This window comes from Nakamurella sp. GG22, from assembly GCF_052976845.2.
In genome coordinates, this window is record NZ_JBRIIO020000002.1 from 287,338 (window position 1) to 402,680 (window position 115,343).

The 115,343-nt window shown below is 66.7% G+C and carries 105 protein-coding genes, 1 tRNA gene and 2 pseudogenes (2 of these 108 only partly in view); 53 read left to right on the forward strand and 55 right to left on the reverse strand.

Annotated elements, in window-relative coordinates; translation table 11 throughout:
* The 7 genes from ACVBEQ_RS03655 to ACVBEQ_RS03685 all read left to right on the forward strand — a co-directional run.
* Window positions 1-668, forward strand: the 3' portion of a protein-coding gene (locus tag ACVBEQ_RS03655) for a PucR family transcriptional regulator (protein WP_447152059.1). Its footprint begins 589 nt before the window's first position; the window shows 668 of its 1,257 coding nt (coding positions 590-1,257); the start codon falls outside the window, past its left edge; the stop codon is at window positions 666-668.
* A gap of 185 nt (window positions 669-853) precedes the next feature.
* On the forward strand, window positions 854-1,774 hold the full coding sequence (locus ACVBEQ_RS03660; RefSeq protein ID WP_447152060.1) for an ACP S-malonyltransferase: 921 nt from the start codon (window positions 854-856) through the stop codon (window positions 1,772-1,774).
* Window positions 1,771-2,760, forward strand: coding sequence for a beta-ketoacyl-ACP synthase III (locus ACVBEQ_RS03665; protein ID WP_447152061.1), 990 nt, complete (start codon window positions 1,771-1,773; stop codon window positions 2,758-2,760). Before ACVBEQ_RS03660 ends, ACVBEQ_RS03665 begins: the two co-directional genes overlap by 4 nt.
* Before the next feature lie 171 nt (window positions 2,761-2,931).
* A complete protein-coding gene (locus ACVBEQ_RS03670) occupies window positions 2,932-3,174 on the forward strand; it encodes an acyl carrier protein (protein ID WP_447152062.1) in 243 nt (80 codons plus the stop codon).
* A gap of 138 nt (window positions 3,175-3,312) precedes the next feature.
* The gene (locus ACVBEQ_RS03675; RefSeq protein WP_447152063.1) at window positions 3,313-4,539 is read left to right on the forward strand and encodes a beta-ketoacyl-[acyl-carrier-protein] synthase family protein; all 1,227 of its coding nucleotides are present in this window, start codon (window positions 3,313-3,315) and stop codon (window positions 4,537-4,539) included.
* A 224-nt stretch (window positions 4,540-4,763) separates the two neighbouring features.
* Entirely contained in the window at window positions 4,764-6,140 is a 1,377-nt protein-coding gene (locus tag ACVBEQ_RS03680; RefSeq protein WP_447152181.1) for an acyl-CoA carboxylase subunit beta, read from the forward strand.
* Between the two features lies 1 nt (window position 6,141).
* The gene (locus ACVBEQ_RS03685) at window positions 6,142-6,891 is read left to right on the forward strand and encodes a type 1 glutamine amidotransferase family protein (protein WP_447152064.1); all 750 of its coding nucleotides are present in this window, start codon (window positions 6,142-6,144) and stop codon (window positions 6,889-6,891) included.
* 14 nt (window positions 6,892-6,905) lie between these two features.
* Here ACVBEQ_RS03685 and ACVBEQ_RS03690 read toward each other — a convergent pair whose 3' ends face one another.
* The 4 genes from ACVBEQ_RS03690 to ACVBEQ_RS03705 all read right to left on the reverse strand — a co-directional run bounded on the left by ACVBEQ_RS03690 (window position 6,906) and on the right by ACVBEQ_RS03705 (window position 9,863).
* A complete protein-coding gene (locus ACVBEQ_RS03690; RefSeq protein WP_447152065.1) occupies window positions 6,906-8,372 on the reverse strand; it encodes a glycoside hydrolase family 3 protein in 1,467 nt (488 codons plus the stop codon).
* Window positions 8,369-8,917 carry a hypothetical protein gene (locus ACVBEQ_RS03695; RefSeq protein ID WP_447152066.1) on the reverse strand — a complete coding sequence of 183 codons (549 nt, stop codon included), beginning with the start codon at window positions 8,915-8,917 and terminating at the stop codon, window positions 8,369-8,371. The genes ACVBEQ_RS03690 and ACVBEQ_RS03695 overlap by 4 nt, the downstream gene beginning before the upstream one ends.
* A gap of 159 nt (window positions 8,918-9,076) precedes the next feature.
* Window positions 9,077-9,565 (reverse strand): DUF3145 domain-containing protein, encoded by a 489-nt coding sequence (locus tag ACVBEQ_RS03700; RefSeq protein ID WP_447152067.1) that lies wholly within the window; start codon window positions 9,563-9,565, stop codon window positions 9,077-9,079.
* Between the two features lie 151 nt (window positions 9,566-9,716).
* Complete coding sequence (locus ACVBEQ_RS03705; RefSeq protein WP_447152068.1) at window positions 9,717-9,863, reverse strand: hypothetical protein; 147 nt, start codon at window positions 9,861-9,863, stop codon at window positions 9,717-9,719.
* Between the two features lie 72 nt (window positions 9,864-9,935).
* Here ACVBEQ_RS03705 and ACVBEQ_RS03710 point away from each other — a divergent pair, with 72 nt between their 5' ends.
* Together ACVBEQ_RS03710 and ACVBEQ_RS03715 are read left to right on the forward strand one after the other, a co-directional pair.
* The gene (locus ACVBEQ_RS03710) at window positions 9,936-10,913 is read left to right on the forward strand and encodes a LysR family transcriptional regulator (protein ID WP_447152069.1); all 978 of its coding nucleotides are present in this window, start codon (window positions 9,936-9,938) and stop codon (window positions 10,911-10,913) included.
* The gene (locus tag ACVBEQ_RS03715) at window positions 10,910-11,458 is read left to right on the forward strand and encodes a DUF1697 domain-containing protein (protein ID WP_447152070.1); all 549 of its coding nucleotides are present in this window, start codon (window positions 10,910-10,912) and stop codon (window positions 11,456-11,458) included. Before ACVBEQ_RS03710 ends, ACVBEQ_RS03715 begins: the two co-directional genes overlap by 4 nt.
* A gap of 5 nt (window positions 11,459-11,463) precedes the next feature.
* Here ACVBEQ_RS03715 and idi read toward each other — a convergent pair whose 3' ends face one another.
* From idi to ACVBEQ_RS03745, 6 genes are all read right to left on the reverse strand, one after another.
* On the reverse strand, window positions 11,464-12,021 hold the full coding sequence (idi, locus tag ACVBEQ_RS03720; RefSeq protein ID WP_447152182.1) for an isopentenyl-diphosphate Delta-isomerase: 558 nt from the start codon (window positions 12,019-12,021) through the stop codon (window positions 11,464-11,466).
* Between the two features lie 134 nt (window positions 12,022-12,155).
* Window positions 12,156-13,736: a SulP family inorganic anion transporter gene (locus tag ACVBEQ_RS03725; protein ID WP_447152071.1), complete on the reverse strand. Its 1,581-nt coding sequence runs from the start codon at window positions 13,734-13,736 to the stop codon at window positions 12,156-12,158.
* 78 nt (window positions 13,737-13,814) lie between these two features.
* A complete protein-coding gene (locus tag ACVBEQ_RS03730; RefSeq protein ID WP_447152072.1) occupies window positions 13,815-14,546 on the reverse strand; it encodes a cysteine hydrolase family protein in 732 nt (243 codons plus the stop codon).
* A 50-nt stretch (window positions 14,547-14,596) separates the two neighbouring features.
* Window positions 14,597-16,405 carry an allophanate hydrolase gene (gene atzF / locus ACVBEQ_RS03735; protein ID WP_447152073.1) on the reverse strand — a complete coding sequence of 603 codons (1,809 nt, stop codon included), beginning with the start codon at window positions 16,403-16,405 and terminating at the stop codon, window positions 14,597-14,599.
* Between the two features lie 98 nt (window positions 16,406-16,503).
* On the reverse strand, window positions 16,504-17,202 hold the full coding sequence (locus ACVBEQ_RS03740; protein ID WP_447152074.1) for a GntR family transcriptional regulator: 699 nt from the start codon (window positions 17,200-17,202) through the stop codon (window positions 16,504-16,506).
* Window positions 17,203-17,274: 72 nt separating this feature from the next.
* Window positions 17,275-18,261, reverse strand: coding sequence for an SCO0930 family lipoprotein (locus ACVBEQ_RS03745; RefSeq protein ID WP_447152075.1), 987 nt, complete (start codon window positions 18,259-18,261; stop codon window positions 17,275-17,277).
* Between the two features lie 211 nt (window positions 18,262-18,472).
* Here ACVBEQ_RS03745 and ACVBEQ_RS03750 point away from each other — a divergent pair, with 211 nt between their 5' ends.
* Window positions 18,473-19,021: an RNA polymerase sigma factor gene (locus ACVBEQ_RS03750; protein ID WP_447152076.1), complete on the forward strand. Its 549-nt coding sequence runs from the start codon at window positions 18,473-18,475 to the stop codon at window positions 19,019-19,021.
* Between the two features lie 76 nt (window positions 19,022-19,097).
* Window positions 19,098-19,787 carry an anti-sigma factor gene (locus tag ACVBEQ_RS03755; protein WP_447152077.1) on the forward strand — a complete coding sequence of 230 codons (690 nt, stop codon included), beginning with the start codon at window positions 19,098-19,100 and terminating at the stop codon, window positions 19,785-19,787.
* A gap of 56 nt (window positions 19,788-19,843) precedes the next feature.
* On the opposite strand, the gene ACVBEQ_RS03760 is transcribed toward ACVBEQ_RS03755, so the two are convergent.
* Window positions 19,844-20,203: a hypothetical protein gene (locus ACVBEQ_RS03760; protein ID WP_447152078.1), complete on the reverse strand. Its 360-nt coding sequence runs from the start codon at window positions 20,201-20,203 to the stop codon at window positions 19,844-19,846.
* 559 nt (window positions 20,204-20,762) lie between these two features.
* Between ACVBEQ_RS03760 and ACVBEQ_RS03765 the strand changes: the two genes are divergently transcribed.
* The 11 genes from ACVBEQ_RS03765 (at window position 20,763) to ACVBEQ_RS03815 (ending at window position 35,841) form a co-directional block, all read left to right on the forward strand.
* Window positions 20,763-21,698, forward strand: a complete 936-nt coding sequence (locus ACVBEQ_RS03765) for an ABC transporter ATP-binding protein (RefSeq protein ID WP_447152079.1) — start codon at window positions 20,763-20,765, stop codon at window positions 21,696-21,698.
* A complete protein-coding gene (locus tag ACVBEQ_RS03770) occupies window positions 21,695-22,510 on the forward strand; it encodes an ABC transporter permease (RefSeq protein ID WP_447152080.1) in 816 nt (271 codons plus the stop codon). The genes ACVBEQ_RS03765 and ACVBEQ_RS03770 overlap by 4 nt, the downstream gene beginning before the upstream one ends.
* Before the next feature lie 657 nt (window positions 22,511-23,167).
* A complete protein-coding gene (locus ACVBEQ_RS03775) occupies window positions 23,168-25,954 on the forward strand; it encodes a helix-turn-helix transcriptional regulator (protein WP_447152081.1) in 2,787 nt (928 codons plus the stop codon).
* A gap of 274 nt (window positions 25,955-26,228) precedes the next feature.
* A complete protein-coding gene (locus tag ACVBEQ_RS03780) occupies window positions 26,229-26,594 on the forward strand; it encodes a heavy-metal-associated domain-containing protein (RefSeq protein WP_473163157.1) in 366 nt (121 codons plus the stop codon).
* Between the two features lie 688 nt (window positions 26,595-27,282).
* The gene (locus tag ACVBEQ_RS03785; RefSeq protein ID WP_447152083.1) at window positions 27,283-28,035 is read left to right on the forward strand and encodes a CPBP family intramembrane glutamic endopeptidase; all 753 of its coding nucleotides are present in this window, start codon (window positions 27,283-27,285) and stop codon (window positions 28,033-28,035) included.
* A gap of 618 nt (window positions 28,036-28,653) precedes the next feature.
* Window positions 28,654-29,622, forward strand: a complete 969-nt coding sequence (locus ACVBEQ_RS03790; RefSeq protein ID WP_447152084.1) for an NAD(P)-dependent alcohol dehydrogenase — start codon at window positions 28,654-28,656, stop codon at window positions 29,620-29,622.
* 420 nt (window positions 29,623-30,042) lie between these two features.
* Window positions 30,043-31,893: a multicopper oxidase domain-containing protein gene (locus ACVBEQ_RS03795; protein WP_447152085.1), complete on the forward strand. Its 1,851-nt coding sequence runs from the start codon at window positions 30,043-30,045 to the stop codon at window positions 31,891-31,893.
* Window positions 31,894-31,970: 77 nt separating this feature from the next.
* The gene (locus ACVBEQ_RS03800; protein ID WP_447152086.1) at window positions 31,971-32,420 is read left to right on the forward strand and encodes a hypothetical protein; all 450 of its coding nucleotides are present in this window, start codon (window positions 31,971-31,973) and stop codon (window positions 32,418-32,420) included.
* Window positions 32,421-32,505: 85 nt separating this feature from the next.
* Window positions 32,506-33,609 (forward strand): flavin-containing monooxygenase, encoded by a 1,104-nt coding sequence (locus ACVBEQ_RS03805; protein WP_447152087.1) that lies wholly within the window; start codon window positions 32,506-32,508, stop codon window positions 33,607-33,609.
* A gap of 190 nt (window positions 33,610-33,799) precedes the next feature.
* Complete coding sequence (locus ACVBEQ_RS03810; protein ID WP_447152088.1) at window positions 33,800-35,149, forward strand: alpha/beta fold hydrolase; 1,350 nt, start codon at window positions 33,800-33,802, stop codon at window positions 35,147-35,149.
* A 221-nt stretch (window positions 35,150-35,370) separates the two neighbouring features.
* Window positions 35,371-35,841 carry a hypothetical protein gene (locus ACVBEQ_RS03815; protein WP_447152089.1) on the forward strand — a complete coding sequence of 157 codons (471 nt, stop codon included), beginning with the start codon at window positions 35,371-35,373 and terminating at the stop codon, window positions 35,839-35,841.
* A gap of 144 nt (window positions 35,842-35,985) precedes the next feature.
* Here ACVBEQ_RS03815 and ACVBEQ_RS03820 read toward each other — a convergent pair whose 3' ends face one another.
* The 7 genes from ACVBEQ_RS03820 to ACVBEQ_RS03850 form a co-directional block, all read right to left on the reverse strand.
* Entirely contained in the window at window positions 35,986-36,132 is a 147-nt protein-coding gene (locus ACVBEQ_RS03820; RefSeq protein WP_447152090.1) for a DUF305 domain-containing protein, read from the reverse strand.
* 197 nt (window positions 36,133-36,329) lie between these two features.
* Entirely contained in the window at window positions 36,330-37,391 is a 1,062-nt protein-coding gene (locus ACVBEQ_RS03825; RefSeq protein WP_447152091.1) for a questin oxidase family protein, read from the reverse strand.
* 162 nt (window positions 37,392-37,553) lie between these two features.
* Window positions 37,554-39,959, reverse strand: coding sequence for a heavy metal translocating P-type ATPase (locus ACVBEQ_RS03830; protein WP_447152092.1), 2,406 nt, complete (start codon window positions 39,957-39,959; stop codon window positions 37,554-37,556).
* Window positions 39,960-40,003: 44 nt separating this feature from the next.
* Window positions 40,004-42,313 (reverse strand): heavy metal translocating P-type ATPase, encoded by a 2,310-nt coding sequence (locus ACVBEQ_RS03835; protein WP_447152093.1) that lies wholly within the window; start codon window positions 42,311-42,313, stop codon window positions 40,004-40,006.
* Window positions 42,314-42,371: 58 nt separating this feature from the next.
* Window positions 42,372-42,590 (reverse strand): heavy-metal-associated domain-containing protein, encoded by a 219-nt coding sequence (locus ACVBEQ_RS03840; protein WP_447152094.1) that lies wholly within the window; start codon window positions 42,588-42,590, stop codon window positions 42,372-42,374.
* Window positions 42,591-42,787: 197 nt separating this feature from the next.
* On the reverse strand, window positions 42,788-43,810 hold the full coding sequence (locus tag ACVBEQ_RS03845) for a hypothetical protein (protein WP_447152095.1): 1,023 nt from the start codon (window positions 43,808-43,810) through the stop codon (window positions 42,788-42,790).
* 155 nt (window positions 43,811-43,965) lie between these two features.
* Window positions 43,966-44,277, reverse strand: a complete 312-nt coding sequence (locus tag ACVBEQ_RS03850; RefSeq protein ID WP_447152096.1) for a metal-sensitive transcriptional regulator — start codon at window positions 44,275-44,277, stop codon at window positions 43,966-43,968.
* Window positions 44,278-44,743: 466 nt separating this feature from the next.
* On the opposite strand from ACVBEQ_RS03850, the gene ACVBEQ_RS03855 reads away from it, so the two are divergent.
* Window positions 44,744-44,950, forward strand: coding sequence for a heavy-metal-associated domain-containing protein (locus ACVBEQ_RS03855; protein WP_447152097.1), 207 nt, complete (start codon window positions 44,744-44,746; stop codon window positions 44,948-44,950).
* Between the two features lie 25 nt (window positions 44,951-44,975).
* Here ACVBEQ_RS03855 and ACVBEQ_RS03860 read toward each other — a convergent pair whose 3' ends face one another.
* Window positions 44,976-45,635, reverse strand: coding sequence for a tetratricopeptide repeat protein (locus ACVBEQ_RS03860; RefSeq protein WP_447152098.1), 660 nt, complete (start codon window positions 45,633-45,635; stop codon window positions 44,976-44,978).
* A complete protein-coding gene (locus tag ACVBEQ_RS03865) occupies window positions 45,608-48,274 on the reverse strand; it encodes an AfsR/SARP family transcriptional regulator (RefSeq protein ID WP_447152099.1) in 2,667 nt (888 codons plus the stop codon). The genes ACVBEQ_RS03860 and ACVBEQ_RS03865 overlap by 28 nt, the downstream gene beginning before the upstream one ends.
* 250 nt (window positions 48,275-48,524) lie before the next feature.
* Here ACVBEQ_RS03865 and ACVBEQ_RS03870 point away from each other — a divergent pair, with 250 nt between their 5' ends.
* From ACVBEQ_RS03870 to ACVBEQ_RS03885, 4 genes and pseudogenes are all read left to right on the forward strand, one after another.
* Window positions 48,525-49,973, forward strand: a complete 1,449-nt coding sequence (locus ACVBEQ_RS03870; protein ID WP_447152100.1) for an MFS transporter — start codon at window positions 48,525-48,527, stop codon at window positions 49,971-49,973.
* Window positions 49,974-50,150: 177 nt separating this feature from the next.
* Window positions 50,151-50,360: a hypothetical protein gene (locus tag ACVBEQ_RS03875; RefSeq protein ID WP_447152101.1), complete on the forward strand. Its 210-nt coding sequence runs from the start codon at window positions 50,151-50,153 to the stop codon at window positions 50,358-50,360.
* A gap of 181 nt (window positions 50,361-50,541) precedes the next feature.
* The gene (locus ACVBEQ_RS03880) at window positions 50,542-50,811 is read left to right on the forward strand and encodes an SHOCT domain-containing protein (RefSeq protein WP_447152102.1); all 270 of its coding nucleotides are present in this window, start codon (window positions 50,542-50,544) and stop codon (window positions 50,809-50,811) included.
* Between the two features lie 43 nt (window positions 50,812-50,854).
* A pseudogene (locus ACVBEQ_RS03885) lies at window positions 50,855-50,962 on the forward strand (multicopper oxidase domain-containing protein); the annotation flags it as partial.
* A gap of 100 nt (window positions 50,963-51,062) precedes the next feature.
* Here the strand turns inward: ACVBEQ_RS03885 and ACVBEQ_RS03890 are convergent.
* A complete protein-coding gene (locus ACVBEQ_RS03890) occupies window positions 51,063-51,695 on the reverse strand; it encodes a TetR/AcrR family transcriptional regulator (RefSeq protein WP_447152103.1) in 633 nt (210 codons plus the stop codon).
* Window positions 51,679-53,133: an MFS transporter gene (locus tag ACVBEQ_RS03895; protein ID WP_447152104.1), complete on the reverse strand. Its 1,455-nt coding sequence runs from the start codon at window positions 53,131-53,133 to the stop codon at window positions 51,679-51,681. Before ACVBEQ_RS03895 ends, ACVBEQ_RS03890 begins: the two co-directional genes overlap by 17 nt.
* 1,088 nt (window positions 53,134-54,221) lie before the next feature.
* Between ACVBEQ_RS03895 and ACVBEQ_RS03900 the strand changes: the two genes are divergently transcribed.
* Entirely contained in the window at window positions 54,222-55,151 is a 930-nt protein-coding gene (locus ACVBEQ_RS03900) for a tyrosine-type recombinase/integrase (protein ID WP_447152105.1), read from the forward strand.
* 317 nt (window positions 55,152-55,468) lie between these two features.
* Here the strand turns inward: ACVBEQ_RS03900 and ACVBEQ_RS03905 are convergent, their stop codons facing one another.
* The 9 genes from ACVBEQ_RS03905 to ACVBEQ_RS03945 form a co-directional block, all read right to left on the reverse strand.
* Entirely contained in the window at window positions 55,469-56,599 is a 1,131-nt protein-coding gene (locus ACVBEQ_RS03905; RefSeq protein ID WP_447152183.1) for an FAD-dependent monooxygenase, read from the reverse strand.
* 44 nt (window positions 56,600-56,643) lie between these two features.
* Window positions 56,644-57,837, reverse strand: coding sequence for a 4-hydroxybenzoate 3-monooxygenase (locus tag ACVBEQ_RS03910; RefSeq protein ID WP_447152106.1), 1,194 nt, complete (start codon window positions 57,835-57,837; stop codon window positions 56,644-56,646).
* A gap of 157 nt (window positions 57,838-57,994) precedes the next feature.
* Window positions 57,995-59,182, reverse strand: coding sequence for an alpha/beta hydrolase family protein (locus ACVBEQ_RS03915; RefSeq protein WP_447152107.1), 1,188 nt, complete (start codon window positions 59,180-59,182; stop codon window positions 57,995-57,997).
* A 62-nt stretch (window positions 59,183-59,244) separates the two neighbouring features.
* Entirely contained in the window at window positions 59,245-60,231 is a 987-nt protein-coding gene (locus ACVBEQ_RS03920; protein WP_447152108.1) for a fumarylacetoacetate hydrolase family protein, read from the reverse strand.
* 16 nt (window positions 60,232-60,247) lie between these two features.
* Complete coding sequence (locus tag ACVBEQ_RS03925; RefSeq protein ID WP_447152109.1) at window positions 60,248-61,186, reverse strand: VOC family protein; 939 nt, start codon at window positions 61,184-61,186, stop codon at window positions 60,248-60,250.
* Window positions 61,187-61,267: 81 nt separating this feature from the next.
* A complete protein-coding gene (locus ACVBEQ_RS03930) occupies window positions 61,268-62,248 on the reverse strand; it encodes a cyclase family protein (RefSeq protein WP_447152110.1) in 981 nt (326 codons plus the stop codon).
* 275 nt (window positions 62,249-62,523) lie between these two features.
* Window positions 62,524-64,071, reverse strand: coding sequence for an MDR family MFS transporter (locus ACVBEQ_RS03935; protein WP_447152111.1), 1,548 nt, complete (start codon window positions 64,069-64,071; stop codon window positions 62,524-62,526).
* A 191-nt stretch (window positions 64,072-64,262) separates the two neighbouring features.
* A complete protein-coding gene (locus tag ACVBEQ_RS03940) occupies window positions 64,263-64,580 on the reverse strand; it encodes a hypothetical protein (protein WP_447152112.1) in 318 nt (105 codons plus the stop codon).
* A gap of 30 nt (window positions 64,581-64,610) precedes the next feature.
* Window positions 64,611-66,143 carry a GMC oxidoreductase gene (locus tag ACVBEQ_RS03945; RefSeq protein ID WP_447152113.1) on the reverse strand — a complete coding sequence of 511 codons (1,533 nt, stop codon included), beginning with the start codon at window positions 66,141-66,143 and terminating at the stop codon, window positions 64,611-64,613.
* A 325-nt stretch (window positions 66,144-66,468) separates the two neighbouring features.
* Here ACVBEQ_RS03945 and ACVBEQ_RS03950 point away from each other — a divergent pair, with 325 nt between their 5' ends.
* The 3 genes from ACVBEQ_RS03950 to ACVBEQ_RS03960 are packed head-to-tail and all read left to right on the forward strand — an operon-like array spanning window position 66,469 to window position 68,702.
* Window positions 66,469-67,479, forward strand: coding sequence for a sugar phosphate isomerase/epimerase family protein (locus tag ACVBEQ_RS03950; RefSeq protein ID WP_447152114.1), 1,011 nt, complete (start codon window positions 66,469-66,471; stop codon window positions 67,477-67,479).
* 11 nt (window positions 67,480-67,490) lie between these two features.
* Window positions 67,491-67,901 (forward strand): C-glycoside deglycosidase beta subunit domain-containing protein, encoded by a 411-nt coding sequence (locus ACVBEQ_RS03955; protein WP_447152115.1) that lies wholly within the window; start codon window positions 67,491-67,493, stop codon window positions 67,899-67,901.
* Between the two features lie 21 nt (window positions 67,902-67,922).
* Entirely contained in the window at window positions 67,923-68,702 is a 780-nt protein-coding gene (locus tag ACVBEQ_RS03960) for a TIM barrel protein (protein ID WP_447152116.1), read from the forward strand.
* 138 nt (window positions 68,703-68,840) lie between these two features.
* Here ACVBEQ_RS03960 and ACVBEQ_RS03965 read toward each other — a convergent pair whose 3' ends face one another.
* From ACVBEQ_RS03965 to ACVBEQ_RS04030, 14 genes are all read right to left on the reverse strand, one after another.
* Window positions 68,841-69,488 carry a TetR/AcrR family transcriptional regulator gene (locus ACVBEQ_RS03965; RefSeq protein WP_447152117.1) on the reverse strand — a complete coding sequence of 216 codons (648 nt, stop codon included), beginning with the start codon at window positions 69,486-69,488 and terminating at the stop codon, window positions 68,841-68,843.
* Window positions 69,485-71,899: a glycoside hydrolase family 3 C-terminal domain-containing protein gene (locus ACVBEQ_RS03970; RefSeq protein ID WP_447152118.1), complete on the reverse strand. Its 2,415-nt coding sequence runs from the start codon at window positions 71,897-71,899 to the stop codon at window positions 69,485-69,487. The genes ACVBEQ_RS03965 and ACVBEQ_RS03970 overlap by 4 nt, the downstream gene beginning before the upstream one ends.
* A 52-nt stretch (window positions 71,900-71,951) precedes the next feature.
* Window positions 71,952-73,046: an LLM class flavin-dependent oxidoreductase gene (locus ACVBEQ_RS03975; protein ID WP_447152119.1), complete on the reverse strand. Its 1,095-nt coding sequence runs from the start codon at window positions 73,044-73,046 to the stop codon at window positions 71,952-71,954.
* Window positions 73,047-73,089: 43 nt separating this feature from the next.
* Window positions 73,090-74,289 carry a flavin reductase family protein gene (locus tag ACVBEQ_RS03980; RefSeq protein WP_447152120.1) on the reverse strand — a complete coding sequence of 400 codons (1,200 nt, stop codon included), beginning with the start codon at window positions 74,287-74,289 and terminating at the stop codon, window positions 73,090-73,092.
* Window positions 74,282-75,265: a LysR family transcriptional regulator gene (locus ACVBEQ_RS03985; protein ID WP_447152121.1), complete on the reverse strand. Its 984-nt coding sequence runs from the start codon at window positions 75,263-75,265 to the stop codon at window positions 74,282-74,284. Before ACVBEQ_RS03985 ends, ACVBEQ_RS03980 begins: the two co-directional genes overlap by 8 nt.
* A 56-nt stretch (window positions 75,266-75,321) precedes the next feature.
* Window positions 75,322-76,158, reverse strand: a complete 837-nt coding sequence (locus ACVBEQ_RS03990; RefSeq protein WP_447152122.1) for a carbohydrate ABC transporter permease — start codon at window positions 76,156-76,158, stop codon at window positions 75,322-75,324.
* A 1-nt stretch (window position 76,159) separates the two neighbouring features.
* Window positions 76,160-77,113 carry a carbohydrate ABC transporter permease gene (locus ACVBEQ_RS03995; RefSeq protein WP_447152123.1) on the reverse strand — a complete coding sequence of 318 codons (954 nt, stop codon included), beginning with the start codon at window positions 77,111-77,113 and terminating at the stop codon, window positions 76,160-76,162.
* 77 nt (window positions 77,114-77,190) lie between these two features.
* Window positions 77,191-78,537: an ABC transporter substrate-binding protein gene (locus ACVBEQ_RS04000; protein WP_447152124.1), complete on the reverse strand. Its 1,347-nt coding sequence runs from the start codon at window positions 78,535-78,537 to the stop codon at window positions 77,191-77,193.
* Window positions 78,538-78,839: 302 nt separating this feature from the next.
* Window positions 78,840-79,262 (reverse strand): nuclear transport factor 2 family protein, encoded by a 423-nt coding sequence (locus tag ACVBEQ_RS04005; RefSeq protein WP_447152125.1) that lies wholly within the window; start codon window positions 79,260-79,262, stop codon window positions 78,840-78,842.
* 315 nt (window positions 79,263-79,577) lie between these two features.
* Complete coding sequence (locus ACVBEQ_RS04010) at window positions 79,578-80,645, reverse strand: IS110 family RNA-guided transposase (protein WP_447152184.1); 1,068 nt, start codon at window positions 80,643-80,645, stop codon at window positions 79,578-79,580.
* A gap of 271 nt (window positions 80,646-80,916) precedes the next feature.
* Window positions 80,917-81,924, reverse strand: a complete 1,008-nt coding sequence (locus ACVBEQ_RS04015) for a sugar phosphate isomerase/epimerase family protein (protein ID WP_447152126.1) — start codon at window positions 81,922-81,924, stop codon at window positions 80,917-80,919.
* A 31-nt stretch (window positions 81,925-81,955) separates the two neighbouring features.
* A complete protein-coding gene (locus ACVBEQ_RS04020; protein ID WP_447152127.1) occupies window positions 81,956-83,065 on the reverse strand; it encodes a Gfo/Idh/MocA family protein in 1,110 nt (369 codons plus the stop codon).
* A 29-nt stretch (window positions 83,066-83,094) separates the two neighbouring features.
* Entirely contained in the window at window positions 83,095-84,078 is a 984-nt protein-coding gene (locus ACVBEQ_RS04025) for a sugar phosphate isomerase/epimerase family protein (RefSeq protein ID WP_447152128.1), read from the reverse strand.
* 9 nt (window positions 84,079-84,087) lie between these two features.
* Window positions 84,088-85,086, reverse strand: a complete 999-nt coding sequence (locus ACVBEQ_RS04030) for a sugar phosphate isomerase/epimerase family protein (protein ID WP_447152185.1) — start codon at window positions 85,084-85,086, stop codon at window positions 84,088-84,090.
* Window positions 85,087-85,369: 283 nt separating this feature from the next.
* On the opposite strand from ACVBEQ_RS04030, the gene ACVBEQ_RS04035 reads away from it, so the two are divergent.
* The 4 genes from ACVBEQ_RS04035 (at window position 85,370) to ACVBEQ_RS04050 (ending at window position 88,260) form a co-directional block, all read left to right on the forward strand.
* Complete coding sequence (locus ACVBEQ_RS04035; protein WP_447152129.1) at window positions 85,370-85,579, forward strand: dodecin; 210 nt, start codon at window positions 85,370-85,372, stop codon at window positions 85,577-85,579.
* A gap of 237 nt (window positions 85,580-85,816) precedes the next feature.
* Complete coding sequence (locus ACVBEQ_RS04040) at window positions 85,817-87,778, forward strand: acetoacetate--CoA ligase (protein ID WP_447152130.1); 1,962 nt, start codon at window positions 85,817-85,819, stop codon at window positions 87,776-87,778.
* An 84-nt stretch (window positions 87,779-87,862) separates the two neighbouring features.
* Window positions 87,863-87,973, forward strand: coding sequence for a hypothetical protein (locus tag ACVBEQ_RS04045; protein ID WP_447152186.1), 111 nt, complete (start codon window positions 87,863-87,865; stop codon window positions 87,971-87,973).
* Window positions 87,974-88,041: 68 nt separating this feature from the next.
* A complete protein-coding gene (locus tag ACVBEQ_RS04050; RefSeq protein WP_447152131.1) occupies window positions 88,042-88,260 on the forward strand; it encodes a VOC family protein in 219 nt (72 codons plus the stop codon).
* Between the two features lie 217 nt (window positions 88,261-88,477).
* Here ACVBEQ_RS04050 and ACVBEQ_RS04055 read toward each other — a convergent pair whose 3' ends face one another.
* Window positions 88,478-88,669 carry a sigma factor-like helix-turn-helix DNA-binding protein gene (locus tag ACVBEQ_RS04055; protein WP_447152132.1) on the reverse strand — a complete coding sequence of 64 codons (192 nt, stop codon included), beginning with the start codon at window positions 88,667-88,669 and terminating at the stop codon, window positions 88,478-88,480.
* Here ACVBEQ_RS04055 and ACVBEQ_RS04060 point away from each other — a divergent pair.
* Window positions 88,655-89,146, forward strand: coding sequence for a hypothetical protein (locus ACVBEQ_RS04060; RefSeq protein WP_447152133.1), 492 nt, complete (start codon window positions 88,655-88,657; stop codon window positions 89,144-89,146). The two genes, ACVBEQ_RS04055 and ACVBEQ_RS04060, sit on opposite strands and share 15 nt — an antisense overlap.
* Window positions 89,143-89,802: pseudogene (locus ACVBEQ_RS04065) on the forward strand (HAD family hydrolase); the annotation flags it as partial. The gene ACVBEQ_RS04060 and the pseudogene ACVBEQ_RS04065, both read left to right, overlap by 4 nt.
* A 332-nt stretch (window positions 89,803-90,134) precedes the next feature.
* On the opposite strand, the gene ACVBEQ_RS04070 reads toward ACVBEQ_RS04065, so the two are convergent.
* The 7 genes from ACVBEQ_RS04070 to ACVBEQ_RS04100 form a co-directional block, all read right to left on the reverse strand.
* Entirely contained in the window at window positions 90,135-90,839 is a 705-nt protein-coding gene (locus tag ACVBEQ_RS04070; RefSeq protein ID WP_447152134.1) for a GntR family transcriptional regulator, read from the reverse strand.
* 36 nt (window positions 90,840-90,875) lie between these two features.
* Complete coding sequence (locus ACVBEQ_RS04075; protein ID WP_447152135.1) at window positions 90,876-91,778, reverse strand: NAD(P)-dependent oxidoreductase; 903 nt, start codon at window positions 91,776-91,778, stop codon at window positions 90,876-90,878.
* Complete coding sequence (locus ACVBEQ_RS04080) at window positions 91,775-92,191, reverse strand: carboxymuconolactone decarboxylase family protein (RefSeq protein ID WP_447152136.1); 417 nt, start codon at window positions 92,189-92,191, stop codon at window positions 91,775-91,777. Before ACVBEQ_RS04080 ends, ACVBEQ_RS04075 begins: the two co-directional genes overlap by 4 nt.
* 75 nt (window positions 92,192-92,266) lie before the next feature.
* The gene (locus ACVBEQ_RS04085; protein WP_447152137.1) at window positions 92,267-93,286 is read right to left on the reverse strand and encodes an ABC transporter permease; all 1,020 of its coding nucleotides are present in this window, start codon (window positions 93,284-93,286) and stop codon (window positions 92,267-92,269) included.
* Window positions 93,283-94,413 (reverse strand): ABC transporter permease, encoded by a 1,131-nt coding sequence (locus ACVBEQ_RS04090; RefSeq protein ID WP_447152187.1) that lies wholly within the window; start codon window positions 94,411-94,413, stop codon window positions 93,283-93,285. The genes ACVBEQ_RS04085 and ACVBEQ_RS04090 overlap by 4 nt, the downstream gene beginning before the upstream one ends.
* Window positions 94,298-95,902 (reverse strand): sugar ABC transporter ATP-binding protein, encoded by a 1,605-nt coding sequence (locus ACVBEQ_RS04095; protein ID WP_447152138.1) that lies wholly within the window; start codon window positions 95,900-95,902, stop codon window positions 94,298-94,300. Before ACVBEQ_RS04095 ends, ACVBEQ_RS04090 begins: the two co-directional genes overlap by 116 nt.
* 50 nt (window positions 95,903-95,952) lie before the next feature.
* The gene (locus tag ACVBEQ_RS04100; protein ID WP_447152139.1) at window positions 95,953-97,197 is read right to left on the reverse strand and encodes an ABC transporter substrate-binding protein; all 1,245 of its coding nucleotides are present in this window, start codon (window positions 97,195-97,197) and stop codon (window positions 95,953-95,955) included.
* 288 nt (window positions 97,198-97,485) lie between these two features.
* Here ACVBEQ_RS04100 and ACVBEQ_RS04105 point away from each other — a divergent pair, with 288 nt between their 5' ends.
* The 4 genes from ACVBEQ_RS04105 to ACVBEQ_RS04120 all read left to right on the forward strand — a co-directional run bounded on the left by ACVBEQ_RS04105 (window position 97,486) and on the right by ACVBEQ_RS04120 (window position 100,789).
* Window positions 97,486-97,872 carry a hypothetical protein gene (locus tag ACVBEQ_RS04105; RefSeq protein ID WP_447152140.1) on the forward strand — a complete coding sequence of 129 codons (387 nt, stop codon included), beginning with the start codon at window positions 97,486-97,488 and terminating at the stop codon, window positions 97,870-97,872.
* Window positions 97,872-98,768 carry an alpha/beta fold hydrolase gene (locus ACVBEQ_RS04110; RefSeq protein WP_447152141.1) on the forward strand — a complete coding sequence of 299 codons (897 nt, stop codon included), beginning with the start codon at window positions 97,872-97,874 and terminating at the stop codon, window positions 98,766-98,768. The genes ACVBEQ_RS04105 and ACVBEQ_RS04110 overlap by 1 nt, the downstream gene beginning before the upstream one ends.
* A gap of 61 nt (window positions 98,769-98,829) precedes the next feature.
* On the forward strand, window positions 98,830-100,329 hold the full coding sequence (locus tag ACVBEQ_RS04115) for an aldehyde dehydrogenase family protein (RefSeq protein WP_447152142.1): 1,500 nt from the start codon (window positions 98,830-98,832) through the stop codon (window positions 100,327-100,329).
* 127 nt (window positions 100,330-100,456) lie between these two features.
* Window positions 100,457-100,789, forward strand: a complete 333-nt coding sequence (locus tag ACVBEQ_RS04120; RefSeq protein ID WP_447152143.1) for a hypothetical protein — start codon at window positions 100,457-100,459, stop codon at window positions 100,787-100,789.
* Here the strand turns inward: ACVBEQ_RS04120 and ACVBEQ_RS04125 are convergent.
* Window positions 100,776-101,846: an IS630 family transposase gene (locus tag ACVBEQ_RS04125; protein WP_447152144.1), complete on the reverse strand. Its 1,071-nt coding sequence runs from the start codon at window positions 101,844-101,846 to the stop codon at window positions 100,776-100,778. The genes ACVBEQ_RS04120 and ACVBEQ_RS04125 overlap by 14 nt on opposite strands.
* 62 nt (window positions 101,847-101,908) lie before the next feature.
* Between ACVBEQ_RS04125 and ACVBEQ_RS04130 the strand changes: the two genes are divergently transcribed.
* The 7 genes from ACVBEQ_RS04130 (at window position 101,909) to ACVBEQ_RS04160 (ending at window position 110,921) form a co-directional block, all read left to right on the forward strand.
* Window positions 101,909-102,868, forward strand: a complete 960-nt coding sequence (locus ACVBEQ_RS04130) for an enolase C-terminal domain-like protein (RefSeq protein ID WP_447152145.1) — start codon at window positions 101,909-101,911, stop codon at window positions 102,866-102,868.
* Window positions 102,865-103,998: a CaiB/BaiF CoA transferase family protein gene (locus tag ACVBEQ_RS04135; RefSeq protein ID WP_447152146.1), complete on the forward strand. Its 1,134-nt coding sequence runs from the start codon at window positions 102,865-102,867 to the stop codon at window positions 103,996-103,998. The genes ACVBEQ_RS04130 and ACVBEQ_RS04135 overlap by 4 nt, the downstream gene beginning before the upstream one ends.
* Window positions 103,995-104,834 carry an HTD2 family dehydratase gene (locus ACVBEQ_RS04140; RefSeq protein ID WP_447152147.1) on the forward strand — a complete coding sequence of 280 codons (840 nt, stop codon included), beginning with the start codon at window positions 103,995-103,997 and terminating at the stop codon, window positions 104,832-104,834. The genes ACVBEQ_RS04135 and ACVBEQ_RS04140 overlap by 4 nt, the downstream gene beginning before the upstream one ends.
* A gap of 44 nt (window positions 104,835-104,878) precedes the next feature.
* A complete protein-coding gene (locus ACVBEQ_RS04145) occupies window positions 104,879-105,754 on the forward strand; it encodes an HpcH/HpaI aldolase/citrate lyase family protein (RefSeq protein WP_447152148.1) in 876 nt (291 codons plus the stop codon).
* 464 nt (window positions 105,755-106,218) lie between these two features.
* Complete coding sequence (locus ACVBEQ_RS04150) at window positions 106,219-107,676, forward strand: purine-cytosine permease family protein (RefSeq protein WP_447152149.1); 1,458 nt, start codon at window positions 106,219-106,221, stop codon at window positions 107,674-107,676.
* Window positions 107,677-107,958: 282 nt separating this feature from the next.
* Entirely contained in the window at window positions 107,959-108,645 is a 687-nt protein-coding gene (locus tag ACVBEQ_RS04155; RefSeq protein WP_447152150.1) for an arginase family protein, read from the forward strand.
* Window positions 108,646-108,785: 140 nt separating this feature from the next.
* Window positions 108,786-110,921: a M1 family metallopeptidase gene (locus ACVBEQ_RS04160; protein WP_447152151.1), complete on the forward strand. Its 2,136-nt coding sequence runs from the start codon at window positions 108,786-108,788 to the stop codon at window positions 110,919-110,921.
* 321 nt (window positions 110,922-111,242) lie between these two features.
* Here ACVBEQ_RS04160 and ACVBEQ_RS04165 read toward each other — a convergent pair.
* Window positions 111,243-111,317 (reverse strand) — tRNA-Ile (locus ACVBEQ_RS04165).
* Between the two features lie 381 nt (window positions 111,318-111,698).
* On the opposite strand from ACVBEQ_RS04165, the gene ACVBEQ_RS04170 reads away from it, so the two are divergent.
* From ACVBEQ_RS04170 to ACVBEQ_RS04190, 5 genes are all read left to right on the forward strand, one after another.
* Complete coding sequence (locus ACVBEQ_RS04170; protein WP_447152152.1) at window positions 111,699-112,718, forward strand: GGDEF domain-containing protein; 1,020 nt, start codon at window positions 111,699-111,701, stop codon at window positions 112,716-112,718.
* A 24-nt stretch (window positions 112,719-112,742) separates the two neighbouring features.
* Entirely contained in the window at window positions 112,743-113,639 is an 897-nt protein-coding gene (locus ACVBEQ_RS04175) for a hypothetical protein (RefSeq protein ID WP_447152153.1), read from the forward strand.
* Window positions 113,640-113,656: 17 nt separating this feature from the next.
* Complete coding sequence (locus ACVBEQ_RS04180) at window positions 113,657-114,049, forward strand: VOC family protein (protein ID WP_447152154.1); 393 nt, start codon at window positions 113,657-113,659, stop codon at window positions 114,047-114,049.
* A 114-nt stretch (window positions 114,050-114,163) separates the two neighbouring features.
* The gene (locus tag ACVBEQ_RS04185; protein WP_447152188.1) at window positions 114,164-115,180 is read left to right on the forward strand and encodes a zinc-dependent alcohol dehydrogenase family protein; all 1,017 of its coding nucleotides are present in this window, start codon (window positions 114,164-114,166) and stop codon (window positions 115,178-115,180) included.
* A 60-nt stretch (window positions 115,181-115,240) separates the two neighbouring features.
* A protein-coding gene (locus ACVBEQ_RS04190) for a serine hydrolase domain-containing protein (RefSeq protein WP_447152155.1) crosses the window boundary here: on the forward strand, window positions 115,241-115,343 show its beginning. The gene runs 935 nt beyond the window's last position; 103 of the gene's 1,038 nt are visible here — the first part of the coding sequence; it begins with the start codon at window positions 115,241-115,243; the stop codon falls past the right edge of the window.

A 115,343-nucleotide genomic window follows, 5' to 3' on the forward strand; every position in this document is an offset into this window, starting at 1 on the left:
GCGGTGAGGACTTCGGGGCGCTGTCGTCCCGGGCGGCGGCGCTGGACTGGGACACCACCGCTGACACCCTGGTGATCGCCGGCGCCGCACCCGCCGGCGACCGTGCCGACGTCGTCGCCGCCGTTACCGAGTGGGCGACGAAGGTGGGTCGGGCGGCCATGTCCGGGGTGCACGGCGACCGACTGGTGCTGATCCTGGCCGGGAACGAGGCACCGGGGGCGGAGATCGAGTCGTTGTTCGGGGACGGCCCGGTCGTCCGCGGCCGGCCGGGAGCGGGTCTGCGGGACGCCGTCGTGTCTGCTGCCGATGCGCTGTCCGGTCTGGACGTCGCGGCGGCCTGGACCAGCGCGCCGCGCACGGTCGACGCCGACGACCTGCTCCCGGAGAGGGTGCTGGGCGGCGACCAGCGCGCGGCCGCCCGGCTCCGCGCCGCTGTGTACGCCCCACTCGCCTCGGCGCCCGCACCGCTGCTGACCACCATCGAGGCCTACCTGGCGACCGGCGGCGCCCTCGAGCCGACCGCCCGGAATCTGTTCGTGCACCCCAACACCGTCCGGTACCGCCTGCACCGGATCGCCGATCTGACCGGCCGGGATCCCTGGGAGCCGAGGGACTTGCTGGCCATCCAGATCGCGGTGATTCTCGGCAGATTGGCTCAGGTGCCTTGATTCGGTGTGCGCGTGAAGTGCTTGTGCAGGCGATGCCATCCGCCAGCGGTTCTGCGGTGGGACGCTCTATGAAGATCTTTTGGCGCCTTCCGCCCTCCTGATTGTGGGGTATCTACAAATACCAGCTCGCGACTTGGTGGCGTCCGGCACCACCAGGCAGGTGTCGATCGTGGTTTTCTAATTCAGTGCTGGCCATCGTCGCTCCCGGACAGGGATCTCAAAAACCGGGAATGCTCAGCAGTTGGCTCGAACTCGACGGTGTCCCCGAGGCCGCGGCGGCGATGTCCGACCGCGCGCATCTCGATCTGGCCCGGCTCGGCACCACCGCCGGCGCCGACGAGATCAAGGACACCGCGGTCACCCAACCGCTCGTTGTCGCCGCTGCGCTGCTCGCGGCGGGAACGTTCCGCATTCCGGCCGGTGCCGTCATCGCCGGCCACTCCGTCGGTGAACTCGCCGCCGCAGCTCTGGCGGGCGTCATCCCGGCACTGGATGCCGTCGACGTCGCCGCCGTGCGCGGTTCCGCGATGGGCGCCGCCTGCGCCCTGACGCCCACCGGGATGTCTGCCGTGATGGGCGGCAACACCGACGACGTGCTCGCCGCGCTCGCCGAACTGGATCTCGTCGGCGCCAACGTCAACGGCGGCGGCCAGATCGTGGCCGCCGGACCGCTCAGCGCCCTCGAAGAACTGGCGGCCAACCCGCCCGGTGGCGTCCGGGTCATCCCGCTGCCGGTGGCCGGCGCGTTCCACACGTCGTTCATGGCCAGCGCCGAGTCGGCCTTGCAGGAGCGGCTCGCGCAGTTGGCGCCGGCGGATCCGCTGCACCCGCTGCTGACCAATTCGGACGGCTCGGTCGTCGCCTCCGGCCCGGCGTACCTGGAGCTGCTGGCCGCCCAGGTCACCAGACCGGTGCGCTGGGATGCCTGCATGCAGACGATGCGTGCGCTCGGCGTCACCGGGGTGCTCGAGCTGCCTCCGTCCGGGGCGCTCGTCGGCCTCGTCAAACGCGACCTGAAGGGCGTTGCCACGATGGCACTGAAGAGCCCCGCCGACCTGGAGAACGCCGTCGCGTTCACCGCCGAGCACGCCGGCGTACGGCTGTGACGGCCCGGACGACCAGGCTGGCGACCCGCGCGGGCGCCGCCGGTTCGCGGATCACCGGCCTCGGCCACTTCCGTCCCGACCGGGTGGTGACCAATGACGAGCTGTCACAGGTCATGGACACCAACGACGAATGGATCCGGTCACGGGTGGGCATCGGCGAGCGCCGGTTCGCCGGTCCCGACGACTCGGTGGTCTCCATGGGCGCGCGGGCCAGCGCTAAGGCCCTGGCCGAGGCGGGCCTGCAGCCGACTGACATCGACACCGTCATCGTGGCCACCTGCAGCCCGATCTCGCCGGTCCCGCACGCCGCCACCCAGATCGCCGGTGCACTGGGCATCCACGCGCCGGGGAGCTTCGACATCAACGCGGCCTGTGCGGGCTTCTGCTACGGCATCGCCGCCGCCGATCAGGCGGTGCGGGTGGGCGCATCGCGCCACGTCCTGGTCGTCGGATCCGAGCGGCTCACCGACTGGACCGACCCCACCGATCGCGCGACGGCCATCATCTTCGCCGACGGTGCCGGCGCCGCCGTGGTGAGCGCGGCCGACGAGCCGGGCATCGGCCCCGTCGTCTGGGGCAGCGACGAGACGAACATCGACGCGATCCGGGTGGAGGGCCGCAACGGCCATTTCATCCAGGAGGGCCAGACGGTCTTCCGCTGGGCCACGTCCGCCATCGCGCCGGTCGCGATCCGGGCCGCCGAGGCGGCCGGCGTCGCGCTGGCCGATGTCGACGTGCTGGTCACCCATCAGGCGAACCTGCGGATCATCGACGCCGTCGCGAAGAAGATCATCTCCGCGGGCGCACGGCCCGAGCTGAAGGTCGGCCGCGACATCGTCACGACCGGCAACACCTCGTCGGCCTCCATTCCGATCGCCCTCGACCGGATGCGGGCCGCCGGCGAAGTCACCTCCGGCGAGGTTGTCCTTTCCGTCGCTTTCGGTGCCGGGCTCACGTACGCCAGCCAGGTGTTCCTGTGCCCGTGACCGAAATGTGCCGCGCCGCAACCGATCTCCGGTGTCGCGCGTCGCCCTGACAAGCTTCTCGCGTGTGCGCCGTCACCCTGAGCGTCATCGCAGGGTGGATGCGGCACAATTCGCGCGGATACCCGAGCCGGCTCCGATCCGGAGTTCGGCCAAACCCCGAAAGGAACCATTGTGAGCAACGAAGACATCCTGGCCGGCCTTGGCGAGATCGTCGAAGAGGTCGCCGGTGTGAGCGCTGCCGACGTCACCACCGAGAAGTCGTTCACCGACGACCTGGACATCGATTCGCTCTCCATGGTCGAGATCGCGGTGCAGGCGGAGGACAAGTTCGGGGTCAAGATTCCGGACGACGAGCTGGCGAATCTGAAGACCGTCGGCGACGCCGTGTCCTACATCGCGGCAAACAAGAGCTGACAGCGAAGGGTCCCGCGCGGCGACATGGGCGCGTGCGTCCCGCACGACCCCATGAGCCGATGCGGAGGAACACAGTGAAGAGATGTGAGCGATGAAAGGCGAGCGAACAATGAGCGGGCGAACAGTGAGGCTCCCCCGATGAGTTCCGACCACGACGTCGTCGTCACCGGGATCGGCGCCACCACGCCGATCGGTGGCACCGCACCGGAAACCTGGCAGGCGCTGCTCGACGGCACCATCGGCGTCAAGCCGCTGCTGGAGCCGTGGGCCGAGAAGTACGAGCTGCCGGTGCGGATCTACGCCCCGCTGGCGGTCGAGCCGACCGACGTGCTCTCCCGGGTGGAGGCGCGCAGGCTCGATCGGTGTCAGCAGGTCGCACTGGTCGCCGCCCGTGAGGCATGGGCGGACGCCGGCTCGCCGGAAATGGATCCTGAGCGGCTCGGCGTCGTGGTCGGCACCGGTATCGGCGGTGCGCTCACCCTGCTCGGCCAGGACGACATCCTGGAGCAGACCGGCATCAGGAAGGTCGCCGTTCTGACCATCCCGATGCTGATGCCGAACGGCCCGGCCGCCGCGGTCGGACTGTGGGCCAAGGCCAGGGGCGGTGTCCACGCACCGGTTTCCGCCTGCGCTTCCGGTGCCGAGGGCATCGCCTGGGCCTACCAGATGATCAAGTCGGGCGAACTCGACGTCGCGATCGCCGGCGGCGCCGAGGCGTGCATCCACCCGCTGCCGCTCGCCGGCTTCGCCCAGATGCGGGCGATGAGCACGCGCAACCACGACCCGCTCGGCGCCTCCCGGCCGTTCGACGTCGAACGCGACGGGTTCGTGCTCGGCGAGGGCGCCGGCATCATGGTGCTGGAGCGGGCGGACCACGCCAAGGCTCGCGGCGCGAAGATCTACGGCCGGCTGGCCGGAATCGGGATGTCCAACGACGCCTACCACATCACGGCCCCCGAACCGGCGGGCGAGGGTTCCGCGCGGGCGATCGCCAAGGCGCTGAGGTCGGCCGATCTCACCCCCGCCGACATCGGGCACGTGAACGCCCATGCGACCTCGACGCCGGTCGGCGACCTCGCCGAGTCCAACACGATTCTGCGGGCGATCGGCGACCACCCCGTCGTCACGGCCACCAAGTCGATGACCGGCCACATGCTGGGCGCCGCAGGTGCCGTCGAGGGGATCGCCACCGTCCTGGCCATCAAGGAGGGTGTCATTCCCGGCACCCGCAACCTGAACAAGCTCGACCCGGAGATCAAGGTCGATGTCGCGGCCGAGAATCGCGAGGTCACGCTGACGGCGGCACTCAACGACTCGTTCGGCTTCGGTGGTCACAACGTCGCGCTGGTGTTCACCGGCGCCTGATCCGCCCGGCTGACGCCACGGGCACCGACCGGGCCGAGCTCCACCTTCAGAACAGCACTGGTTCGCGGCGTACCCGTACCCGGGTGCGCACCCGTTGGAAGCGCCCACCCGGCGCGTCAGGAGTACCGACCGTGACAGCTGTGGTTGATCCGTCGAGCGTGAAGAGCGGGCCAGAAAGCCCTGCGGCGAAGGTCGAGCCAACCCGCCGCACCGGGCCGCGGGTGATCGACCCCCGCGAGCCCGAGGTTCGGCTGGCGGCCCTGCTCGACGAGGGGTCGCTGGTCGGCCTGCACGCCACCGACACCTCCGGTGTGTGGGCCGTGCGCGGCCGGATCGACGGCTCGAAGGTGATCGCGTACTGCACCGACGGCACCCGGATGGGCGGGGCCATGGGTCACGAGGGCTGCCGGCACATCGTCGACGCCATCGAGACCGCGGTGCGCGAACGCATCCCGGTGATCGGCCTCTGGCATTCCGGCGGCGCCCGGCTCGCCGAGGGTGTGCAGGCGCTGGACGGCGTCGGCCAGGTCTTCGCCGCGATGGTCCGCGCGTCCGGAAAGGTCCCGCAGATCTCCGTGGTGCTCGGCGCCGCGGCAGGCGGCGCGGCCTACGGGCCGGCGCTGACCGACATCGTGATCATGGCGCCGGACGGCCGGGTGTTCGTCACCGGTCCGGATGTGGTCAAGTCCGTTACCGGCGAACAGGTCGACATGGAGGCGCTGGGCGGCCCGTCGGCGCACGGCCGCAAGTCCGGCGTGGTGCACATCGTCGCCGACTCCGAGCCGGACGCGTACGTGCGGGCCCGCCGGGTCGCGTCGCTGTTCTCCCGTCCGGGTATCTCCGCGGTCACCGACATGCCGGACGACCCGGACCTGGACCACCTGCTGCCCGAGCACCGGGCGCGGGCGTACAACGTCAAGCCGGTGATCGACGCGATCCTCGACGAGCCGATGGAAGAGCTCCAGGCGAAGTGGGCGCCGAACATCGTGATCGGCCTCGGCCGGCTCGGTGGACGGTCTGTCGGTGTTGTCGCCAACAACCCGTTGCGGCTGGGCGGTTGCCTCGACTCGACCTCGGCCGAGAAGGCCTCGCGCTTCGTCCGGATGTGCGACGCGTTCGGCATCCCGCTGCTGGTCATCGTCGACGTCCCCGGCTACCTCCCGGGGGTCGGCCAAGAGTGGGACGGCGTTGTCCGCCGGGGCGCAAAGCTGCTGCACGCCTTCGCCGAGGCGGTCGTCCCGCGGGTGACCCTGGTGACCCGCAAGGCGTACGGCGGCGCGTATGTCGCGATGAACTCGAAGGCGCTCGGCGCGACCGCGGTATTCGCCTGGCCGGACGCGGAGATCGCCGTGATGGGCGCGAAGGCCGCGGTCGGCATCCTGCACCGCCGCAAGCTCGCGGCGGCACCGGACGACGAACGCGAAGCGCTGCACGCCGCTCTCGCCCTGGAGCACACCAGGGTCGCCGGCGGTGTCGCACGGGCCATCGAACTCGGTGTCGTCGACGAGGTCATCACCCCGGCGGAGACCCGGCGGCGGGTGGCCGAGGCGTTGGCGTCGGCACCGGCCGGCCGCGGCAGCCACGGCAACATCCCGCTCTGACATGAGCACGCACCTGATCGGCGGCGGATGGAACGTCGACGCCCAGCCGGTCGTGTACGGACCGTTCCTGGCCGAGGCCGCCGCTGTGGCCGGACGAGACGACCGTCATCTGCCCGTCATCGCGTGTGTGGTGCTCGACGAGGGTGACGGCGCCGAGCAGTTCGCCCGCTGGGAGAACGCCCTGCAGTCGGCGGCGCCCTGCCGACCGGTGCCGGTGCTGGTGGAACTCGGCGGGCGGCTCGATCCGTCCGCGCTGGGTGACGCGGACGGGCTGCTGGTCTGCGGTGGCCTGACGCCGGCCTACGCGGCGGCCCTCGAGCCCGTCGCTACGGACATCCGCGACTGGCTGCGCAGCGCGGATCGGCCCTATGCCGGATTCTCGGCCGGATCGGCGATCGCGTCGACGACCGCCGTCGTCGGTGGGTGGTCGGTGGACGGCGTGCCGATCTGCTCGGACGACGCCGGCGAGGATCTCGACGAGATCACCGTCCGGGCCGGACTGGGCATCGCACCGTGGACGGTGGATGTGCACTGCGCGCAGTGGGGCACCCTCACCCGGCTGATCGAGAGCATCCGCACCGACCCCGTGCTGGTCGGTGCCGGGATCGACGAGGACACCGTGTTGATCATCGGCGCCGACGACGCCGAGGTCCGCGGGCTCGGCTCGGTCTGGCTGGTGCGCGGCTCGGACGCACCGGGCTCGGTGCAGGTCACGCCGTACCGATCCGGCGAGCGGGTCGCGCTGCCGTAACTGATGGGAAAGCGTCAGCCGTTGGACCGCGCGGCGTCGGCGATCGCTTCATGCTCCGCGGACCCGACGACGTCCAGGCTGGGCCGCTGGGACCGGGCGAGAGCGAGCCGCAGGGCGTACACCGCGGTCGCCGCCTCGTCGAGACGCGACTCCGGGAGCGAGCCGTCCTGCACGGCACCGGCGATGCCGGCCACCGCTGCCGAAGGGTCGGTGGGCATCAGAACGAGGTCCTGACCAGCGGCGATGCCACGCCACGCGGCTTCGGCCGGACCGTAGTTGTCCACCACCGGTGCCATCTCGAACGAGTCGGTCACGGTCACACCGTCGAACCCGAGGCCCTCGCAGCCGTTGACCCCGGAGCCGCGCAGCAGCTCGTTGACGACGGCGTCGCTCAGTGCGGAGGTCCCGTCGTCCGCACCGGCCGCGGGCAGCTCGATGTGTCCGGTCATCACCAGGGCCACCCCGGCGTCCACGCCGGCGCGCAACGGCACCGAGTCGATGGCGTTCCACTCGTCGCAGCTGGCGTCGAGCGACGGCAGCGCCGTGTGGGTGTCGGTGGCGAGTCGGCCGATGCCCGGGAAATGCTTGACGGTCGCTGCCAGTCCGGCGCTCTGGTATCCCCGCACGGCGGCCGCCACGAGAGTGCCGGCGCGCTCGGGATCGGAGCCGAAAGTGCGGTCGGCGACGCCGGACTCCCCCGATTCCGGCAGGACGTCGGCGTCCGGTGCGAAGTTGACGTTGATCCCGACGGCGAGCATCTCTGCGGCACCGGCGGCGGTCACCGATTCGGTGGCCTCGACGGCGGCGTCGGTGTCGGTGATCCCCGACAGTTCAGCGGCGCCCGGGAAATCGGTGAAGCCGTTCACCAGCCTGGAGACCAGCCCGTACTCCTGATCCGTCGCGATCAGCAGCGGTGCGCCCTTCTGCGACGACGGCACCTGGGATTGCAGTTCCGCCGTCACCGATGCGACCTCGGCGGGTGTGCCATTCTGGGTCCCGTCGATGGACCCCTTCGACCCCATGAGAATGACGCCGCCCAGCTGCAGCCGGGCCACCTGGTCGGTGCCGACGGCGTCCGCCGAACTGACCATGATCACCGATCCGGCCCGCTCGGCCGGGCTCATCGCCTCGACCGCTGCGCGTGCCTTGCTGAGGTCCTGGGCGGTGACGAGGCCGCCGGGCGGGACTTGGGCGGGTGCCGGCGGCGGGGTTGCGGGTGCGGCGGGGGTGCTGGGTGCCGGGGCCTGGGTGCTCGAACTCGACGCGGCGGACGGTGTGGCTGACCGGGAGGCCGACGATGCTGGAGCGGACGACGCATCGCGAGAGGAAGCTGGCGCAGCCGCGGCGGCGCTGGGCGATGTGCTCGACGGGGCGGCGGGTGCTGCCTGGTCGGTGCCGGCACAGCCAGCAACGAGACCCGCGCTCAGCAGGGCAGCAAGCCAGTACGTGCCGACACGCCGCCGGAAACCGTTCCTTCTCACGCGCAGGCCGTCATCGACTGCGCGGACGGGTCGATCCCGGTGAGCACCAGCCGGCCGTCCTGTTCACCGAGCAGGTAGGTGACGTCCCAGTTGATGCAGGTTGCAGGCAGCGACGGCGGTGCCAATTCGACCGCTTGCTGGGAGGTGAACATCGTGCGGGCGCGAAGCGGCCCGTCGGCAACTGTCAGCACGGCGACATTGGAGTCGACGGTCGTCGAGTAATCCTGCGTCCAGCGCTCCTGGTTTTGCGGCGCGGACTGCTCGACGGCGACGGTGCGTTTCCAGGCGTCATAGTCCTGATTGTTGATGGCGTCGAAGTACAGCTGCAACAGTCCGCGGATCTCGGCGCCGCGCGGATGCTCCGCTGCCCTGCTGGACAGCCGCACCGCGGAATCGTCGGACGGGCCGGCGCGGTAGTCGGTCATCGCGAGCGGCTCACGTTCATATGACCGACCGTACGTCCAGGCGGCCGTCGCCCCACCGAGCAGGACGACCACCAGCAGGGTCGTCAACAGCAGCGTGAGCCGTCGCCCGGTCAGCCGCATGCGTTCACATCCCCGTCACCACAGTGTCAGCAGCGTTGATTCAGCGCCGCAAGAGGTCGACGTACCGGGGAGGGCCTGGTTGCCCCGAGAGCGCGACGGGGTGGCGAAGAGCACTCGAGCCGCCGCGTATCGCTGGCGGGCAGGTGGAAGGTGTGGGGCTCAGCCGACCTGGTGCAGCCAGGTCACCGCGGTGCCTTCTCCAGCCCGGCGGAAGGGCTCGAGTTCGGCGTCGACGTGCGCGCCGAGCAGATCACCGAGCCGGTGGTGAACGGCTTCCAGGTTCGCTGCCGTCGCCAGCATGGACCGCAGTTGGTCCTCGCCGAGCACGACGTCACCGTTGGCGGAGATCGCCGCACGCCAGATACCCCGACCGGGGACATGGCAGATGCGCTCACCGTCGACGCCCGGGCTGGCTTCCTCGGTGACCTCGAAGCGGAGCATGGGCCAAGCCTTGAGCGCCTTGGCGAGCCGCGCCCCGGTTCCCGGTTTGCCCGACCAGCTGGCGTCCGCACGAAGGCAGCCGGGAGCCGCGGGTTGCGCCGTCCATGACAGCGACACGCGAGCACCGGTCACCCCGGAGATCGCCCACTCGACGTGCGGGCAGATCGCCGCGGGCGCCGAGTGCACAAAGACAACACCACGAGTCATGTCCGTCCACCTCCGCTCGCACTCCAACGTTCTTCCCCAACGTGGATACGGCAGACATGGGCAGGACACGTACAGGTCCAACGGTACTACTGGGGACATTGTGCACTGTGGGAACCGCGAATGGCCAGCGCCCAGCACAAAGCCATCTCAGTCAGTGCGCGCGAACACCGGAATCAGCCCAGAGGGGGCTGTCCGGATCACCGGAGTGCCAGCCGCTCGAGGAGCGGGTGTCGGCGCCGAGCAGCGGGCCGGCGACGGCGAGGGCCAACAGGACGAGGAGGACGATGAGGAGGGTCATGCAGTAAGGGTCCTGCGATTTACACCTCGCGTCCATCTGTTCTTTCTTCCGCAGAAGCGTAAGCTCCCCTGCATGATCGATGTGCGCAAGTTGGAGATTCTCCGCGAGCTCGACCGCTGCGGGACCATCACCGCCACAGCCGCCGCCGTGCACCTGACGCCGTCCGCGGTGTCCCAGCAATTGGCCGCGCTGTCCCGGGAGGCGGGCACGCCGATGCTCGAGCCGGATGGCAGGCGTGTGCGGCTGAGCGAGGCGGCGACATTGCTGCTCAGTCATGCGCACCAGATCTTCACCCACCTCGAGCACGCCGAGTCCGATCTGGCGGCGTTTCGCCGCGGTGACGCGGGTACGGTTCGGATAGGCACCTTCAGTTCGGCCGTCAAGGCCATCGCCGTCCCACTCATCTCCGATCTCGCGACCCAGTCGCGGCTGCGGGTGGAGATCCGCGAGGTCGGTCCTGAACGCGCGATGGACGCGCTGCTGGCCCGCACCGTCGATGTGTCGTTGACCCTGGCGAGTTCGGATTTGCTGCCCGGTCAGGACGACCAACGGCTGCGCACGGAACACCTCTTCGATGACGTGATGGATGTGGCGCTGCCCTTCGATCACCCACTGGCCGACCGCGAGGAGATCGAACTCGCCGACCTTGCCGACGCCGACTGGATCCTCGCCCAGCCCGAGGTGCCCTGCTGGCAGCTCACCAGGGACGCCTGCGAACGGGCCGGGTTCGTCCCCAGAGCGCGGCACTACGCCGACGAGTTCATCGGGGTGGTCGGGCTGATCGCCGCCGGACATGGTGTGGGCCTGCTGCCCAGGCTCGCCCAGCCGGAGTTCGTCAACGAGCCGATCGTCCTTCGGCCGGTCGCCGGGATCAGCCCGGTGCGCCGGATCGGTGCCCAGATCCGCGCCGGCACAGCCGACCAGCCGCACATCGCCCCGGTGCTGCAAGCGTTGCGGCGCATCTCGGCCGAGGTGGCCGACGGCCCTCTGGAATGCCGTGCCCGGCGTCAGGTGATCGATGTGCTCACGCCCGTGCTGACCGGCGGATGACGACGCACATCGCGCTGATCCGCGGCATCAATGTCGGGACCGGCAACCGGGTCGCCATGGCCGCGCTGCGGGAGATGCTCGCAGAGTTGGGGTATTCCGATGTCCGCACGCTGCTCAACAGTGGGAATGCGGTCTTCCGGTCCGACGACTCGCCGAAGAGCGTGGCCCAGGCCATTTCTCGCGGGTTGGCCGGCGAACTGAAGGTGCCGGCCGAGGTGATCGTCCGCAGCCGGGACCAGCTCGTGCGCGCCATGGACGCCGATCCGATCGGTCCGGTGGCCACGGACGGTTCGAGGCACTTCCTCGGGTTCCTCGCCGAGCGGCCGTCCGCGGCGACGGCGAAGAAGGTTGCCGAGATCGGCGAGAATGCCGACACCGGGCCCGATGTCGCGCGCCTGGTCGATGACCATCTCTACCTGTGGTGCCCGAACGGCATCAGCAAGGCGACGTTCAAGAAACAGAACTGGGACAAGGCTTTCGGCACGCCGGTGACGATCCGCAATTGGAACACCGTGACCAAGCTGGTGGCACTCGCCGAGAATTGAGCCGGTCAGCGCCCGCCGAACAGTGCGGCGTCGAGGAGCGGCGCCTGCAGCCGTGCCCACGGCGAGAGTCCGCTGTCGGCGTCATCGGCGGCGGCCATGAACTGGTCCCAGCTCCACCACTGCGTGGTCTCCACCTCGTCAGCCGCGGGCGACGGCTCGCCGTCGATTCGGCAGACCAGCACCGGGCACAGCTCGTTCTCCTCGACGCGACCGTCGGAGGCGCGATAGCTGAAGTCGGGCAGCACCATCCGCATGTCCGCCACCTCGAGGCCGAGTTCGCGGCGCAATCGCCGCGCGGCGGCGTCCGCCGGGGTCTCGCCCGGCGCCGGATGCCCGCAGCAGGTGTTCGTCCAGACCAGCGGGAACGTCAACTTGCCGGCTGCGCGCTGGGTGACCAGCAGCGTGCCGTCCGCATCGAAGCCGTAGCAGGAGAACGCCAGGTGCCGCGGGGTGTTCGGGCCGTGCACGGTGGCCTTGTCGGCCACTCCGATCGGTGTGCCGTCATCGTCGACGAGGACGACCTGCTCGACGCCGTCGGTCGCACCGGCGGCCTGCGCTGCGATCAGGGCGCCACGGCGGCCGGGGTGGGTCGGGTCGGCGAGTGGATGTCGAATGGTCGGCACGCCGTCGAGCCTACCCAGGCGCCGGTCGAGCGCCGCCCCACCGGATGTGGGGCGGCGCTCGACTGCGAGGCCGGTCAGCCTTCGAGGAGCTCCTCGCTCTCGACCGGTGCGGGCTCGTTCCTGCGGTGGAAGGCGAAGGCCACCAACACGATTCCGAGCATCGCGTAGCCCAGCGCGACCTCGGGTTGGGCCGCCCACTCCACCTGGCTGGCATGGATCAGCCCTATCCAGCTCAGCACCGCGCCGACCCCGGCGGCGATGGCCGCGGAGTAGAACTTGTGCATGAGGATGAAGGCGACGATCGAGCCGAGCACCATGCCGGCGAGCACCGCTCCCTCACCGAGTACCTTCAGTCCGTCATAGACCAGTCCGGCGTTGCCCATGGCGTCCGGTCCCACCTCGGCGGCCGTCGTTCCCGCGGCGGCCAGTGCGTTGTCGATCAGGCCGGTACCCCACGATGCGAGGTTCGGCAGGATTGCCGCGACCACCGCGGCGGCCTGGATCCGGGGCACCGATTGGAACGCCTGGGCGCCGATCAGCAGGCCGATGTAGAGCAGGATCGGGACGATGGCGGGGATGGGCAGCACCGCGTTCAGCACGCCGAACAACCCCAGGAAGCACAGCACCGCGATGAAGATGCCGCTGGCCATCGAGTAGCTGCCCCGGCCGCCCGCGGCCTTCCACCCCGGGTGGCCGATGTACACGGCCGGCGGGAACGGCGAACCGAGGGCGGCGCCGATGATCGCTCCCGAGCCGTCCGCGAGCAGCACGCTGCGAAGGTTGTAGCTGTCGCCCGCCGCCGCGGCGCTCTCCACGTTGCTCATCGCCTCGGCGAAGTTGTAGACGCCGAGCGGGATCGCGGTGGCCAGCAGCGGCGCCAGGTTGCTCAGCCCGTTGAACAGCAGGTCGAAGTGCAGAGTCGGTACCGCGATGGCAATGTCGCTCACCGCTGCCTGCACGTCGGGCACCGACATGTACCCGCCGATCCAGCCGATCGCGGTGCCCACCAGCAGCGCGGCCAGGCCGACGGGGATCCCGCCGGGGAGCCGGATGTTGGTGAAGAAGCCGACCAGGATGATGCCCAGCACCGGTAACCCGATCCACGCGGCCTCCCAGATCTGCGCGGCGGGACGCATCGAGATGAACGTCAGTGAGATGCCGGCAAGCGTGCCGAGCATCGCGGCCCGCGGGGTGATCTTGCGGATGAACGGTCCGACAAACGCCCCGATCAACACGATCACGCCGATGACGAACGCCCAGGCCAGGCCTGCTTCCCAGGCCCGGAGCGGATCTCCGGTGCTCAGGAAGATCGGCAGCATGATGACGAACACGACGATGAACATGTGCGGCACGCTCGGCCCGTACGGCAGTGCCGTGACGTCCGTGCGGTTCTCCCGGCGGGCCAGTCGGCGGGCCAGGAACGTGTAGTAGATGTTGCCGGCGAGCATGGCGATGCCGAGCGCCGGCAGCACCGTGCCGAGGACGGTGGTGGCGGGCAATTGCACGACGAAGATCAGCAGCGACGTCAGCGTCAGCACGTTGACCAGGATGTTGAAGCCCAGACCGAAGAAGGCATTGGTCTCGCCCTTGGTCCAGTACGGGATCTTGAGGGTGCCCTCGGACGATCCCGAGGACCTGAAGCCGGTCAGGTTCATGGTGTTGCTCCCTGTGCGAAGGGTGCCGCGGTGGGCGGCGTGATGAGGGAATTGGTCGAGAGCGCGGGCTGGCTCGGATCAGCCGGCCATGGCGGGCTGGGTCAGGGCGGCGAGCAGGGCGCGGGAGTCGGCGACCCAGCCGAAGATGCCGCCCTGCGCGGACACCATGTCGAGGCCGACGCGTTGGAATTCGGGGAAGTAGGAGCCGACGCAGTCGGAAAGGACCAGCGCGTCGTACCCGCGGTCGTTGGCCTCCCGGACCGTCGTGTGAACACAGACCTCGGTCGTCACGCCGGTCACCACCAGGTGCGTGATACCCGCTGTCTGCAAGACGGTTTCGAGTTCGGTGGCGTAGAACGCGCCCTTTCCGGGTTTGTCAATGACGATCTCGCCGGGGATGGGAGCCAGTTCGTCGATGATGTCGTGGCCGTACTCGCCACGGATCAGGATGCGGCCGTTGGCGCCGACGTCGCCGATCCGCTGCGAAGGCTTGCCACGCCGCAACTTGGCCGGCGGACAATCCGAGAGGTCCGGCAGGTGGCCCTCTCTCGTATGGATGACGAGCATGCCGGCCGACCGTGCCGCCGCCAGCACCTCGGCCAGCGGCGGCACGACCTTCTGCAGCAGCGAGACGTCGTTCCCCAGCGTCTCGCCGAAACCCCCCGGGAGCAGGAAATCCCGTTGCATGTCGATGACGACCAGCGCGACCTTGCCGGGCGGCAGCGGGAACGGCGCGGGCGCGGCCTCGACAACCGCTGTGGGTGGCGAACTCTGGTCGATGTCGGCGCTTTCGAGCGGGGTGTTGGTCATACAGCCCTCCTGGTTCCGGGAGTGGGCGAGACGGCGAGGTGGCTGAGTGCTCAGCCGGCGGGAGAATCGGTGGCTGTTGCGTCGGCGAGGTAATTCCGCCAACCGCCGAACTCGGTGATGTCGGTGGTGTCGCCGGTCAATGCGGATGTATCCGCAACGAAGCCGACAGCGGTCGTGCCGTCAGCCAGGGCCACCCTGCCCATGCAAACCGACTGCGAAGAGCCGGCCAGGATCGGAACGCAGGCCGCGGACGGCACTGTCCAGGTCTCCACCTCGATCGCCGCGCCGCCGGACTCGACGGCGACGAGGACGGGCACAGGGTTGGCGCCGCCGACCCGCAGCAGCCGGTAGTTCGGCGCAGTGCGCGTACTGGCCAGCAGCACACCGCCGCGGTCGGCCAGGTCGCTGTTGCGGGGTTGGCCGGAGAGATGGTGGCCGACCACGACAAGTGTGACCGGGTCGGGGATCTCGATGACCGGCGCGGGCGCGGGAACAGGCAGTTGGGCACCGGTCAATGCGGCTGCCATCGCCAGAACCCGGTCATCGGCCAGCGCCGGACCCAGCACCATCAGCGCGGCGGGACGGCCGTCGGCGGTCAGCCCGCACGGCACGACCGTGGCGCACAGGTCGAGTAGGTTCCCGAAGTGGGTGTAGTGGCCGAGGGCGGTGTTCGCGCCGATGGGATCGGCGTGCACCTCGTCGACGGTGAACGTCGTCCCGATGGCCGGCAGGACGAGCACGTCCATCTGCTGCCACAGCCGGTCGACCCCCACCCGCAATTCCCCGAGCCGGTGTTCCGCCGCGAACACGTCCACCGCCGAGTAACGCGCGCCGCCCTCGAGAATGGTGCGGATCACCGGCAGCACCCCGTCCGGGTGGTCGGCGAGGAAGTCGCCGAACTCCGCCAGTCGTTCTGCGACCCAGGGGCCCTGGTACAGCAACTCGCCGGCCGCCAGGAAAGGTCCGAACGGCGCCCGGACCACGCTGCCGAACGTGCGCTCGATGCCGGCTCTCGCGGCCAGGTGGGCGTCCCGCATCAGTTCGTCGCCGAAGAACTCCAGTTCGGAGATGTCCGGTAGGCCGACGCGAAAGGTGTTCACCGGCCTGGTGTCCCGTTGCCGTTCGCGCGTGTCGGGATCGTTGCGGTCGATGCCGGCGACGACATCGAAGACGGCGGCGAGGTCGGGCACGGCCGCCGCGATCAGGCTGATGCAATCCAGTGATCGGCACGCAGGAACGAGCCCGACGGTGCTGATCAGACCGCGACTGGGCTTGAAGCCGGCGACACCGTTGAGGGCGGGTGGCACCCGGCCCAAACCGGCGGTGTCGGTCGCGACGGCGAACGGCACCACCCCAGCCGCCACCGCGAGCGCCGAGCCGGAACTCGACCCCCCGGAGACCATGTCTCCGCCGAAGACGCTGCGCGGCAACGAGTACGGCGTCCGGGTTCCGTTCAGGCCGGTGGCGAACTGGTCGAGGTTGGTCTTCCCGACGAAGATCGCGCCGGCATCGATCAGCTTCGCGACCACCGGCGCGGTCTCCGTCGCCGTGTAGGTGTACTCCGGACAGGCCAGTGTCGTCGGCACCCCGCTGACGTCGATGCTGTCCTTGACGCCAAATGGGATCCCGTACAGGGGCAGGGATTCCGGGTTCGGATGGGCCTCGAGTTCCTTCGCCCGCAGGAGCAGTTCCGCGCGGTCCAGGACGGTGATCCAGGTCCCGTCGTCTCCGCGGTCGGCGATCCGGGCCAGCACCTGGTCGACGACCTCGGTCGGCGTGATGGCCGACGAACGATAGGCCTGCGCCATCTCCGCGATGGTGAGACCGACCACCGGACCGGCGTCTGCTGTCTTCGGCATTCGTCGATTGTCGACAATCGGTGTATCAGGTGTGGAACTGCTGTGTTAACTCTGGACTACGCGCTCAGTTCTGAAAATCCGCCCAGCTTCGGACCCGATCAGCTGCGAACTGAGGTGGCGACCTCGCGCCGGTACTGCAGGTAACGCTGACCGCCGTGGTCATAGAGCGCCTCGAGAACCACGTCCGGGTCGTTCGTCTCCAGTGCGGTCAGCAGGGCCTCGTGCCGGCGGATTCCCTCCCCCGGCCCGACCAGCGACGCCTCCAGCCGCAGGTTGACCGCCATCGGCCGCTGCAGTTTGACCAGGATGGGCTCCATCGCCAGATCCAACTGCCGGTTGCCGGCCAGCCCGACGATGGCCGCGTGGAACGCCCGGTGCGCGTCGTCCCGGGCGAGTTCGTCGTCGGACTCCTCCGCGATTCGCATCTGCTGCAGGCGCTCCCGCACCACCGCCAGCGGGTCCTCACCGGTGCGGGACAGCGGCAACGCGGTGACGATGGCGTGCCGCTCCAGCACCGCGCGGATCTCGAACAACTGGTGGATGTCCTCGTCCGACCAGGTCGTCACCCGTGCCCCGCGCCGCGGGAGGTGCTCGACGAGGCCCTGCTGCACCAGGAGCCTGAGCGACTCCCGCAGTGGTGCGCGACTGATCGAGAAGCGTTGACAGATCTGCTCTTCGATCAACCGCGCACCCGGCTCGAGGGTGCCGCTGAGGATCTCGTCACGCAGCCGCCGGGTGGTGGCCTCGACCAGGCTGGGGGCGAAGAGGTCGACCTGAGGGCCTGGTTCGGCGGTCATCGAGCCCCCTCCCGGTCTGTACTTCGCGATCGACGAGCCCGTGTGATGGTGGCCAGTCTAGGAGCAGGCGGATCACGCGGTCGTCTTCACCAGCTTGCAGTTCGCATCGACGGCGTACCACTTGCCACCGGAGCCCTGCCCGTTCGCCTCGCCCGGCGCGGCGTCACCGGCGTAGTAGTACAGCGCCCACTTGCCCATCACCAGTTGCCGGGTTCCGTCCGGCCGCTCGATGGTGGAGACGCCCGAGGACTGAAGCTCATCGGAGATGACGAACCCGTCGTCGACGGTGAGCGGGGGCCAGGCCTGTGCGCACGCGTCGAAGCAGCTCGACTGCTTCTCCGGGTCGTCGGTGAAGGCGTAGAGGGTGTGGCCGTTCGCGCCGACCATCACCTCGCCCAGGTTGCCCACGTCGGCCAGCGCCACCACCGGCCCGGCCGGGGCTGGCTCTTCGGTCGGTGCGGGTGCTGGCTCTTCGGTGGGTGCGGGTGCCGGTGCGGGGGTTGACGTCGCTTCCGCAGCCCCGGTTGCGGCGGTGTCCCCCTTGATCAACTTGCCGGCAGCGTCCTCGGCGAACCACACCCCGCCGACGCCCTGGCCGTTGGTCTCCCCGGGCGCGCCATCGCCGGCGTAGAAGTACATAGGCCACTTGCCGACCTTCAGCTGACGGGTGCCGTCCGGGCGGTCGACCGTCGTGACCAGCGCCGGGTCGATCCCGTCCGGGGTCGGGACGTCGCCGGCGGGCACTGTCACGGCCGGCCATGCCGCTGCGCAGGCGTCGAAGCAGGTGCTCACCCCGTCGACGTCCTTGGTGAACGCGTACAGGGTGTGCCCGTTCGCACCGACCAGCACCTGGCCGAGCGACCCGGCTTCTGCGAGGTCGAAGGAGCCTGCGGCTGCCTTCGTGACGGGCGCCGGCGCGGCTGAGGAGGGCGAGGAGCCGATCGCTGCGGCCGGGGAGACCTGTGCGGTTCCGGCCAGCTGGGATTGGCCACAGGCGGAGAGGAACAGTCCGGCCGCCACGAGCCCGACGGGTGCGGCGATGATCGAACGCAGTTTCATGGGGGTGCCTTTCGGAAGGAGGTGAATGTCCATCCCCGGGTACGGCGGCCGTTGCGAAACGGTTCTCGGTCGGTTGCGGCTGCCACCCACCGCTACTTAATTCGTTTGACAAGTCCCGCGAACCGGTTGGCCATTTCCCTCGTACTCCCGGGTATGAGCTGCCGTGTCTCCTCGACAAGCGCGATTGACGCTGCCGACTACCCTTGTCCTGGTGCTGACCCCGGACGAGCTGCGGCAGTTTCGCGCGGGCGAAGCCGATGGGGTCCGGGCGGTCTACCGCGAATACGGGCGGCTGGTTTTCGCGGTGTGCCGCAATCAGCTGGGCTCGCAGCAATTGGCCGAGGAAGCGACCCAGCAAACGTTTCTGAAGGCGTGGAAATCTGCCGGGACGGTCGACCTGACGAAGGACCTGGCGCCGTGGCTCGCGACCATCGCACGGCGGACGGCCATCGACGTCTACCGGCAGGAATCCCGCGAGAAGTCGTCGGCGCTGGACGACGTGTCCGCCGGGCATCCCGCTCTGGTCCAGGCCCCCGTGGCGATCGAGCGGACCTACGACGTCTGGCAGGTCCGGCAGGCACTCGACGAACTGCCGGACGACGAACGCGAGATCGTGCAACTGCAGCACCTCGAGGGGATGACCCAGACAGCGGTCGCCGAGCGGCTCAACCTGCCGGTGGGCACGGTGAAATCCCGATCGTTCCGCGCGCACAAGAAGCTGGCCGCACGTCTTGGCCACCTACGGGAAGGATTCGATTGACGCGGTGAGACCCGGCGCACCGGGCGTAGTGAGGACCACAGCAACCGGAATTACCCTGCGGGAGGAGGTGACAACGATGGATGACGGAGCCGGCACCGGCGACGCGATGGACCGCGCGCGCATTGATCACCTCGCAGGTGAGGGCGGCATCGAACTCGACGCGGACGACCGTGCCGAACTGGACGCACTGCGGGATCTGCTGGCCGATCCGACGCTCTGGGCCGAACCACCGCCCGGTCTCGAGGACACGGTGGTTGCAGGCATCACTGCCGCGGCTGCTCAGCAACGTGCAGCGGACGCCCCGGAGGCACCCATCGACCTCGCCTCCCGCCGCCCTCGCTGGAAGCGCCCCGCCTTCTTGGTTGCGGCGGCCGCGGCGGTGGTCGCCGTCGCCCTGTCCGCGGTCCTGCTGCTGCGCGACCCGTCAGCCGAACGACGGTTCGACGTCGCGCTCGCGGCAACGGAACTCGCGCCGGGAGCCTCCGGGACGGCGACGATGCTGAAGAAAGATTCCGGGTGGGAGATCCACCTGGACGCGACCAGCCTGCCCCGGCTCGACGGCGGGCGCTTCTACCAGGCCTGGCTGCGAAACGAGGCCGGGGTGTTGGTGCCGATCGGCACGTTCAACGAAGGCACCGACGTCATCCTCTGGGCGGGCGTCTCCCCGCAGGACTTCCCCGCCATGACCATCACGCGGGAGGAGGCCGACGGGGAGCAGGATTCCTCGGGTCAGCGGGTGCTGGCCGGGACCGCCGTGGAGCAATGAGGCAGTGGGACCAATGAGGCAGTGGGACGGTGCCGGGGCCGGCAGAGTGCTCGACATCAGGCGTATTCGAGCCTGTCGGACACGTTTGCTTCGTCGAATGCGCGGGTGAGGTCGTCTCGGGTGCCTTGGAAGTGCGCCCAGCCCTCGAAGTGTGCCGGGATCACGCGGCGCGCACGCAACGCACGGGTGACCCAGGTGGCCTGCGTGTTGTCGAGGGTGACGAGCTGGGCGTCGAGCATCGGCTTGTGCCGTACTCCACCGAGGAAGAGGATCGCGGTGTCGATGGGGGCATACCGGTCCGCGATGTGCTGCACGTAGTTCAGAGATAGATCGAGGACGCCTCCTCTCCGACGTTGGCGAGCCTGGCATACAGCCACTGGCGTCGAGAAAGCAGCTGCCGGATCGTTCGTCGGCATCGTTGCAAGGTCGTCGTTTGGTGGGGGTCCAGCCGCCGATCGCCCCATCAGGACGGTGGTCCCGCCCGCCCGACGGGTACCGCTGGCCGCCAGGCCCCCACGCGAAGAGGAAGGGACCCTGCTAGAGGTCCTGCAGCGTGCGCTCGGGGCTTATCCCATCGGCGGGTAAGACCCGGCGGGGCAACCACCGTGTCGACGTGGAGGGTTGGATGCGTGACGCGGGGAGGTTAATCCGGAACGGCTGACCTACCCATTTCACCTCCTGCTCGGGATTTTGCGACGACCAGTTCAATGCCTGCCGACAGCTGGTTCAGATTTCGGTTGCCGTTGAGAGTTCGCGAGAATCGCCGGATCAAGGCCCCGGCTGGTTAAGGTCCCGGCGCGGCAAACCCGGCGAAATCACCGGCGCGACACCAGCCCGCCTCCGGCGAAGGTGATGGGTGTCAAGGCCACCTATGCCACCCAGTCGGAGGCAGCCAGCACGGTGGCCCCATCTGTACAGCGCTTCACCGACCCGTGTCACGACCTAGCCCACCACCATTCAGAAAGGGCAACCACCATGATCGAAGCGGAAAACCTCAGCAAGCGGTACGGCGACAAACTCGCGGTCGACGGCTTAGGTTTCACCGTCCAGCCCGGAATCGTCACCGGCTTCCTCGGCCCGAACGGGGCCGGAAAATCCACCACGATGCGGATGATCGCCGGCCTGGACAGACCGACGGGCGGCAGCGTCACGGTGAACGGTCGCGACTACCGGTCAGCCCACGCGCCGATGACCGAACTCGGCGTGCTCCTAGAGGCCAAGGCGGTGCACACCGGCCGCTCCGCCAAAAATCACCTGCTCGCGCTGGCGCAGACGAACGGGATCAGCCGCCGCCGGGTGGATCAGGTCATCGATCTCGTCGGTCTGCAGCAGGTCGCCGACAAACGGGTCGGGGGGTTCTCCCTCGGCATGGGGCAACGGCTGGGCGTGGCAACGGCACTGTTGGGCGACCCGCAGACCGTGGTGTTGGACGAGCCGGTCAACGGCCTGGACCCCGAGGGTGTCCTGTGGATGCGGACCATGCTCAAAGACCTCGCCGCCCGCGGGCACACCGTGTTCGTGTCCTCCCATCTGATGAGCGAGATGGCTCAAACCGCAACTCGTCTCGTCGTCGTCGGTCGGGGCCGGCTGATCGCCGACACCACCGTCACGGACTTCGTCGCGCGAGCGTCAATCCGGTCCGTCATGGTGCGGACCCCCGAGGCCGCGAGGCTGCGCGACCTGTTGCTCGCCACCGGCGTCACCGACATCACCGTTGTTGACAACCACCCCGACGTGCTGCGGGTCGGCGGTCTGACCGCGGACCACATCGGCACGATCGCCTGGCAGTCCCACATCCTCCTCTACGAACTCACCGTCCAACACGCATCGCTGGAGGAAGCATTCATGACACTCACCCAGGACTCCGTCGAATACCGCTCCACCGACCACGCTGCGGCGGTGGCGGCATGAACAGCATCCTGACTCCCATCGGGACGACGTCCGCACAACGGCTACGGGTGACCCAATTGCGAGTTGTGCGGTCCGAATGGACGAAGTTCCGCTCGCTTCGCTCCACCCTCTTCACTCTGGTCGCCGCCGTGTTCCTGATGATCGGCCTCGGCGCCTTGCTCGCGGCGATCACCGCCCATCAGCCCCGCACCTTCGGGGCCGTCGCCAACCCGATCTCGACCAGCCTGACCGGCACCTTCATCGCCCAACTCGCCATTGGAGCGCTCGGGGTGCTCCTGATCACCGGCGAATACAGCACGGGCATGATCCGCTCCTCGCTCACCGCTGTGCCCCGCCGGTTGCCGATGCTCTGGGGCAAGCTGGCCGTGTTCGCCGCCGTTGTGTTCGTGACCCTGCTCGCCGCCAGCGTCGCGGCGTTCCTGGTCGGGCAAGCGCTCTTGAGCGGGTACCTTCCCACCGCCACCCTGTCCACCCCTGGCGCACTGCGGTCCGTCATCGGGGCCGCGCTGTACCTCACCGTCGCCGGAATCACCGCCGTCGCGCTGGGTGCGTTGCTGCGCAACACCGCTGCCGCCATCACCACGTTCGTCGCGGTCTTCTTCGTCATCCCACCGATGACAAATCTGCTGCCCTCATCCTGGACCGACCACTTCACGCAATACCTGCCCTCCAACGCCGGCTCGGTGCTCATCGACGGCACCTTCGGCGTCGCTCACCCGCTGTCTCCCTTCACCGGATTCGCAGTGATGAGTAGCTACGCGATCGCCCTGATCGGACTCGCCGCCTGGCGACTCCACCACGCCGACGCATAGCGCCGGGAACGTCGTCGACCCGCCCGCAAAGACCATGGCCGGCGGCGGCTCGGGCCCCGCGGCGGCCGTCGCCCTAAATGACGTTCGTCTTCGACGAGGACGTCGTGCCGCCGTCAGCAATCCTCAGGTAGGCCTTCTACCCCACTCACTACACCCACCTGTTCAAGGAGTCAGCATGACCACCCGACTCACCGACCCGAAAACCAACCCAGGTTCACCGTCCCCTGTTCCGGAGCCGCTGACGAAACACAAATGGCGCTAATGATCTGGCTCGCGGTTTCCGACTCTTACCGTCCTCAATGTGGGCCTCGGCAACTGGCTCCGCGCTGATGTCGATATCGAGATTGGCGCCGTCAACGCTGATCGGACGTTAACGACATCCTCGGTGGAGCCGTCCATGTCGTCGACGCAAAGATCGGCTGACGGTGGCCATTCCGATCAAGTAGTTGCATGAGCCTTTCCGGCAGCTGGGCGTGATTCCGTGTCCGACCGATTCTTCAACGCCCAACCCAACCCGAACCCCTGGTGCGAGCCACGGTCAACGCTGGTGGGTGACTAAATTGGAGGTTGCGGACTGCCCGGCGTTGATCGGATGCTCTTCCCAGGTTGGTGAGCGAGCGGGCCTGCTCGCTCACCGTGTAGTCGCCGGGTTCGCGGGTGGAGCACCGGACCGGCTTCGCCTACGCTGCCGAGGTGCTTCACGGCCGGGATCGGGAACAGAAGCGCCTCCTGGCGCTGCTGGCCGATGCCCGCCACTCCCGGGGTAGTGCGTTGGTGGTCCGCGGGCAGCCGGGTGTCGGGAAGTCCGCGCTGCTGGCCGACTTGGTGGACCGCGCTATTTCTGATGTCGCGGAGGGCATGCAGGTCCTAACAACCCGAGGCATCGAGTCGGAGTCGCCGTTGCCGTTTGCGGCGTTGCAGCGGTTGCTGCGTCCGGTGATGCGGCTCGTGGAACACCTCCCTGCGCGGCAGGCGACGGCGCTGCGAGCGGCGTTCGGGGAAAGCGACGCCGGGGCGGGTGACCGGTTCCTGGTCTTCCTGGCCACGCTCAGCCTGCTGGCGGAGGCGGCCGAGGTGTCACCGGTGCTGTGTGTTGTCGATGACGCTCACTGGCTGGATGAAGCCTCCACTGCCGCACTGCTCTTCGTGGCGCGCCGGCTCGGACCGGAACGGGTTGCGATGCTGTTCGCGGCCCGCGATGGTGACGTCCGCCGTTTCGAAAGCGATGAACTGCCCGAGCTGCTGGTTGGCGGCATCAACGCGGCCGCCGCGACAGCGTTGCTCACCGACCGGGCCGGTGCGCCCGTCGCCGATGACGTTCGGGACCGGCTGATGAGGCAGACCGGGGGGAACCCACTGGCTCTGGTCGAGCTGCCGGGGTCGCTCTCGCCGGCCCAGCTGGCCGGTAGCGCACCATTGCCGGTGGACCTCCCGCTGACCGAGGGGGTGCAGCGGGTTTTCCTGGACCGCAGTCGCCGGCTATCCACGGACACGCAGACATTGCTGTGCGTTGCGGCCGCCGACGATTCGACCAAGGTGAGCGTGGTTCGGAAGGCCGCGGAACTGCTCGGCATCGGCCATATCGCCTTCAACGAGGCCGAGGGATCTGGGTTGCTGACCGTCGCCGGGAACGACATCGGTTTCCGCCACCCGCTTGTCCGTTCCGCTGTTTATCAGGCGGCTGCAACGCACGTTCGACAGCAGGCGCATCGGGCGCTGGCCCAGGTAATGACCGACGGTCAGGACGCTGACCGGCGCGCCTGGCACCTCGCCGCAGCGGTCGACGAACCCGACGCCCAGGTCGTTGCCGAGCTGGACGACGCCGCTCGGCGCGCAGCGGCCAGGGGTGGATTCGAGGCCGCCAGTGCGGCTTTCGAACGGGCCGCAGAGCTGACCAGCGACGAGCAGGGCCGCAGCGCCAGGCTTCTCGCTGCGGCCACCAACTCGTATCTGGCGGCGCAGTTGCCGCGGGCGATGCGTCTGGCCAGCAGCGCCCGGGCCGGTGTCACCGATCCTGTGGTGCGCGCCGACCTGGATCGGCTCCGCGGACGCATTGAATTCGTTGCCGGTTCCGTGCCGGTCGGCGTCGGAATCTGGGATCAGGCCGCCCGGGACGTGGTGGCGACCGACCCGCAGCGGGCACGCGAAATCGGAATGATCGCTGCGGCAGGGTCCACCTTCCTGCCTGAACAGGACCGCACCGATCTCGATCCCGCAGAACTCTTGGCGTCCAGCGTCCAGGACACCTCGATCCGGGCAAGGTGCTTCACCCACCTGTTGACCGGGTTTTACCACCTGAACCACGACGGCCTTGCCGCCGCAGCCGATTCTCTGCGGCAGGCCGTCATACTGGGCCGTGACACTTCCGAGACGGACCTGCTGACCAACCTCGGGATCGCGACCTTCCACCTTGGCGACGACGACGGCTTCCGCCGCTTGTTCAGCCGCCTGTTGACCCGGGCGCGCAACGACGGGGCGATAGGTCTGGTCCTGTTCGCGTTGCCGCGGTTGGCGCTGGCCGACCTCTCGGGCGGGAACTGGACCGGCGCGGCCGCCCATGCCACCGAAGCGGTGGAACTGGCCCGCAGCAGTGGGCAACAAGGCCTCACCGCAATGCCCCTGGCGCAACTGGCGCTGCTCGCCGCGTGGCGCGGCGATCAGGCTTATGACGGCCTGTTGGCCCAGTTGGATAAGGTCACCGCCGGGCAGCCTGCCGGCATCCTGGGCGTGCTCATGCAGGACACCCGGCGGTGGGCCCAGGGCTGCCGCGCAGCGCTCACCGGCGAACCAGCGGCCGCGCTACACCACTTCCAGCAGATGACCCAGCCCACACTGACGCGACTTGCCGCTCACGACCGGTTGGACATCGCCGCCCGGACCGGCCACCTGGACACCGCCGCGAAATGGGTGACAGAACTAGAACAATTCGCGGAAATAACCGACACCCCGCACGCCCGACGAGCCGTCGCCTTCGGGCGCGCCTTGTACACGGCACAAGGGGAATCAGCACCGGAAGCCGAGAGATTCTTCGGCCAGGCTCTCGGAACCGAGCCAAGCCAGGACCGCCCATTCGAACGAGCCCGCACCCACCTGGCCTACGGGGAGTTCCTCCGCCGGTCCCGCCGCCGGGTCGATGCACGAGAACAGTTGCGAACGGCTCTTCAAATCTTCCAGGACCTAGGCGCCGAACCATGGGTGAAGCGCGCCGAACTGGAACTACGGGCCTCCGGTGAGACCGCACGGAAACGGGATGCCTCCACGAGCGTGGCGCTCACCGCGCAGGAACGGCAGATCGCTTCGTCTGTCGCACAGGGGCTTTCCAACCGCGAAGTCGCCGCCCAGTTGTTCCTCAGCCCCAGGACAATCGACTTCCACCTCCGCAATGTGTTTGCAAAGACGGGTATCACCTCGCGCAGCGAACTGGCGAGGATCAACCTCGGCTGATGGCCGACGGCAGCCGAGCGCATCGGTCAGCCGGCTGGGTGTGGTCAGGTCACCTCCGACGGAGGCGACCTGCGGCTGAGCGCAGCGTGGCTTTGCGACCGAGGAGATACAGGTGGTTTCGCCGGCGCGAGAACGAGTCATCGCCGCCAACACTGGTGAGACAACCGCACCACGAAGCTCAAGTCATTCCCCTGAAACAAAGTCACCTGACCAGCAGTACGGCGGCCGATGCCCGGTCACCGCGAAGGGAAAGACAAGTCCCGTCCACACCATCATGACGACGGCCGACGCCCGGCTGTCGATGGCCAACAACGGGACGGTGCGTGCCGACCCGAGACTGCGCTGTGCCGGGTGGCCTCTGCCAACGAACCAACCCGGCGCCTTGTCGATTCGTGGAGGAGCGGTCATGATGTTCAACACCCCGCGAGTGTTCGTTGGCACCACCACGATCTTGATCGCGGGCATGAACTCTGCCACCGACCTCCAGACGGTCGGCGAAGCGATCAACCAGTTCCCCGGAATTCGGCTCATCACTGCTGATGAGGTTGCCGGAGTCATCACAGTGACCGCCGAACGACCGGTGGACCGCACGGATCTGACCGCCGCCATCGTGCAGGCCGGTTACACCGTGTTGGAATAGCACGCCGGACCCCTGGAAAATGTCGTCGGTGCGGACCGCGGTGGTCCGGACAGCAGGGTCTGCACGCCGCCGGTAGGTCCGTCGGTGCCGGCCGGAGAAGCGCAAGCGGCGCTGACCATCGGGGAGTGTGCGTGAGCGGACGACCGCGACACTGAGCCACCGGCGCCGAGCATGACACGAAAGTAGGCGTCTGCCGCGCATTCGATTCAGCGGGCGATCTCGGCTGAATGGAACGGTGCATCTTGCATTCCCGTGGGCTGGCGGCGAGGGCGTCGAATGCGTGTTGTGAGGCTGAGACTGTCGATGCCGTGCAGAGCGGCGAGATCAGCCGCTGTCATGACCGATGGGCCGTCGGGATCGTGCTGGGCGGGAACGCACCAGTGCGGATCCCTGCGTGGGGAGAGGATCACCTACACCCCGAGGGCAACCAACTCGCCGATCCTGGCTGTTCTGCCGGTGTGAGCAATCGCCGTCCCAAGCAAGGTCGTCGGCATCAACTGACCGCCTAGGGACGCTACCGGCCAACCGATAGAGGCCTCCAGAGTCCGGCGAACCCAGAACGGAGAGGCTTGCCATGGCCGTCCGGCTAAAGACATTGCGCATGACATCGCAGACAGCCGACCACCGGCACGCGGACAGATCCAGTCGCCGTCGAACCACGGAAGCAGTTACGTTCGTCGGGGTCTGGATGACAGCCGGGTACCTGCTGCATCTCGGCAGCGACGCCTACCTACTCCTGGGGATCCCGCTCACCATCGCCTTTCAGGTGCTCGTCCGCCGCCGTCCACTGCGCGAACTGTTCGCTCGCACGACGACCCGATTCGCGTTGGACACGAAGGGTTTCGCGCTGGCGGTCGGCCTGGCGCTGGTCCCCGGGTACTTCGCGGCTCGGGCTCTGGTCGACAGCGACTGGACCCTCTTCAGCTGGTACCTCTCAGCCATCGCCGGTGCCTTCGCCGCCGCGTTCGCGCTGCGTGCCGGCTCGCTTTGGGCCGCGGTGCGCTCAGCTGCCCTGCCGATTGCCATCGGTGCGAGCGGCATGGCGCTTGTGTACGGAACCGTGCACGTCTCGACCGGGGCGCCGCTGCCTGTGGCGGCAGCGCTCGCCGCAATGGCCAAATACAGCGCGCTGTACTTTCCGGCGACGTTCCTGCTCGAAGAGGTCGCGTTCCGTGGCGCCCTCGACGAGCACGTGCATCACGACGGTGACCGAGGCGGCTGGCGGTCCGCAGTGTTGGTGTCGGCGCTATGGGGGCTGTGGCACCTACCCGTCTCAAACAGTCTGCCGGTGCCGCTGCAGGTGGTGGAACTGGTCGGCGTGCATGTCGTGCTCGGGGTGCCCTTGTCGCTCGCATGGCGCCGCTCCCGCAACCTGGCCGGACCTGCCCTGGCACACTCCGTCAACGACGCCGTCCGCAATGCCTTCATGCTCGGCCTCTAGAAAGGACGTCAAGTCGCGCCCGCCGTTGCGGGTCTTCAAGGCAGTGGAAGGGGTGGCATCTCGCAACTGGCCGGGCGTCCCTGCACTTGCGCTGACAATAACGTCCGAGGGCGAGCTGACGATCGGGTCGACCAGCAGCGTGCCCCGCGTCATCAACGGCGTTGCCCCGAAGTGCTGGTCGCGGATGCGACGCCACCGCCGCCCGCGCAAGGGATCGTCGACGTCGTCTCATCGGTCCTGAACGGCGGACCGCTGGCTACGTCATCCGAGGCGCACTCGTGGACGCGGCCAACCGAAACCGAGCCCCCGCTCGGCACATCACTGCCGCAGCGGCGGTCGTGCCGGCCGCCTGAACTCAGCTTTGCGGTGGATCCCGGTGATTTCACCGGCGCAACCATCACTTCTTCGGACGAAAACTGAGGCCCGGCAGTCTTGAATGATGGTCCGCTGCTGAGACATCACGGCTTCCTTTCTTCGATGGTGCTCTAGCACACACCCCTTGACCAAGCACCTCTCACCCGAAAACACACCCAAACTCCGGAAGGGAAAACGATCATGAGCTTTGACGGCAAGAACATCGCGAGGACCGAGACAAACCAAGCGGCAGGTGATTCAACAATGCGGGCGATCGTGCAGGACCGCTACGGCTCCACCGAGGTGCTGCACGCGGCACGGATCGGCCGACCGGTCATCGCCGACCACGAAGTACTGATCCAGGTGCATGCGGCCGGTGTTGATAGGGGCACCGTGCATCTGACGACCGGCACGCCGTACCTGATGCGGGCCATGGGGTTCGGGTTCAGCGGGCCGAAGAACCCGGTGCTCGGCCGGGACGTCGCCGGCACCGTCGCGGCGGTCGGATCAGCGGTCACCAGGTTCGCCGTGGGCGACGAGGTGTTCGGCATCAGCCGGGGCTCCTTCGCGGAGTACGCCGCAGCCCGGGAGGACAAGCTCGCTCACAAACCGGCGAACATCTCCTTCGAGCAGGCAGCGGTCGTCGGGATCTCCGGCGGCACCGCGCTGCAGGCGTTGACGGCTGGGCGGTTGCAGCCGGGACAGCACGTGTTGATCATCGGTGCCTCCGGCGGCGTCGGCAGCTACACGGTGCAATTGGCCAAGGCCGCCGGGGCGGCGGTCACCGGGGTCGCCAGCACCGGAAAAGTTGACCTGGTAGCAAGTCTCGGTGCCGATCGGGTCGTCGACTACACCCATGACGACTTCGCCGACGGAGTCCATCACTACGACCTGATCATCGACATCGGCGGCAACTCCCCGCTGTCCCGGCTGCGGCGTGCGCTCACCCCCACCGGCACCGCCGTGATCGTCGGCGGCGAAAGCAAGGGCAACCTGACCGGCGGCATCGACCGACAGTTGCGGGCGTTGCTCCTGACCCGGTTCATCGGCCAACGACTGACCGGCTTGGTCGCCAAGGAACGGGCCAGCGACCTGGAGGTCCTCGCCAACCACATCACCGCCGGCAACGTGACCCCGAGCATCGACCGGACGTACCCCTTGGACCGGGTGCCCGAAGCGATGCGGCACATCGAGGCCGGCAGCGTCAAAGGAAAGATCGCGATCACCATTTGAACCCGCCAACGGATGTCCCGAGGTGGTGAGAAAACGCGGTCATGAGGTTCCCACCGTAAAGGGATGGTGCAGGAACCAGGTGGTTTCACCGGTGCGACCGCACCATGCGTCACCGATGATTGACGACATACAACCAGTTAGCCCCTTCCACGACTCCACCCCGCTCATCCCTCAGTTAGTACAGCGGCCGAAGCCCGGCCACCGTGGAGGGGAGAGCAGGACTTAACGGTCCCGCCATCACCACGACCCCGATGCCCGGAGGCCGATGACGGAGAAGAGGAATACCGTGTGCCGTCCAGCGACCCCAGTCAATGCCGGCGCAGCGCTTGAAATAGTCGAAGTGTTTATTACACAACAGCTTCCAACACACGGGGTCAATCGGCCGCCATGCGTGAAGGCCACCAGGAAAGGAACACCACGATGACCACCACCTCGGCAACCGAGCATGATTCGCCGACCGGCTGTTCGCACAGCGGGGTCGGGCGCGAATCAAGCGGGCAGGATGCGTTCAGCGCCGACATCACCGGCCTTCCCGGCAGCGGTCCCACCCCGACCGTTCAGCTGGCCGACGGCGCCGTGTACGAACTGCGCGTGGGACCGGTGACCAAGCAGATCGGTGAGGCCACGGTCCGGATGCTGGCCTACAACGAATCCGTCCCCGGGCCTAACCTGCGCGTCCGGCAGGGCACCGAAGTCATCGTGAACGCCGCCAACGACGGCGACCTGGAAGCCACCGTGCACTGGCATGGTCTGCGGCTGGACAACCGGTTCGACGGCACCCACCACACCCAGGACCCCATCGAGGTGGGCGGCGAGTTCGGCTACCGGATCTCCTTCCCCGACCCCGGCGTGTACTGGTACCACCCACACATCCGGCAGGACTACGGCCAGGAAATGGGCCTGTACGGCACCATCATCGTCGAACCCACCGACCCCCACTACTGGCCGCCGGTGAACCGGGAAATCGCCCTCACCTTGGACGACATTCTGCTCACCGACGGCGCTGTCGCCCCGTTCAGCCGCACCCAGACCACGCACACCGCGATGGGCCGGTTCGGTGACGTGCTCCTCGTCAACGGCGACCCGGACCTGAAACTCGCCGCACGGGCCGGCGAGGTCGTTCGCCTCTACCTGGTGAACACCGCCAACACCCGGGTTTTCAACGTCGCGATCCCCGGTGCCCGAATGAAGCTCGTCGGCGGCGACAGTGGCCGCTACGAACACGAACAGTTCGTCCAGTCGGCCGTTCTGGCCCCCTCCGAACGCGTCGTCGTCGACGTGCAGTTCGCAGAACCCGGGACGCTGATGCTGGAGCACCACACCCCCGACCGGGTTTACCCGCTGGCCGAGGTCACTGTGAGCGGAGAGCGTGTCACTCACGATCTGACCGACGACTACAGCTTCTTGCGGGTCAACGCTGACATGGTCGCCGAACGCGACCGGATCACCCCCAAGCTGCAGGGAGACCCGGATAAGACCGTCGCATTCGTCGCCCAGATGGACATGGATGAGCCCGATACTGAACCCGGTGCCGTGGTGATCTATGCCTGTCCGATGCACCCGGAGGTGATCAGCGCGGAACCTGCCCGGTGCCCGAAATGCGGGATGAAACTGCTCTCGATCGCGGTGACGACGGCCGGGTACGTCTGCCCGATGCATCCCGAGGTGACCAGCACGAAACCCGCCCGGTGCCTGGACTGCGGGATGAAACTGCTACCCGTGCACCTGGTCGGGTCGACCACTGGACACGCCGACCACCAGAACCACGCAGCGCACCACAGTCCGGCTCCCTCGTCCGCGGCTCATCATCACGCTGGCCATGCGCCCGCGGGGGAAGGCATCGAGTGGGAGGACGACATGGTGGAGGTGAATCAGAGAACCACCCAGGCGAACATGCGGTGGATCCTTCTCGACCGGGAGACCGAAGCGCGGAACCACGGCATCAACTGGCGGTTCCGGGTCGGCGACCAGGTGAAGATCAGACTGGTCAACGAGATGGACTCCGACCACCCCATGCACCACCCGTTCCACGTGCACGGGGCCGGCCGATTCCTGATCCTGAGTCGCGACGGCACCACCGAGTCCAATCTGGTGTGGAAGGACACGGTGCTCGTGCGGCGCGGTGAAACGGTCGACATCCTCTTGGACGTAACCAACCCCGGTATATGGATGGCGCATTGCCACATCGCCGAGCACCACGAGAGCGGCATGATGTTCAACTTCCACGTCGACCCCGCCGACAATTCAGCGACCGCAAGCGGGACCCACTGATCCGAAGAGCGGCCCAGACGGACACGCGAAATAGTACTAGCCACCGGCAACTACTCCACGCCCGACAAGAGCTTCACGTGAACGCAACTCGCACCACCGAAACCTGGCGTTTTATTCGGCATTTCTTGGAGATTTTTGCTGCCATGGTGCTCGGCATGCTGGTTCTTGGGCCACTGTGGCCGACCGTTAATGGGGTCGAATTCCGCGCCCTGGTGATGGCCACCAACATGACCATCGGGATGGCGGCCTGGATGGCCGTCCGCCGGCACTCCTGGCCAGCCATCGTTGAGATGAGCGCGGCGATGTACGCGCCGTTCGTCGCCCTGTTCGCACCCTATTGGACCGGGCTGATCACCGCCGGTGGCCTGTTTTTGCTCGGCCATCTGCTGATGCTGCCGGCCATGCTGCTCGCGATGCTGCACCGCCGCGCCGAATACACCACGCACCACAGCGGACTCAGGGGTCGGGACCTCTATCCCGCGATAAATCGTTCGGGGAGCGGCGGCGGAATGCTGGTGACTCTGTGACCCGGCTATTTCACCGGCGCGACGACACCTGGTCCAGCTCAACACTCATCGCAGAGCACTTCATCCCCCTTTCAAGGAGTCCATCGTGACGATCCCCAGCGGTAGCTATGTTCATCCCCAGGATTCGGTTCTCGATGTGCTCGTCATCGGTGCCGGCCAATCCGGGCTGGCGATCGGACAGCAGCTGCAGAAGCGTGGCCGCTCGTTCCTGATCGTGGATGCCGGCCCGGAGACCGGGCACGTCTGGCGGTCACGCTGGGACTCGCTCACCCTGTTCACCGCGGCCCGGTACTCGGGCCTGCCGGGCCTGCCATTCCCAGGTGACCCGGCCAGCTACCCAGCGAAAGACGCCGTCGTGCAATACCTCCGCGACTACGCCACGACGTTCGGGTTGCCGATCCGACACCACACCCGGGTCACAAGCGTGACCCGGGACGGAGCCGGATTCGCCGTCCACACCGATAGTGAGGCCTTCCATGCCACTCAGGTTGTGGTGGCCACCGGACCGTTCCAGATACCCGTGATCCCCGCGGTCGGGACCGCCATCGGCCCGGACATCATGCAGCTGCACAGCTCCGCCTACCGCAACCCCGACCAGCTGCCCGACGGGCCGGTCCTGGTCGTCGGCGCAGCCAACTCCGGTGTACAGATCGCGGCAGAACTGCACCGAACTAGGCCCGTCACCCTCGCGACCGGATCTGCCACCCGCTCATTGCCGCAACGGATTCTGGGCCGGGACCTGTTCTGGTGGCTCACCAGGACGGGGTTGTTCACTGCCCCGGCACACTCCCGGTTGGGCCGCCGATTCCGCAACAGCGGCGAACTGGTCATCGGGACCAGCACCCGCAAGCTGGCCGAGGCCGGTGTCACCGTGCGACCGCGAGTCACCGCAACCGACGCCAGCACGGTGACCTTCGCCGACGGTGCCACGACTGCCCCGGCGGCCATCGTGTGGGCCACCGGCTATCGCTCCGACTACGGGTTCATCGACATCACCGGCGCCACCGATGACGCCGGCGCACCAGTCCACCAGCGGGGCGTCAGCCCCATCGCCGGGCTGTACTTCCTCGGGCTGCCCTGGCAGCACACCAGGGGATCGGCGCTGCTCGGCTTCGTCGGTGCGGACGCCGCACATATCGCCGGCCAGATCGCGAACGCCCCGGCCAACGCGCCTGCGACTGTTGTCTGACCGCCGCACCGCCGATCCCGGCGATTTCACCGGCGCGACCGGGCCCTGCACCGACCAAGACTGAACCATCCGCTTCCAGGTCAGGAGACCCGTGATGTCACTGCACCACAGCATCATTCAAGACACCGCCGCACGGCCACCGGTGACGACAACTGGCCCTGACGGCTCCCGAGTCGGTGCGGACTCCCCCGTGACGGCCGGCCGAGTTTCCCCGACACGTCGGCGGCACAACCGGTGGCCGATGCGGGTGGTCGTCGCGTTGAGCCTGTTCGTCGGGCTCGCCGCCGCCGCGGTCGGTGTGGTCGTGTCTGCGGGCGGGACCGAGCCGGTGGTCGACGCGCTGGTGCTGCTCGCCTTCGCCGCGGGATGGACTGTCCTGTTGGCATTGTCGGTGTTGTTCACCGACTACCCGCAGAAGTGGGCCGCCGTTCCGGCCGCCGTGATGGGTGTGGGCGGTGCGGCGCTGCTCATCCTCACCCCGAGCAACGCGGTCATGGACGCCCTCGGCTGGGTGTGGCCGCCGGCCCTGCTGGGTCTGCTGGTCTGGATGACCGTCCAGATCCGCCGGCAAATGCCGCGCCGCGGCGGCCGATGGATGCTCTACCCGGTTATCGCGGTCACCGCCATCGCGGCGGTCGGCGGCGGAATCCACACCGTCACGCAATCTGTCGACCAGGCATCTGCCGAAAGCATTCCCGGGCAGCTCATCGACGTCGGCGGCCACCGGCTGTACCTGTCCTGTACCGGATCCGGTGAACCCACCGTCATCCTGGAACCCGGCCTCGGCGGAACCTCCGCAGCCTGGGGATGGATCGAGCCCTCAGTCGCGACACACACCCGGGTTTGTGTCTACGACCGGGCGGGCCGCGGCCGCAGCGATTCCTCACCGACAGCGCAGGATGGCGACCAAATCGCCACCGACCTGCACACCCTGCTGGAACGCGCGAACATCACCGGCCCGTTGGTCATGGTCGGGCACTCCCTGGGCGGCCTGTACGTGCTGGATTACGCCGACCGGTATCCCGAGCAGGTGGCCGGGATGGTGCTGCTGGACGCCACCCCACCCACAGCGTTCACCGCACTACCCGACTATCCCGGGATCTATGACATGTTGACCACCGCAACCGGGTTGTTTCCCGGCCTGGCCCGCCTCAGCGTCGCCCAGCTGGTCAACGCTTTGAGCGATGCCGGGCTGCCCGCCGAGGCCGAGCGCCAGGTACGCGTCGACTCATCCACCGCCGGGCATGCCCGCAGCCAACGGGATGAGCTCGCCTTGGTCCCGACGATGATGGCCCAGGCGCGCGCGGTCACTGACCTCGGTGAACTTCCCCTGTACGTCGTCACCGCGCCGGTGGATACCCAAAACGGCTGGCTCGCTGCGCAGATGGAGCTGGCGGCGTTGTCGGACAACAGCGTTCACCTGGTCGTCCCCGGCGCCAGCCACCAAGCACTGCTCGACAACCAAACCGCCGCCGCCGCCTCCAGTCAGGCGATCAACCAGGTTGTCGACGCCGCCCGGACCGGCACACCACTGAAGTAGACGAGGGCACAACCGGGTGTCGACAGCACCCTCAACGCACCAGTTGTCGAACGAGAGAGAACACCTGACCCGCCGGAAAGGGACTGATCATGAAGGATAAACCCAGCGACGTCGAGACGACCGAGGGAAACCACACACCGATCGAAAAAACAGACGACGTCCGGACACTGAGTTCACCACGCTCCGCTCCAGCATCAGCGTCCCCCGGGCGAAGGATGAGCATGGAACCGAACCCGGATGGTGTTCTCGGGACGCCGCCTCGGACGACCCTGACAAGACTGTTCGCGAACGGTCGCGCACCGCTCATCTGGGGCGCCCTCTGGGGCGTTCTCCAAGCGGCAGCACCACTGAGCCTGTGGTGGCTTGACGCGGCGACGGTCTACGGCATGTCCATCGCCTTGATCGCAGCGGTGTACATCGGCTTCGCGGTGGCCGACGGTCGCCCGACCGTCATCGCCGCGGAAACCATCGTCGCTGGCGCATTCGCGGTCCTCGCCGCCGCCGGCGTCACCGGCTCGGCGTGGCTGATCGTCATCGGCTTCGCCGGCCACGGGTTGAAGGACCTCTGGCAGCACCGCAACCACTTCGTCGCCAACACCCGGTGGTGGCCCCCGTTCTGCGCGACCGTCGACTTCGTCGCAGCTGCGATCATCGCCGTGGCGATCGTCAGCGGAGTCACCCTCCATCAATAAGGGTGCTCCCTGGCCGCAATAGGTCGGCCGATACAAAGCCAGATCCTTCGGACCGCAGCGCTGTGGTTCCAGGGCTTAGACCGTCGCAGGGCTGCTGCCGTGGTGGCCGGTGCTGGAACCGGCCACCACGGCATGGGCCTGGTGTCAGAGGGTTTGCAGGCGTTGCTGCATCTCGCTGATTTCGGCGGTCTGGCTGGTCTTGATCGACGCGGCCAGGGTGAGGGCGTCGGGGTTGCTGCCGTCGGCGATCTCGGTGTCGGCCATCTCGATGGCGCCCTGGTGGTCGCTCACAGAGGTGACGTGCCGCCTGGCTGCGTTCCGGACCCGGTGTCCTGTGGCGCGGGAGCAGCGGCGGTATTGGTGTCCCGGACGCGCCTGCCATCGCGATCAACTGAGTGGCGCGGCCGTCAACGGCGACAACGATCGCGGTTCGACCCGTGGCGGCGAGCTCTTCCCGCCGTGGGCGAGACACTTAGGGCTTTACGCTGTCACCGAATTGGCATCCGCCCACGGAACCTGTCGGCCGCCACGAGCAGCGTGGGGTCGTGGCCGAGGTCGTATTCGCGAAGCGCCGCCTCGGTCAGCTTGATGACATGCTCGTCGCCGTGGGCGACCGCGGCGGCTGGGAGACGCTCGAGGAGTCGCGGGACCTCAGCCTCCGGTACCGACGCGGCGGCGGCTTCCTCGGGGTGGCGCGGATCGCCGAATGCGGAGACCAAGGAGCCGACGACGCGCCAGGACACTTGCACGGTCCGCCTGGCGACCTCGTCGGATAGCAGTGGAAGAACCAGACGAGTCGCTGCCGGTGCCGTCACCGTGTGGCAGAACGGGATGGGCGCGTCGGGGCGGGCGGCCAGGACTCGGGCGGCTGCGCCGACGAGCTCGGTTAACGCATCGTCGGTCGACCGTGGGGCCGCCCATGCGGCCAGGTGGTCCGGGAGGTCCGGCAGCTCGACCAGCGCCTGCAACCGGCCGTTGATGCCGACTCCACGGGCGGGGATGTCAGGGGCAAGTCGGGGCAGCGCGGCCAAGGCTCCGACAGCGTGCAGGTGCGGCGGCACCTGTGTCGGGAGGGGGACAGGATCGAAACGGGCGGCCCACAGGCCAAGGCCGCGAGCTAGCTCCTCGTAGAGCAACGGGTCGGGATCGGGACCAGCGTCGCGCAACGTGCGGACGGCGTGCGCCGTCCGGATCATGCCGTGGGTAGCGCTGGCAGCCATCCCCTCCAGGAGCCGCGGCCACCAGATGGTGAGCAGCTCCTGCCAGGGCATTTCCTCGGCCTGACGGAGCATGTATCCGGTCCAGTCGCCCAGCAGCCGCTCGTCCCCGAGTCGCTCGCGCCATGTCGAGTCGTTCACAGCTGACCCGGGCGCAGGTGCGTCATCCAATTGAGGTAGGTAGCCGTCGAGCCAACGCTCGATCGCGGCGGTGCCTCCGACGTGGGTCAGCGCCTCCACCGTCATAGGTCCGTGGTTGGCGAGGAAGCCGCCGAACTCCGGCCCCTTGGACTCCAGTCGGGCGAGCGATGCCAACAGTTGCGGGTCAGTCATTGTTGACTCCGGGTGCGTGCGCTGGTGTGGTCGGGGCCGGCGGTCTTCGGGACGGGGAAAGCCACAGTGTCCGTGCATGTTGTCGCATCTCCGTTGGTCGCGTAGCTCGCCCTACCCGATCCGGACTAAGAGGTCGTCGCAGGCCCGCTCGCAACACCGGACTCACACCGGTGACGTTGCGGGCTGGTCTGTGCGGGTCGGATACGCCGGTGCGGGCGCGGCGGGCAGCGCCAGTCGCTTGAGCAGCAGGGCGTTGACCGCGACGATCAGGCTGGACCCGGACATGGTCAGCGCCGCGATTTCCGGGCGCAGCACCAGCCCGAAGGCGGGTTCGAACACCCCGGCGGCGATGGGCAGCGCGATCGCGTTGTACCCGATGGCCCAGCCCAAATTCTGCCGCATCTTCCGCAGAGTGCCCCGGCCGACCCGCAACGCAACCGGAACATCGAGCGGGTCCGAGCGCATCAGCACAATGTCGGCGGTCTCGATGGCGACGTCGGTGCCCGCGCCGATCGCGATCCCGACATCGGCCTGCGCAAGGGCGGGGGCGTCGTTCACCCCGTCCCCGACCATCGCCACCCGGTGGCCCGCGGCTTGCAGCGCCTTCACCTGCGCGGCCTTGTCCCCCGGGAGTACCTCGGCGATGACCTCGTCGATGCCGAGGTGGTCGGCGATCCTTCGGGCGGTGGCCTCGTTGTCCCCGGTGAGCATGACGACCCGGACCCCGGTGTCGTGCAGGGCGGCAACGGCAGAGGCGGCCGTGGGCCTGGGTGCGTCCGCCATGGCGATCACGGAGGTGGCGCGGCCGTCGACGGCGACGAACACCGCGGTGCGGCCGGTCGCCGCGAGCTCGTCACGCCGCGCGACCAGCGACCCGAGGTCGATCTGCTCGTCCACCATGAGTTTCCGGTTGCCGACGATCACCCGGTGCCCGTCCACGGTGGCGGCGGCGCCATGCCCGGCGACGCTGCGGAACCCGTTGGCCGACAACCGCTCTGCGCCGGACTGGTCGGCATGCCGAACAACGGCCGCGGCCAGCGGATGTTCGGATTCGCGTTCCACCGCGGCGGTCAACGCCAACACTTCCCGCTTATTGAACGGGGAGCCGGCGTCGAGGACCACGTCGGTGACCTCGGGTTCGCCCTTGGTCAGGGTGCCGGTCTTGTCCATCACCACGGTGTCGATCCGGGCCGAGGTTTCCAGCGCGGTGGCGTTCTTGAACAACACTCCACGTTTCGCGCCGAGACCGGTGCCGACCATGATCGCCGTCGGCGTGGCCAAGCCGAGCGCATCCGGGCAGGTGATCACCACGACGGTGATCGCGAACAGCAACGCGGTCTGCACCCCGGCACCGGTGAGCATCCACACCGCGAAGGTCAGGCCGCCGCCGATGAGCGCGACGAGCACCAACCAGAACGCGGCCCGGTCGGCGAGCCGCTGCCCCGGGGCCTTGGAGTTCTGCGCCTCCTGCACCAGGGCCACGATCTGCGCGAGGGCGGTGTCGGCGCCCACCTTGGTGGCCCGCACCCGCAGTGTCCCGGAGATGTTCACCGACGCACCGATCACCCGCCCGCCAGGGGTTTTCGCGACCGGCAGGGACTCACCGGTGACCATCGACTCGTCGACCTCCGACTCCCCCGCCTCGACGTCGCCGTCGACGGGGATCTTCGAACCGGGACGAACCAGCAGCAGGTCACCCACCTGAACCTGATCGGTAGGAATCTCGATCTCCTGGTCACCGCGCAGGACAGTGGCCCTCGGCGGCGCGAGCTCGAGAAGGGAACGGATGGCGTCGTTGGCACCGCCCCGGGCCCGCATCTCGAACCAGTGCCCGAGCAGCACGAACGCGGTGAGAACCGTTGCGGCCTCATAGAAAACTTCACCGCCACCGGTGAGGGTGACCCCGACGCTGTAGAGCCAGCCGGCGCCGACCCCGACCGCGACCAGCACCATCATGTCCAACGTCCGGGCCATCAGCGCCCGGTAGGCGCCGTCGAAGAAGATCCACGCCGAGTAGAAGATCACCGGCAGGGACAGCAGCAACGAGAACACGTCATCCCGCAGCCCGAACGGTGCCGGCACGGTGAACCCGAGTACTTCCCGGCCGATCGGAGACCACAGCAGCACCGGAACCGACAACACCGCCGCGACCAGGAACCGGTTCCGCATGTCGCGGACCATGTCGTCCATCGCCATCCCGCCGTGATGCCCACCGTCGTGCCGGCCGTGTGCCGGTTCGTGACCGGTGACCGGGGCGGGATGCGCCTCGAGGTCGGCGGTATCGGCGGTGTGGTCGTGGTGGCCGCCGGGTTCGGTGAGCGGGTCGCAGACGTGGTCCGGGACGGACTGCCCGGCGCAGTGATACCCGCAGTCCCGCACCCAGCCGGCCAGCTCGACCACATTCGTGCGGGCCGGGTCGTAGGTCACGGTCGCGGTCTGCGACACCGGGTTCGCCTCCACCGCCGTCACCCCGGGCCGGCGGCCCAGGACCGCTTCGGTGACGGCCTTGGAGGAGGCCCAGTGCACCCCGGACACCTCGAGGACCGCGGTGGTTTCGTTGCTCGTCATGACTGATTCCCTTCCGTATGTCGGTGGGTCAGGTCGCGGTCCGGTCAGCGCGCGGCGGCCGGGACGGCGGTGTGCGCGGGTGCCTCGACCGGTCCTGTCGCGGGTTGCACGGAAACCGCACGGAACCGGCGCAGCCGCAGGCTGTTGGAGACGACGAACACCGAGGAGAACGCCATCGCGGCGCCGGCGATCAGCGGGTTCAGCAGGCCGGCCATCGCCAGCGGCAGGGCGGCCACGTTGTAGGCGAACGCCCAGAACAGGTTGCCCTTGATCGTGCCCAGGGTGCGTCGGGACAGCCGGATCGCGTCCACCGCCGCCCGCAGGTCACCGCGGACCAAGGTGAGGTCCGAGGCCTCGATCGCCACGTCGGTGCCCGTGCCCATCGCGATACCCAGGTCCGACTGCGCCAGGGCGGCAGCGTCATTCACCCCGTCACCGACCATCGCCACCACCCGGCCCTGGTCCTGCAAATTGGAGACCTTGCGCACCTTTTCAGAGGGCAGCACCTCCGCGATGACGTCCACCGGGTCGATGCCCACCTCCGCCGCGATCGCCGCGGCGGCGGACGCGTTGTCCCCGGTCAGCAGGACCGGTCGCAGGCCGAGCTCCTTGAGTTCCGAAATCGCCTGCGCACTGGTCGGTTTGACCGTGTCGGCGACGATGAGCAGGCCCCTGGCGGCGCCGTCCCAACCGACGGCGATGACCGTCCGGCCCGCGAACTCCGCGGCCCGCCGCGCCTGGTCCAGGTCGGTGTCCAGCGGTTGGGCCCATTCCTGCGCGAGCCAGGACACCCGACCGGCCGCAACGGCGTGACCGTCCACCACTCCGTGCACACCCAGGCCCTGAGTGGACGCGAAGGATTCCACCGCGGGCAACTCTCCCACCCGTTCCCGGGCGCCGTCGGCGACAGCCGCAGCGACCGGGTGTTCGGAGGCGTCCTCCAGGGCACCTGCCAACCGCAGCAGTTCGGCGTCGTCGGTGCCGTCCGCGGGGATCACGTCGAGCAGTTTCATCTTGCCGGTGGTGACGGTTCCGGTCTTGTCCAGCACGATGGTGTCGACCCTGCGGGTGGACTCCAGGATCTGCGGGCCTTTGATGAGGATGCCCAGTTGCGCACCGCGTCCGGTGCCCACCAGCAATGCGGTCGGCGTAGCCAGCCCGAGGGCGCAGGGGCAGGCGATGATCAACACGGCAACGGCGGCGGTGAACGCCGCCTCGGCGCCCGCACCGCTGCCCAGCCAGAACCCGAGGGTGGCCACGGCGAGGGCGATCACGATGGGCACGAACACCGCGGACACCCGGTCGGCCAACCGCTGAACCGGGGCCTTCCCGGACTGCGCCGCCTCGACGAGCCGGGCCATCTGCGCGAGCTGGGTGTCCGAACCGACCCGGGTGGCCCGGATCACGAGCCGCCCGCCGGCGTTGACGGTGGCGCCGGTGACCTCGTCGCCGGGGCCGACCTCGACCGGCACGGGTTCACCGGTCAGCAGGCTGGCGTCCACTGCGGACGCGCCGTCGAGCACGACGCCGTCGGTGGCGATCTTCTCCCCCGGCCGAACCACGAACTGGTCCCCGACAAGGAGTTGATCGACGGGTACCCGCTGCTCGCGGCCGTCCCGCTGCACCGCAACGTCTTTCGCGCCCATGTCCATGAGTGCCCGCAGCGCGGCGCCGGACTGCTTCTTTGCGCGGGCCTCGAAGTACCGGCCGGCCAGGATGAACACGGTGACCGCGGCGGCGACCTCCAGATAGATCTCGTCCGCGCCGGAACCCGGCTCCGGGAGCAGCCGGAACGTCATCCGCATGCCGGGCATGCCGGCGTCTCCGAAGAACAACGCGTACAGCGACCAACCGAACGCGGCAAGCACACCGACGCTGATCAACGTGTCCATCGTCGCCGCGCCGTGCCGCAGGTTGATCCACGCGGCGCGGTGGAACGGCCACGCCCCCCACACCACGACCGGTGCGGCGAGGGTCAGGGACAGCCACTGCCAGTTGTCGAACTGCACCGGGGCAACCATCGCCAGCACCAGCACAGGAACCGTGAGCACCGTGGAGATGACCAACCGGCGGCGCAGCGACGCGACCTCGGGGTCCTCCGCCGGCTGGTTCGAACCCGGTGCAGGTGACGATTGCGGGGGCTCGGGCAGGGCAGCGGTGTAGCCGGTCGCCTCGACGGTGGCGATTGCCGCGGCCACGTCGGTGCCCGCCGGCAACACCACGTGCGCCTTCTCGGTGGCGTAGTTCACGCTGGCCTGCACACCGGGCATCCGGTTGAGCTTCTTCTCGATCCGCGACGCGCACGACGCGCACGTCATCCCACCGATCTGCAGGTCGACCGTTTGCTGCGTCATGCCTCGAACCTCCTTGAAATGTGCTGCCCGAACCGCGTGGATCGCTGGTGGCGGGTTGTCAGGAAGCGAGGGTGTAACCGGCCTCGTCGACCGCGTCACGGACTGCCTCGATCGGCAGTGGCGCCGTGCTGGTCACCGTCACCCGGGAATCACCGCCGGCGTTGAGGTCGACATCGACCGCGCTGACGCCGTCCAGGCGGGCAACCTCCTCGGTCACCGCCGCGACACAATGCGAGCAGGTCATACCGGTCACCGAATACGTGGTGGTGGTGCTCATCAGGTCCTCCAAAGGTTGGTGATTGATCATTAAATGTGGGTTGTGCCGGGCGTCCGAGAGCGTGTGCCGTCGGACGGTCAGGCATCGAATCGGCATCGACTCAGCGAGTGCACATCGGACGACTCCCTTCAAAATCCCTGTTGACAGTTATACCCCCCCGGGGTGTCGTTGTAAACCCCTGGGGGGTATCTGTGGGCTCAGTGCCCGTGGCTGCCGGTCTCGGTGTCGTCGTGGCTGGTGTCGGTTTGGGTCTGGGCGGCAGGAACCGTGCTGGTTGCAGCGGTGGCCGGGTTGCTCGGAGACGTTGCGGGGCGGGCGGTTTCACCGGTCTGCACGGTGAACTCGGCCGTCCGGACCACCCCGTTGTGCTGAAAATCCAAGAACAACCGGTAATCCCCCGAGGACGGGGCGGTGGCGTAGAAGGTGATACCGGGGCCGGCTGGTGTGACCCCGTCGCCGGGTTCGCCGGCGGGGTGCACGTGCAGGTATGCAAGGTCCCCGGACCGGAGGGCGACCAGATGCCCGTAGGCGCCGAGGTACGGCTGCAGATCGGTGACCGGGACACCGTCCTTGCTGACGGTCAGGGTCAGCTCCGATTCCTGGCCGGCTGTCAGGTTGCCTGCCAATGTGACCTCGTAGCCGTCCACGACCTGCGTCGTGGCGACCGGTTCGGGCAGCGGTACCGGCTCGTACGTGCCGGACACAGCGAGATCGGCGCCAAGGACGAGTCCGCCCTCGCGCCCGGTCGGGGCGAAGTCGGCGAAGACCCGGTACTGCCCGGCCGCGGACAGGTCCACCGGCACGCTCCACGTGCCGTCCGGCGCCAGGGTGGGATGCACGTGTTGGAACCCGGACAGGTCGCGGCGGACGACTATCAGGTGCAGATCCTTGTCATGCGCGGTCTGGTACCCGGTCACCGGGTTCCCGTCCGGGCCCAGGATCTGGAAGCGCAACGGAACCGTCGGTCCAGTCGGCAACGACGGGTCGGCCAGCGTGAGGGTGTACCCGTCCTGGGACACCATCAGCCCACCAGGCAGCGACACATCACCGGCGGCGGCCGGCGTGGTCATCGCAGACATGTCGGAGTGATCCTCGGGAGTTGGCGACGAGGTTGCGGCACTGGTGGCGGTAGGTGTGACGGCCGCACCGATTCCGACGGCTGCGCCGAAAACGGCCAGCAGCCCGAGGGTGTAGCCGCCGATCTTCAGAGCGGTGTTCATCGTGGATTCCTCCCGTGGCGCTGACCACCAGGAAGGGTCGGTCGGTCAGCTGTGGATGTGGGGAGCGCCAAAGGTCGAACGTGGCGCAGGTGGCCGACTCGACTGGTCGGAAGTGCGGCCGCAGGGCCCTGGTGGGTCCTGCGGACGCGCGCTGCTCAGGACCGGACCAGCCGGGCGATGGCCTCCGAGGCCTCACGGATCTTCTCGTCAGCCTCCGGACCACCGGTCTGGGCGGCCTGGACCACGCAGTGGCTCAGGTGCTCGTCCAGCAGACCCAACGCCACCGACTGCAGCGCCTTGGTCATTGCGGAGACCTGGGTGAGGATGTCGATGCAGTACTTCTCGTCCTCCACCATCTTCTGCAGACCACGCGCCTGACCCTCGATGCGGCGCAACCGTTTCAGGTAGTCGTCCTTGCGGTGGATGTACCCGTGCGGGCTCGCATGCTCATGGGTCGCGGCGGTCATCGGAGTCCTTGTCTGCTTCGGGTCCCTCGTTCGAGCCCTCGACGGTCATACCTGCCGAGGGTATTTCGCTCACCATACCCCCCTAGGGTAACGTCCGCAACCGGGATCCACGACTCGAACGGTTGCGATCGTGCCGTTGAGACCGCTGGTTCGGTGGCGGCCGTCCCGGTTACCGATGGCACGTGCCGGTTGTTCCGCCATCGGCATCCGGGCATCGGGTGCGGCAGGGATGGCGGTCGTGCGGGCCTCATCCCTCACCGCGCTGGCCGGGCATCGGTCAACGCATCACTTGGCGGGGATGTGGCGGTATTCGGTGGTGCTGTGTTCCAACAGTGGCGTGCCGTCCTGTCCGGGCGCTGTCGATGTGCTGCCCGGGTCGGGGCGGCGGCGGCATCCGGGGACAGTGGGACGACAGTGCTCCGCGGCAGACTCACGGGCATTCGACCGTGACACGGGGAGGGCAACAGTGGCGCTGACGATGCGCGTGCCGGGTCTGACCTGTCGGCACGCCGTCCGCGTGGTGTCCGCCCGGCTGCGGGATGTCTCCGGGGTGGAGTCGGTCGAGGTGGACGGTCCGGCCGGGTGGGTGGTGGTCCGCGGACCGGTCGACGCCCAGCAGGTCCGGGCAGCGTTGGTGCAGGCCGGTTACCCACCTGAATCTTTCAGCGGCTGACCCGGCGGCCACTTCCACCTCGCGCCTAGGCTGTTTCGGCCAGCGCTCGTTTGACCGCGGCGGTCGTCGCAGCGGCGGCGTCCGCCTCATCCGGCGTGGCGGGACGATCGTAGGTGTCCCGGACTGCCGCGGCCCGGGCCAGCAGCTGGGCAGCGCGTTCAGGTTGACGGTCGGTCAGGGCGGCGCGGGCCAGACCCTCCAGAGCGGCGGCCATCAACCCCATTTCTCCGGAGAATTCGGCGTGCTGCAACAGCCGTTGGTACCCGTCCTGTGCGGCTCCGGTGTCACCGAGATGTTCGTCGGTGCTGGCGATTCCGGCCAATGCCAGCCCGGTTGGGGCGGAGACGCCGAGCCGTTGGAATCCGTCATGGGCGCGGACGAAAAGGGTACGGGCCTCGGGGTGGTCGCCGCGTTGGGAGGCCAGGACCGCCTGGCCGTAGGTGTGCAGGATGGTGCCGGCGTCATCGCCCACCTGATCCCGTGCGGCGCCGGCGCGGGTGAAGTGGGCGGCGGCTTCGTCCACCCGGCCCAGGGTCAGCAGGGCGAGGCCGAGGTCGGCGGTGGCCCATTGCGCGGTGTTGTACACACCGGCCGCGTTGGCGACGTCGATGGCTTCCTGCAGTACCGGGACGGCGTCGGCCGGTACTCCGAAGCGGGTCAGGGCCCAGCCGAAGTGATACAGCACCGCGGACAGCCCCCACCCGTCGTCAAGAGCGCGGAACCTCGCGGTGGCGTCGGCGGCCGCGGTACGGACGCTCGCGAGGTCTGAGTGGTAGGTGAGCTTTTCCATTCGGACGAACGCGGCGACGGCACGGCCCCAGGCATCGCCGAGCGCAGTGAATTCACGGTCGGCGTGCTCCAGGGCCGCGTCGGCGTCGGGGTGGGCGCCGCCGCTGATGGCTTCGACGGCGAGCAGCAGCTCGGAGAATGCGGCCCGGCGCGGTCCCCGACGAGATGGAAGACGTGCAGGCTCTCCCGCGCGGCGGCGGCGCACTGCGCGCTCGGGTGCACGAGGCACGCGCGGGGACGTTCGACCAGCGACACGGCTTGCAGTGCCCGGGCTCGAGAGTGCGGGGAACCGCCGGGTAGGGCGATCACCCGGCGCAGCACCTCGCGCCCCTCCAGGTGACGACCCAGATGCCAGTACAGGCCCAGCGACCCGGCCAGTCGCTGTGCTTGATCGGTCTGCCCGTCGGTGGCCACCATCCAGTTCAGCGCCGCCCGCAGGTTGGCGTGTTCCGTCCGCAGCGTCGTCAACCACCGGGCCTGGGCCGAGCCGCGCAATCCGGCCTCGGCCCGTTCGCCCGTGGCCAGGAAGTAGGCGGCGTGCGACGCGTCCATCGCTACCGTTTCGCGAGCGTCGGCGAGCTTGATGGTGGCGTATTGCCGGAGCGTCTCCAGCATGCGGTACCTGGTGTGTCCGCCGGACTGGTCGGCAACGACGAGCGATTGCCGAACCAGCCGCTCCAGCAGCTCCATCACCTGCTCAGCGGGCAGCTCGGTGTCGGTCACGACTTCTTCTGCCGCGGTCAGGGTCCACCCGCCGCGGAAGACCGCCAGTCGGCGGAACAACAGCCGCTCCTGCTGCGTGAGCAGGTCGTGGCTCCAGTCCACCGCACTGCGCAGTGTCCGTTGTCGCGCTTCGGCCGTGCGGTCGCCAGAGGTCAGCACCGCGAAGCGGTCCCGCACCCGGTCGGCCAACTCGAGCGGCTGCAGTCCGGCCAGCCTGGCGGCCGCCAGCTCCAGAGCAAGGGGAATGCCGTCGAGCCGACGGCAGATCACGGCGACCGCATCGAGAACGGGCCCGTCCACGGTCAGATCCGGGCGCACCGCGGCCGCACGGTCAAGGAACAGCCTGGCCGCGGGGAACTCCAGGACACTCTCCGACGAGCTGGTTTCGGACGGGACCGCCAGCGGCGCGACCGCGAGTTGGACTTCGCCGGGCACGGCGAGCGCCTCGCGGCTGGTCGCCAGGATCCGCACCTGCGGGCAACGCTCCAGAATCGCCTGCACCAGCCCGGCGACCGGCTCGATGAGGTGTTCGCAGTTGTCCAGCACGATCAGCATGTCCCGGCCGGTCAGCCGACCGACGAGGACGTCCCGCGGCCGATGGGCCACCGTTCCGCCCTCGATGCTCAATCCCAGCCCGTCCGCGAACCCGTGGACTAGCATCTCCGGTTCGGTCACCGATGCCAGCCGCACCAGCCACACGCCATCGGCGAAGTCAGGCCCGGTCCGCCGGGCCGCCTCCACACCCAGCGATGTCTTCCCCGCGCCGCCCGGACCCGCCAGGGTCACCAACCGAGCCCCTCGCAGCGCCTGCAGCACCCGATCCAGATTGCCGTCCCGGCCGACAAACGATGTCAGCCGCAGCGGCAGGTTTCCCTGCCCCCCAACGGCCGGATCCGCCCGACGGACGGTGCCGGGGGATGCCGGGGCCGGGGTGATGGCGCTGTCCTGACGCAGGATCTGTTCCATCAGGCCGCGCAGTTCCCGGGACGGGTCCAGACCCAACTCGTCGGCCAACACCTGCCGAGTCCGGGCGTAGACCTCCAAGGCGTCGGCCTGCCGGCCGGCGTTGAACAGCGCGGTCATCAGCTGCCCGACGAGCCGCTCCCGGGTCGGCGCCCCGGCGACCACCGGTTCCAGGTCGGCGACCAGTTCCTCGTAGCGGCCAAGGGTCAGCATCCGTTCGGCGCGCTCGGCGATGGCCGCGAGCCGCAACTCGACCAGTCTGGTGGTCTCCACCGCAGCCCACGGTTGGCCCGCGAAGTCGACGAACGGCTCTGCCCGCCACTCCGACAGCGCCGCGTCATAAAGGCGGATCGCCTCGTCCGCGGCCCCGGCGCGGCGAGCCCGGTCGATCGACGCGGTGAAGCGGTGCAGGTCCACAAAGGCCGGGTCCACCTGCAGGCGGTACCCGGCGGCCTGCCGGGTGAGGAGCTCCCCGCTGCCGGACGCGGCCAGCGCGCGACGCGCCTTGGATACCCGGGTCTGCAGTGCGTTCGCCGGGTCCGCCGGTTGATCCCCGTCCGACCACAACTGCTCGATGAGCATGGTGTCGGCGACCACCCGGCCAGGGGACAACGCCAGGAGCGTCACCAGGGCGCGTTCACCCCGCCCGGCCAGCCGAATTGGGCCGGAGTCGCCCACCATCTCGAACGGTCCCAGCAGGGACAGGTGCATGGCCGCACCGACCGCCTCACGGGTCAGCAGAGTGACCCACCGATGATCCTGGCAGTCCCAGCAACCGGGGGCAACGCACCACTGCAACGCCGCAGGGGAATCGGGCGCCTGGCGGAGCTGGGCCGTGTCGTCGCCCACCGCGGATCCCGCGGCCACGATGCGGCCCTGTCCTGCTGTGCGGCGGAAGACAGCGGCGGAACAGCGTTCGGACAGAGCAGGCGGCAACGCTCACCTCGACAGCTGCCGAGGGAGCCCTACCCGCCACACCCAGTCCCCGACGGCCTCCATCGGCACCGCTGTTCGCCGCGGTCCCTGTCATCACCCCTCCACATTCGAATGGCGCCTCCTGCGCCGTCGAGCGGTACCCCCTACCAGTAAGGAGTACGTCATGTCCGCACCATCAGCACCCGCCAACCGGCGGTGGTGGGCCCTCGGGCTCATCGCCGCCGCCCAGTTCATGGTCATCATGGACACCTCGATCATCGGGGTCGCCCTGCCCCAGATGCAGGCCGACCTCGGCTTCACCCAACAGAACCTGTCATGGGTGTTCAACGCCTACGTCGTCGCGTTCGGCGGCCTTCTCCTGCTCGGCGGGCGACTGTCCGACCTGTTCGGCGCCCGCCGCATCTTCACCACCGGCTGGGCCGTCCTGCTGGTCGGGTCCGCCGTCGCCGGACTGGCCGGCACCGTCGGTGTGGAACTGGCCGGACGGGCCATCCAGGGCGCCGGAGCCGCGCTCATCGCACCCGCCGCGCTGACCCTGTTGATGATGCTGTTCGGGTCCCAGCCACGTGAGCTGACCAAGGCGCTGGCCCTGTACGGGGCAGCGGCCCCCGCCGGCGGCACCGCCGGAGTGTTCCTCGGCGGAGTCATCACCGAATACCTGTCCTGGCCGTGGGTGTTCTTCATCAACATCCCGATCGCCCTGGTCGCCATCGCCGCCACCGGGCGGCTGATGCCCGCAGGCACCGGGGCACGGCGCGGCACCATCGACGGGTGGGGTGCGCTCACCGTCACCGCCGGCATCGGCGCCGCGGTGTACGGCATCGTCCGGGCCCCGGAGGTCGGCTGGAACACGGTGCAGACCTGGGGTGTGCTGGCTGCGGCCGTCGCTCTGCTCGGCCTCTTTGTGCTCATCCAGGCCCGCCGCGCCCACCCGCTGGTCCGGTTGTCGATCTTCCGTACCCCGAACCTCGCCGCGGCGAACGTCGCGCAGTTCCTGCTGGGTGCGGCGTGGATCCCGATGTGGTTCTTCCTGAACCTGTACCTGCAACAGGTCCTTGGCTACACCGCGTTCCCCAGCGGCGCGGCGCTACTGCCGATGACCCTGCTGATCATGATCGGGATGATCACCGTGGCCCCCAAGGCGATCGCCCGGTTCGGGACGAAGGCGATGGTCGTCACCGGCCTCGGCGTGCTGGCCGCGGGCCTGGTCTACCTGTCCTTCATCCGCCCCGACGGCAACTTCTGGGTCGACGTGCTGCCCGCCTCACTGGTTGCCGCCCTGGGCATGTCGCTGGCCTTCATCCCCTCCCTGGGCACCGCCATCTCCAGCGCCCGACCCGAAGAAGGCGGACTGGCCGCCGGCATCGTCAACACCAGCTACCAACTCGGCTCCGCCCTCGGACTGGCCGCCATCACCGCCGTCGCCGCCTCCCTGGGCGCCGCCCAGATCGACAGCCCCGTTGCGCTCACCGACGGATTCTCCGGAGCGTTCCTGGGCGCCGGACTGATCGCCGCTGCCGGGGCCGTCATCGCCGCGATCACCCTGCACCTGCCCCGGACACAACACGCGGGAGGAAAGCCTGATGGCGCCGACCTGGCCGCCGCTAGGTGATTGACCCGTACGCACCGCGGCGCCTGACCGGCAACAACAGTCGGGCGTCGCGGCCGCGGGCCACGCGAAGCCAACTGGTTGCCGCACCTGGGGTCGAAAGTCCCTGTCGGGCATCCCCTTTTACCTGTCAGGCTTTGCTTCGCCGCGCTATCCGACCCGACCGAGAAGAGTCCGACAATGGCAAAATCGCTCATCAAGGCAGCGGGTGTCGTTGCGGCGACCGCCGCGCTGGCACTGGCATCCCCGGCCGTCGCCACCGCGGCAGGATCCGGAGCCGACTTCGCGCAACACGTCCGGGACTGCAGGCAGATGATGGGATTCGACGGCATCCACAACCCCGGGATGCACCACGGGTTCTCCGGATGGCATCCGGATCACGACTGCTGACCGGCAGGAGGGGGCCGGCAGCATCGGCTCAACACCCCGGTTCAACGCTACTTGACCGACCTCGGGCGCCATCGCCTTCATCGAATCTTCATGCCAGCAGTGGCGACTGCTTCATGCGCCGTCCGCAGGCTGAGAGATGGGCCCAGCTGGTTTCGGAGCAGTAGAGGGAGTTGACGATGCGATGTTGGGTTACGAACACGACGGCGGCGGCGCATGGATGTGGGCCATCGGCGGCCTGATGATGCTCGGTGTTCTGGTCCTGATCGGACTGGCGGTGTGGGCGGTCGTCACCGCGACCAACCGCGGCAACCGCGGACCCAGCACAGCCGACACCCTGCCGACAGACGCCGGCGGACGCACCCGGGTACGAGAGATTCTGGACGAGCGTTACGCGCGCGGCGAAATGAATTCAGAGGAGTACACCGAACGTCTCCACACCCTGGGGCTCTGACGGTGCACCCCTGAGCCGGCGGCGGGCACTGCAACTCGGCGGCCTCGGCGTGCGGATCGCGTTCGACGCCTACACCGGTCGCACCGTTTACCACTGCCACATCCTCGACCACGAGGACAACGGCATGATGGGCGTCATCGACGTCGTCTGAAGCCAGATGAATCCGGCCCGCCGGGAATGAGATGGGCTGTCGGCGGCTCATTCTCGAGCACAGCACCCATTGGTTCCCATTGCTGCGGGCCGGTGTCCGCTCAGGTGTCCCGGTTCGGCGGGGACTCCGCCGCCTCCGGTGGTGCCGTCACGGCGCCCAGAACACTTGACCGGACGGCCCTCTGGGCCTGGTTCTCACCGATGGCACCGCGGCGGATCTCCCCACTTGCCCCGTGGACCAGGGCCAGGATCATCGCCAGGTGCCACGAGGCCGGCACGTCTGCCCGGAACCGGCCGGTCGCCTGGCCACGCTCGATCAGGGGCCGCAACGCGTCCATCACCAGCCGGTGCTGGTCCTGCATTTCTCCGTACGGTCGGCGGGTATTGATTCCGACCAGGGCGTGAAACCGGTCCATGGCCTTCCACGCCGCCGTGATCACCCGGGCGAGAGCCTCCACAGGGTCGCCCCGGTCCGGTTCGGCTCGCTCGATGACGGCCGTGACATCCGAGACGGCCTTCGCGGTGACAGCGTCGATCAGGGCCTGCCTGTCAGGAAAGTGCATGTACACAGTGGCCCTGACAACACCGGCGTGGCGGGCGATCTCGGTCATGCTGGCCTCTGGGTTTCCAGCGAGGACGTCGGGTGCCGCGGCCAGGATCGCGGCCATGCTGCGTTCGGCATCGGCCCGGCGACGCGGCGCCGGACGCCGGGCACTGTCAGTGGATCGAGACACGGTGACCGTCCCCGATCGACGCCAGAAATGTTGCCCGCGCGGGCAACACGATCAGCGAGATGATGCCTGCGCCGCCAGCGATGGCCGCTGCGGTCAGGAAGCCGGCTCCCAGTCCGCCGGCGATGGATGTCGCCGCCCCGGCCGAGGCCGCCACACTGACCAGGACGGCAATGCCGAGCGAGCCGCCGATCTCATGCCCGGTGGTGTTCAGCCCGGACAGCATGCCGGTCTCGTCGTCGGCGGCACCGGTCAGCACCGACGCGGTGACCCCGACCAGTGCAACGCCGATCCCGATGCCGGTGATCAGCATTCCGGGCAGCACCCCGGTGGCGTAGTCGCCGGACTCCCCGACCCTGGACAGCAGTAGTAAGCCACCCGCGGCCACCAACAATGCGACGGTCATCGGCACGCGGACCCCGAGGTGACCGATTGCCCGGCCGCCGAGGTGGGCGCCCACGCCGATCGCGGCGGCCATCGGCAGGAACGCCAGACCGGCCATCAACGCCGACGCCCCCAGGACCTCCTGCAGATACACCGACGTGAGCAGGAACGACCCGAACAACACCGCGGACACCGCCAGCATCATCACCATCCCACCTCCCACGCCACGGTCCGTCAGTCGCTGCACCCGCAACAGCGGTTGCCCGGCGCGCAGTTCCCACGCCACGAACACGGCCACCGCGGCCAGGCCGACGCCGCCGACCATCAACGTCTGCGCGGACAACCACCCCACCGTCGATGCCTGCGAGAGCGCGTACACCACCGCACCCAGCCCGGCCGTGGCGATCAGGGCGCCGGGAAGGTCAAGACCACCCCACCGCGGCCGGTAATCATCGGCGGGCACCACCCGCACGGCCGCCACCGCGAGCAGCACACCAATCGGAACGTTGATCGCGAAAATGGCCCGCCAGCCCACTATCTCGGTGAGCACCCCACCCAGCAGCACACCCAGCGCCGCACCGGCACCGCCGACCGCACCCCAGACGCTCAACGCCCGGGTCCGGTCACCACCCTTGAAGGCCGTCATCAGAATCGACAACGCCGCCGGGGACAGCATCGCCGCCCCCAGACCCTGACCTGCCCGGGCCGCGAACAGGGCCGGCGCATCCGCGGACACGGCCGTCATCACCGACGCCGCGGTGAACACCGCAAGCCCGGTCAGGAACATCCGCCGCCGCCCGATCACATCCGCGGCCCGCCCACCCAGCAGCAGAAGGCTCCCGAAGACCAGCGAATAACTGGTGATCGCCCAGCCGATGCCCGAGGCGGCGATACCCAGATCGGCCGCGAGGTCAGGCAGCGCCACGTTCACCGCGGAAATGTCCAGGATCACCATCAGCTGAGCCACCGCCAGCACCGCCAACAACACCCCCCGCCGCGGTACGCGCTCGATCGGTGACGCAGGGGCACCACGCTTGCCGTGCAGATGGACGGTCATCACGAATCTCCGATCATGGACAGTGTTGTCCGAGTAAGTAAAGCAGACAGCACTGTCCGAGTAAAGGGAGACGGCGACACGAACCCACTTCGCGCCTCGATGCGGAGGCACCCCGTCAGAGAGCCGTCGCCCGGTAACCGGTCACCCGACACCGGGTCCGGTGCACGGCCGGATGTGACGTAAAGACCAGTTCTCCCAGGAGGCCGGCCACGCCGTGCGCCGTCGCGAGGGGCAACCTCACGAAATGCCTACCTGGTCGGCAGCCCGGGCCGCCATCACCGGCATGGTCCTGGCCGTCACAGGGGAGATCGTGTCGACCGTGCCCGCCGCGCTGTCGACGGTCGCCACCCCCCGCCATCGGCGCTGCCTACCTCGCCGGTGCCAAAGACCAGATGGCCCAACAGTTCCCCGACGTTCTCGGCCCGATCACCGGCCTCGCCCTGCTCCTGGCGGTTGCCGGCAACCTCATCCTCACCGTGGCCATCTGGCGATCCGATGTCACGCATCAACCGAAGTCATACAGCACAAACAGTGGGGCGAGTGGGGCTCGAACCCACGACCTGACGGTTTGAGATTACGGGCTCAACGCTGTCATCCACTGATTCCCGCTGATACTATTACCGCAGATCAGAGGCCATATCACTCATCACGGATCGTCTCCGATCACCCGGGTTCACGGACTAAACGGAGAGCCAAGTGGCGAGCACAGAGGTACCTGTGGCCAGACCTGGGCGCGGCCGGCCGCCGCTGGAGGCCGGCGAACACGGCCGGGTCACCACCCGCGCCTGGGTCATCGACAAAACCACCGGACAACCACGTCGACGGCGCACCACCACCACCACGCCTGGGCAGAAGGCGGACAGCAAACGCCTGCCCACCGCCTACTGGACCGCGGAAACCTACGTCAACACCGACCAAGGTCGCCGCCGCATCCAGGCCCGCGGCGCCACCCGCGAAGACGCCATCACCGAACTCGCCACCAAGCTCCGCGGACCGCAGCACGACCTGCTCGCCGACGCCATCGCCCAGGAAACCGGCCACACCCTGGCGTTCACGGACCGCAGCACCCTGGGTCACGTCCTGGACCAATGGATCACCGACCCGATCACCACCCGCACCCGCTCCGCCGGCACCATCGTCCGCTACCAGCACGCCATCACCCGCAGCATCAAGGCCCGCCGGATCGGCGCCACCACCCTCGGCCAGATCCGCCTGGAGAAGCTCACCCCGCGCCTGATCACCCTGTATCTCGCCTCGCTCACCCCGGCCGTCGCCAAGACCTGCCGCGGCATCCTCCGCCAGGCCCTGGCCTACGCTGTCGCCAACGGCGCGAACTCCCCACCCTGCCCGGCGCCTTCGCGCTGCTGTCCCAACGCATCGACCGCGGCGCCACACCCCCCAGCGGGCGCGGCACCATCGGCATCACCAAGACCCAGGCCGACCAGATCATCACCGACCTCCGCGCCGACGACCGCACCCGCCGCACCGACCTGCCCGACCTGCTCCACTTCATCGCCGGCACCGGCTGCCGCACCAGCGAAGCCACCGCCCTCACCTGGGACCAGCTCGACCTGGACACCACCCCGGCCACCGTGCTCATCAACGCCACCGTCAACGGCGTCGGCCAACGCCAACCCCACACCAAAACCCGCGCCGGCGTCCGCCGCCTTGTCCTCGCGCCCGCCGTCACCGACATGCTCCGCACCCGCCAAGCCCAGGCCAAACCCGACAGCCAACTCGTCTTCCCCGCCACCCGACGACGCAACACCGACCGGGTCGAGACTCCCTACTGGACGAGCAACATCACCGGCCAGATCCGTACCGAGCTGGACCGGCTCGGCCACACCGGCATCAGCGGACGATCCTTCCGCAAAATGGTCGCCACCGAACTCGCCAAACACGGCTACACCCCCCGCCAAATCGCCGACCAACTCGGCCACGCCCGACCATCAGTCACCCTCGACATCTACCAAAACCGCGAAAACACCGGACCCCCAACCGTCCTGGACGTCCTGTGAACAAACACCTGTCCAGTCGACCGGCCTGTACGTGCCGGTTGACGACCAGGTTCGGAACGCGGAGCCACCGCACCACGGCGCACGGCACACGGCCCGCCCAGTAAGGCGTTGTCATGGGGCGCGCGACAGTACATGTCGATCGATCCTGTACCGGCGGTGATGGCACCTGGGACATCCAGCGGCGGAGTTGCGCGAGGGACCGCTGCCCGCGGCACCACATTCTTCAGTCCGCCAAGTCGGCGAGTGAGTCGATACTCAAATTACCCGGACTGGTCGAGCGCCTTGCTCGGATCGAATTTCTGAGGCTGACACCTCGCTCAGGGCTCTTGCCCGACCAGATGGGCCACTCGGGCCATCAGCCCTGGAACGTCACCCTTTTCGTAGTCTATGAGCCATCGACCTAGTTGCAGGGACGCGTCGACAACTGTCTTCACGCGCGGAAGCCGACGATCAGCGAATGCCTCCCACAGCGTGTTGTCCATCGTGTCTCGGTCGACAAGCAGCTCAGTCAGCACCAGTGCGTCCTCGAGTGCTTGGGCGCCGCCCTGGGCAAGAGTGGGTGGGCAGACATGCGCTGCGTCGCCGATGACCACCACCCGGCGCCGGTTCCAGGGGGCTTCCAAAACATGGGTCTCGAACTTGGTGTAATTGATTCTCGATGGGTCGGTGAGGCCGGCTCGGATGTCGTCCCATGGTCCGTGGTAGGCCGACGCAAGTTCTCGGACAATATCGAGACGTTCTTCCGGGGTCGTATCCGATCGGTCGACAGCCGGCTCGACGATGTACGCGTACAGAGTGTTCTCGCCGGTGGGACAGTATCCGGCGATGTAACTGGGGCCCCCGTAGATGAGGTCGGTGCGGGTCACCCCGGCCGGGCGGGGTGCGAAGATCCGCCAGATCCCCATGCCGGTGGGCTGGGTTTCCAGTTCGATTCCGATGGCCTGTCGTGTCCATGACCGGACGCCGTCCGCACCGATGACCAGGTCATAGCTGCTGGCGGTGCCGTCGGAGAACGTTACCTCAACATCGGCGTCGTATTGGGTCAATCTCGTGCCGGCCACGCCGAAGCGGACCTTTGCGCCCACATCGACGGCACGGTCGATCAGGATGCGGGCCAGGTCGGGCCGGTACATGCCCGCGGTGGCGGGAAGATCGGGGCCGCCGGTGCGGACGTCGTCGAGTTCGACCAGCAGTGTGCCGTTCGCGTCCGGCGCTCGCAGGCCGAGCGTGTTGAACGCGTAGCCTTTGCGCTGCACGGTGTCCCAAACACCCAGGCGGTTCAGTGCCCGCAAGGCGTTGCCCTGCAGGGTGATTCCAGATCCCACCGCGGCGACGTCCGGCTTGACGTCGATGAGCTCAACCGACACCCCTGCCTCGGCCAGTCGAATCGCGGCTGCGCACCCCGCCAACCCGGCACCGATAATCAAGACCCGATCAACCGCGGTCATGGTCGTCCCCTTCCTACTGATGTCTGCAAGCGGTCTGACGCTGATCAGGTGGCCGGCCAACCGGTGTAGGCCTCGGCCAGATATGCGGAGCCGTGCCGCGAGTTGACGACTCCGGCCAGTTCGCCGAGCTGCCGTTTGCGGTCGAACTCGCTGGCGTCGGTGCGGGTGTGCAGCATGCTGGTCATCCAGTAGGAAAAATTCTGCGCTTTCCAGATCCGTTGCAGCGCGCGGTCGCTGTAGGCATTCAGGAGGTCCTTCGATCCGGTGGAATAGTACGAGTCGACGCCTTCGAACAACACCCGCACATCGGCCAAGGCCAGGTTGAGGCCCTTGGCGCCGGTCGGTGGGACGGTGTGCCCGGCGTCGCCGGCCAGGAACAGGTTGCCGTACCGCAGCGGCTCGCACACGTAGCTGCGGAACCGCAGGACCGTCTTGTCGAAAATGTGCCCGCGTTGCAGTTGGAACCCGTCCGGTCCGTCCACCCTTCGTTGCAGCTCCGACCAGATCATTTCCTCCGTCCACGCCGTGGTGTCCTCGTCGGGATCGCACTGGAAGTACATGCGTTGGATGCGCTCGTCCCGCTGGCTGATCAATGCGAACCCGTGGTCGGAGTTGCAGTAAATGAGTTCCTCGGCGCTGGGCGGAGCCTGGCACAGGATGCCGAACCAGGCGAAGGGGTACTCAACGAAGTTGTCGACGCGGTGTTCCTGCGGGATGGACCGTTTGCAGATACCCTGCGACCCGTCCGCTCCGACGAGGAGCTCGCAGTGGATCTCGATGGCCCGGCCGTCGACGTCGATGAAGGAGATTTTCGGGGTGCTGGTCGTCTGGTCCCATACCCGGGTATCCGACACCGAGAAGTGGACCTGACCGCCGTCACGTTCCCTGGCGGCCGCCAGATCGACGAACACCTCGTTCTGCGGGTACAGCCACACCGCCTCACCGACCAGGTCGGCGAAGTCGATCCGATGGCTCTCCCCGGCGAACCGCAGGTCGATGCCCTCGTGCCGGTATCCCGCGGTCAGCACACGGTCGGAGACCCCTGAGTCGACGAGCATGGACACGCTGCCGTGCTCGAGGATGCCGGCCCGGTGGGTGGTTCGGATGGTCTCGTGGTCCCGCTTTTCGACCACAATGGAGTCGATGCCGACTTTGGCCAGCAGGTGCGACAACATGAGGCCCGCTGGACCACCGCCGACAATGCCGACACGGGTCTTCAGGACGTTCGGGGCGGGCACGACAACCTCCACAATTGCAGTCGTAGGTCAGTGGGTTTCGAAAGCTGTCACAACCAGCCGAGCGCCCCGCATTTGTACGGTGCTGGTCAGTCGGTCTGAGGTGAAGGGTCAGGGCAGCACATCGCCGTCGCGGCCGTTGCGTCATCTGCCGCTGAAGTCAGCGTTGACGCGGCATCTCGGTGATCGTGTCGGCGACCCAGTCGGCGATGAAGGTGGACACGTGCGGCAGGTGGTCCAGGCCGATGTGTTCGGTGCCGCCTTCGTCGGGGGTGAAGATCCGCAGTTCCCGTTTCGGGCTGCTGGTGGCCTGATCGTAGGAGCGGTGCGCGTATTCCAGCGGGATCTGCCGGTCGTTCTCCCCGTGACAGATCAGGAACGGGATGTCGATCTGCTCCGCGACACCGTCGAGGTGGACCTGGTCGGCGAAGTCGGCGAATTCGTTCAAGTCGGTGTCGTCAGCGAATCCCCAGACCCACAGCACGTGTTCCCAGTAGTGCGGGACGGGCCGCTCCCCCTCGCGCTCTAGCCTGCGGCGTTGTACCGCACCCCAGTTGTGGTTCGCGCCCCAGGCGACGACCAGTGCCAATCGCTTCTCGAATGCGGCGGCGCGGGGTGCGTAGTAGCCACCGAGGGACCAGCCGACCAGTCCGATCCGGGTGGGGTCGACGTCGTCCCGGGTGACCAGATAGTCCACGCACGCGGTCGCCCAGGCCTCTGAATCCACCCGAGATGTCAACCCCTGCAGCCGAAGTGCCTCTCCGGAGCCGGGTGGGTCGACCATCAGGGTGGAGATGCCCCGGGCGGCCAGCTCGGCCCAGTGCTCGGAGTTGTACATGTGCTCCTTGGTGGAGTCCAACCCGTTGAACATGATCATCACCGGGGCCGGTCCATCCTCAGTAGCCGGCGCCGCACTGAAGTAGGCAGGGAGGGAAGTCCCCACCGTGCCATCTTGGTAGGGGATCTCGACCCGGCTGACCCGCGGGTCACGCAGGTCGAAGGACTTCTGTGCCAGCTCCAGGATTCGCCGATAAGTGGGCACCCGATTGGGGTCGGACTTGGACAGCATTCGCTCGGACTGGGCGAGGTAATTGGTGGCCCTGAAGTACAGCTGACCGGCCGTGCGACGGTGACCAGCCTTCTCGGCCTCTTCCGCCTGCGCGACGAGTTGGTCGGTCAACGCTGTCCAGGCTCGCAGAAAGTCCCCGGTGCCGGCATCGGAACCCTTCGCGGCGGCCTCGCGGATCGGGCGGCAGGCGCGGTCGACCTCGTCGATCAGGCCTCCGCTGTTGAGTGCCGCGACTACGCCGAGGTTCCAGACGTAGTTGCCCGGAAAGAATTCGAACACAGTACTGTCCTTTCAATTCGCGACAGGCGTCGCGGCTGACACGGTCGACACGGGCGAACGCATTAACTGGGTACGGGTGCGCGACGGGTCCGGGATCGGGTTCGGGTGCGGGCAGGCTGCACGGGTGGGAGATCGATCCCGGCGGTCACGGTGTTGCGGATGGTGCCGATGCCCTCAACGGTCATCTCGACCTCGTCGCCGGGCTTCAGCGGCTCGGGGTCGAGCGCGCCACGCCGGCCCCACAGTTCGGCAAGGCACCCGCCGTTGCCGCACGTGCCTGACCCGAGCACATCACCGGCACGGACCTGCGCGCCGCGGGAGGCGTAGGCGACGAGTTCCTCGAACGGCCAGCCCATGTTCGACAGCAGGTCGTTACCAACGAGGCTGCCGTTGACCGACACCGACATCTCCAGGGCCAGAAACCCATCCGGATCGCGGTAGGGATCCAGTTCGTCGGCGGTGACCAACCACGGACCGAGGGTGCTGGCGAAGTCCTTGCCCTTGGCGGGTCCGAGGTTGACCCTCATCTCCCGGCGCTGCAGGTCCCGGGCGGACCAGTCGTTCATGATCGTGTACCCGAAGATGTCCACCTCGTCCGGTTGCAGTGATCGGCCGTCCCGGCCGACCACCGCAGCGACCTCCAACTCGAAGTCGAAAAGGTCACTGCCGGAGGGGATCCGAACCTCGTCATGGGCGCCGATTAGCGCGTACGGGTTGGTGAAGTAGAACGTCGGCGCCTGATACCACTCCGGGACCACCCCAGCACCGTCGCCGACGGAGGCGACCACACCCTCGACATGCTCTTCAAACGCCACGAAGTCCCTGACGGTGGGCGGGTTCAGTGGCGGCAACAGCCGTACCCGCTCGACCGGAATGCCGGGCGTGGCCGAAGCCTCCCGCCCGATGCTCAGGGCGGCTGACAGCCCGGCGCGGACAAGGTCCAGGATCGTCGAGCCGACTGGCAGTTTATGCAACCGGTGCCCGGACGGGCCGCCGCTGACGACACCGGCGTAGACGGCACCGTCGTATTCAAACGTGGCGAATCGCATGGCCTTACGCTCCGGCTCAGACCGGTGGGGCCACGAACAGGCCCTTGTCAACGTCGTTGAACGAGCGGGAGGCGACGAACTCGTTCATCTGGTTCGCGGTGCCCCACTGGTCCGACACCTCCGGCTTGGTGAAGTCGTACAGATGCGGGTGCCAGGAATCCTCGTCGACCAGCTCCAGCTCGGTCGTGTATTCAATGGTGTTGCCGTGCGGGTCGATGAAATAGCTGAAGGTGTTGTTGCCAGCCATATGTCGTCCCGGCCCCCAGATCTTCTCCACCCCGGCGCGAAGCAACCGGCCGGTACCACGCATGTAGGAGTCGATGTCGCGCATCTCGAACGAGGCGTGGTGCAGCGACGGGTGCGGGCCGCGGGCGATGGCCAGGCTGTGGTGCCACGAATTGATCCGCATGAACCACATCATTTCGCCCATTCGCGGGTGCATCAGGGTGTCGGACAACCGGAACCCCAAATGCTTCTCGTAGAAAACGCGGGTTTCGTCCGGCCGCGGCGAGTTGATCACCACGTGGGACAGCCGGACCGGGATCGACTCGCCGGCCTCGATGGTCCGATGCCGGCGGATCGCGACGTCGGCGCTGACCTCGACGGTGCGGCCCTCGTTGTCGAAGAACCGGAACCCGTAACCTCCGCCCGGGGTGTCGATCACGCCCGGTTCGCTGACCAATTGGACCCCCGCAATGGCCAGGGTGGCGGCCAGTGCGTCAGCGTCCGCCGGGGAGGCGACTCCAAACGAGATGAGGTCGATCCGCTTGTCGCCTGCCTGCCGCAACCGGACGATGTAGTTCTCCGGAGAGCCCTCAGCGGCCAGGAACGCCAGGCCGGAGTCGGTGTGCTCGCTGGTCAGCCCCCAGGTGTTGGTGTAGAAGTCCAACTGCTTGGCGAAGTCCGGCACGGCCAGGTCGACGTGCCGCAGGTGGGTGATCATAGGTGCATTCATCAAAGGCCTCCTTGAATATCTGTGTGTTCGGAAAGGAACCTTGGTGCCTGGTTCCAGGAAGGGCGTGGTGTTGGCGTCGGATCACTTGACAGCGACGGGGGCGACCGGTGAGCCGACAGCCCCCGTCACCGGAAGCGGTTCGGCGGACAGCCAAAACTCATAGATGCCGTCCGTGGCACAGTCCTCGGCGAGCGCGTCCAGGTCCCACATCTCCCCGATGAACAGCCCGATATGCGGGATCGCGACCTGGTGCAGCGGCTGGAACGCGTTCTCGAATTCGTTCGGCCGGACCTCGAAACCCCAGGTGTCGGTCGCGATCCCAGCGATCTCCCTGCCGTGCAACCAATCCGCGGTGGTGAACGACAAGCCTGGTGATGCACCACCGGCGTAATCGCCCCAACCGTCCCGGCGGGCGCGAGCCAGCCTCCCGGTGCGGACCAACACCAGGTCGCCGCGGCCGACCGTTGCGCTCGGCCCCTGGGCGGTACTGGTTGCTTCCAGGTGTTCGGCGGTGATGGCGAACCCGTCGGGCAGTTCGCCGCCCGGCCCGAAGGCTCGGCCGACGTCCAGCAGGACACCGCGACCGCTCATCCGGCCGGCGGCGGTTTGGATACCGGTCACCAGGTCACCATCGCTGGTGACGACATCACCAGCGCGGCGACCGTTCCAGGCGTTTCCGTGGTCGAAGATGTGCCCCAGACCATCCCACTGGGTAGAGGCCTGCAGCGGCATGAAGATCACGTCGTCGGCGCCGCCGATACCGTGCGGGAAACCCTGGTTGCCGCGCTCGGCGTCGGTGCCGGTGTCCAGCATGGTGTGCACCGGGTTCGTCCGGCGCCGCCACCCCTTCTGTGGTCCGTTCATGTCGAACGATTGAGCCAGGGAAAAGCTCACACCTCGGCGAATCAGGGCAGCGCCCTGAGCCCGTTTGGCGTCGTCAAGGTAGTTCAGGGTGCCCAGAACATCGTCGATCCCCCAGCGGCCCCAGTTCGAACACCGCTTTGCGGCAGCCGCGATCGATGCCTCCGGATTGTCGGGATCCAGCGGGAAGGTGCTACTCATGTGTCGGGTCCTCCTTGAACGACCTGTCTACGATCGCGGACGCGGGGTCGGCAGAGAAGCAGACATTGCTGATGCACTGGTATTCACCAGATGGATGCCCTGTGATCGTGGTCGACCGGACACCTGAATCCGGCCCGCCGACGTCATCTGGTGATTTAGCTGAGCGGCCTCAGACCACTTGCCGTCATAGCGTCTGGGACTAACACCATCCGTGTGACGGCCGATGCTGGTGCACTCCAGTCGCCGCATCGTTGCTTGCGACGCGGGGATCAGGATCAAGTTGCGGATCCGTGGCCCGGCTTGACCCTGCTCAGTTCGTGTTCTGGCAGGATCAACGCCAGCAGCAGTCCGGCGGCGAACAACGGGGCAATCCAGAGGAACAATGGCACCAGTGCGTCGATATAGGCCAGCGACACGCTGTCCCGAAGGTCGGCGGGCAGCGTCTCGGCGACCTCCGGTGTCAGGTGTGCTATGTCCAGTCCATCGGGCAGCGCCGCGGGCAATCGCCCGGCCAGTCTGCTCCCGAAGGCGCCGCCGATTACAGCTGCCCCGATGGTCACACCGATCTCCCGGAAGAAGGTGACGGTGGAGGTTGCCGTCCCGACGGATGCCGCCGGCACGGCGCTCTGCACGGCCACCATGGCGACCTGCATGAACATCCCGACACCCATCCCCAGCACGGTCAGGTACACCGCCAGCAGCCAGATGGGAGTGGTGGCTGTCATTGTCGCCAGCAAGAGCATGGCGCCGGCGGCAACGATCGTTCCGACGATCGGGAAGATCTTGTACCGCCCGTAGCGGCTGATCAGTATGCCGGCCGAGATGTTGGTCAACATGATCCCGGCGGTGAGTGGCAGCAGCAGCATCCCGGCGGCGGTTGCTCCGGTGGCGTACACCATTTGGGCGTAGGACGGGATGTAGCTGATCACCCCGAACAATCCGGCACCGATGACCAGGCTGAGCCCGATCGCAATCAAGACCGTGCGATTGGCCATCATGGACAGCGGTATCAGGGGATCGACCGCACGCCGCTCGACGAGTGCGAACACGGCGGAGCCGATGAAGGCGGCGGCGATTAGGACGACCATGGTGGTGGAGGTCCAGGCGTACTCCGTGCCGCCCCAGGCGAAGACCAGGACGATGCACGATGTCGTGACGGTGAGGACAGCGATGCCCCAGATGTCCAGGGGCGTTTCACGGCGCCGCCGGGGCAGGTGCAACGCCAGCACGGCGATGCCGAGCGCGATGGCTCCCAGTGGAAGGTTCAGCCAGAAGATCCACCGCCAGCTGGCGGCGTCGGTCAGCGCACCGCCGATCAGCGGGCTGATGACGGTGGCCAGCCCGAAAACAGAGCCGATCGGGCCCAGGAATTTGCCGCGGTCCCGGGGCGGCACCACGTCGGCGACGATCGCCTGTCCGCCGACCAGCAGCCCTGCCCCACCAAGGCCCTGCAGAGCACGAAACCCGATCAACTGCCACAGGTTCTGCGAAAATCCGCACAGCGCGCTGCCGATCAGGAACAGGGTGATGGCGGCCACGAAGAGCCGTTTGCGACCGAAGACATCGCCGAGTTTGCCGTAGACCGGCATCGCGACCGCCATCGCCAAGGTGTAGGCGATGACCACCCATGACATGTGCTCCAGCCCACCGAGTTCGCCGACGATGGTGGGCAGCGCGGTGGCGACGATGATCTGGTCCAACGCCGCAAGGAAGGTCACCAGCAACAGGCAGACGAAGATCCACCGCAGCTGCTTTGCTGCGGCACGGTCGGTGGTCTGCACGCCGGGTGCGGACGCGCTGGGTCCAAGAACGTCAGAATTCACGATGCCTCCGCGGGCCGATGTGCGGTGTTCGCACAATGACGGCGGCGGTAGGCGCGGAGCGGGACTTCAGGACCCGACCGACGGGCCGAAGTCGGCCCCATCGTCACAGCTATTGTCGCACAGTTCGTCTCGAAAATGGGCGGTCAGTGTGGCCGGGGTAACAGGGCCAGCTGGTTCTGGTGGTCTTCGGATCAGGACGTTGGTGATCCGCGTTTGATGTGGGCCAGGACGGCGCCTCCATCATCGGTGAGCCAGCCCTTACTACCGGCAAAATCCAGCATCTGCTGGAAAGACCGTTCCCAGGTCCCGTCCACCCCGTGTGCCGCGGCCCTCAGCCATGCCACGTTCACTGCTACCTGGTCAGTGCCGACGCGACGACCGGCGCCCGTGTGGGCAAGCACCGCGTCCACGGCGCCATCCGCCACTCCCACGGGGACGCGTGCGTGGAAGCGTCGACAATCCTCGGGATCGGTGAGAGTTACCCCGCTGTCGGTGATGTCAACGATCATTGGGGACCTCCACATTCTGAATTGGACACGTCAGGCTCTGTTGTCGGCGTCGGCCAGTTGCTCGGCGATCTTCCGAGCACCCAGGACAGCGAGGGCGACCGACGTCAAGGTGGGATTGCAGGCGGTGGAGGTAGGAATTACTCCGTTGCCGGCGATTATCAGCCCGGGGTGTCCCCAGACCTGACTGTTCGTGTCGCACACGCAGGTGCCGTCGTCGGCGAGACCCATCCTGGTGGACCCCTGATAGTGCAGGGACGTACCGGCCGGCAGCACGATCGGGTTCTCATCCAGCGGCGTACCCAGCGCCTTGGTGGCACGGCGGATCGCGTCGACGGCCCCCTGGATCGCAGCCCGGTCGTTGTCAGTCAGGCCGTAGTGAATGCGCATGGCAGGCATGCCGTAGGCGTCGGTGGCGGTGTCGTCGAAGGTGACGGCATCCTCTGCGCGGACATCCTTGCGGCAGAACCAGCCGAGTCCGACGATAGATCCCGGCGCGATGGGCGTATCGGTGGTCAGCGGGATGGGCGAGGCGTCCAGTTGCATGACCTGGCCGTGGAACGGGTGATCTTCGTCGAAGGGCACCCAGCTCACCCCGCTGTGCTGGGCCGCGCCGGTCGAGCCGCTGCCGGTCGTCCTGGCTTCTGCTTCATGGCCCGCTACGACCTCGTCATCCAGCCGCACCGCCGCGATGACCTGCGGTTGATCGTTGAGGTAGCGCCCTAACGCGGCCGGCCGAATACCGGAGGCCCACAACAGTTGTGGGGTCCGGAGGGCATCTGCCGCGACCACCACCCAGCGAGCCGCAACGCGCCGGATCCGTCCGGTCTGCAGATCCTCCAGCTCGACGCCCTGCGCCCTGCCGTGCTCATCGACGAGGACGCGACGACACAGCGTGGTGGTCAGCAGTTCGACGGTCGCCGCGGTCAGGGTGTCGCCCAGGACGACGTCGGCGCCCGACCAGTGCACCCGACCGCCCTCGACGCGGACCGCCAACGGCATCGGCTGCACCCGCCGGTCCCGTGGTCTCTCGTTGTTGAACTCGGCGCCGAGGCGGTCACGGACCACCGAGGAAAACGGGGCATGGTCAAAGGCGTCCCGGCTCACGCCGAGCAGTTCCTCGGCCCGGTTCAGGGCGCCGTCCATGATCGCCTCGGGGAGGAACTCGATGCGTTCGGTGCCGCCCGGCCGCGGGCAGGCACACGTCCAGTGCGCGCCCATACCGCCGACGTTGGACGACATCGCCGCTGCCGGCATTCCGTCGCCGCCCGCCGGATCCGGGTGGCCGTCCACCAGGAAGGTGCCGGCCCTGCCCGGGACGGGCTGCCTGCCGTTCACCACCTGGGACGGCGCCGGCCCCTGCGATGCCAGTTGCGCCTGCTGACGAAGGGTGTCATCGGCGATGTTCTTGACGTGGCTACCGGCGGGGTCGGTGATCTGCGGACCCACCTCGACCACCAGCAACCGAGCGGCCGGGGCCAGTTCGTGGAGCTCCCGCGCGTAGGCGCTGCCGCAGGGGCCGCTACCGACGATCACGACGTCGACGTCGTCTGTTTGCATGTCCATCATCAATTCTGCTGGGCCACCAATCGGTGGGCTGCAACGGCTCCCGGTTCACCGGGCCGATCCCGACTCGCCGGCGGACGGTGTGAAAGCCCGATCAGCGTATGACTCCCGCGAGGGGGGAACCAGATCGGACACCATCAGAAACACCCATGGTCAACCATCACCGATCGGTGTTTCTCCGGTCAGGCGCGTCCCGATAGAGTCGCCGAATTCAGTCGGCGTGTCCGCATGCCGACCAGAGGGAGCCCGCTCCCTCGGGCGTCGTTGTTCGGCGACGCAGCACCGTGGCCGCTACTGGCGGCCCCACCGCAAGGAGCATTCCAACGTGGCAGTGCACGCGATCAAACGCGGCGTCAGCTTCTACTCCTACCAGGAGGAGTACTTCCTCGGTCAGCTCGGCATCGAGGACTGCATCAGGGAATCGGCCGCGTTCGGCGCCCTGGGCATCGAGATCATCCCGGAACAGATGATGCGCGGGTACCCGCACATCACCGATGACTTCTACCGGCAGTGGCACGGCTGGATGGACAAGTACGGCACCACCCCGGTGGCCAGCGACCTGTTCATCGACACCAAGAAGTACCCCGACCGTTGGCTGACGGTAGACGAGCAGGTGGAGTCGGTGGACCGCGATCTCGAGATCGCACACCGGCTGGGGGTCACCGAGATCCGCGCCATCATCAACACCCCGCCAGAGGTGATGGAGGGCGCCGCCCCGCGCGCCGAGCAACTGGGACTGCGGCTGCTGCTGGAGGTCCACGCCCCGTTCCACTACAAGCACCCCTGGATCCTGCGACACCTCGAGGTCATGCACCGTTTACAGTCCCCCGCCCTCGGGTTCATGCCCGACATGGGCACCTACGTCGAGCGCTTCCCCCGCGTCGTCACCGACCACGCCCGACGGCAGGGCGGACGCGAGGACCTGCTCGACCTGATCGTCGCAACCTATGACGCACACGGAGACGTGCACGGCCTGATGGACACCGTCTACTACATGGGCGGCGGACCGATCGAGACCGGAATGGCCAGGCAGGCAACGCACTACACCTGGAACGACCCCAGAAACATGCTTGAACACATGCCCTACATCCACCACATCCAGGCCAAGTTCTACGAGATGACCGACGAGGGCGTCGAGTACTCCATCCCCTACGACAAGATAATCCCGGTGCTCATCGAAGGCGGCTACTCCGGCTACCTGTCCAGCGAGTACGAGGGCAACCGGCACATCCAGGACGCCTTCGAAGTCGACAGCCTGGAACAGGTCCGCCGGCAACACGCGATGTTCCAGCGCCTGCTCGGAACCGACAGCGACGCCGACACCGCGAAGACCTGAGGAAGATTGACATGTTCGACAAATACATCATCGTTCCCGAGGGTTTCCGAAATTTCACAACGGACAACGGCACACCTGAAACTTCTGTGAGCGGCTACGAACTCGGCATCCGGTTGCCCTACTACCGCGGACTGGGCCTGTCGATGGTCGAAGCCATCGACCTCATCGTCGACGGAAAACCCGTTCCCGCCGAGTCAATGACCTTGACGGTGCACGGCAACTCCTATGCCGTCACCGATCTGGCCACGGTGTTCGACGACCGCTGGGAGATGGGCGAAATCGCCACCCTGCGTGTCGCTCAACCGGGCGGCCTTGCACCCGGCTCGCACGATATCTCCGTCGCACAACGGCTACGCATTTCGTACATGCCGGTCCCCGGCGGGGGCCGGGACAGCAAGACTCTCGAACTCTCTGAGCTTTAACAAACACCGAAAGGCTTCACCGTGTATCAACTATCTGCCAACATCGAATTGCTGTTCACCGAGGCCGGCCCGGACTATGCGGACCGGGTGCACGCTGCAGCGGCGGCCGGGTTCGACGCCGTCGAAATCTGGGGCACCTTCGAGAAGGACCTGGACGCACTGGGTAAGGCCCTGCGTGGTACCGGTGTCACCCTCACCTCTGTGCTGGCCGAACCCCGCACCAACTTCACCCTGCCCTGGGAGACCGATCGCACCCCGTTCCTGGATGGCATCGCCCGCGGCGTGGACAACGCCCGCCTGCTGGGGTCCTCCCGCATCGTCGTGGGCTCCGGCATCGGCTTCCCCGGCATGAAGCGCGCCCAGAATCTGCCGAAGCTGATCGACGCGTTCGGCCTGGCCGTCGAACGTACCCGTGGATCCGGCGTCACCCTCGTCCTGGAACCGGTCAACACCCGGGTCGACCATCCAGGGACGCTCGTCGACCGCACCGCCGACGCGGTCCTGGTCGCCGAGGCCGTCAATGACGACAGCTTCAAGATCCTCTACGACCTCTACCACTCGGTCACCGAGGGCGAGGATCCGGCCACCGAACTGGCCAACGCCGGCTCGCTGATCAGCTACGTCCAATTCGCCGACGTCGTCGGCCGCGGCGAGCCGGGAACCGGCAGCATCGATTGGCCCGCCGCGCTGAATACCCTGAAGGCCGCCGGATATGACGGACCGATCGGTCTGGAATACTTCCCCACCAAGCCGACCGTCGAGTCGCTGGAGTACATCCGGTCGGTCGCGGCGGCTGGCTGATCGCTGCGCTGCTGCCCGTCTCAGCCCGCCCGGGTCACAACGCGACGCCGCGACCGGCGCGCTGATTGCGGTGACATGCCAAAGCCGGTTGACCCGCTCCGTTGTGAGCGGGTCAACCGGCTTGGTATTATCCCGGGTTCAGCGAGCCAGGGACAGGTAGGCGGTGACAGTGTCGACCAGGTTGGGCACGATGTCGTCCCAGTCGCCGGCGTCGTCGGCGCCCTCCATGGTGCTGCCCAACCCCAGCCGACGGGCAACAACGCTATAAACGATGGTGAAACACCACTCGATCGCCGTCACCGGGTCGGGATGACGAATCTCGTCGCGGCGCTGCGACAGCAACTCGACGAACTGCGCTCGCATCAGCACGGCCGATTGGCGTCCGCGTACGGAGATCTGCTGGTCGGTGGCGGCCAGCAACATGAAGGGCCGCAGGACGTCTGCGTCGCGGCGCAGCAGAACCGTGACCCTGTTGATCAACTCGGCAACGACATCACGGAGCCGCCCGCTCTCCACGTCCGTGGCCCGCAATGCCTTTTCGGTGTCACTGTCCACCCGCGCCATCTCACGCTCGTGGATGAGCCGGATCAAGTCGTCCTTACCGTTGACCCGGTTGTAGATGGCACCCATCGAGGCATCCGCGCGGGTGCAGACCTCGGCGAGGGTGAACGAGTCAGGACCACGCTCGACCAGCAGAGCCAACGCCGCGTCCTGTACCCGTTCGAAGCTGCGCCGGCTCCGCTCCTGCTTCGGTTCCCGCAACACCGGCGCCTCGGATTTGATCATCGCTGGACCGCGATGATCACGGGCAGGTCGACGCTGGACCGGCCGATCAGCACCTGGTGGAGGCCCTGCGGAATGGTCCAGTTTCCGGCGGCTTCGTCCCACCGGCGGAACGCCTGCGCGTCCAAGGTGAAGGTCGTGGTCCCTGTTTCGCCACCGGCCATCTCGATCGCGCCGTAACCCGCAAGGCGGCAGTCGATCTCGCCTGGCGCCTGGACGTAGGCCTGAATCACGTCGCGGCCCGCGCGGCCCCCGGTGTTGCGCTCCGTGGCGGTGACGGTGACAGGGTGGCCGGCCCCGGCTTCCGTCACCTGGGCATCGATCAGCTCGAAATCCGTGTAGCCCAAACCGAACCCGAAGGGGTACCGGGGGGCGATACCGTCGCGCCGGGCGTGCCGATACCCGGTGGGTTCGCTCGCGTCGTAGTTCAGCGTCTTGTCCGGTCCCAAACCGACTCCCCAGCCGGGAATGTCCTCGTCCCGCATCGGAATGGTGATCGGCAGCCGGCCTTTCGGTTCCCGGTCGCCGAACAGCACCGACGTCAGGGCGGCGGAGAGTTGCTCGCCGGGAAACCAGGTCAGCAGCACGGCGGCAGCGCGATCGGCCCACGGCATGTGCACCGCCCGGGACGCATTGACGACGACCACCGTTCGGGCGTTTGCTTCCGTGACGCGCTCGATGAGTTCGACCTGGTACTCGCTCAGTGCCATGGTGTCCCGATCAGCGCTCTCCCGTGACGATCCCTGATGATCGCCGACCACCAGGATGACGGCGTCCGCGGCTGCGGCCAACTCCAGCGCTTCCTGCAGCACGTGCTGCGGTTGCGGAGGCAGTGCGGTCGCGGTGACGGCCCTGACGTGCGCGCCGCCGAGTTGACTCTCCACCACCACCGTCACCGGTTTGCCGGCGACCAGCTGAACGCGTTGCTGGGTGACCTCCGCCCTTGCCACCGCACCCATCACGTCGTGTGCGGGCGGGGCAGCCGAGCTGATCACCAATTCGTCGTCGATCCGTAGCGTCGCGTCGCCGGTGCCGCCGACGCCGAAGACCCACTCACCGGTTTCGACAGGGGTCAGCACCGTTGTTACCCGAATCCGGGCGTCAGGCGCTGTTCCGACCCCGGGCACCGGGCCGAACCAGACAAACGACGACGACTGCCGAACCTCGCCGAACGCGGCCGCATCGCCGTCAGGTGCGAAAGTCTCCAACAGCGAACCGGGAGTGCCGTCCGGAGTTGTGCCGCCGAGCTCAGGCAGGGTGAACGGCGCCGGCGCCACCACACCCTGGGCGTAGTCGACCTGCACCGTCGACCCCAGCCGGTCGCGCAGGGAATCAAGGGGTGAGATGACCGGACCGATGGGGTTCACCCGGGCGAACGTTCCACCCTGCAGGCAGGGGCTCGTGGCGTTGACACCGATCACCGCAATGCGGGACAACGCGGCCGGGTCCAGAGGCAATACCTGGCCGCGGTTCTCCAACAAGGTGAACGAGGCAGCCGCCGCACGTTCCAGCACCGCATCGCGATCGACAGCTATCGCCCCCTTGGCCGGACGGCTGGCACCGCTGCGCCGTCCGGTGCGTTCGGCCAAGAGCAGCAACCGCCGTGTCATGTCGGCCAAACGCTCGGCGCTGACGTCGCCATTGTTAACCGCATCGACCAGTCGCTCCCCGAAGAACCGTGCGGGTCCCGGCATTTCCAGATCCAGACCGGCTGTCGCGGAGGCAATGGTGTCGACGACGCCGAACCAGTCGGACACCAGGACGCCATCGAATCCCCACTCGTTCTTGATGATGTCGATCAGTTCAGCACTTTCGGCGCAGTGCGCACCATTCACCCGGTTATAGGCCATCAGGATCATTTCCACACCGGCCTCGACGAGCATCTCGAACGGCCGCAGGTAAACCTCACGGAGGGCGACCGGCCCGATCTGCGCGTTCATGAACCGACGTTCGGTCTCGGTGTCGTTCCCCACCAAGTGCTTGACGCACACGCCGATACCCTGCTGGTGCAGACCCGCACTCCAGGCCGTAGCCAGCAACCCGGACAGCCACGGATCCTCGGAGTACATCTCAAAAGCCCTGCCGGACAGCGGTGTCCTCGGGATGTTGACGTTGGGTGCGAGGACGACGTCCACCGCCCGTTCCACTGCCTCCGCGCCCATCAGCAGCCCCACGTCCTCGACCACCTGCAGGTCCCAGGTCGCGGCCAAGGCGGTGCCGGACGGCAGCAGGGAGGACGTGTCCCGCTCGTCCAACCCCCGGCTGACCAGGCCCAGCGGCCCGTCGACCATCACCACCGCTTCGACACCCAACTCGGGTGCCGCCGTGGTGCTCCACCCGTTCAACCCGCCGGTCAGCCGGGCAGCGGCCCGGTCGAGGGTCTCGTCGGTCACGGAAAGCGGTGACTTAGTCATGGTTCTCATTTCTTTGTGATGTCCGGTACCGGGAAGTGAAACGCGCAGCCGGTTACCGCAGTGCCGGAATGACCTTCTCGCTGAACAGGTTCATGGTCTTGTCGGTGACCCGGCGCCGCTCCTGGGTGAGCGGGCCACCCATGAAGGCCCCCAGGACGTTGCCGATGCCCAGGTCCTTGAACTCCCGCAGATGACCGATCACCGTGTCCGGGCTGCCGGCCAGGCACCAGGTGTCCTTGTAACCCTGGGTCCGGGCATCCGGGGCGGCGCGCAGGTCGATGCCCAGGATGGCCTCGGCGGCCTTGTTGGCGACGTATTCCCGTTCGACGGTGCGCTGGTACTCCTCCAGCATCAGATCCAAGTCCTGCTCGGCTTGCTCATCCGTATCGGCAACAACGACGTGCTGGTAGGAGTGTGTGGTCCACTCGAGCGCCGCGTCGATCTTCTCCTGGCTGTGTCCCTGGGATTCCAGGGCCTCTCGGTAGGCGGTGAAGTTCTTTGTGACATAGCCGATGGCGTCACCGGTGTCGATCCTTGGTGGGTCGAATGCCAGGATGAACGCCGGTTGCGCCTTGCGCGCGGCCCGCTCAACGCTGGACGGTCTGGCCGCGACGGACATGGTCCGGGGCTCTGGCAGCGTGTAGGGCGCGGGGACGATCCGGGACACGACAGCGCCTTTGTACTGGCCGTTGTCAAACTCCACGGGCGGGTCACCGGGCTTTTTGGCCCAGAGCCGTTCGGCGATCTCCATGTTGTCGTTGGACAGCGTCTTCGAGTCGGCGAAAGTGACCCCGAAGCCGATCATCTCCTCCGGGGTGGTGCCACTGCCGATACCCACCAGGATCTTGCCGTCGGTGAGCTGGTCCAGCATCGCCAGCCGCTCGGCGAACCGTACCGGGTGGTGCAACGCGATGGTCTGCACCGAGAAGCCGTAGTGCAGACGGGGAAGTTGCCCTGCCAGGTAGGAGGCGAACATGAACGGGTCACTGGCCGGCGGGGCGTAGCCGGTGAAGTGGTGATCGGGCAGGAACACCGCATCGAAGCCGCCCTGCTCGGCGACCTTCGCGTGTTCGATCATGGCCTGCATGACGGGTCGGTCATCGGCCGGTCCGGTGGAACGGGTGGTCAGGAACGTGGAGAAATGCATGACGTCAACTCCTTGGGTTCAGATGCAGGTTGATCAACGACATTCAGTTCGCGGGCGCGGACCCGCCGAGCTTTTCGGTGATTCGCTGCGCAGTCAGCAGCAGCCGATCCAGGCATTCCCGCAGCCGCTCGGAGGAATCGTGACCCGAGAACCCGTTGAGGGTCAGGGACAGGGCGACCTGCCCATCGGGCCCGAACACCGGAGCGTGCAGTGAGGTGACCTCCGCAGGCTGGTCCAGGTCCGCCGGGCCGGCACCGGCACGCGCCAGCAGCGACGGCAACACACCCGACAGATCCGGAGCTGCCGAGTCGCTGGTGACGTGCACCGTGCGCTCGAACTCCGCCGCTGCCTCGGTGCCCGTCGACACCGAGTAACCAAAGCGCCGGACGGTGGCCAGTTCGGCCAGGGCTGCGTCTTCCGCCACTGATCCCAAGATGCTGCGGGTCTGCCCGAGCCAGCGCCGCTCAGCCTCCGGTCCCGCCCAGGCAACATGCAGCGGAGCCAGCGGCGCAGCCAGCTGGAAGGAGATTCCGACACGGCTGGGCGCCCCATGTGGCGATGCGGCGACACCGGCAGCGCTGACCACGACGACGGTGTCCTCCACCGCGACGCTGACCAGGCACTCGAGGTCCAGATCCGTCGTCAGCGACTCGATGTCGGGCCGGGCAGCGTCAACGGCGCGAACCTGCCGGGGCAGGAAGTTGTTCAGGGACTCGATGGACGGGATGGAGAAGGACCCGTATCCGCCACGCAGAAACAACAAGGGCAGGCCGTCGGCGTCGCCGACACCCAACGAGGTGACCCGGCCGATGACGATGTCATGATCGCCGGCCCTGTGCACATCGTCGATGGTGCAATCCACCCAGGCCGCCGCGCCGTCCAGGCGCGGGCTGCCGGAGACGGTGTCCGACCACGTCGAGGCGCTGAACCGGTGCTCTTCCTTGCGGGCGAACGCCCGGCAGACGTCCTGTTGTGCGGAGGTGAGGATGTTCGCGCAGAACGAGCCGGCTTCTCTGATCTTCGGCCAAGTCGAGGACCTGACGTCCGGCATGAAGGCCACCAGCGGCGGGTCCAGTGATACCGAGGAGAAGGTGCCGACCACCATGCCCAGGAGGCTGCCGTCGGGATGCTTCGCGGTGATGAGAGTGACACCTGTGGGGTATTGCCCGAGCACATACCGGAACCAGGCCGGATCGCCGGCCTGGTTGACCGGATCGGCTGCTGTCACTGTTGTCTCAGTCATGGGACGGCTCCTGCATGTGCTCGGTGATCTCGTCGATGGATGGACTGTTTACGGAACCTGGGTCGATGTCTTCCAGCAGTGACGACGCCTGCCGGACCAGCGCCCGGAACCACTGATGTCCCGGGTCGAGCTGCCGGGACGGATGCCACCAGGCCGCCTCGACCAGCGGGGCGAACTCGACGGGCAGCTCAACGGTCCTTAACCGGAAGCGGGACAGGCACTCTCGTACCATCCGCTCCTGCACCATGGCGTACAGGGTGGTACCTGACACCGCGAGCGGGAGCATCGAGAAGGTGTCGACAACGACGTCCGTGTGCTGGCCGAAGTCGACGATGTCGTCGATCTGGCGGTCGGCCAGGGTGGCGCTCACCGGGGCGAACGCCCGCGCCCACCGCAGACTGCCGATGTCGTCGAGCGTGTAGGGGTGCTCGGCACGGGGGTTGTCGGCGCCGGTGACACAGACCCAGCGGTCGCGGAACAAGTCCTTGACCGGCAGCCCGGAGACGTGACCCCGCGGGATGAGGAGAAGATCGACGGTGCGGAGCAGCTCCTCAGGGCTGTCCACAGCAATGGGTCGAACCGATTCCAGCCGAAGTTTCACCTGCGGGGCCTGTCGTTGCAGCATCGACATGAGGTACGGCGTCAGCAGGCTGAGCGCGTAATCGGAACCGACCACCCTGAATTCGCGGGTCGAGGTCATCGGGTCGAAGGTCGGTTGCGCACTCAGTGTTTTTTCGATGAGCCGCAGTACCTCGGCCACCCGGTCGGTCAGCACCTGCGCCAACGGGGTCAACTCATACCGGGTACCGACCCTGGTCAACAATTCGTCATCGAACTGCCGCCGGAGCCGGCCGAGTGCAGAACTCATCGCGGACTGGCTGACGCCGATGCGTGCGCCGGCCCTGGTGACATTGCGTTCCTGCAGCAACGCGTCCAACGCCACCAGCAGATTCAAATCGGCAGAGAGAATGTTCATGGGTGGGACACAGCTCCTCTGATGTGCCAGGCGAACACGGTGTGCGGGACCGGCGATCAGCTCTTGATGCCGCCAGCGAAACCCTGAATGAACTTCTTCTGCGCAAATAGATAGAACATCAGGAACGGAATCATCGAGAGAATGACAGCCGCGAAGATGACATTCCACTTCGAGACCAATTCACCGACGAAGCTGTAGACAACGACCGGCAGAGTGACAGCCTTTGATCCGGACAGGAACACCAGAGACGTGAAGAAGTCGTTCCAAATGATCAACGACGTCAGAATCGCGACGGTCCCGGTGGCCGGCCCCAGCAGCGGGAAAACAATCCTGCGGAAGGTCGCGAACGGGGAGGCGCCGTCGATCTGCGCGGCCTCCTCGTAGTCCCGGGGCAGGGTACGAACAAATCCCGTGTAGAGAAACACCGACAGCGGCATCAGCAAACCCGTGTACATGATGATCATCCCGACGTGCGTTCCGACCAGTCCGAGACTCCTCATCCCGATATACACCGGGATGAGTCCGAGCTGGGCCGGCAGGATGATCGCCAGCAGAAACAGGGCCAGCAGGGTCTTGCTGATCTTCCCGGGCCGCCGGATGATCACGAAGGCCGCCAACGATCCAATGATGATCAGCAGCACAACGGATCCCACGGTGATGATTAGGCTGTTGAGCGCGCCCACGATCAGGCTGCGTGATCCTGTGGTTGCCAGTGATTCGGAGAAGCCCTGCAGTGTTGGGCTTGTCGGAAGGGCAAGTGCGGAACTTGACAGCGCCTCCTCGGTGTTCTTGAAGGCTGTATTGAAAAGGATGTAGAACGGCAGCATCATGATGAGTGCCACGAGCAGCATGGCCACTTCGCGGGCAAAGGTTCCCTTGGTGTACCGGAACATGTCAGTCGTCCTTCTTTCCGCGAAGCAGACCCATCTGCAGTAGGGCGAAGAACAGGATGAGAACGGTCATCACCAGCGACAGTGCTGCGCCGTATCCGTAGCGGCCGTTGACGAAGGTCTCTTTGTAGACCTGGGTCGCGAGGGTTTCCGATGCCCCATAAGGGCCACCGCCGGTGAGCGCCTGCACCTGGTCGAAGACCCGCAGACCCTGGATCAGGATGAGCGTGGAGGCCACCACGATGGTGGGCCGCAGAATCGGCAGAGTGACCGAGGTGAACCGCTTCCACACTCCCGCGCCGTCCAGAGCCGCCGCCTCTTCCATCTCTGGCGGGACATTGGCCAGGCCGGCCAGGAAGATCACCATGGTGAGCCCGACGTTCTGCCACACCATAACGAGCAGGATCGAGAACAACACCACCTGGGGATCCCCCAGCCACGTCTGCTGCCACGACTCCAACCCGATGGAAGCCAGGAACTCGTTCAGCGGACCCTTCTGCTGGAAAATGAACTTCCAGATGTAGGACACCGCGAGCGGGCTCAGCACCACCGGGGCGAAAAGGATCACCCGCAGGAAGTGCCGCGAACGGAGCGTCCGGTTGAGGGCGAGGGCGAAGGCCAGCCCGATCCCATTGGTGGCGAATAGGAAGACAAAGGCGATGATCAGGGTGTTGATCAGCGCCTTCATCGACGCGCCGCCACTGAAGATCTTGGCGAAGTTGTCCAGGCCGATGAAATTGAACCGGCCTGCTCCCTTGTAATCGGTGAACGCGTAAATCGATCCGGCGGCGATCGCTGCGTAGTGGATGGCGATGACCAGCGCGACAGCGGGCACCGCCCACCACCACGACGCGTACCGGGAATCCCGGTTCGGCAGCCGCCGGGATGTGGCGCCGCCGCCGGTCTCCCCGGGCTCGGCTGCGCTCACCGGCCCCGTCTTCGCTGACGTCGTACTCATAACCGGGCTCCCATTGGTGTCGTCGTCGTCTTTTTCGCCGTTGTCATGTGGTGGACGGTGTCGGTGTGAGCGGCCGGTCAGGACGTCTGGTCCCACGCGGCGTCCATGGCTTCGAGAACAACCTCGGGCGTGGCCTGGCCGGTCAGCAGACCCTGCACACCGGTGCCGAGGGCGTCGTAGATGCCGCCGTTGGGCCAGAACAGGTTCGCCAGCGGGACGTTCTTGGCCGGGTCCGTGAGGTAGTCACCCAGTCCGGCGAGGTCGGCCGGAACTCCGGTGCTGGGGGTCGCTGCCAGCGAAACGTTGCCGCTGGACTTGGCGAACAGGTCCTGGGTGGTCGGCTTGGAGAAGAATTCCAGCAGTTTCAGGGCAGCGTCCTGGTTCGGGCTGGCGGCGTTGACGGCCAGGCCGTTGGTGGTCGACAGGATCGCCCGGGTATCGGCGACGGTGGCGGCCGGCAGCACGTAGGCGCCGAACTCCTGCGTCGGTGCGGCGGCCTTGGAATCGACGACAGCACCGGACGGAGCGAAGATGCCGAGCGAGGTTCCGGAGGTGATGGCGTTGGTCAGCTCGGGGAACCCGGCGCCCTCAACCCCGTCCGGAAAGCAACCCTTGTCCTTATAGTCGATCACCTGCTGCAGTGTCGCTTTCCATTCCGGCGAATCGACGAAGGTGACTTCACCGTTGGCGCGCTTGGTGTTCCAGTCGGGGTCGGCGCCGTACACCAGGCTGGCGGCGATCTGGCTGGCGAACAGCCCCAGGTTGGGCGGTCCGGCGCCGGCGATCATGTACAGGCTCTTGCCGGCGGCCTTGGCTGTGGCGCACTGTTCGTAGGCCTCGTCGCGGGTGGTGGCCGGCTCGATGCCGAGTTCCTTATAGGCGGTGAGGTTGGCGATCATCGAGACGGGGGCCAGGTCGACCGGGATTCCGTAGGTTTTGCCGTCGACGGTGAAGAGCGTTTCAGAATTGGCCGGGATCGCGTCGGTGGCCCAGGAGTAGCTGGACAGGTCGGCCGCGTAGCCGGCCTCGCCGGAGGGCAGGATCGCGTTGGGATTGCCGGCTCCCGGTTGGCCGTAGAACACGTCGGGTGCGTTGCCGGCCTGCAGCTGGGTGCGGAGTACCTGTGCGTAGGAGTCGGTGGGGGTCTCCACCAGGTTGACGGTGATGTTCGGGTTTTCCTTCTCGAACGCCGCGATGACGGGTCGGTATGGGCCTTCGCCGCCCTGCGCGGTTTGGGTACCCAGGGTGATCGTCACGGCCTCGCCGGGGTCGCCGGAGGCGGCCGCGGAGCCGCTTGCTCCTGCGGACGGGGTGGAGCTGGATGCACTGTCGCCGCCTGAGGAGCACGCACTGAGCACCAGTGCCGCAGCGATTGCGGTGGCGGCGATCGCACTGCGGATCGCGGTGCGGGGGGATTTGGTCATGAGCTGGCCGAGCCTTTCCTGACGTCGTCGTCGAAACGGGGGTCGCTATCCACCTCGGTCACGCGTGCGGGTTACTGGCCGCCGGTCCTTGGTGATGCACTGAGTCTGGCCACTCCAGAACTGAAACGGAAATCATGGTTTCGAATACTGGCACATCATCGGCATGGATGGAAGTGCCCGCCCAACGACGACCGGCGGCAGGCCGAAAATGACCGAGCAGGGCCGTGCACACGGGGTTGCCCGCCCAGGCACCTGACTTCGTGGGTTGCCCGCGCCCACACCGATCGAAGGCGGTGTGAGCGTCAGCTGAAAAAGGGATGGTCCCCGACGATGTGCGCGGGAAACTCCTGCTTGACATCCCAGTGCTCGACGATGACGTCGCCAGCCAGCCGGTAGATGTCGACGACCCCGAACCGAACATTCGTGCCGAACTGCCCGTCGATCAGCAGGACGGCCGTGTCACCGTCGACCAGGATGGATCGCACGGCGATCCGCAGATCGGGGTTGGCCCAGGTCCCGGCCAGCGCCGCGATGGCAGCATCGCGGCCGTCGGCGATTCCCGGGTTGTGCTGGATGTAGCCCTCCGCCACGAAGCGATTGAAGGCCCCGGCAACGTCACGCCGAACGTAGAACTGGTCAGCGAAATCCGTCACCACCTGCCGTGTTCGGGACGCTGTCACCGTCTGTTCGGCGGCGTCCTGCGACCCGGCGGCGGATTGTGTCATCGGCGGTCCTTCATGGCGCGGTGGGGTGCCTCTGTGTTTGTCAAGCCCCCCTCGACCGCGAGTTTGGTTTCCTCCCCCTCAGCGCCGCAATTGTCTTCCGCCGCTCGTCGACGTCAATGTCGTTCGTCCTCGGGGTTTCAAACCCCCCGGCTGGCCGCGGGTTTGAAACCCGCTCCGGGCGCTCCACATTGACCTCTCCTCGTCTGCGGAAAGTACCGGCAGCTACGGAGGGGGGAAGGAAGTAATTTCCACGTTAGTTGTGTGCCCCAGGTCTGCGATGACCGAGCTCCTGAAGCGGCCGGGAGGGGGTAAGAATTAGGCGGCGTCGGAAGCGGAAGCCGGACCGGAAACCTCTGCCCGCTGGCGCTTTTCGTCGCTGATCATGGTCCGCCAGACATGGTCCGCCAGGCGCCGTTTCAGACACCGCCTGGCCTCCCTCGGGGTCTTACCCTCCGCGATCTTGGTCCGGTAGTAGATGTTGCCCAGGCTGCCGGCCGTCCGAATCTGGGTTACCGCGACGATGTGCAACGCGGAATTGAGCTGACGATCCCCGGACCGGGACAGCCGATGACGGGCATGCTCCGCACTGGCCACCTCGACCGGCGCGACACCCGAATACGCTGCGAACGCGGCCGAGCTTGGGAACCGGCTCGCCCGGCCGGACCGGCCAATCAACCGCGCGGCCGTGACCGGTCCGATGCCCACGGTCCCGGTTAGGGTGCTGCCCGAGGCCTTCACCAGCCCCGCCATCACCTCGGCGTTGGCCTTCAACCGGGAATCCAGGGAATGGATCTCGGCAACCAGATCACCGGCGATGTGTTTGCGGACCCGTTCGGCGTCACCCGCCGGCCGCACCGTGCGCAACAACGCCGCAGCGGCCAGGGCGGACAAACCCCTGGGTGCGCCGCCGGCCAGCAACGCCCGGAGCAGGGCATGCAGCTGGTTCACCGCCCGGACCCGGGCCTGCGACAGGTTCGCCCGCCGCTCGTCCAGCAGTCCCAACACATCCGCGGTGTCCTCGGCCTCCAACGGACGCGCATCACCCTGCAATGCCGCCACGCACGCTGCCGCGGCGGCGTCGATCCGGTCGTTCTTCCGACCTCCACCACGGGAGAGCTGCCGCACCCGGGCGGTCGCGGTCGTGGGCACGTCGACGACCTCTTCCCCGCGGGCGAGCAGCCAGGACGCCAGATGCCGGCCCAGGCCCTCGGCGTCCTCGATCGCCCAACGGCGCTCCGGCCACCGACCAGCCCAGGTAAGCAGGCGGCGGTATTCCCGCAAGGTGGCGTCGATACGGATCGAGGCCACCTCACGATTCGATTCGGGTTCCACGGCCGTCGCCGTGGACGTGGACTTGTGCGGATCAACGCCGATCAGCATCATCGTCATTGGGTCCCTTCACTTCCCGTGGACTGGATGGGGGGATCCGCGGTCGACACTCCGACTTCGAGAGCACTTGCCGGTGCCTTCGTGGTCACGCCTCTGTTGAGTCAGACCGCGAACGGCCACCGGGCGGGTTCGACACACCCCACCAGAGCCAACCCTCGCAGGCGGCAGGAATTCTACGAGTCAGCCCGCCCGGTGTCCTACGGCAACGCTACGGGCGATCAACCCAGGTCGCGATACCGCTGAACCCCATACAAGTCGGGGAATTTCAGGAGCCGGAGCCGAAGGCTGCGTCGAAGGACTGGGTGGGTGGAACGATCGCGGCGAGCCTCCGTACGTAGGCGAGCGCGTCGGGGGCTCCGACCAAGCGGTCCATTCCCGCGTCCTCCCATTCCACCGACAGCGGACCGCTGTACCCGATGGCGTTCAGCAGTCGGACGCAGGACTCGAAGTCGACGTCGCCGTGGCCGGTGGAGACGAAGTCCCATCCGCGGCGTGGGTCGGCCCATGGCAGGTGCGAGCCGAGCCGGCCGTTCCGGCCGTCGAGGTGCTTCTTGGTGTCCTTGAAGTCGACGTGGTAGATCCGGTCGCGGAAGTCCCAGAGGAAGCCCAGCGGATCCAGGTCCTGCCAGACGAAGTGACTGGGGTCGAAGTTCAGCCCAAAAGCCGGCCGGTGCTCGATGGCCTCCAGCGTGCGCTGCGTTGTCCAGTAGTCGTAGGCGATTTCGCTGGGATGCACCTCGTGGGCGAACCGCACGCCGACTTGATCGAAGACGTCCAGAATGGGGTTCCACCGGTCGGCGAAGTCCTGATACCCGGCGGTGATCATGGACTCCGGGACTGGCGGAAACATCGCGACGGTGTGCCAGATGGACGAACCGGTGAATCCGACGACCGTGTAGACCTGCAGTTCGGACGCAACCCGGGCGACGTCCTTAAGCTCTGCGGCGGCTCGCCGCCGGACTCCTTCGGGTTCGCCGTCTCCCCAGATCCGTCCGGGCAGGATGGCCTGATGACGCTGGTCGATCGGGTGGTCGCACACCGCCTGACCTACCAGGTGCGCGGAGATGGCGAACACCTGCAGGCCGTGCTCGGCCAGCAGTCGCTTCCTGGACGCGAGATAGTCCGGCTCGGTCAGGGCCAGGTGGGCATCGAGGTGATCCCCGCCGAACCCGATCTCCACCCCGTCATAGCCCCAATCGGCGGCCAACCGGCACACCTCGGCGAAGGGTAGATCGGCCCATTGGCCGGTGAACAAGGTGATGGGACGAGACATCAGGCGACCTTTCCGGCATGCGTTGACGGCTTCAGCACGACCGGAGCGCCGCTTCGTCGCTGGTGATCACGGCGTCGATCACTTCTTGGGCGGCGACGCCCTCGTCGAATCCGGGCTGTGGGTCAACGCCTGCGGCGATACACCCGACGAGGTCACCGATCTCGTGTACGAACGTGGTGTCCCAGCCCAGTACATGCCCCGGTGGATACCAGTTGCTCAGGTACGGGTGGATGGGTTCGGTCACGACAACCCGGCGGAACCCGGCAGTCCGATCCGGTTCGGTCGCGTCGTAGAACCACAGATCGTTGAACTGTTCGACATCGAACACGATGCTGCCTTTGGTACCGTTGGTCTCGATCCGCAGACTGTTCTTGTGACCGGTCGCGACCCGGCTCACCTTGAAGGTGGCGAACCCACCCCCGGCCAGTTGCCCGCTGAAGGTCGCGGCGTCCTCGACGGTGACTTCCCCGGTCCTGGTTGGATCGTCAGGTAGCGGTCGCTGCGGGACGAACCGGTGCAGCCTGCCGGTCACCTGCGTCAACCGTTGCCCGGTGAGGAACCAGGTCAGATCAATGACATGGGCACCCAGATCGCCCAGGGCACCGGAACCGGCTCTGTCGACCTCTAGGCGCCAACTCATCGGCGTCGCCGGGTCGCTGAGCCAATTCTGCAGGTACAGGCCTCGGACGTGGCGGATCTCCCCGACCTTCCCATCACGGACCAGGTCGGCGGCCAACGCCAGAGCCGGCACGCGGCGATAATTGAACCCGATCATCGCCCGAACCCCCGACAGGCGGGCCGCGCGGGCCGCGTCAGCCATCGCGGCCGCCTCAGCCAGAGTGTTACCCAGGGGCTTCTCGCACAGCACATGTTTGCCGGCGCGTAGCGCGGCGATCGCGATCTCGGCGAGCGAGTCTCCGGGTGTGCAGATATCGACCAGATCGATGTCCTCGCGGTGCACCACGGACTGCCAGTCCGTACTGGATTCGGCCCAACCCAACCTCGCACCCGCGGTGGCAGCCGCGGCCGGCCGGCGACCAACGACAACCGCCATCACCGGTTTTGCCGGGACATCCATGACGTGGGCGACTGTCCGCCACGCATCCGAGTGCGCAGCTCCCATGAAGGCGTGGCCAATCATCGCCACCCTCAACTCAGGCCTGTTGTCGCTCAGGAGGACGTCTTCACTTCCACCATGGGTCGGAGCCGTTCCTGCATGAGGTACCCGCTGAGCAGGGTGCTGGTGGCCGGATGCGGGCTCGGGTCGCTCTCGAAGACGATCCAACCGTTGTAGCCGGTGTCGATCAGCGCCTGGGTGACGCTGGTGAAATCGACCAGGCCACCGTCAGCGCCGGGCTCGGCAAACCAGCGTGGGATCTCCCGTTCGCCGCCGCGTTGGCGGACGGAGTACTGGGCGTGCGGGACGAGGTACTCCCGCGCGTCGTCTACGGCCAACGCATCCTTGTACTGCACGTGCCAGATCCGGTCGGGGTGCGCTCGGATGATCTCCGCCGGGTCTAAACCGGCGATGGTGAGTTCCGCGGTATCGATCGCCAGGCCGACGGCGGCCGGATCGAGCAACTCCAGCACCTTCTCCAGGTTCGCCGGCTCCCGCAGTGGGGAGAGAAAATCGACGTGCAGGGCGGTCCGGACGCCCAACTCCAGGGTCGCCCGTCCTACTGCCGACCAGCAATCGGCCAACCGGCCCAGTGCAGCGTCGTCGATCTCGCCGCAGTCCCCGGCGGGCGGGGTCGCGCAGGCGACGAGGACCGAGCCACCCAGTTCAGCCAGCGCCGAGGCGTACCAGGTGGCCCGCGCCACGATGCCAGCCTGTTCGGCGATCACCAACGGGGACAGCGCCGGCGTCAGATCCTCCATCGACCGCTGGTGCGGGTCGAAGTACCAACTGGAGACGGCATCGATCTTGCAGTCATCCAGGAACGTGCGGAATCCGCTCAGCGAACCGAAATTGGCGGCGAGCTGGGTAGGATTTCCCAGCGGCTCCCAGCGCCCCGTGCCGGTCGTCAGTTCGACGCCTGCGAAACCGGCGATCGACATGGTTTTCAGTGCCCGCTCGTGGTCTTCCCGGCGGACGAAATCGTCGAACTGCGGCTTGTACTGATTGATCGCATATGACCATCTGATGTTGTTCATGTCGAAGCCTTACCGGTAGATGGGTTCAAGGACGTTGGCCGCATACCAGCGCGAGATCGCTGTGCTCTCCGAGTAGTCGCCGCCGTACTTGTTGGCCTTGTCGTGCTCCACCGTGATCCAGCCCTCGAATTTTTCGTCCCGGATCGCCCGCATCATTGCTTCGAAATCGACCAGGCCATCAGGGGTTCCCATTTCGTAGAACCATTTGCCCGTCGTAGGTGCCATGATCTCCGAATCGGGCCGGTGCCGGTGATCGTCGCCGGTAGCGACGTTGCGGGTGTCCTTGAAGTGAAACCCACTGGCTCGGTGCGCGTGACGGCGGTACAACGGGACCACGTCGACGGACGCGATGCAGTGCTGTGCCGTGTCGACGAACAGCGACACGTACTGAGGATCGGTATGAGCGTAGAACGTGTCGATGTCCGCCTCGCTCTGGATACCGCAGAAAAACTCGTGATGGCAGGTGAGTTTCACCCCGTGACCAGCCGTGATCTCGCCGACCCTGTTCCACAGTTCTGCCGTGATCTTGAGTTTGTCCTCGGTGATCGGTTCCATGTCGTAGTACAGCGTCGCCGGCATCACGATGATGCTGTTCAGTCCCACGCCCGACCAGCGACCCATGGTCACCCGGAAATCCTCGAGAATGTTCTCGTGCGTCTCCCGCAGGTGCGGAGCGTAATTGCGGGTGTCGTAATCGGCGGCGTGAAAGGTGTTGATGATCCCATCCAGGCCGTGATCCCGCACCATCTCCTGGTACTTGACCGGCCCGCCGTAATCGCCGTACATCTGCCAGATACGAAAGTCGAAAGTGTCAATGGCGTCAAAGCCCACCGCTTTGATCTGCTTCAGGAAGGCCGACATCGTCTTGTGGGAGTGCCATTGGTCGATCGGCCCAGCAGGCCCGATGCTCCGCCAATGGTCCATGTAGCTCCACTTGATGCTGCTCACCGAGAAACAACCACCTTCATCTGTGACCTCGGCCGAAGCGTGTGCCCCGCCCGTCGGCATGGCCACCGAGACAAGTCGACAGTGGCGTGCCTGGGGGACACCGCGAGACACGCTCTGTGATGAACTCGCGGCGGATCACGCGAGCCACACGCACAAAACGGTCTCGGGTCTACACCCTGAGTCGAAAGGTAACCCGTCTCGATGCACCGGAGCCAGACCGGCAGCAACCACAGTTGGCAATGCCCATGCATCATCAATCCTGGTAAGACGCATCGATTACTGGGCCGGACATAGGCCTTAGGGTCTGCGCAGAAGTGATGACCACAACGCCGTTGGAGGACACATGGCCACACACGTGTATGGAGTGACGGAAATCGTCGGAACCTCCCCCGACGGGGTTGACGCAGCCATTGAAGTAGGGATCGCCCGCGCCAACACCACCCTCCGCGGCCTCGATTGGTTCGAAGTGACACAGGTGCGCGGCCACATCCAGGAGGGACGCGTCGGTCATTACCAGGTCAGCATGAAAGTCGGCTTCCGCCTGGACGCCTGAGCCGATAACGACTGGTTGATCTGGCGACTCGGCCCGCCGTCCCCACCCCCCGCGACCGCGATCGCCGCCTGTGCGTGTGAAACTCGTGATGCGTAAACACCTATGTCCAAGCCCAGTACTCATCTTCGGCGGGGTGAACGGGTCGGCCTCGACAACGGTGGCGGCATCGACACAGTCGGTGGTTGAGATCCACCCCTGGTGCAGCCGGGATACTTACGCCTCTGAGCAGGGAGCATCATGACCCCACCCCCCGTCATTTGGACGCCCATGCCCGACAGCGCCCGCACCACAGCCATGGCCGGTTTCACCGGCGCCCTGGAAAACTGGGCCGGCAGGGAGTTCCCCGACTACGCGGCGTTGCACTCCTATTCGGTCGAGGATTTGCCCGGGTTCTGGTCCGCGGTCGCCGATTACTTCCAGATCCGCTGGCACCGGCATCCTGACGGAGTTTTACCTGTGCAGGTCATGCCCGGCGCGGACTGGTTTCCCGGCGGCACCTTGAACTACGCCGAACACGCCCTGCGCACACCACCGGGCGCCGACGACGATCACACGGCGGTCATCTCGATCGCCGAGGACGGTACCGAGATTTCCCTGACCCTGGCCGAGTTGCGCGGCCAGGTCGGCGCCTTCCAGGCTGGTCTGCGCCGGCTGGGTGTGTCCGCCGGCGACCGGGTCGTCAATTTGGTCCCCAATACCGTTCACGCCCTGATCGGTTTCCTGGCCACCGCCTCCCTCGGCGCAGTGTGGTCTTCCTGCTCCCCCGACTTCGGCTCCACCTCCCTGCTCGACCGTTTCACCCAGGTCGAACCCACCGTGCTCATCGCCGTCGACGGCTACCGATACGGTGGCAAGGAATTCCACATCGCCGACACGGTGCGCCAACTCCGCGACGCGCTTCCCTCCCTCACCCGTGTCATCCACATTCCTGACCTCCACACCCCGACCCCTGAGGGCATGACCGACTGGCACGAACTCACCGCCCAGCCGGCCGATCCCCAGTTCACCCCGGTGCCGTTCTCTGCACCGCTGTGGATCCTGTACTCCTCTGGGACCACCGGACCTCCCAAACCCATCGTGCACTCGGTCGGTGGCATTGTGCTCGAGCACCTCAAGTCCCTTGGTCTGCACTGGGATCTCAAGTGCAACGACCGGTTCCTATGGTTCACCACGACCGGCTGGATGATGTGGAACTTCCTCATCGGCGGCCTTCTTGTCGGATCGACGGTGCTGCTGTACGACGGCAGCCCGGCAAACCCCGACCTCACCACCCTCTGGCGCATCGTCGACCGGCACCGCGTCACCGTGTTTGGAGTATCCGCCGCTTATGTCACCGCCTGCCGCAAGGCCGAAGTGCACCCAGGTCAACACCAGGACTTGACCTCGCTGAGGACAATCGGGTCCACCGGGTCACCCCTGGACGACGATGGCTTCGACTGGCTCATCCAGAATGTTGGTGACCAGGTCCAGATCGTGTCGTTCTCCGGCGGCACCGACCTGTGCACAGGCATCGTCGGCGGCGCCCCCACTGTCCCCGTCTGGAAAGGCGAGATCTCCTGTCGCGCACTCGGCGCAGCTGTTCAGTCCTACAGTCCCGGCGGGCAACCGCTGGTCGACCAAGTCGGCGAACTCGTGATCACCCAACCCATGCCGTCAATGCCTGTCTATTTCTGGGGCGACACGGACGGCAGCCGGCTCGGGGATTCGTACTTTGCGGACTACCCCGGCGTCTGGCGGCACGGTGACTGGATACGCATCACCTCCCGCGGGTCCTGCATCATCGACGGCCGCTCCGACGCCACCCTTAACCGCGGCGGCATACGGATGGGTACCGCCGAGTTCTACCGCATCGTCGACCCCCTCCCGTCGGTCATTGATTCCTTGGTCATTGATACCTCCACCGCAGCTGACGAAGGCGACTTGCTGCTGTTCGTGGTGCTCACCCCCGACGCCGAAACCGAATCCACCGCACAGCAACTGCGCACACTCATCCGCAGCGAACTCACCCCCCGGCATGTCCCCGGCCAAATCATCCACCTACCTTCGCTTCCGCGCACGCTCAACGGGAAGAAATGCGAGGTCCCCATCAAACGCATCCTGACCGGCACCCCTCCCGATCAGGCCATCTCCCGGGACGCACTAGCCGACCCCACCGCACTCGATAGCTTCCTCCAGCTCAGCCTCGAACCTAGAAGCTGATGTCGCCACCCTCGCGAAGAGATCGGCGATCTTCGTACATCACCCGACAAACCACAACGACACAATTGAGGATCAAAAATGCCAATGATATTCGTGAAATTGCCGGTGCTCGATCTGCCCGCGGCACGAGAGTTCTATAGTGCGCTCGGCTTCAGCATCAACGAAGCATTCCCAACGAATGGACTGCCTCGGTAGTTATCGATGACAACATCGTCGTCCAACTAGTTATACGTGATCTCTTTGTGCAAAACATACCAGCGGAGGTGGGAAACCCGGCAAGGGTTGCAACACTAGTCAATGCTCTGACTGCCGGCACACGGGCTGAAGTTGAGGAACTGGTAGCCAAAGCCGGCGCAGCCGGCGGAAAAGTAGGCTCGGCGACAGAATCCGATGGTGGTTGGACCTACCAACGGACTTTCAGCGACCCAGATGGACACGTGTGGGAAGTTGTGTTTCTCGAGCAACACCACGTCGTGAACTGAACCGTCTCGTCACGCCTCTGATGCCGACGCACCGGTAGTCCCGTATCACCCTTGATCAGTACATCGACCAGGAGCTCGCCATGCTGCTGGCATCGGTGAGGGTCGACGCACCGTCAGGTCCGGGGCCGAACGGGCGAGGGGGAACACCTTGCCGCTAGTAGTGATTACCAAGATGATGCGAGGGCTGAGGTGGCTGAGCACAGGCCGTGAGCCGTCCTCACCAAGCAGTCTCGACGGGGCCCGCCCTGCCCCGAAACAGGTGCTGCTTGAACCGCCCCTGGCTGGCACCGGTCTCCGCCTCGACCTGAGCCATCGGAAGGTCGGCCAGGTGATGAAACACAATCGGGACCCGCTGCGCCGGTGGCAACGCCTGCCGCGCCGTCATCAATGCAGCATGATCAGCCCCCATTCCGGCGCGGGAGGTCCCGGTCCGCGGCGCTCGCAGGCCACCGACGAGGTCTGCACCCGCCGCCACCGGCTCACCACCAACCGGCGGGCCACCGTCCGCACCCAAGCCGCCGCCGACCCGGGTATCCCGCATCGTCGACCAACAGACGAATCGCGCCTCCATGGATTCGCCGGCTACGCATATCTTCGCGCCCGTCGTTACGACGAGGCCATGACGCTGCTGTCCCAGACATTGACCGGACTGGCCGACGATGCGGTCAAGCAGCGCGCGGTCGTGCTCGCCGATCTCGCGGCGGCCCACCTTGCCAAGGGAGACCTCGACCAGTCGTGTGCGATCGCGTCGGACGCCGTGGATCGCCTCCGCCGGGCCGGCTACGCCACCGGCCTCGATCGATTGCGCGCGCTCCGATCCAGCATGACGCCGTGGGCAACCAGCGCCCCGGTCAGGAACCTCGATCAGCACTTGGCGGCAGCATGACCGCAGTCGGCGAGCGGCTACGGGGCATCAAGGCTGTCTGGTTCGATGTGGGCGAAGTGCTCATTGACGAGTCCCGCGAGTACGGCACCTGGGCGGACTGGCTCGGCGTACCTCGGCACACCTTCTCAGCGGTGTTCGGAGCGGTGATCGCCTCCGGCCGCGACTACCGCGAGGTCTTCCAGTACTTCCGGCCGGGCTTCGACCTGGAGACCGAGCGCAAAGCCCGAATCGACGCCGGCCTTGGGGAGTACCTCAACGCCAACGACCTTTACCCGGACGTCCGGCCGTGCCTGACCGAGCTTCGCGAGCGCGGCTACTTCGTCGGGATCGCCGGCAACCAGACAGCTCGGGCTGGCCGCTTCATCCGCGAACTCAACCTGCCGGTCAACATCATCGCCACCTCGGACGACTGGGGGGTGAGCAAGCCGTCGGTCGACTTCTTCCTGAAACTCGTCGAGGTGTCCGGGCATCCGCCGAACGAGATCCTCTACGTCGGTGACCGTCTCGACAACGACATCTCGCCGGCGATCGACGCGGGTGTCGCCACCGCTTGGCTACGCCGTGGTCCTTGGGGGTACATTCTCGACGAGCGACTCGTCCAGGCAGACACTGCAGCCGAGGTGAAACCAACGCTTGAGATCAACACACTGACCCGCATGCTCGCCGGACTTCGAAGCCTTAACAATGGCGACGTTCGACACGGCGTTCAGAGATGGATCCAGGACCTTCCACCTCTCGCCGACGCGGGTTATGCCGGCGTACCAGCGATACTCCCCACCGACCTCGGCGTCACCCGCACCAACTCCCGACCGCACGTGTCGCACGACAACCCCAATTCGGAGGCGCGGTACGAGACCGAAATCGCGAAAAAGTGCGCCAGAACCAACGCTACGAACGACAGCAATAAGGAGCGGGTCGGCGGCGCCTTCGATTGGATCGGTCGGCCAGCGTTGTGCGAGTCGCGTGAGGAGGTGGTTCAGGTTGACGATTATGTTTGCGCAGCTTTTTGCAACGCGGCGATGCCGATCTTCGCGGCATTCCGGACGTGTATAGCGCACAGACGGGTAGCGGCTTTGATGTCTCGACGAGCGATGGCCTCTACGAGCCGTTCGAGCTCCTCAACCGCTTGGATCGATCGGCCCGGCTGGCCGAGTGACGTCGCACGCAGGACGGAGACACGGGCGTGCAGCGAGGACAGCAGCGTGGACAGCACGGGACTTTCGGCGCCTTCTTGCAAGACGTCGTAGAACACATCTTTGACCGCGAGGACCTGTCTGTTCGGCAAGCCCTTGTCGGTGGCGACACGAAGATCGGCGATCGCCATTCTGAGCCGTTCCACCTGTTCGTCGGTCGCTCGCTTGATGAAGCGCTCGACGACCAGTGATTCGATAGCAACGCGGGCGTCGTACAGGTCCGCGGCGTCGGTAGGCGAGATGGAAGCGACAACGGCACCGCGTTGCGGTATGACGGTAACCAGTCCCTCGGAGGACAGTTCCCGCAGCGATTCCCGCAGGGTCGTGCGTGAGATCTGAAGGCGGTCGATCAGCTCGCGTTCAACCAGTCGTTGCCCCGGCTGCAGCTCGAAGTCGAAGATCGCCTGCCGCAGAATGTCGCTGACTCGTTCGCGGAGCGGTGCAGCCACCCGGTTCAAGGGGCCAGCTTGCCATTTCGTCGTGGGCACCGTTTCGCTCATGTCTTCGATCATACGGTCTGGTCGTCAGACAAGGAGCTACAAATCGGAGATGACTTGCGCCGGGCGACCCTCCAGCCAAGTGACGATACGAGTGTGATCGGAGCCGGGAGGCAAGGCGTTCTCGGCCTCGGACCACAAAGCGACGGCAGCCTCGCCCAAACGGGAAGGGATACCACTGTCCTTCGCAAGTTCGACGGCGATCCGCATGTCTTTCAGCATCAAAGACAGTCCGAACCCGGAGTCGAAACTGCCCGGCACGACGTACTTTGGCCACTTCACCTCGGTTGACCCACTTCGCCCGCTCGAGGTGTTAATCGCGTCCAGCATGACGTTCACGTCGAGACCAAATTCCTGCCCGACGAGCAGCGCTTCGGAGCTGACCAGCAGGTGGGTCGCTGACATCAGGTTGTTGAGCGCCTTGAGTGCGTGTCCGGCGCCAGCAGGCCCGAGGTGGGTGACTCGGGAGCCCAAGGTACTGAGAAGGTCGTGAATTTTGGCTACTGCGCCCGGTACGCCGCCGATCATGATCGTCAGGGTGGCAGCTTCAGCGCCGACAACACCTCCAGAGACCGGGGCGTCCACGTAGTCGATGCCATCCTTCGCGGCAACGGCGGCAAGCGTGCGGGTAGAAGCAGGTTTGGACGAGCCCATGTCGATCACCGTGCCGCCGGTGGACATCCGGCTGAGGAGTCCGTCCTGGATCAGCACCTTCTCGACCACAGAGGAGTTGGGCAGCATGAGAATGATGACATCGGCGTGGTCGGTGATTGCCGTGAATTCGCGGATGATCCCGATACCGGTCTCGGCGGCACGTTGTTGTGCGGTCGAGCTCGGGTCATACCCGGCGACCTGGTGACCGGCTGCGAGGAGGTGCCTGGCCATGGGGATACCCATGTTGCCCAGGCCGATGAACCCGACCCGACGGCTGGCAGCGGTCATGCCGAAGCCTCACCGTCATGGGCCGGTGCCCGAAGCCCGGTCAGGACTCCTTCGGCGACCCGGAAGGACTCGAGAGCAGCGGGGACACCGACGTAGATTGCGGTCTGCAGGAGCACTTCCTGGATCTCCTGCTCGGTGCAGCCGTTGGTGATCGCGCCGCGGACATGGACGCCGAGTTCGTGGTTCCGGCCCAGTGCGGTGAGCATCGCGATGTTGATCAGGCTGCGGGTTTTCCGTTCCAGACCGTCCCGGGTCCACACCGCGCCCCAGCAGTACTCGGTCACCAAATCCTGGATGGGGCTCGCGAAGTCGCTCACGTTCGCCATGGATTTCTCGACGTGTTCCGCGCCGAGAACCTCTTTGCGGGCTTGCAAGCCCTGGTGCCAGAGCGGGCTGTGGTTGTTCTCAGTCATGGCGTTTCTCCTAGGCCCAGATGCGATGAGTGGTTCAGCGGTGGTGGTGAGCGGGCGTACGGGTTGGGTCCTTGGTCAGACCCGGGTTTTTGGATGCGGCGACCGTGCGTAGAGGGCCACCATGGGCACGATCAGCAGGCCTAGCACGGTTTGCTGGGCGGCGGTGCTCAGGCCGTAGCCGATGAGCAGGGATGCCAGCACGGTGAGCACCAGGGCACCCAGGATGGTGCGGCCGTAGCCGCCGTTCCCGCCGAGCAGCGAGGTGCCGCCGACCACAACCGCGGCGACGGTGAGGAACAGGTAGGGGTCGCCGACGCCGACGAATCCGCCGCCGGTGAAGCCGAGCAGCACAATCCCGGTCAGGGCGGCGGTGAAACCGCTGATCGCGTGCACGCCGATCCAGGCGCGCCGCTCGGACAGCAGCGCGTAACCGGCGGCTCGACGGTTGCCGCCGACCGCGTAGAGAGCGCGACCGAAGGTGGTCCATTTGATGGCCAGCATGGCCACGGCGGCAAGCACTGCCCAGAGCAGCACGACCGGGGGCAGGCGGAGACCGAAAATGGTGCCGTTGAGGGAGGAGAACCCGGCGAGCCAGTCCGGGGCGCGGCCGGAGACGGTGCCGCCGCCGAAGTTGGTGACGATTTGGGTGAACCCGACCAGGGCGAACCCGACGGCCAGGGTGATGATCAGTGACTGTCCTTGGATGCGGATGCTCAGGACCCCGTTGAGCACCCCGACCGCGATGCCGAGGATCACGATCACCAAGATCGCCAATGGTGCGGGCAGGCCTTTCCCGATCAGCCAGAGGGTGGCCAGGTTGGCCGACCCGATGACGAACGGGATCGACAGGTCCAGGCCGCCGAGCAGGGCGACCAAGGTCTGCCCGATGCAGGCGATGCCGAGGAACGAGGCGAGCAGCAACATCGAGCTGATGTTGTTGGCGGAGCTGAAGCCGTTGATGGTGAGTGCCCCCGCGGCGATCAGCAAGATCAGCAGGACGGCGCTGATGACGACGCTGCGGCGGTCCGCGGACAGTAGCGTGCGGGTGGCGGCTGCTGATGCATTGGTGACGGGGGCGGTATCGGTGGTGCTCATGACAGGGCCTTTCGCTGACGTGACCGGCCCAGGAACACGGCCACCATCAGGGCCGCGACGAGCACGACGCCGTAGGTCAGTTGGACGACGAAGCTGGACAGCGACCCTAGGTTGAAGGTGGCCAGCACATACGAGATCAGGAAGATGTCGATGGCGCCGATCACCGAGCCGAGCGCGCCGCCGGCGCCGCCGGCCAGGCTGGTGCCTCCCAGCACGAGCGCGGTGACCGCGATCAGCGTGTAGGTGGTGCCCTGGGTGGCGTCCCCGGAGCCGATGAGCCCGGTGAAGGCCAGCCCGGCCAGGCCGGCGAACACCCCGCCGACGGCGTGGGCGGTGACCCGCATGACGCCGATCGGGATGCCGCTGACGTAAGCGGTGCGTTCGTTGGATCCGGTGAGCCGCAGGTGGGTGTAGCCGCGGTTTTGGTGAAGCCCCACCAGAGCAGGAACGCGGCGATGAGCACGATCAGCATCGGGGAGAACACCGACCGTCCGGATCCCCAGGCGGTCAGCCAGGCGGGTGCCTGCCCGGTGGGTTTGGGCATGATCACCAGGTTCAACCCGGCCAGGACCAGGTATCCGGCGAGCGCGACGATGATCGGTTCCACCCGCAACCAGGCGATGGTCAGTCCCATGATGACCTCGACGATGACGCCGGTGGCCAGGGCGAAACCGATCAGTTTGATCGGGGCGTTGACGCCGTTGGCGACGAGGAACTGCATGAGGGTGACGTTGATGAAGCCGATCAGCGGGCCGATGGCCAGGTCGACCGACCCGCGGCCGACCATGGCGATCGGGGTCAACGCCATCGCCGCGAGGATCAATGGTGCTGCGGACGCGATGGCACCGCCCAGGCCGGCGGAGGTGAACAGTTGCGGTCCGCGGAGCGCCGCGAACAGCAGCAGCACCACCAGCAGTGCTGCGGGTGTCCGGGCGTAGGCAACGGACCGCAGCCGGGACTTGAGCCCGGTGTCGGGCAGGAACGTCGGGGTGCTGGTCGCCGTGGTGGTGCTCATCGGTTTTCCTCTCCGATCGCGCCGGCAGCGACGGTTTCCTGGGTGGCTGCTTCTTCGATCGCCTCGGCGATCGGGGTGGCGTCGCGGAAGCCGAACATGGCGGCCAGCACACGGTCCGCGGTGAGTTCATCTCCGCTGACCCATTCGGCAAGCCGGCCATCGCGGAACACTCCGACCCGGTGGCAGAAACCGATGAATTCCTCGAGTTCAGTTGAGACGTAGACCACGGTGCAGCCGGTGTCGGCCAACGCCCGTAGGTGCGCGTACAGCTCCTTCTTGGTGCGGATGTCGACACCTCGTGCGGGGTCGTTGAACACCACGATCCGGGGCTCGGCGGCTAGCGACCGGCCGATCAGCACCTTCTGCTGGTGCCCGCCGGACAGGGTGCCGATCAGGTTTGCGGCCTTCCCGGTCTTGATCGACAGGGATTTCTCCTGTTCGGCGAACAAGGCTCGGACGACGCGGAAGTCCACGATGCTGGCCCTGGAGTGCCGTTTGTACAGGGGGGCGGCGAAGTTCTCCAGGATCGACATGTTCGGGAAAATGCCGTCCTTCTTCCGGTCGCCACTGACGTACTGGATGCCGGCGGCTGCGGCAGCGGCGGGACCGGTGATCTGCACCGGTGCACCGGCGGCAGGGTGCATGGTGATCGTTCCGGCGGACAGCGGGAAGAACCCGGCCAGCGCTTTAGCAAACTCACCCTGGCCCTGACCGTCCAGGCCGGCCAAGCCGACGATCTCCCCGGCGTGGGCGGTGAACTCGAAGGGTGTGCCGCCGTCCAGGCTGCCGCCGGTGACGGTGAGCGCAGGGGTGGGGCTTTTCAGGGCGGGGGTGACGGCCGCTGCGACGTGGGCTGCGTGCACGGTGGCGTCGCCGGTCATCATCTCGATCAACCGGGCCTCGGTGATCTGCTCGCCCTCCAGCACCCCGACGTCCTTACCGTCGCGGAGCACGGTGGCCCGGTCGGCGAACAGGGTGAGCTCCGCGATCCGGTGGGTGACCATCAGCACCGTGACACCCTGTGCTTTCAGGGCCTTCATCTCGTTGTGCAGCCGGGCGGCCCCGGTCAGGTCCAGGGCGGCGGAGGACTCGTCCAGGATGAGCAGCCGGGGTTCGCGGATCAGGGCCCTGGCGATGACGATCCATTGCTTCAGGCTGAGCGGCAGGTCGGCCACCGGCCCGGCCGGGCCGATGTCCTCCCCGGTCAGCCGGTGCAGCAGTTCCGCGGTGCGTTGCAGGCGCTGCTTCTTGGATGCGATCTTGCGGGCCATGCCGTCCAGGCCGAGGTAGACGTTGTCGACGACGCTGGCGTTGTCGGCCAGCAGCACCTCCTGGAAGACGGTGGCCACTCCCAGCGCCCGGGCTTCCCGCGGGGAACCGGGGTGACCACCCAGGACGGTGAGTTCACCGCTGTCCTGCCCGATAACCCCCGAGATGATTTTCGCCAGAGTGCTTTTGCCGGAACCGTTCTCGCCGACGATGGCGTGGATCTCGCCTTCTCTGGCGGAGAACGAGCAGTCCCGCAGGGCCTTGGTGTCGCCGAAGGACTTCGAGACACTTGCGGCGAGCACGGTCGCGGGACGCTGTTCGGTGCTGGTCACGGCCGGGTTCTCCTCTCGGGGGTGGGGGCAGGTCAGCGGTGCTGATCGGGTCAGGAACCGGCCATCGGGTCAGCGGGCCGGCTGAAGTACTCGTTCAGTTGGCTGGCGGGCATCCACTTGTCCGGACCGGGCTGGATCCACCCGCTGCCGTTGACATCGCAATCGGCGGGCAGCGCCGCCTCGACCTCTTCGTAGGTCATCGGCAGCGGTTCGCGGATGATCGACTGGATCTTTGGTCCCGGGCCCTGCAGGGTGCGGATCGCGGTCTCGAACGCCAGCTGCATCTCATCCCCTGGCGGCCAAATGTTGAAGCCCTGGGACACCCAGTCCTTGTTCTGCCGCCAGTAGCAGGCCGCGCCCGCCTCGCCACCGATGTTCATCGGCACAACCGGCCGGCCGGATTGCAGCAGCGCCTGCAGCACCCCGGTCTCCTGTGCCGACTGCGTCAAGATGCCGTCGATCTGACCGGGGTTGGTGGCCAGGAACTGCTGCACCGCGGTCTGCGCAACCTGGTCGGTCCAGTTGCCGGCCACGTTTCCGACCACCTTGATGTCCGGGTACTTCGCGAACTCCTCCTGTGCTCCCGCGTCATAGGTGTCGCTGGATGCAGCGCCCGGGATACCGACCACGTTCAGCACCGTGCCCTTGCCACCGATGGACTCGGCGAGCCACTTGGCGGCCTCCGCGCCGCCCTGCCGGTAGTTCGCCGACACGTTCAGCGATACCGGTGAGGTGGTGTAACCAGACCAGGAAAACACCGGGACGCCCTTGTCGTAGGCGTAGCTGATCGCCTCGTTCAGCGAGGTGATCGAGGAGCAGCAGATGATGATGGCGTCCACCCCCTGATCGGCGAGCTGCCGGATCTGCTGGATCTGGGTGGCGTCGTTCAAGTTGGACTCGGTGACGACGAGTTCTTTGACGATCCCGGCCTCCTTGTACTTGGCCACCAGCTCCTGCAGCCGGGACAGTGCCTCGGCCCGCCAACTGTTGCCCGCGTAGGAACTGGCGTACCCGATGGTCCAGGGCTTGGCGTTTTGGGCCTTGAAGTCCGCCAGCGGGGTGGCGCCGATCGGTTGATCCAAACCCTCATAGGCAGCCTGGAGGTCGGCGGGCAGGGTGGACACGGCGCTGCTGGAGTCCGCGGCACCGCTGGCCGCAGCCGACCCGGAGCCAGCCGCAACAGCGGTGCTGCTGGACTCGCTCGCGGTCGGGGAGTCGGCGCAGCCGGCCAGCACGACGCCCGCTGCTAGGGCGAGCGCACACAACCGCGCGCGTTTCGATCTGAGACTGGTCATCATTGGACCTTCCGAAGTTGAAGTCGGGCGGTGGACGGAGCGAGTTCTTGTCGGATTGTCGGACAGTCTGCCGAACCGCTGGTAGGAAGATACGACCGCTGAGGGAGTTGCGCAAGAGCGATTTGGATTGCTCTGCATGCCAACGTATTACGGCATTCAGAGGTCCGTGGCCGGCATCTTCTGTCTGACAACCCTGGTCCAGGTCCCGAGAGAACTGACCCTTGCGCCTGGAATCCCGGACCGCTACGGTCTGCCATACTGTCCGACAATCTGGCAAAGGAGAGGTCAATGTCGACCCAGATCGACCTCGTAAGAACGTTCACGTCTGCGATGAACGACCCCGAGTTCCATCGGGAGATGCGGTTCTTCGACGGACGCATCAAGATCGGCGTCGCGGGCGAGGAGACCGTCGCCGAATTTGCCGACGGAGCCCTGGTTTCCGCAGCGGTGACGGACATCCCCGACTCGGAGTGCAAGATCATCATCCGGGGAACCGAGGAGCATTGGGCGAACATGCTCGCGCCGTTCCCGGTGCCTTTCTTCCAGTGCCTGCAGACGACGAACGTCAAGCACGGCTTGGAGTTGAGCAGCACCAACGAGACCTTCGCCTACCTCCCAGCCCTCAACCGCCTGGTCGCCATCCTGCGGTCCGAACAAGAAGTGAGCGCCCCCTGATGACCACTCGACGCGACCCCATCACCGGCGGGTACATGTACATCACCGTCGAGGACATCGAGTACCGCGTGTACTTCGAGGAAGCCGGCGAGGGAATCCCGCTGCTGCTGCAGCACACCGCCGGCTCGGACGGCCGGCAGTACCGGCATCTGCTCTGCGACGAGGAGATCACCAGCAAGTTCCGATGCATCGCCTACGACCTGCCCTACCACGGCAAATCGCTTCCTCCGTACGGGTCCCCGTGGTGGGAGCAGGAATACAACATGACCAAGAGCAAGATGCTCGCCTACCCGAACGCGATCGCCGATGCCCTGGAACTGGACCGGCCCGTCTACCTGGGCAGCTCGATGGGCGGGCACGCCGCGATCGACCTCGCGCACAAGTTTCCCGACCGGTACCGGGCCACCATCGCCGTCGAGGGCGCGCTGCGCTCCGCAGACGAATATGTCGAGGTCGGTATGGAGGGCATCCGCCGCGAGTTCGACAACCCCAACGTGTCCCGCAACTCCATCGGCGCGGCGATGCTGCTGAACATGTCGCCGTACTCACCGGAGCCCGCAGTCCGGGAGGTGCAGTGGGAGTACCAGCAGGGTGGCCCCGGGATCTTCGCCGGCGACCTGACCTACTACTACTACGAGCACGACATGACCGCCGAGCAGGCCGCCGAGATCGACACCGGCAAGTGCATGCTGTACCTGCTGACCGGCGAGTACGACCCGAACACCTCGCCCGCCGAGACCCAACTCATTGCCGACGTCGTCAAGGGCTGCAAGTTCACCCCGATGCCCAAGCTCGGGCACTTCCCGGCTACCGAGAACTACCCGGAATTCCGCCAGTACCTGCTGCCCGTGCTGAACGAGATCGCTGCCAACGCCAAGACAACCGTCAACGCTTGACCGCGTCGAGCACCCGCATCACGTCCGCACTACGCAGTCCACAGCTACAGGAGGAACGTCAGTGACGCACGCCGTGCGGACACCCCAAGCACCGGACCAGGACACCGCCCTGATCACCCTTGACCACTGGATCGCCGGCCGGGCCGTGCCGCCCGGGTCCGGTGAGTACGTCAACGGCCGGAGCCCGGCCACCGGACGTGAGGTGACCCGCGTCGCGCAGGGAACCGCTAAGGATGTGGAAGCCGCGGTGATCGCGGCCGCGGCGGCCGCCACCGCATGGCGGCACTACCCACCGTTCGAACGCGGCCGACTGCTCGGCGCGGTCGCGACCGCGATCCGCGCCGACCTCACCGAACTGGCCAGGTTGGAGATCCTTGAAACAGGCAAACCCCGCGCCACCGCGGAAGCCGAAGTCGAAGGCGCTGCAGCATTTTTCGAGTTCTACGCCGGTCTGGTCAACCTGCCGGCCGGTGAGGTGCTGGACATCGGTCCCGGCCTGCACTCCTACACTCAGCGGGAACCATTCGGGGTCATCGGCATCATCACGCCCTGGAACGTCCCCATCAACCAAGCGGCCAGGGCAGGCGCACCGGCCCTGGCGGCCGGCAACACCGTGGTCCTCAAGCCGTCGGAGTTCACCTCATCGACCAGCGTGGCGCTGGCGAAGATCGCCACGGAGGTCGGTTTCCCGGACGGCGTTCTCAACGTCGTTCTCGGAGACGGCCCCGGCGCCGGCGCACCACTGGTTGCGCACCCGTTGGTCCGCAAGCTCGCGTTCACCGGATCCGTCATCGCCGGCCGGGCGATCGGCCGGGTGGCCGCCGACAAGATCATGCCGCTCACCCTGGAACTCGGCGGCAAATCGGCGAATCTGGTTTTCGAGGATGCCGACATCGACGCCGCTGCGGCCGGAACCGTCAAGGGATTCACCACCAACTCCGGACAGGTGTGTTCCGCGTCGACCAGACTGCTGGTACAGCGCAGCATCCAGGACAAGGTCGTCGCCGCCCTGGTTGAACATACTAAGGACGTCCGGCCCGGAACCACCTTGGGCCCGTTGATCACCGGTGCACAGTTCGATAAGGTCTCTGAGTACTTCGGCGTCGCCGCCGACGAAGGGGCGACCGCGGTCACCGGCGGTCAGCCGCTGGACGACGCCGAACGCGGCGGCGGCTTCTACGTCCCGGCCACCATTTACACCGACGTTGCCCCCGACGGCCGGATGGCCACCGAGGAGATCTTCGGGCCGGTCCTGGTCGTCATCCCCTTCGATGACGAAGCCGAAGCCGTGCGGTTGGCCAACGACAGTCAATACGGCCTCGTCGCCGGGTTGTGGACCAGAGACGTCGCCCGGGCTATCCGGGTCGCCGGACAACTGGAGGCCGGCCAGGTCTTCGTCAACACCTGGACCACCGGTGCCGTGCAGACACCGTTCGGCGGCTACAAGCAAAGCGGCTACGGCCGGGAGAAGGGCATCGAAGCCCTCCACCACTACACACAACTCAAATCGGTGACCATCGCCATGGATTCCCCGGCACCGGGCCCGATCAGCACCGACTAGTCCGCACCCCTGACCCGACCCCTCACCCACGAGGCACCGCCGTCACGGATGGCTGCCGGCACCCCGCAAACCCCACCCGGTACCGGCGTACCCGTAAAACGTCGCCGAGCCCTGAAAGTTGGATCCCATGTCGAAAGACGTTCCCATCACGTCCATCACCGCCCGCGAGGTCTACGACAGCCGCGGCGTGGCCACCATCGAGGTGGAGGTCGTCGCCGGTGACGGATTCGGCCGCACCGCAGCCCCTTTCGGCGCCCCCGGCAGCCGCGGCGAGTACGAGGCCTCCGCCTACGGGCAGCTCGAGGTCCCCGGCGCGATCAAGGCCGTCCAGGACGAGGTTGCTCCCAAAATGATCGGCTTGGATGCCGCCAACATCGACGACTGCGACGCGGTGCTGAAAGAGATCGACGGCACCGCGAACTTCGACCGGCTCGGCGGCAACACCTCTAGTGTCGCGTGAAAATGGTTTCTTTACTTCGGGTGGCGTGCTGGATGATGTCGTCGGCGTTCTTGGTCCAGGTGAATGGCTGGCAGTCGGTGTTCCAGTTGTCGATGAACCGGGTGATCGCGCCGATGAGGTCGGTGACGGAGTTGAACGCGCCGCGGCGGATGGCTTGGCGCGTGATGATGCCGAAGAAGATCTCGACCATGTTCATCCAGGACCCGGACGTTGGGGTGAAATGCATGGTGACGCGGGGGTTCCGGGCCAGCCACGCCTTGACCCTGGGGTGCTTGTGGGTGGCGTAGTTGTCCACCACCAGGTGCAGCTGCACCCGCGGGTAGGCCTTCGCGACCTGCTTGAGGAACCGCAGGAATTCATCTGAGCGGTGCCGGGGCAGGCAGGTCTGGGTGACCCTGCCGGTCGCGACCTCCAGGGCGGCGAACAGCGTGGTGGTGCCGTGCCGGACGTAGTCGTGCGTCCATCGCTCGGGCAGATCGGGTCGCATCGGCAGGATCGGCGCGGTCCGGTCCAGGGCCTGGATCTGGCTTTTCTCATCGATCGACAGCACCACGGCCTTCTCCGGAGGGTCCAGGTACAGACCGACGACATCCCGGATCTTGGCCTCCAGTTCCGGGTCGGTGGAGAACTTGAACGTCTCCTGCCGCCAGGGTTTGATGCCCCATCGCTTCCAGATCTTGGCCACCGTGACGTTCGAGATCCCCAACTGCTTGCCCAGAATCCGGCTCGACCAGTGCGTCACCCCGAGCTGCTCCGGCGGCGGCTGCAGCGTCGCGTTGATCACCTCGATCTGATCGATCTCCGGTTCCCGGCCTTTCTTCGGCCGATCGTCCAAGCCGGCCAAACCCTCAGTCATGTAACGGTTCCGCCAACCGATGACCGTCGGCCGGGTCGACCTCACCTTGTCCACGATCTCGTTCGTGCCGATCCCCTCAGAGGCCAGCAAAACGATCCGGGCGCGCCGGGCCAAACCCGCCGGAACCGAGGTCGACCGCACCCACGACTCCAGCACCTTCCGGTCCGAGTCCGACACCACCGGGACAGGGCTACGAGACATACCCCATTCTCTCGAGATCACCAGCGAAGGTAAAGCCAACACGCTAACGCGACACTAGTGCCTTGTCCACCGCCATCGCGCTCGCCGCGGCCGACGCCCTCGGCGAACCCCTGCACGTCGTTGTCCGCGGTGACCACCAGGGCACCCTCACCCTGCCGCTGCCGCTGGGCAACATCATCGGCGGCGGCGCCCACGCGATGGGCCCAACCCCCGACATGCAGGAACACCTCGTCGTCCCGGTCAACGCCGGCAGCTTCCGGCAGGCCGTCGACTGGAACATCCAGGTCCACCACGAAACCGGTCGCCTCCTGGCAGCCAGGGATGCCACATTTACCGGCGGTTCCGACGACGAACGTGCCTGGGCCGCCGACCTGGACGACACCCAGGCCCTGGAAGTCGTTGCCGAGGCAGCCCACAACGTCGGCTCCACCACCGGCGCGAAGTTCCGGTTGGGCCTTGACCTGGCTGCGGACCGGTTCTGGAACCCGGAAACCAAGAAATACCGCTACGACCGGTCCCGGTTGGATCTGACCAGGGCCGAACAGATCGACTTCGTGGAATCCCTGGTGCGCCGGTTCAACCTCGGCTACGTCGAGGACGCGTTCGAGAGCAACGACTACGAGGCGTTCGCCGAGCTCCGCCGCCGGGTCGGGAACGACTGCCTGGTGTGCGGCGATGACCTGCTGGCCACCAGCACCGACCGCACCGCCGTCGGCGTGAATGCCGGATCATGCAACGCGATGATCATCAAGGTCAACCAGGTCGGCACCGTCACCGGCGCCCGGGAAACCAACGACTTCGCCCAGGCCAACGACATCGCTACCGCGATCTCCCACCGGTCCGGCGAGACCAGCGACTCCAGCATCGCGCACATGGGCGCAGCGTGGGGTGCCTCGCTGATCAAGGCCGGCGTCACCGGCGGCGAGCGGCTCGCGAAGCTGAACGAGCTCATCCGCATCGAAGAGGCCGGCAACGGCGACGTCACCTTCGCGCCGCTGCCCGCACCCCTGGCAACGACATGAGCGATCAGGTGACCAAACCGTTGACGGGCATGACGGTCGTCTCGATCGAGCAGGCACTGGCCGCTCCGCTGTGCACCAGCCGGCTCGCCGACGCCGGGGCCAGGGTCATCAAGATCGAGCGACCCGAAGGGGATTTCGCCCGCGGCTACGACTCCGCCGTGCACGGCGTCGCGTCGTATGTGGTGTGGACCAACCGGGGCAAAGAATCCCTCGTGCTGGACCTGAAGAACTCCGACGACCTCGAGCTGCTGCACCGGGTCCTGGCCGACGCTGACGTGTTCGTGCAAAACCTCGCTCCTGGAGCCGCGGAACGGCTCGGCCTGGGCTCCGCGGCCCTGCGGCAGAAGTACCCGCGGCTGGTGACCTGCGACATCCTTGGCTACGGCGACGGACCGTACCGGGACATGAAGGCCTACGACTTCCTCGTTCAGTGCGAAAGCGGCCTGGTGTCGGTATCCGGCGCCCCTGGCGCGCCGGGCCGATTCGGGGTATCGATTTGCGACATCGGCGCCGGCATGAACGCCGCGCAGGGCGTGGTCACCGCTCTGCTGCACCGGGAACGCACCGGCGAAGCCACCGGCATCCGGGTGTCGCTGTTCGACACCGCCGCCGACTGGATGAGCGTCCCTCTCGTGCACCTGGAATACGGCGGAAAAGCACCCCAACCCGTTGGCATGCAACACCCCTCGATGGCGCCCTACGGTGCCTACCCCTCCGGCGACGGCCACGAATTGGTCATCGCAGTCCAGAACAACCGGGAATGGGCCAGGCTCTGCATCGACGTCCTGGGCCGCCCCGAACTGGTCGACGACGCCCGATTCGCATCTAACAACGCCCGAGTGAACAACCGACCCGACCTCAACGAGGCGCTCGTCGCCGGATTCGCCCGTTTCGACCTGAAGGAGCTCGAAACAGCGCTCAACAAGGCCGGTATCGCCTTCGGCGCGGTCAACAGCGTGGAACAACTCTCGCAGCATCCGCAGCTGCGTCGGTGGCCGATGACAGTCAACGGGGGGCCCGTCGACCTCGTTGCGCCGCCCCTGCAGACACCCTTCGACGACGGATATTTCCGGGAGGTCCCGGAAATCGGCCAGCACACCGAGGCAATCCGGGCGGAGTTCGCGAAATGACAGACGACTGGGAATCCTGGATCGGGCACCAGAGCACCACCGAAGAATGGCTCGACCCCGAGCAGGCAAACCGAATGGCGGTCACACTCGACCGGGAACCGAAGTTCGCCAGTGGTGATGAGTTGCCGCCGGCGTGGCAGTGGCTGTACTTCCACGACGTCGTCCGAGCCTCCGAGCTCGGCGACGAAGGGCACCCGCAACTGGGCATCACCATGCCGCCCGTGCCGCTGCCGCGGCGGATGTGGGCCGGCGGACGGCTGGACTTTGTTGAGCCAATGCGACTGGGCAGCCGCGTGCAACGAACATCCACGATCAGTTCGATCAAACCCAAAGAGGGCAAGACCGGACCGCTGTTTTTCGTCACCGTCGAACACGACTTCCAGTCCGGAGGAGTGCGCACCCTGCTCGAACAGCAAACTATCGTCTATCGCGAAATGTCCTCTACCGCAGAGGTTCCGGCAGCTGTTCCCGCCCCCACCGGCGCGGAGTTCAGCACCGCCTGGGAACTGGACAGCACCGCCCTGTTCCGGTACTCGGCGCTCACCTTCAACGGGCATCGCATCCATTACGACGTCGACTACTCCCGTGAAACCGAGGGATACCCCAACCTGGTCATCCACGGCCCGCTGATCGCTACGCTGCTGCTCGACCTCGCCCACCGAGAAGGCCGGCCGTTACGGCGGTTCACCTACCGCGCGAAGAACCCGTTGTTCCTACCCAACTCGTTCTCCGTCAACGGCACCGCCAGCGGTGACAAGACCAGGCTCTGGGCCGCCAACGCGTCCGGCGGCCTGGCCATGGAAGCCGAAGCGATCGGCGACATCACCCAGCCCTGACACATCGGCCGAACGCTTCGCAGCCGAAGTCAAAAGGAGATCCTGTGGTCCCAGCATCACCGGCCGGTGCAAACCCACCTACAGCCGAGCCAACGGAGCATCCCCCCCAAACCTTCCTGTTCGTTCCCGGCGACCGGCCAGAACGGTTCGACAAGGCGGTCACCGCAGGTCCGGACGCAGTGATCATCGACCTAGAAGATTCCGTCCCACACGCCAACAAGGCAACAGCCCGTTCCGCCGTGACGGCGTGGCTCAGGACGGGCCGCGCCTACCTGCGGGTCAACCCGGCCGGCACCACCGACTTCACCGCAGACCTCCAAATGGTGGCTTCCGTGCTAGCCGGGGCGAACGGACTGACCGGGATCGTCCTGCCCAAAGCCGAGAAGCTGCAGGACATTGACAACCTCGCCGCACACATGACACCGGACCTTAAGATCGTCGCCCTCATCGAGTCAGCAAAGGGATTGCTCGGCGCCGCAGACATCGCCACCCATCCCGCAGTCGAACTCCTCGCCTTCGGCAACCTCGACTTCGCCGCCGACTGCGGACTCACAATTCAGGGGCCGCAGGAATTGGAGCTCCTGCCCGCCCGAGCGCACCTGTCCTACACATCCAGGGCAGCCGGCCTGCCCGGACCCATCGACGGCGTCACCCCCGACGTCAACGACGACGCAGCCATCGAACACGACGCCGGACGCGCCGCAAGGCTTGGTTTCACCGGGAAGTTATGTATCCATCCACGGCAGATCGCCGCCGTACACCGCGCATTCGCACCCAGAGCGGATCAGGTGATGTGGGCGCAGCGCATCCTCGATTCCATCAGCGAGGGGGTCGGTCTTATCGACGGTGCCATGGTGGACCGCCCAGTCATCCTCCAAGCCCAGCACATCATCGAACGTTCTCAGCGACGGGCCGGGTAGACCTCCGCCAACCAGGGGACCCCCGCTGGCAGGACCATGGTCAATTCGGTCGGCCCACCTCGCCAGCTCGTCGACCCGATCATCGGCCGTAGCAGGAAACAAGGGACAACGCACCTGGGTTGTCTCGCCTGAGCAGGGCAACTACCGTTCTTCCTCCGTCTGTCTGTCCGATTGCCGTCTGACAATCACGTTTCGTCTGAGTAAACGTCCCGGGGATGCGCCGGAAAGAGCGCGCAGACTCTTGTAGAACCGAAGGCCTTCCGCTACCTTCAGGACCATATCAACCGACTGTCCGACAATCCGACGATCAGAGGCCGATGACCAGCGGTTCGCCATCACTCTGTGCGTTGATGTGGTAGCTCGTACGGCCGGAAAAGCGACCTGCAACCCGCTCACTGCCGACGATTTCTTCCTACTGCCAGAGCGTTCGGCGATGTCTAGCCCCCAACACAAGGAGCGAGTCAATGACAACTAATGCACCCGGCCCCGAGCACGGCGCCGGCCCGGGACTTGAGGCGCTGATCGAGCACGAAGTCCATCCCGATGATCAACACTATCGAGACTCACTAGGCAAGGTCGAGCCCTACGGGATTGACCACATCCCCGATGCCGAGCGGCATGGAAGCCTCCGCGACCAGTTCACCACCTGGGCCGGCGGAAACATGATTCTGACGATCGTCCTACTGGGGTTCTATCCGGTGTTTTACGGTCTCGGCTTCTGGCCCGCCATCGCCAGCGTCGTCATCGGAACCGGTTTCGGCTGCGTCATGATGGGCGTGATGTCCGCGATGGGTATCCGCCTCGGTGTGCCGGTACAGGTGCAGGCGCGCGGGTCGCTCGGGTACTACGGCAACTTCGTACCGTCCGCAATCGTGAATGTGTTCGCCTCCGTCGGTTGGGCCGCCGTCAATACGATCATCGGTGTCCTTCTGCTTCAAGAGGTGATTGGCGTTCCGTTCTGGTTGGCGGCCGTGGTTCTGACTGCCGTGCAGGCCGCGGTGGCCGTCTTCGGATACAACATGATCCATTTCGTCAACCGTCTGGCCACGATCCTCATCGGGATCCTGTTCATCGTCGTGACGGTGCTGGCGCTGGCTCACAGTGACACTTCGTTCGGTGCCGATCCGGAGGCACCATTCTTCGTCAGCGGAGTGGGCGGTTTCATCACCTCCTGTGGACTGTTCTTTTCCTACCTTCTCGCGTGGGCGCCATTCGCGTCCGACTATTCCCGCTACCTGCCCGTGAAAACGTCAATGCTTAAAGGTGGGTTGGCCACCGCTCTCGGCAACTTCGTGGTCGTTACCTGGCTGGGGTGCATCGGGGTTCTCACCGCGCACGTCGCCGGGGATCTCGGTCCCGCAGAAGTGATTTCCCAGTTGACCGGTGGATTCGCCACCGTCGCTCTCCTGGGCTTCCTGGCCGGAACCATCCCCGGAAACAGCTTGAATCTCTACGGTGGGGCTCTCTCACTCATGACTCTGCGAATCCCCGTCAGGCGCGAGATAGCAGTAATCATCATCAGTATCGCGTCCGTGCTCTTCGCGCTCTGGGCACAGGATGACATCTACGGCAAGTTCTACAACTTCCTCGTACTCACGGCCTACCTCATCTCGCCGTACGTCGTGGTGGTCATCCTCGATTACTTCCTGTGCCGGCGGGCCGAAAGGCCCCTCCGCGAGTTGTACGACCCGCGCCCACCCTTCAGATGGGGATTCGTCGCGTGGGCGGCCGGCTGCCTGGCCGCGGTTCCCTTCTGGACCTGGGCGGCGTGGAGCGGCCCGGTGGCCACAGCACATCCCGAGTGGGGCGACCTGTCGTATTACGCAGGTGCGCTCGCCTCAGCCGTGGTCTTCCTGATCCTCTACCGCGTGGGGCTAATCCCAGGCCGCGGCCAGGCTCGAAAGGCCTCCGTCTCCTCCTGAGGGCCGACCTGGCAACGGTTGATGCCCCCCTCGTGAACTGGACAGCACAACCCGCTACAGGATCCGGGCACCCCCACCACATCCGAATTACTCTAGGAGACCCCTATGACGTCGCCCTCAGGACTACGCCTCCTGTTCCCACAGTGGCAGGGCGGAAACAACACCGCGTACCCATTGGGTGCCCGCCTACTGGCATGGCTCGCGCCCGAGAGTGACGACCCACTTCTTGAAGTGCCAGTCGCTCCCTGTGCCGGACCGTCCACCGCCCGCGACAACGGTGTCGTGGAAAGGCAAGCGCTATTGACGCAATTAAAATCAGCCCGCCAGCTGATCGAGGCGCATCAACCCGACCATGTCGTCGTTTTCGGCGGAGACTGCCTGGTCGAACAGGCACCTGTGTCCTACATGAACGAGAAACACCAGGGCCGGCTCGGCATGCTGTGGATTGACGCCCACCCCGATATCGCCACCCCCGAACAATTTCCCCACGCACACACGATGGTCCTCGGGAATCTTCTCGGTGAGGGCGACCCCGAGTTCGCCAAGGAGGTCGCAGTCCCCCTGCAACCCGCAAACGTCATGTTCGCCGGCCTGCAGGCGACCACAGAACACGAAACAGCGATGATCCAAAGACTTGGACTCCGAAAGGCAGGTCCCGGCGAGCTCGCCACAACCAGCCAGCCCGTTCTGGACTGGATCCGTCAAAGAGAGATCACCCACCTGGCGGTTCACCTCGACTTGGACGTCCTCGACCCCACTCTCTTCCGGTCGCTGCTGTTCGCCAACCCGATGCCGGACCCCGACACCTTCATGGACTACCCGCAGGGAGCGATGACCTTTGACCAAGTATCGAGACTTGTCAACGATGTCGCGTCCGCCACCGAGGTCGTCAGCATGGGGATCGCCGAACACATGCCGTGGGAGGCCATCAACCTCCAGCGCATGCTGCGAACATTCCCTGTCCTCTAACGTCCGCGTCGTCGAGCCCCAATCGACCTGGTCGCCGGGACCCGCCGCCCACACGTGAATTCGACTGCATTGCGAACGTACGACTCATAGGCGGGCGGTTCGCCCGCACCGAATTTTGGAGCGACATGTCCAACAGAAGTGTGCGAGCCGTCGCTATCGGCGCACTCGCATCCGCGCTCGTCATCACATCACTCACCCCAGCAACGGCGGCGGGTCCGGTCGCCGCAACCCCGTCCAGCACGGCGCCCAGTCCCGGCAGTGACGGCATCGGGGACCCCTATTACCCCCTGGATGGCAACGGCGGCTACGACGTCAGCCACTACGACCTCAACGTCGACTACCGGAAGGACAGCGGAGTGCTCACCGGCACAACCCGCATCCAGGCGAAGGCCACCCAGTCCCTTTCGTCATTCAACCTGGACCTCGAGCAGCTCACCGTTCAATCGGTCAAGGTGAACGGGAGGCCAGCGCAGTACACCCACACCGGTCACGAGCTCGTGGTGACACCGCGCAAGGCCCTCAGTAACGGCCGCACGTTCACCGTCGAAATCAAGTACAGCGGCGTGCCTCACTCGGAAAACTTCATCGTCAAGGACGACGGAGCAGTCACCATAGGCATCCCGCATGTCGCCGCGTCGTGGTTCCCCAGCAACGACCACCCATCGGACAAAGCGTCGTACAAGATTGCGATCACCACCGACAAGGGGCTCGAGGCCATTTCCAACGGAAACTTGATCTCGCAGCGGAGGTCCGGTCAGTCCGTGACGTCGACGTGGGTCACCAAGGAACCGATGGCCTCGTACCTCGCTACCATGGAAATCGGCAACTTCAAGGTCAACACCTATCGGGACGGGAAGGTCCGGTACCTCGACGCGATCTCCGAGGACCTCTTCCGCCAGCTCGCACCGCGCACGGGCTCCCGCTTCGCGCTCTCCAACCAAGACTACCGAGCCCTCAGCGCATTCGGCCGGACAATCAATGTTCCGGCCAGCGGAGCGACGGTCAGCTTCTACACCGACCGCCAGATCCAAGAAGGCGCCGACTTCTTCTTCGTCGCCGCCCGGCCGGCCGGCACCGACCAGTGGACCACCCTGCCCGACACCCTCGGTCACAGCAGCCAAGACGTCCCTGACGTGTGCACCGACCTCGTCGGGCTGCATCCCTTCCTAGGCGCCTTCCTGACGCCGACCACCTACCCCACGTGCACGCCCACCGGCACCACTGGCCAGTGGAACGCCGCCTCCAATGAAACCAACGGCTACGAACAGTGGAAGGTCGACCTGTCCCCCTACGCCGGACATGACGTCGACCTGGCCTTCGTGTACACCAGCGACTACGACGTCAACCTCCCCGGCGTTGCCATCGATGACATCACCGTCTCAACCGGCCAAGGGACCACGTCGTTCGAACGAGACGGCAACCCGGATGACGGATGGGAGGACCTCACGCTGCCCGGCGGCCTCGGAAGCTGGAGCAGCGCAACCGCCGCCGAAACACCAACGTCGACCGGGGAAATTGTCAAGGAGGCGTTCAAGGCGCAGCCTGAAATCATCAACTTCTTCGCCCGGTACTTCGGCCCGTATCCGTTTTCCGCGGCCGGAGGCATCGTCGACCACCTCCAGCAGCAACCACTTGGATGGGCCCGCCAGACACGATCGATCTACCCGACGCGGGCCTTTTCCACGCCATCCTCGGGCCGCTTCTGGCTGTCCCACGAGATCGCCCACCAGTGGTTTGGTGACAGCGTCTCCGTCAACCGGTGGAGCGACGTCTGGCTCAATGAAGGCATCGCCTTCTACGCGACGTGGATGTGGCAGGAGCACAAGGGCCTGGCAACACCGCAAGCCACGTTCGACCGCCTCTACAACGCCGTTCCCGCCAGCGACCCGTTCTGGAACGTCAAGGTCGGCGACCCTGGAGTCGCCAACCAGTTTGCCTGCGCCATTTTCGTCCGCCCGACGATGATGATGCAGCTGCTGCGCAACACGGTCGGCGACGAGGCCTTCTTCTCAATCTTGAAGACCTGGACCACCACCAACAAGGGGGGCAACGGCACGACAGCGGAATTTATTGCCCTTTCCGAGTCCATCTCCGGCATGGAGCTCAACTCGCTGTTCAATGACTGGCTGTTCACGACAACAAAGCCAAGTGTGCAAGGGCTTCCGTTGACGACCGCCGACAGTCAGGGCCAAGACCTGCGCTACCTTTCCCAGCAGTACATCGACGACATCACCGCCGGTCGCTGCTTCGACGCCGGGCTCGCGCCCCTCGGATGAACCGATAACTCAGGTTCCGTCTGATCGAAGAGCCAAACTGCCCTCCCGTCGAAACCGAACGGGAGGGCAGTCTTGGTCTTGACGGGCCTGTGTTTGACGAAGCCATTCCAAGGCGGCGCCACCTGGGATACACGAGGCCCAGAACACCACCTGAGGTGGCACCCGCCAGATCAGCCGGGACACCACCACCTCTACAGGCCCAGGCGGGTGACGGCGTTGCCGACGCGAGGGGTGCGTGAACTTAGCTGCATTTGTGGCGAGGTCTACTAGATCAACTCGCCACTTGATTCTTAGCGTCATGCGTCCTAACTGCACAAACAGTGGGGCGAGTGGGGCTCGAACCCACGACCTGACGGATTATGAGTCCGTTGCTCTGACCAACTGAGCTACCGCCCCGCCCGGAAACCCTACCGTCGAGACCCGCCGGACAAGAACCGGCACGACCCGACGGCGCCCGACCACTCCAGTGTCATAGGAGCAGGGTCGTTCGGCTTCGGGAGCTCGTTTCTCCCTGCTGTGATGGCACTCGACGAACATGCCCGTGCGATGGTCGTTGTCAGCCCACCGATTGTCACGGCAGGTGATACTGTGATAACACTGGGTTACCATCGAGCGTGGCATCAGGTGGACTGTTCGACGCTCGGCCGACCATCTGCCGAGGCTGGTCTTCGCACCGGCAACTTCAGCGCAACGGGCGGGGGCCACGTGAAGCTTGTCGAGTCGCTGCAACCGCGCGATCACCGGGCGGCGGGACGAACGGTTTTCACGCTGTGCCTGGTGGCAGCCGGGGTCACCCTGGTGTTCGCCCTGTTCCAATTCGCTTCGACGCGGTCGGCCGCAGACATGGCCGTTTCGGTCATCGCCGTGGCAGTGATCGCCGCCGCGGGATGGGCGGCGCGGGAACTCGGCGGTGGTCACCGCGTGGGGTGGGCGGTGTGCCCGCTGCTGGGCACGGTGCTGATCGTGCTGGTGGACCTGCTCACCGCCGACGGCACGCTGACCGCCCAGGTCTTCCTGTTCTTTCCAGCGCTCTACGGCGCCTCCCAGCTGCGCAGGCGCGGCGCCGTCATCGTGACCTCGACCGTGCTCGCGGCCGAGTGGGCGATCGTCCTGGCGATGCTGCCGCTGCAGGTGGCGGTCGTGCAGGGCACCTACATGACCGCTGCCCTGGTCACCACCGCCGCGCTGTTGACCCTCGCGGGCGAGCGGCAGGACCGGCTCGTCACGTTGCTCGAACGACAGGCGGCGATCGATCCGTTGACCGGCCTGGTCACCCGGCGCGTGCTCGACGAGGCCGCGGTGTCGGCGCTGTCGGGAGCCGCTGGTCACGGCGGCACCGGACTCGTGCTGATCGATGTCGACGACTTCAAGGGCATCAACGACGCCTACGGTCATCCGGGCGGAGATGAGGTCCTGATCATGCTGGCGCAGGTTCTGATCCGCAGTGCGCGGCCGACCGACACCGTCAGCCGGCTCGGTGGGGACGAGATCGCGTTGCTGCTGCCCGGTTGTTCGGCGGCCACCCTGGTCGAGCGCGGGAAACAGATACTCACCGCCATTCGCGAGGCAGATTTCCTGCTCGGCGACGGCCGCCGGGTCAAGGTGTCGATCAGCGGCGGACTCGCACATGCCCCCACCAATGCGGCCAGTTTGCATCTGCTCTATGTTGCAGCCGACACAGCGCTCTACCGGGCGAAGCAGTTGGGGCGCAACCAGATCTGCCTGTCCACCTCGGCCGACCCGTCTGGCGATCATCGGCGTTCCGGTGAATCCCGCAACGCCACTGTGCCCCGGTAGGCATCTCTGCTGGAAACTGTCTGCATGTCGACACCGGAGCGGGCGCCCCGAATCTGGATCGACGTGGAACACGGGGCCCGTTTCGGCAGTCCCGCCGCCAGCATCGACTCCTTCACGGAGTTTAGGAACGTGACCGCGCCGGTGCGCGAGGTGTGGCTCTTCCACCGTCCGACCTCACCGCTGCTGCGCGGCTTCTACTACCCGCTCGCCACCCACCAGCGATTCGCCGTGCCGAGAGGGACAGGGCCGGGAATGGTGGTGATCGACCGGAACGGTGACCAGATGTGGTTCGGCGGTGCCTCATGCGGGCCGGGAGAGAAGGCGGCGGCGGCCGCCGGCATCCTCGAGGAGATCGGGTACGCGATCCCGGCCGCACCGGGCGGGAGCACGTCGCCGCTGGCTCCCTATGACGAGATGCATTTCGGCAGAGAGCATCTCAGTGGAGGCAGGCCCATCGGCGATCCGGTGCCTGCCTCCCCACCCGGCCGCACCTTCGTCCGGGACCGAAAGCTGGTCAACCGGATGGAATTCGACAAGGGAGGTGTCTCGGCGCACGATCTCCGACAATTATGGAGAATGGCGGTCGAGCCCGGCGGCTGGTTGGGTCCGCCCGCGAGTTTGTTATTGTACGACAGCCGCCGACGGGCCGAGGAGTCCGGACACGATGGCTGCCAAGTGATCGCACGCGGTGAATCCGGACGGGAATTGTGGCTGCAACTCCCCGAGCCCGACGATTTCGACCGGCTGGCGCCCGGTCGACGGCGCCCACAATTCGAGGGTGCAGTGACGGAATACGATTCGGTCAAACAGTCGATCTTCCGCGAAGTGGGAATCGATATCGACCCCCCTGACGACCGATCCTTCCGGGACAGGTTGATGGGCCGGCACCGGCCGCCGCCGCCGATCATCCGCTGGCCCTGACCGGTCATACTCTCCCGATGGCTGACGTGCGGGAATTGCGGCTGGTGGTCACCGCGACCGACTACGACGAGGCACTGACCTTCTTCCGGGATGCCCTCGGCCTGCCCACCCAGGGCACCTACGAGGCCAACGGCGGACGGGTCACGATCCTGGAGGTCGGGCGAGCGACCCTTGAGATCAACGATCCGGCGTACGCGGCGTACATCGACGACGTAGAGGTCGGTCATCGCGTTGCGGGTCCGATCAGAGTCGCCTTCCAGGTGTCCGACGCAACGGCGGCCACCAGCGAATTGCAGGACGCCGGAGCAACTGTCATTGCCCCGCCCACCTGCACCCCGTGGGATTCGCTGAACTCCCGGCTCAGCGGACCGGCCGGATTACAACTCACGCTGTTCGAAGAGCTGAGCTGACGCAGTGCCTCGACCGGCTCTCGCGGGTTGGAAAGCCGGACGAAGGGCACAGGATGCCTGTCGGATGGGTACCGACAAGCAGGTCGGCAGCACATGACGGCGGAGGAGATCACCATGCACGGCGCCATCATCTACGGCTCCAAGGACGTCCGGTTCGAGGAGCGGGACGACCCGCGGATCGAGCAGCCGACGGACGCGAACATCCGCACCGTCGCTGCCTGCGTGTGTGGGTCGGATCTGTGGCGCTACCGCGGCGTGCAGCAGGTGAAGAAGCCGACCCCGATCGGCCATGAGTACGTCGGCATCATCGAAGAGGTGGGCGCCGACGTCACCTCGGTGAAGCCAGGCCAGTTCGTCGTCGGTGGCTTTCTGACCAGCGACAACACCTGCGCCGTGTGCAGCAGGGGCATGCACGCGAACTGCCTGCACGGCACCGGCTACGACGGTTGCCAGGCGGACTTCATCCGGATCCAGAACGCCGACGGAACCCTGCTGGCCACTCCGGACCAGCCCGCCGATGACTTGGTGCCCAGCCTGCTCGCCCTATCCGACGTCATGTGCACGGGCTGGCATGCGGCGGTCTGCGCCGAGGTGATGCCGGGCTCGACCGTTGTGGTCGTCGGTGACGGCGCGGTGGGACTGTCGGGTGTTCTCGCGTCCCGGCAGCTCGGGGCCGAGCGGGTGATCGCCATGAGCCGGCACGCCGACCGGCAGCAGCTCGCAACGGAATTCGGTGCCACCGACATCGTGGCCGAGCGTGGCGACGAGGGCATCGAGCGGATCATGGAACTCACCGGCGGCATAGGGGCCGACGCGGTGCTGGAATGCGTGGGCACCGACGACGCCGTCGTCCAGGCGCTGCGCTCCGCCCGACCGGGCGCGATGGTCGGCTGGGTCGGCGTGCCGCACGTCACCGATCTGCCGCAGCGGCACATGTTCTGGCGGAATGTCGGCCTTCGGGGCGGGCCCGCGCCGGTCCGCGCCTACCTGCCCGACCTGATGACACGGGTGCTCGACGGGCAGATCCAGCCGGGGAAGGTCTTCGATCTCACGTTGCCGCTGTCCGAGGTCGCCGAGGCTTACGCCGCGCTGGACGAGCGGCGCGCGATCAAGTCCCTGCTCCGCCCCTGACAGGCCATCGGCTCCTTAATTGCTTTGCCGCCGCCCGACGGTCACGCGCATGCTCGTCGCGTGTCTCAGCAAGCATTGGACGAACTCGCCGCCGGCGGCGTATCCGGGACGGTGCTGCTCGCCGAGGCAGGTGTTCTCGTCGTGCAGCACTGCCTCGGCCTCG

Coding starts and splice junctions, on each gene's coding strand:
- ACVBEQ_RS03875 (WP_447152101.1), top strand. CDS start 50,151: ATGGCAAAATCGCTCATCAAGGCAGCGGGTGTCGTTGCGGCGACCGCC.
- ACVBEQ_RS03840 (WP_447152094.1), bottom strand. CDS start 42,590: ATGAGCACCACCACCACGTATTCGGTGACCGGTATGACCTGCTCGCAT.
- ACVBEQ_RS03920 (WP_447152108.1), bottom strand. CDS start 60,231: ATGCGATTCGCCACGTTTGAATACGACGGTGCCGTCTACGCCGGTGTC.
- ACVBEQ_RS03755 (WP_447152077.1), top strand. CDS start 19,098: ATGGATGACGGAGCCGGCACCGGCGACGCGATGGACCGCGCGCGCATT.
- ACVBEQ_RS03850 (WP_447152096.1), bottom strand. CDS start 44,277: ATGACCGCCGCGACCCATGAGCATGCGAGCCCGCACGGGTACATCCAC.
- ACVBEQ_RS04120 (WP_447152143.1), top strand. CDS start 100,457: ATGTCGAAAGACGTTCCCATCACGTCCATCACCGCCCGCGAGGTCTAC.
- ACVBEQ_RS04100 (WP_447152139.1), bottom strand. CDS start 97,197: ATGACCAGTCTCAGATCGAAACGCGCGCGGTTGTGTGCGCTCGCCCTA.
- ACVBEQ_RS04000 (WP_447152124.1), bottom strand. CDS start 78,537: ATGACCAAATCCCCCCGCACCGCGATCCGCAGTGCGATCGCCGCCACC.
- ACVBEQ_RS03715 (WP_447152070.1), top strand. CDS start 10,910: ATGACGACGCACATCGCGCTGATCCGCGGCATCAATGTCGGGACCGGC.
- ACVBEQ_RS03795 (WP_447152085.1), top strand. CDS start 30,043: ATGACCACCACCTCGGCAACCGAGCATGATTCGCCGACCGGCTGTTCG.
- ACVBEQ_RS03970 (WP_447152118.1), bottom strand. CDS start 71,899: ATGACTAAGTCACCGCTTTCCGTGACCGACGAGACCCTCGACCGGGCC.
- ACVBEQ_RS04140 (WP_447152147.1), top strand. CDS start 103,995: ATGACAGACGACTGGGAATCCTGGATCGGGCACCAGAGCACCACCGAA.
- ACVBEQ_RS03930 (WP_447152110.1), bottom strand. CDS start 62,248: ATGAGTAGCACCTTCCCGCTGGATCCCGACAATCCGGAGGCATCGATC.
- ACVBEQ_RS03870 (WP_447152100.1), top strand. CDS start 48,525: ATGTCCGCACCATCAGCACCCGCCAACCGGCGGTGGTGGGCCCTCGGG.
- ACVBEQ_RS03695 (WP_447152066.1), bottom strand. CDS start 8,917: ATGCGGCTGACCGGGCGACGGCTCACGCTGCTGTTGACGACCCTGCTG.
- ACVBEQ_RS03985 (WP_447152121.1), bottom strand. CDS start 75,265: ATGAACATTCTCTCTGCCGATTTGAATCTGCTGGTGGCGTTGGACGCG.
- ACVBEQ_RS04080 (WP_447152136.1), bottom strand. CDS start 92,191: ATGACTGAGAACAACCACAGCCCGCTCTGGCACCAGGGCTTGCAAGCC.
- ACVBEQ_RS04030 (WP_447152185.1), bottom strand. CDS start 85,086: ATGCCGACGGGCGGGGCACACGCTTCGGCCGAGGTCACAGATGAAGGT.
- ACVBEQ_RS03965 (WP_447152117.1), bottom strand. CDS start 69,488: ATGATCAAATCCGAGGCGCCGGTGTTGCGGGAACCGAAGCAGGAGCGG.
- ACVBEQ_RS04055 (WP_447152132.1), bottom strand. CDS start 88,669: ATGGGGGCTGATCATGCTGCATTGATGACGGCGCGGCAGGCGTTGCCA.
- ACVBEQ_RS03880 (WP_447152102.1), top strand. CDS start 50,542: ATGTTGGGTTACGAACACGACGGCGGCGGCGCATGGATGTGGGCCATC.
- ACVBEQ_RS03780 (WP_473163157.1), top strand. CDS start 26,229: ATGACGACGGCCGACGCCCGGCTGTCGATGGCCAACAACGGGACGGTG.
- ACVBEQ_RS04150 (WP_447152149.1), top strand. CDS start 106,219: ATGACAACTAATGCACCCGGCCCCGAGCACGGCGCCGGCCCGGGACTT.
- ACVBEQ_RS03725 (WP_447152071.1), bottom strand. CDS start 13,736: ATGAACCTGACCGGCTTCAGGTCCTCGGGATCGTCCGAGGGCACCCTC.
- ACVBEQ_RS03675 (WP_447152063.1), top strand. CDS start 3,313: ATGAGTTCCGACCACGACGTCGTCGTCACCGGGATCGGCGCCACCACG.
- ACVBEQ_RS03730 (WP_447152072.1), bottom strand. CDS start 14,546: ATGACCAACACCCCGCTCGAAAGCGCCGACATCGACCAGAGTTCGCCA.
- ACVBEQ_RS03685 (WP_447152064.1), top strand. CDS start 6,142: ATGAGCACGCACCTGATCGGCGGCGGATGGAACGTCGACGCCCAGCCG.
- ACVBEQ_RS04005 (WP_447152125.1), bottom strand. CDS start 79,262: ATGACACAATCCGCCGCCGGGTCGCAGGACGCCGCCGAACAGACGGTG.
- ACVBEQ_RS04185 (WP_447152188.1), top strand. CDS start 114,164: ATGCACGGCGCCATCATCTACGGCTCCAAGGACGTCCGGTTCGAGGAG.
- ACVBEQ_RS03700 (WP_447152067.1), bottom strand. CDS start 9,565: ATGACTCGTGGTGTTGTCTTTGTGCACTCGGCGCCCGCGGCGATCTGC.
- ACVBEQ_RS03765 (WP_447152079.1), top strand. CDS start 20,763: ATGATCGAAGCGGAAAACCTCAGCAAGCGGTACGGCGACAAACTCGCG.
- atzF (WP_447152073.1), bottom strand. CDS start 16,405: ATGCCGAAGACAGCAGACGCCGGTCCGGTGGTCGGTCTCACCATCGCG.
- ACVBEQ_RS03770 (WP_447152080.1), top strand. CDS start 21,695: ATGAACAGCATCCTGACTCCCATCGGGACGACGTCCGCACAACGGCTA.
- ACVBEQ_RS03945 (WP_447152113.1), bottom strand. CDS start 66,143: ATGGACATGCAAACAGACGACGTCGACGTCGTGATCGTCGGTAGCGGC.
- ACVBEQ_RS03825 (WP_447152091.1), bottom strand. CDS start 37,391: ATGACTGACCCGCAACTGTTGGCATCGCTCGCCCGACTGGAGTCCAAG.
- ACVBEQ_RS04105 (WP_447152140.1), top strand. CDS start 97,486: ATGTCGACCCAGATCGACCTCGTAAGAACGTTCACGTCTGCGATGAAC.
- ACVBEQ_RS03745 (WP_447152075.1), bottom strand. CDS start 18,261: ATGAAACTGCGTTCGATCATCGCCGCACCCGTCGGGCTCGTGGCGGCC.
- ACVBEQ_RS03905 (WP_447152183.1), bottom strand. CDS start 56,599: ATGACCGCGGTTGATCGGGTCTTGATTATCGGTGCCGGGTTGGCGGGG.
- ACVBEQ_RS04040 (WP_447152130.1), top strand. CDS start 85,817: ATGACCCCACCCCCCGTCATTTGGACGCCCATGCCCGACAGCGCCCGC.
- ACVBEQ_RS03990 (WP_447152122.1), bottom strand. CDS start 76,158: ATGTTCCGGTACACCAAGGGAACCTTTGCCCGCGAAGTGGCCATGCTG.
- ACVBEQ_RS03940 (WP_447152112.1), bottom strand. CDS start 64,580: ATGATCGTTGACATCACCGACAGCGGGGTAACTCTCACCGATCCCGAG.
- ACVBEQ_RS03835 (WP_447152093.1), bottom strand. CDS start 42,313: ATGACGCAGCAAACGGTCGACCTGCAGATCGGTGGGATGACGTGCGCG.
- ACVBEQ_RS04175 (WP_447152153.1), top strand. CDS start 112,743: ATGTCGACACCGGAGCGGGCGCCCCGAATCTGGATCGACGTGGAACAC.
- ACVBEQ_RS03740 (WP_447152074.1), bottom strand. CDS start 17,202: ATGACCGCCGAACCAGGCCCTCAGGTCGACCTCTTCGCCCCCAGCCTG.
- ACVBEQ_RS03975 (WP_447152119.1), bottom strand. CDS start 73,046: ATGCATTTCTCCACGTTCCTGACCACCCGTTCCACCGGACCGGCCGAT.
- ACVBEQ_RS03790 (WP_447152084.1), top strand. CDS start 28,654: ATGCGGGCGATCGTGCAGGACCGCTACGGCTCCACCGAGGTGCTGCAC.
- ACVBEQ_RS03900 (WP_447152105.1), top strand. CDS start 54,222: ATGGATCACCGACCCGATCACCACCCGCACCCGCTCCGCCGGCACCAT.
- ACVBEQ_RS03785 (WP_447152083.1), top strand. CDS start 27,283: ATGACAGCCGGGTACCTGCTGCATCTCGGCAGCGACGCCTACCTACTC.
- ACVBEQ_RS04020 (WP_447152127.1), bottom strand. CDS start 83,065: ATGATTGGCCACGCCTTCATGGGAGCTGCGCACTCGGATGCGTGGCGG.
- ACVBEQ_RS04180 (WP_447152154.1), top strand. CDS start 113,657: ATGGCTGACGTGCGGGAATTGCGGCTGGTGGTCACCGCGACCGACTAC.
- ACVBEQ_RS04060 (WP_447152133.1), top strand. CDS start 88,655: ATGATCAGCCCCCATTCCGGCGCGGGAGGTCCCGGTCCGCGGCGCTCG.
- ACVBEQ_RS03925 (WP_447152109.1), bottom strand. CDS start 61,186: ATGAATGCACCTATGATCACCCACCTGCGGCACGTCGACCTGGCCGTG.
- ACVBEQ_RS03980 (WP_447152120.1), bottom strand. CDS start 74,289: ATGACTGAGACAACAGTGACAGCAGCCGATCCGGTCAACCAGGCCGGC.
- ACVBEQ_RS04025 (WP_447152128.1), bottom strand. CDS start 84,078: ATGAACAACATCAGATGGTCATATGCGATCAATCAGTACAAGCCGCAG.
- ACVBEQ_RS04070 (WP_447152134.1), bottom strand. CDS start 90,839: ATGAGCGAAACGGTGCCCACGACGAAATGGCAAGCTGGCCCCTTGAAC.
- ACVBEQ_RS04075 (WP_447152135.1), bottom strand. CDS start 91,778: ATGACCGCTGCCAGCCGTCGGGTCGGGTTCATCGGCCTGGGCAACATG.
- ACVBEQ_RS03760 (WP_447152078.1), bottom strand. CDS start 20,203: ATGCCGACGAACGATCCGGCAGCTGCTTTCTCGACGCCAGTGGCTGTA.
- ACVBEQ_RS04135 (WP_447152146.1), top strand. CDS start 102,865: ATGAGCGATCAGGTGACCAAACCGTTGACGGGCATGACGGTCGTCTCG.
- ACVBEQ_RS03895 (WP_447152104.1), bottom strand. CDS start 53,133: ATGACCGTCCATCTGCACGGCAAGCGTGGTGCCCCTGCGTCACCGATC.
- ACVBEQ_RS03955 (WP_447152115.1), top strand. CDS start 67,491: ATGTTCGACAAATACATCATCGTTCCCGAGGGTTTCCGAAATTTCACA.
- ACVBEQ_RS04085 (WP_447152137.1), bottom strand. CDS start 93,286: ATGAGCACCACCGATACCGCCCCCGTCACCAATGCATCAGCAGCCGCC.
- ACVBEQ_RS04045 (WP_447152186.1), top strand. CDS start 87,863: ATGATATTCGTGAAATTGCCGGTGCTCGATCTGCCCGCGGCACGAGAG.
- ACVBEQ_RS03995 (WP_447152123.1), bottom strand. CDS start 77,113: ATGAGTACGACGTCAGCGAAGACGGGGCCGGTGAGCGCAGCCGAGCCC.
- ACVBEQ_RS03815 (WP_447152089.1), top strand. CDS start 35,371: ATGGAACCGAACCCGGATGGTGTTCTCGGGACGCCGCCTCGGACGACC.
- ACVBEQ_RS03830 (WP_447152092.1), bottom strand. CDS start 39,959: ATGACGAGCAACGAAACCACCGCGGTCCTCGAGGTGTCCGGGGTGCAC.
- ACVBEQ_RS03705 (WP_447152068.1), bottom strand. CDS start 9,863: ATGACCCTCCTCATCGTCCTCCTCGTCCTGTTGGCCCTCGCCGTCGCC.
- ACVBEQ_RS03710 (WP_447152069.1), top strand. CDS start 9,936: ATGATCGATGTGCGCAAGTTGGAGATTCTCCGCGAGCTCGACCGCTGC.
- ACVBEQ_RS04125 (WP_447152144.1), bottom strand. CDS start 101,846: ATGTCTCGTAGCCCTGTCCCGGTGGTGTCGGACTCGGACCGGAAGGTG.
- ACVBEQ_RS03845 (WP_447152095.1), bottom strand. CDS start 43,810: ATGAACACCGCTCTGAAGATCGGCGGCTACACCCTCGGGCTGCTGGCC.
- ACVBEQ_RS04010 (WP_447152184.1), bottom strand. CDS start 80,645: ATGATGCTGATCGGCGTTGATCCGCACAAGTCCACGTCCACGGCGACG.
- ACVBEQ_RS04035 (WP_447152129.1), top strand. CDS start 85,370: ATGGCCACACACGTGTATGGAGTGACGGAAATCGTCGGAACCTCCCCC.
- ACVBEQ_RS04110 (WP_447152141.1), top strand. CDS start 97,872: ATGACCACTCGACGCGACCCCATCACCGGCGGGTACATGTACATCACC.
- ACVBEQ_RS04015 (WP_447152126.1), bottom strand. CDS start 81,924: ATGTCTCGTCCCATCACCTTGTTCACCGGCCAATGGGCCGATCTACCC.